Origin of the sequence: Haloarcula sediminis (assembly GCF_035656455.1) — an archaeon.
GTDB lineage: Archaea > Halobacteriota > Halobacteria > Halobacteriales > Haloarculaceae > Haloarcula > Haloarcula sediminis.
Genome location: NZ_JAYMGA010000005.1, coordinates 1 through 110,133, shown reverse-complemented (window position 1 = coordinate 110,133; position 110,133 = coordinate 1). Strand labels below are relative to the sequence as shown.

At 66.8% G+C, this 110,133-nt stretch carries 116 protein-coding genes and 1 tRNA gene (1 of these 117 only partly in view); 68 read left to right on the top strand and 49 right to left on the bottom strand.

Translation table 11 applies throughout. The features are described 5' to 3' along the window. Positions 1-142, top strand: the end of a protein-coding gene (locus VJ162_RS09590) for an adenosylcobalamin-dependent ribonucleoside-diphosphate reductase (RefSeq protein ID WP_324663889.1). It extends 3,095 nt beyond the left edge of the window; only the last 142 of its 3,237 coding nucleotides appear in the window; the start codon falls outside the window, past its left edge; its stop codon occupies positions 140-142. Between the two features lie 66 nt (positions 143-208). Here the strand turns inward: VJ162_RS09590 and VJ162_RS09585 are convergent, their stop codons facing one another. Then, entirely contained in the window at positions 209-499 is a 291-nt protein-coding gene (locus VJ162_RS09585; RefSeq protein WP_324663888.1) for a DUF7526 family protein, read from the bottom strand. Between the two features lie 113 nt (positions 500-612). Between VJ162_RS09585 and VJ162_RS09580 the strand changes: the two genes are divergently transcribed. Together VJ162_RS09580 and VJ162_RS09575 are read left to right on the top strand one after the other, a co-directional pair. Continuing rightward, positions 613-732 carry an HVO_2523 family zinc finger protein gene (locus VJ162_RS09580; protein ID WP_324663887.1) on the top strand — a complete coding sequence of 40 codons (120 nt, stop codon included), beginning with the start codon at positions 613-615 and terminating at the stop codon, positions 730-732. A 72-nt stretch (positions 733-804) separates the two neighbouring features. Continuing rightward, the gene (locus VJ162_RS09575) at positions 805-3,069 is read left to right on the top strand and encodes a PAS domain S-box protein (protein ID WP_324663886.1); all 2,265 of its coding nucleotides are present in this window, start codon (positions 805-807) and stop codon (positions 3,067-3,069) included. Here VJ162_RS09575 and VJ162_RS09570 read toward each other — a convergent pair. Together VJ162_RS09570 and VJ162_RS09565 are read right to left on the bottom strand one after the other, a co-directional pair. Further along, a complete protein-coding gene (locus VJ162_RS09570) occupies positions 3,044-3,706 on the bottom strand; it encodes a TVP38/TMEM64 family protein (protein ID WP_324663885.1) in 663 nt (220 codons plus the stop codon). The genes VJ162_RS09575 and VJ162_RS09570 overlap by 26 nt on opposite strands. A 70-nt stretch (positions 3,707-3,776) precedes the next feature. After that, positions 3,777-3,956, bottom strand: a complete 180-nt coding sequence (locus VJ162_RS09565) for a DUF7317 family protein (RefSeq protein WP_324663884.1) — start codon at positions 3,954-3,956, stop codon at positions 3,777-3,779. Positions 3,957-4,178: 222 nt separating this feature from the next. On the opposite strand from VJ162_RS09565, the gene VJ162_RS09560 reads away from it, so the two are divergent. Then, entirely contained in the window at positions 4,179-4,556 is a 378-nt protein-coding gene (locus VJ162_RS09560; RefSeq protein ID WP_407066851.1) for a DUF5830 family protein, read from the top strand. Between the two features lie 39 nt (positions 4,557-4,595). Here the strand turns inward: VJ162_RS09560 and VJ162_RS09555 are convergent, their stop codons facing one another. Further along, on the bottom strand, positions 4,596-5,534 hold the full coding sequence (locus VJ162_RS09555) for a DUF7115 domain-containing protein (protein ID WP_324663882.1): 939 nt from the start codon (positions 5,532-5,534) through the stop codon (positions 4,596-4,598). 115 nt (positions 5,535-5,649) lie between these two features. Between VJ162_RS09555 and VJ162_RS09550 the strand changes: the two genes are divergently transcribed. After that, a tRNA-Met gene (locus VJ162_RS09550) sits at positions 5,650-5,794 on the top strand. A 267-nt stretch (positions 5,795-6,061) separates the two neighbouring features. Here VJ162_RS09550 and VJ162_RS09545 read toward each other — a convergent pair. Together VJ162_RS09545 and VJ162_RS09540 are read right to left on the bottom strand one after the other, a co-directional pair. After that, a complete protein-coding gene (locus VJ162_RS09545; RefSeq protein WP_324663881.1) occupies positions 6,062-7,786 on the bottom strand; it encodes a hypothetical protein in 1,725 nt (574 codons plus the stop codon). 252 nt (positions 7,787-8,038) lie between these two features. Then, a complete protein-coding gene (locus VJ162_RS09540) occupies positions 8,039-8,419 on the bottom strand; it encodes a nuclear transport factor 2 family protein (RefSeq protein ID WP_324663880.1) in 381 nt (126 codons plus the stop codon). Between the two features lie 85 nt (positions 8,420-8,504). Here VJ162_RS09540 and VJ162_RS09535 point away from each other — a divergent pair, with 85 nt between their 5' ends. Then, positions 8,505-9,545 (top strand): zinc-dependent alcohol dehydrogenase family protein, encoded by a 1,041-nt coding sequence (locus VJ162_RS09535; RefSeq protein ID WP_324663879.1) that lies wholly within the window; start codon positions 8,505-8,507, stop codon positions 9,543-9,545. A 49-nt stretch (positions 9,546-9,594) separates the two neighbouring features. Here the strand turns inward: VJ162_RS09535 and VJ162_RS09530 are convergent, their stop codons facing one another. Further along, positions 9,595-10,164 (bottom strand): response regulator transcription factor, encoded by a 570-nt coding sequence (locus VJ162_RS09530; protein WP_324663878.1) that lies wholly within the window; start codon positions 10,162-10,164, stop codon positions 9,595-9,597. A 178-nt stretch (positions 10,165-10,342) separates the two neighbouring features. Between VJ162_RS09530 and VJ162_RS09525 the strand changes: the two genes are divergently transcribed. From VJ162_RS09525 to VJ162_RS09510, 4 genes are all read left to right on the top strand, one after another. Then, positions 10,343-10,756, top strand: a complete 414-nt coding sequence (locus tag VJ162_RS09525; protein ID WP_324663877.1) for a hypothetical protein — start codon at positions 10,343-10,345, stop codon at positions 10,754-10,756. A gap of 204 nt (positions 10,757-10,960) precedes the next feature. Then, positions 10,961-11,203 carry a hypothetical protein gene (locus tag VJ162_RS09520; RefSeq protein WP_324663876.1) on the top strand — a complete coding sequence of 81 codons (243 nt, stop codon included), beginning with the start codon at positions 10,961-10,963 and terminating at the stop codon, positions 11,201-11,203. A gap of 101 nt (positions 11,204-11,304) precedes the next feature. After that, complete coding sequence (locus tag VJ162_RS09515; RefSeq protein ID WP_324663875.1) at positions 11,305-11,967, top strand: ribonuclease H family protein; 663 nt, start codon at positions 11,305-11,307, stop codon at positions 11,965-11,967. A gap of 203 nt (positions 11,968-12,170) precedes the next feature. Next, positions 12,171-12,422 (top strand): hypothetical protein, encoded by a 252-nt coding sequence (locus tag VJ162_RS09510; protein ID WP_324663874.1) that lies wholly within the window; start codon positions 12,171-12,173, stop codon positions 12,420-12,422. Positions 12,423-12,435: 13 nt separating this feature from the next. Here VJ162_RS09510 and VJ162_RS09505 read toward each other — a convergent pair whose 3' ends face one another. Then, positions 12,436-14,691 (bottom strand): NADP-dependent malic enzyme, encoded by a 2,256-nt coding sequence (locus tag VJ162_RS09505; protein WP_324663873.1) that lies wholly within the window; start codon positions 14,689-14,691, stop codon positions 12,436-12,438. Between the two features lie 108 nt (positions 14,692-14,799). Here VJ162_RS09505 and VJ162_RS09500 point away from each other — a divergent pair, with 108 nt between their 5' ends. From VJ162_RS09500 to VJ162_RS09480, 5 genes are all read left to right on the top strand, one after another. Then, positions 14,800-15,348, top strand: a complete 549-nt coding sequence (locus VJ162_RS09500; RefSeq protein WP_324663872.1) for a COX15/CtaA family protein — start codon at positions 14,800-14,802, stop codon at positions 15,346-15,348. Positions 15,349-15,426: 78 nt separating this feature from the next. Then, positions 15,427-16,209, top strand: coding sequence for a basic amino acid ABC transporter substrate-binding protein (locus VJ162_RS09495; RefSeq protein ID WP_324663870.1), 783 nt, complete (start codon positions 15,427-15,429; stop codon positions 16,207-16,209). A 4-nt stretch (positions 16,210-16,213) separates the two neighbouring features. Further along, positions 16,214-16,888, top strand: a complete 675-nt coding sequence (locus VJ162_RS09490) for an amino acid ABC transporter permease (protein ID WP_407066850.1) — start codon at positions 16,214-16,216, stop codon at positions 16,886-16,888. Continuing rightward, positions 16,885-17,628 carry an amino acid ABC transporter ATP-binding protein gene (locus VJ162_RS09485; RefSeq protein ID WP_324663869.1) on the top strand — a complete coding sequence of 248 codons (744 nt, stop codon included), beginning with the start codon at positions 16,885-16,887 and terminating at the stop codon, positions 17,626-17,628. The genes VJ162_RS09490 and VJ162_RS09485 overlap by 4 nt, the downstream gene beginning before the upstream one ends. Further along, a complete protein-coding gene (locus tag VJ162_RS09480; protein ID WP_324663868.1) occupies positions 17,625-18,596 on the top strand; it encodes an amino acid ABC transporter permease in 972 nt (323 codons plus the stop codon). Before VJ162_RS09485 ends, VJ162_RS09480 begins: the two co-directional genes overlap by 4 nt. Positions 18,597-18,602: 6 nt before the next feature. Here VJ162_RS09480 and VJ162_RS09475 read toward each other — a convergent pair whose 3' ends face one another. After that, positions 18,603-20,078, bottom strand: coding sequence for a replication factor C large subunit (locus VJ162_RS09475; protein WP_324663867.1), 1,476 nt, complete (start codon positions 20,076-20,078; stop codon positions 18,603-18,605). Between the two features lie 126 nt (positions 20,079-20,204). On the opposite strand from VJ162_RS09475, the gene VJ162_RS09470 reads away from it, so the two are divergent. Genes VJ162_RS09470 through VJ162_RS09460 form a run of 3 tightly spaced genes read left to right on the top strand, consistent with a single transcriptional unit; the run spans position 20,205 to position 22,152 of the window. After that, complete coding sequence (locus tag VJ162_RS09470) at positions 20,205-20,768, top strand: hypothetical protein (protein ID WP_324663866.1); 564 nt, start codon at positions 20,205-20,207, stop codon at positions 20,766-20,768. A gap of 40 nt (positions 20,769-20,808) precedes the next feature. Beyond that, entirely contained in the window at positions 20,809-21,390 is a 582-nt protein-coding gene (locus VJ162_RS09465; RefSeq protein WP_324663865.1) for a type IV pilin, read from the top strand. A gap of 54 nt (positions 21,391-21,444) precedes the next feature. Further along, positions 21,445-22,152, top strand: a complete 708-nt coding sequence (locus VJ162_RS09460; RefSeq protein ID WP_324663864.1) for a helix-turn-helix domain-containing protein — start codon at positions 21,445-21,447, stop codon at positions 22,150-22,152. An 87-nt stretch (positions 22,153-22,239) separates the two neighbouring features. Here the strand turns inward: VJ162_RS09460 and hmgB are convergent, their stop codons facing one another. Next, positions 22,240-23,577: a hydroxymethylglutaryl-CoA synthase gene (hmgB, locus tag VJ162_RS09455; protein WP_324663863.1), complete on the bottom strand. Its 1,338-nt coding sequence runs from the start codon at positions 23,575-23,577 to the stop codon at positions 22,240-22,242. A 310-nt stretch (positions 23,578-23,887) separates the two neighbouring features. Between hmgB and VJ162_RS09450 the strand changes: the two genes are divergently transcribed. Further along, positions 23,888-26,722, top strand: a complete 2,835-nt coding sequence (locus VJ162_RS09450) for a BGTF surface domain-containing protein (RefSeq protein ID WP_324663862.1) — start codon at positions 23,888-23,890, stop codon at positions 26,720-26,722. An 89-nt stretch (positions 26,723-26,811) separates the two neighbouring features. Further along, the gene (locus VJ162_RS09445) at positions 26,812-28,182 is read left to right on the top strand and encodes a hypothetical protein (RefSeq protein ID WP_324663861.1); all 1,371 of its coding nucleotides are present in this window, start codon (positions 26,812-26,814) and stop codon (positions 28,180-28,182) included. Positions 28,183-28,293: 111 nt separating this feature from the next. Here VJ162_RS09445 and VJ162_RS09440 read toward each other — a convergent pair whose 3' ends face one another. The 4 genes from VJ162_RS09440 to pdxS form a co-directional block, all read right to left on the bottom strand. Beyond that, positions 28,294-29,871 carry an Ig-like domain-containing protein gene (locus VJ162_RS09440; protein ID WP_324663860.1) on the bottom strand — a complete coding sequence of 526 codons (1,578 nt, stop codon included), beginning with the start codon at positions 29,869-29,871 and terminating at the stop codon, positions 28,294-28,296. Positions 29,872-29,969: 98 nt separating this feature from the next. Continuing rightward, positions 29,970-30,551 carry a DUF2150 family protein gene (locus VJ162_RS09435; protein ID WP_324663859.1) on the bottom strand — a complete coding sequence of 194 codons (582 nt, stop codon included), beginning with the start codon at positions 30,549-30,551 and terminating at the stop codon, positions 29,970-29,972. 238 nt (positions 30,552-30,789) lie between these two features. Next, a complete protein-coding gene (locus VJ162_RS09430) occupies positions 30,790-32,001 on the bottom strand; it encodes a mechanosensitive ion channel family protein (protein ID WP_407066849.1) in 1,212 nt (403 codons plus the stop codon). 62 nt (positions 32,002-32,063) lie between these two features. Then, positions 32,064-32,972 (bottom strand): pyridoxal 5'-phosphate synthase lyase subunit PdxS, encoded by a 909-nt coding sequence (gene pdxS / locus VJ162_RS09425; RefSeq protein ID WP_324663857.1) that lies wholly within the window; start codon positions 32,970-32,972, stop codon positions 32,064-32,066. A gap of 167 nt (positions 32,973-33,139) precedes the next feature. Here pdxS and VJ162_RS09420 point away from each other — a divergent pair, with 167 nt between their 5' ends. Continuing rightward, positions 33,140-33,907, top strand: a complete 768-nt coding sequence (locus VJ162_RS09420) for a DUF1405 domain-containing protein (RefSeq protein WP_324663856.1) — start codon at positions 33,140-33,142, stop codon at positions 33,905-33,907. 21 nt (positions 33,908-33,928) lie between these two features. Here VJ162_RS09420 and VJ162_RS09415 read toward each other — a convergent pair whose 3' ends face one another. The 8 genes from VJ162_RS09415 to VJ162_RS09380 all read right to left on the bottom strand — a co-directional run bounded on the left by VJ162_RS09415 (position 33,929) and on the right by VJ162_RS09380 (position 41,914). After that, on the bottom strand, positions 33,929-34,699 hold the full coding sequence (locus VJ162_RS09415; protein WP_324663855.1) for a hypothetical protein: 771 nt from the start codon (positions 34,697-34,699) through the stop codon (positions 33,929-33,931). A 72-nt stretch (positions 34,700-34,771) separates the two neighbouring features. After that, entirely contained in the window at positions 34,772-37,516 is a 2,745-nt protein-coding gene (locus VJ162_RS09410) for a valine--tRNA ligase (protein WP_324663854.1), read from the bottom strand. A gap of 291 nt (positions 37,517-37,807) precedes the next feature. Then, a complete protein-coding gene (locus tag VJ162_RS09405; protein WP_324663853.1) occupies positions 37,808-39,334 on the bottom strand; it encodes a sodium:solute symporter family protein in 1,527 nt (508 codons plus the stop codon). After that, a complete protein-coding gene (locus VJ162_RS09400; RefSeq protein ID WP_324663852.1) occupies positions 39,327-39,545 on the bottom strand; it encodes a DUF3311 domain-containing protein in 219 nt (72 codons plus the stop codon). Before VJ162_RS09400 ends, VJ162_RS09405 begins: the two co-directional genes overlap by 8 nt. Before the next feature lie 112 nt (positions 39,546-39,657). Continuing rightward, positions 39,658-40,566: an HFX_2341 family transcriptional regulator gene (locus tag VJ162_RS09395; protein ID WP_324663851.1), complete on the bottom strand. Its 909-nt coding sequence runs from the start codon at positions 40,564-40,566 to the stop codon at positions 39,658-39,660. Positions 40,567-40,656: 90 nt separating this feature from the next. Then, positions 40,657-40,905 carry a hypothetical protein gene (locus VJ162_RS09390; RefSeq protein ID WP_324663850.1) on the bottom strand — a complete coding sequence of 83 codons (249 nt, stop codon included), beginning with the start codon at positions 40,903-40,905 and terminating at the stop codon, positions 40,657-40,659. Between the two features lie 146 nt (positions 40,906-41,051). After that, a complete protein-coding gene (locus VJ162_RS09385) occupies positions 41,052-41,321 on the bottom strand; it encodes a DUF7571 family protein (protein WP_324663849.1) in 270 nt (89 codons plus the stop codon). 161 nt (positions 41,322-41,482) lie between these two features. Further along, positions 41,483-41,914 (bottom strand): YgaP-like transmembrane domain, encoded by a 432-nt coding sequence (locus tag VJ162_RS09380; RefSeq protein WP_324663848.1) that lies wholly within the window; start codon positions 41,912-41,914, stop codon positions 41,483-41,485. Between the two features lie 384 nt (positions 41,915-42,298). On the opposite strand from VJ162_RS09380, the gene dnaG reads away from it, so the two are divergent. Next, positions 42,299-43,615, top strand: coding sequence for a DNA primase DnaG (gene dnaG / locus VJ162_RS09375; RefSeq protein ID WP_324663847.1), 1,317 nt, complete (start codon positions 42,299-42,301; stop codon positions 43,613-43,615). Here the strand turns inward: dnaG and VJ162_RS09370 are convergent. Next, positions 43,612-44,034: a GNAT family N-acetyltransferase gene (locus tag VJ162_RS09370; protein ID WP_324663846.1), complete on the bottom strand. Its 423-nt coding sequence runs from the start codon at positions 44,032-44,034 to the stop codon at positions 43,612-43,614. The two genes, dnaG and VJ162_RS09370, sit on opposite strands and share 4 nt — an antisense overlap. After that, positions 44,031-45,374, bottom strand: coding sequence for a DUF92 domain-containing protein (locus tag VJ162_RS09365; RefSeq protein WP_324663845.1), 1,344 nt, complete (start codon positions 45,372-45,374; stop codon positions 44,031-44,033). The genes VJ162_RS09370 and VJ162_RS09365 overlap by 4 nt, the downstream gene beginning before the upstream one ends. A 166-nt stretch (positions 45,375-45,540) precedes the next feature. Between VJ162_RS09365 and VJ162_RS09360 the strand changes: the two genes are divergently transcribed. Further along, positions 45,541-46,149 (top strand): undecaprenyl diphosphate synthase family protein, encoded by a 609-nt coding sequence (locus VJ162_RS09360; protein ID WP_324663844.1) that lies wholly within the window; start codon positions 45,541-45,543, stop codon positions 46,147-46,149. 32 nt (positions 46,150-46,181) lie between these two features. On the opposite strand, the gene uppS is transcribed toward VJ162_RS09360, so the two are convergent. Then, on the bottom strand, positions 46,182-47,099 hold the full coding sequence (uppS, locus tag VJ162_RS09355; protein WP_324663843.1) for a polyprenyl diphosphate synthase: 918 nt from the start codon (positions 47,097-47,099) through the stop codon (positions 46,182-46,184). Positions 47,100-47,204: 105 nt separating this feature from the next. Here uppS and VJ162_RS09350 point away from each other — a divergent pair, with 105 nt between their 5' ends. The 3 genes from VJ162_RS09350 to VJ162_RS09340 all read left to right on the top strand — a co-directional run bounded on the left by VJ162_RS09350 (position 47,205) and on the right by VJ162_RS09340 (position 48,080). Then, positions 47,205-47,399, top strand: a complete 195-nt coding sequence (locus VJ162_RS09350; RefSeq protein ID WP_324663842.1) for a cold-shock protein — start codon at positions 47,205-47,207, stop codon at positions 47,397-47,399. Between the two features lie 2 nt (positions 47,400-47,401). Continuing rightward, a complete protein-coding gene (locus VJ162_RS09345) occupies positions 47,402-47,596 on the top strand; it encodes a cold-shock protein (protein WP_324663841.1) in 195 nt (64 codons plus the stop codon). A 73-nt stretch (positions 47,597-47,669) separates the two neighbouring features. Further along, complete coding sequence (locus VJ162_RS09340; RefSeq protein ID WP_324663840.1) at positions 47,670-48,080, top strand: DUF5778 family protein; 411 nt, start codon at positions 47,670-47,672, stop codon at positions 48,078-48,080. Positions 48,081-48,136: 56 nt separating this feature from the next. Here VJ162_RS09340 and VJ162_RS09335 read toward each other — a convergent pair whose 3' ends face one another. Beyond that, on the bottom strand, positions 48,137-48,361 hold the full coding sequence (locus VJ162_RS09335; protein ID WP_324663839.1) for a HalOD1 output domain-containing protein: 225 nt from the start codon (positions 48,359-48,361) through the stop codon (positions 48,137-48,139). A 174-nt stretch (positions 48,362-48,535) separates the two neighbouring features. On the opposite strand from VJ162_RS09335, the gene VJ162_RS09330 reads away from it, so the two are divergent. From VJ162_RS09330 to VJ162_RS09290, 9 genes are all read left to right on the top strand, one after another. Then, positions 48,536-49,048, top strand: coding sequence for an Lrp/AsnC family transcriptional regulator (locus VJ162_RS09330; RefSeq protein WP_324663838.1), 513 nt, complete (start codon positions 48,536-48,538; stop codon positions 49,046-49,048). 170 nt (positions 49,049-49,218) lie between these two features. Next, positions 49,219-49,578, top strand: a complete 360-nt coding sequence (locus VJ162_RS09325) for a DUF7344 domain-containing protein (RefSeq protein WP_324663837.1) — start codon at positions 49,219-49,221, stop codon at positions 49,576-49,578. 123 nt (positions 49,579-49,701) lie between these two features. After that, the gene (gene ahbB / locus VJ162_RS09320) at positions 49,702-50,763 is read left to right on the top strand and encodes a siroheme decarboxylase subunit beta (protein WP_324663836.1); all 1,062 of its coding nucleotides are present in this window, start codon (positions 49,702-49,704) and stop codon (positions 50,761-50,763) included. Next, positions 50,763-51,410: a precorrin-2 dehydrogenase/sirohydrochlorin ferrochelatase family protein gene (locus VJ162_RS09315; RefSeq protein WP_324663834.1), complete on the top strand. Its 648-nt coding sequence runs from the start codon at positions 50,763-50,765 to the stop codon at positions 51,408-51,410. Before ahbB ends, VJ162_RS09315 begins: the two co-directional genes overlap by 1 nt. Continuing rightward, positions 51,407-52,741 (top strand): glutamyl-tRNA reductase, encoded by a 1,335-nt coding sequence (gene hemA, locus VJ162_RS09310; RefSeq protein ID WP_324663833.1) that lies wholly within the window; start codon positions 51,407-51,409, stop codon positions 52,739-52,741. Before VJ162_RS09315 ends, hemA begins: the two co-directional genes overlap by 4 nt. Before the next feature lie 471 nt (positions 52,742-53,212). Further along, on the top strand, positions 53,213-53,491 hold the full coding sequence (locus VJ162_RS09305) for a 4a-hydroxytetrahydrobiopterin dehydratase (RefSeq protein WP_324663832.1): 279 nt from the start codon (positions 53,213-53,215) through the stop codon (positions 53,489-53,491). 1 nt (position 53,492) lies between these two features. Next, the gene (lwrS, locus tag VJ162_RS09300; RefSeq protein WP_324663831.1) at positions 53,493-53,876 is read left to right on the top strand and encodes an LWR-salt protein; all 384 of its coding nucleotides are present in this window, start codon (positions 53,493-53,495) and stop codon (positions 53,874-53,876) included. Positions 53,877-53,922: 46 nt separating this feature from the next. After that, the gene (locus VJ162_RS09295) at positions 53,923-54,552 is read left to right on the top strand and encodes an HAD family hydrolase (RefSeq protein ID WP_324663830.1); all 630 of its coding nucleotides are present in this window, start codon (positions 53,923-53,925) and stop codon (positions 54,550-54,552) included. Positions 54,553-54,844: 292 nt separating this feature from the next. Then, positions 54,845-56,713, top strand: a complete 1,869-nt coding sequence (locus tag VJ162_RS09290; protein WP_324663829.1) for an outer membrane protein assembly factor BamB family protein — start codon at positions 54,845-54,847, stop codon at positions 56,711-56,713. Between the two features lie 123 nt (positions 56,714-56,836). Here VJ162_RS09290 and VJ162_RS09285 read toward each other — a convergent pair whose 3' ends face one another. Beyond that, positions 56,837-57,766, bottom strand: a complete 930-nt coding sequence (locus VJ162_RS09285; RefSeq protein WP_324663828.1) for a molybdopterin-binding protein — start codon at positions 57,764-57,766, stop codon at positions 56,837-56,839. A 97-nt stretch (positions 57,767-57,863) separates the two neighbouring features. On the opposite strand from VJ162_RS09285, the gene VJ162_RS09280 reads away from it, so the two are divergent. The 4 genes from VJ162_RS09280 (at position 57,864) to VJ162_RS09265 (ending at position 61,692) form a co-directional block, all read left to right on the top strand. Next, a complete protein-coding gene (locus VJ162_RS09280) occupies positions 57,864-58,628 on the top strand; it encodes a GIDE domain-containing protein (protein WP_324663827.1) in 765 nt (254 codons plus the stop codon). 74 nt (positions 58,629-58,702) lie between these two features. Continuing rightward, positions 58,703-59,059 (top strand): Hsp20/alpha crystallin family protein, encoded by a 357-nt coding sequence (locus tag VJ162_RS09275; protein WP_324663826.1) that lies wholly within the window; start codon positions 58,703-58,705, stop codon positions 59,057-59,059. A 100-nt stretch (positions 59,060-59,159) separates the two neighbouring features. Beyond that, on the top strand, positions 59,160-60,854 hold the full coding sequence (locus VJ162_RS09270) for an ABC1 kinase family protein (protein WP_324664247.1): 1,695 nt from the start codon (positions 59,160-59,162) through the stop codon (positions 60,852-60,854). A 79-nt stretch (positions 60,855-60,933) separates the two neighbouring features. Continuing rightward, positions 60,934-61,692 (top strand): response regulator, encoded by a 759-nt coding sequence (locus VJ162_RS09265; protein ID WP_324663825.1) that lies wholly within the window; start codon positions 60,934-60,936, stop codon positions 61,690-61,692. Here VJ162_RS09265 and VJ162_RS09260 read toward each other — a convergent pair. The 3 genes from VJ162_RS09260 to VJ162_RS09250 are packed head-to-tail and all read right to left on the bottom strand — an operon-like array spanning position 61,679 to position 64,348. Further along, entirely contained in the window at positions 61,679-62,236 is a 558-nt protein-coding gene (locus VJ162_RS09260; protein ID WP_324663824.1) for a hypothetical protein, read from the bottom strand. The genes VJ162_RS09265 and VJ162_RS09260 overlap by 14 nt on opposite strands. After that, positions 62,237-63,577, bottom strand: a complete 1,341-nt coding sequence (locus VJ162_RS09255) for an NRAMP family divalent metal transporter (protein ID WP_324663823.1) — start codon at positions 63,575-63,577, stop codon at positions 62,237-62,239. Further along, entirely contained in the window at positions 63,578-64,348 is a 771-nt protein-coding gene (locus VJ162_RS09250) for a phytanoyl-CoA dioxygenase family protein (protein WP_324663822.1), read from the bottom strand. A 126-nt stretch (positions 64,349-64,474) separates the two neighbouring features. Here VJ162_RS09250 and VJ162_RS09245 point away from each other — a divergent pair, with 126 nt between their 5' ends. From VJ162_RS09245 to VJ162_RS09200, 10 genes are all read left to right on the top strand, one after another. Then, entirely contained in the window at positions 64,475-64,855 is a 381-nt protein-coding gene (locus VJ162_RS09245) for a translation initiation factor IF-5A (RefSeq protein ID WP_324663821.1), read from the top strand. Beyond that, positions 64,855-65,658 carry an agmatinase gene (gene speB / locus VJ162_RS09240; protein WP_324663820.1) on the top strand — a complete coding sequence of 268 codons (804 nt, stop codon included), beginning with the start codon at positions 64,855-64,857 and terminating at the stop codon, positions 65,656-65,658. Before VJ162_RS09245 ends, speB begins: the two co-directional genes overlap by 1 nt. Positions 65,659-65,732: 74 nt before the next feature. Continuing rightward, positions 65,733-66,398 carry a hypothetical protein gene (locus tag VJ162_RS09235; protein ID WP_324663819.1) on the top strand — a complete coding sequence of 222 codons (666 nt, stop codon included), beginning with the start codon at positions 65,733-65,735 and terminating at the stop codon, positions 66,396-66,398. Between the two features lie 40 nt (positions 66,399-66,438). Then, a complete protein-coding gene (gene trmY, locus VJ162_RS09230; RefSeq protein WP_324663818.1) occupies positions 66,439-67,035 on the top strand; it encodes a tRNA (pseudouridine(54)-N(1))-methyltransferase TrmY in 597 nt (198 codons plus the stop codon). A gap of 172 nt (positions 67,036-67,207) precedes the next feature. Next, entirely contained in the window at positions 67,208-69,256 is a 2,049-nt protein-coding gene (locus VJ162_RS09225; RefSeq protein ID WP_324664245.1) for a hypothetical protein, read from the top strand. A gap of 129 nt (positions 69,257-69,385) precedes the next feature. Continuing rightward, positions 69,386-69,931 (top strand): NUDIX hydrolase, encoded by a 546-nt coding sequence (locus tag VJ162_RS09220; RefSeq protein WP_324663817.1) that lies wholly within the window; start codon positions 69,386-69,388, stop codon positions 69,929-69,931. A gap of 42 nt (positions 69,932-69,973) precedes the next feature. Further along, the gene (locus tag VJ162_RS09215) at positions 69,974-70,249 is read left to right on the top strand and encodes a hypothetical protein (protein ID WP_324663816.1); all 276 of its coding nucleotides are present in this window, start codon (positions 69,974-69,976) and stop codon (positions 70,247-70,249) included. Continuing rightward, positions 70,246-70,695 (top strand): type II toxin-antitoxin system VapC family toxin, encoded by a 450-nt coding sequence (locus tag VJ162_RS09210; RefSeq protein WP_324663815.1) that lies wholly within the window; start codon positions 70,246-70,248, stop codon positions 70,693-70,695. Before VJ162_RS09215 ends, VJ162_RS09210 begins: the two co-directional genes overlap by 4 nt. 25 nt (positions 70,696-70,720) lie before the next feature. Beyond that, entirely contained in the window at positions 70,721-72,193 is a 1,473-nt protein-coding gene (tgtA, locus tag VJ162_RS09205; protein ID WP_324663813.1) for a tRNA guanosine(15) transglycosylase TgtA, read from the top strand. A gap of 113 nt (positions 72,194-72,306) precedes the next feature. After that, the gene (locus tag VJ162_RS09200) at positions 72,307-72,921 is read left to right on the top strand and encodes a class I SAM-dependent methyltransferase (RefSeq protein ID WP_324663812.1); all 615 of its coding nucleotides are present in this window, start codon (positions 72,307-72,309) and stop codon (positions 72,919-72,921) included. 5 nt (positions 72,922-72,926) lie between these two features. On the opposite strand, the gene VJ162_RS09195 is transcribed toward VJ162_RS09200, so the two are convergent. Beyond that, positions 72,927-73,184: a hypothetical protein gene (locus VJ162_RS09195; RefSeq protein ID WP_324663811.1), complete on the bottom strand. Its 258-nt coding sequence runs from the start codon at positions 73,182-73,184 to the stop codon at positions 72,927-72,929. A gap of 122 nt (positions 73,185-73,306) precedes the next feature. On the opposite strand from VJ162_RS09195, the gene VJ162_RS09190 reads away from it, so the two are divergent. The 6 genes from VJ162_RS09190 (at position 73,307) to VJ162_RS09165 (ending at position 78,058) form a co-directional block, all read left to right on the top strand. After that, a complete protein-coding gene (locus tag VJ162_RS09190; RefSeq protein ID WP_324663810.1) occupies positions 73,307-73,525 on the top strand; it encodes a zinc ribbon domain-containing protein in 219 nt (72 codons plus the stop codon). Beyond that, positions 73,525-73,677, top strand: a complete 153-nt coding sequence (locus VJ162_RS09185) for a hypothetical protein (protein WP_324663809.1) — start codon at positions 73,525-73,527, stop codon at positions 73,675-73,677. Before VJ162_RS09190 ends, VJ162_RS09185 begins: the two co-directional genes overlap by 1 nt. Positions 73,678-73,756: 79 nt before the next feature. Continuing rightward, positions 73,757-75,544 carry an archaeosine synthase subunit alpha gene (gene arcS, locus VJ162_RS09180; protein ID WP_324663808.1) on the top strand — a complete coding sequence of 596 codons (1,788 nt, stop codon included), beginning with the start codon at positions 73,757-73,759 and terminating at the stop codon, positions 75,542-75,544. A 46-nt stretch (positions 75,545-75,590) separates the two neighbouring features. Next, positions 75,591-76,517, top strand: a complete 927-nt coding sequence (locus VJ162_RS09175) for a GIDE domain-containing protein (protein WP_324663807.1) — start codon at positions 75,591-75,593, stop codon at positions 76,515-76,517. Between the two features lie 40 nt (positions 76,518-76,557). Continuing rightward, positions 76,558-76,968, top strand: coding sequence for a VanZ family protein (locus VJ162_RS09170; protein ID WP_324663806.1), 411 nt, complete (start codon positions 76,558-76,560; stop codon positions 76,966-76,968). 13 nt (positions 76,969-76,981) lie between these two features. Then, positions 76,982-78,058 (top strand): archaeosine biosynthesis radical SAM protein RaSEA, encoded by a 1,077-nt coding sequence (locus tag VJ162_RS09165; RefSeq protein WP_324663805.1) that lies wholly within the window; start codon positions 76,982-76,984, stop codon positions 78,056-78,058. A gap of 37 nt (positions 78,059-78,095) precedes the next feature. On the opposite strand, the gene VJ162_RS09160 is transcribed toward VJ162_RS09165, so the two are convergent. From VJ162_RS09160 to VJ162_RS09140, 5 genes are all read right to left on the bottom strand, one after another. Continuing rightward, complete coding sequence (locus VJ162_RS09160; RefSeq protein ID WP_324663804.1) at positions 78,096-78,395, bottom strand: hypothetical protein; 300 nt, start codon at positions 78,393-78,395, stop codon at positions 78,096-78,098. Positions 78,396-78,623: 228 nt separating this feature from the next. After that, on the bottom strand, positions 78,624-79,301 hold the full coding sequence (purQ, locus tag VJ162_RS09155) for a phosphoribosylformylglycinamidine synthase I (protein ID WP_324663803.1): 678 nt from the start codon (positions 79,299-79,301) through the stop codon (positions 78,624-78,626). Beyond that, positions 79,298-79,552 carry a phosphoribosylformylglycinamidine synthase subunit PurS gene (gene purS, locus VJ162_RS09150; RefSeq protein ID WP_324663802.1) on the bottom strand — a complete coding sequence of 85 codons (255 nt, stop codon included), beginning with the start codon at positions 79,550-79,552 and terminating at the stop codon, positions 79,298-79,300. The genes purQ and purS overlap by 4 nt, the downstream gene beginning before the upstream one ends. A 38-nt stretch (positions 79,553-79,590) precedes the next feature. Beyond that, entirely contained in the window at positions 79,591-80,247 is a 657-nt protein-coding gene (locus VJ162_RS09145) for a DUF7504 family protein (protein ID WP_324663801.1), read from the bottom strand. A 1-nt stretch (position 80,248) separates the two neighbouring features. Next, on the bottom strand, positions 80,249-81,130 hold the full coding sequence (locus VJ162_RS09140; protein ID WP_324663800.1) for a GAF domain-containing protein: 882 nt from the start codon (positions 81,128-81,130) through the stop codon (positions 80,249-80,251). A 118-nt stretch (positions 81,131-81,248) separates the two neighbouring features. Between VJ162_RS09140 and VJ162_RS09135 the strand changes: the two genes are divergently transcribed. Next, the gene (locus VJ162_RS09135) at positions 81,249-82,223 is read left to right on the top strand and encodes a formyltetrahydrofolate deformylase (protein ID WP_324663799.1); all 975 of its coding nucleotides are present in this window, start codon (positions 81,249-81,251) and stop codon (positions 82,221-82,223) included. Between the two features lie 272 nt (positions 82,224-82,495). Beyond that, a complete protein-coding gene (locus tag VJ162_RS09130) occupies positions 82,496-82,714 on the top strand; it encodes a DUF1328 domain-containing protein (RefSeq protein WP_324663798.1) in 219 nt (72 codons plus the stop codon). Between the two features lie 32 nt (positions 82,715-82,746). Here the strand turns inward: VJ162_RS09130 and VJ162_RS09125 are convergent, their stop codons facing one another. Both VJ162_RS09125 and VJ162_RS09120 read right to left on the bottom strand, forming a co-directional pair. Continuing rightward, the gene (locus tag VJ162_RS09125; RefSeq protein ID WP_324663797.1) at positions 82,747-83,781 is read right to left on the bottom strand and encodes a phosphoribosylaminoimidazolesuccinocarboxamide synthase; all 1,035 of its coding nucleotides are present in this window, start codon (positions 83,779-83,781) and stop codon (positions 82,747-82,749) included. Between the two features lie 145 nt (positions 83,782-83,926). Then, a complete protein-coding gene (locus VJ162_RS09120) occupies positions 83,927-84,802 on the bottom strand; it encodes an NAD+ synthase (protein WP_324663796.1) in 876 nt (291 codons plus the stop codon). 253 nt (positions 84,803-85,055) lie between these two features. On the opposite strand from VJ162_RS09120, the gene VJ162_RS09115 reads away from it, so the two are divergent. Next, complete coding sequence (locus VJ162_RS09115; RefSeq protein ID WP_324663795.1) at positions 85,056-86,066, top strand: sodium:calcium antiporter; 1,011 nt, start codon at positions 85,056-85,058, stop codon at positions 86,064-86,066. A 102-nt stretch (positions 86,067-86,168) separates the two neighbouring features. After that, positions 86,169-87,506, top strand: a complete 1,338-nt coding sequence (gene cofH / locus VJ162_RS09110) for a 7,8-didemethyl-8-hydroxy-5-deazariboflavin synthase subunit CofH (protein WP_324663794.1) — start codon at positions 86,169-86,171, stop codon at positions 87,504-87,506. Positions 87,507-87,723: 217 nt separating this feature from the next. Here cofH and cofG read toward each other — a convergent pair whose 3' ends face one another. Further along, positions 87,724-88,842, bottom strand: coding sequence for a 7,8-didemethyl-8-hydroxy-5-deazariboflavin synthase subunit CofG (gene cofG, locus VJ162_RS09105; RefSeq protein ID WP_324663793.1), 1,119 nt, complete (start codon positions 88,840-88,842; stop codon positions 87,724-87,726). A 518-nt stretch (positions 88,843-89,360) separates the two neighbouring features. On the opposite strand from cofG, the gene VJ162_RS09100 reads away from it, so the two are divergent. Next, positions 89,361-89,561: a hypothetical protein gene (locus VJ162_RS09100; RefSeq protein ID WP_324663792.1), complete on the top strand. Its 201-nt coding sequence runs from the start codon at positions 89,361-89,363 to the stop codon at positions 89,559-89,561. A 1-nt stretch (position 89,562) separates the two neighbouring features. Here the strand turns inward: VJ162_RS09100 and pyrF are convergent, their stop codons facing one another. Beyond that, complete coding sequence (gene pyrF, locus VJ162_RS09095) at positions 89,563-90,390, bottom strand: orotidine-5'-phosphate decarboxylase (protein ID WP_324663791.1); 828 nt, start codon at positions 90,388-90,390, stop codon at positions 89,563-89,565. Positions 90,391-90,497: 107 nt separating this feature from the next. Between pyrF and VJ162_RS09090 the strand changes: the two genes are divergently transcribed. Then, a complete protein-coding gene (locus tag VJ162_RS09090; protein ID WP_324663790.1) occupies positions 90,498-90,974 on the top strand; it encodes a hypothetical protein in 477 nt (158 codons plus the stop codon). Between the two features lie 15 nt (positions 90,975-90,989). Here VJ162_RS09090 and VJ162_RS09085 read toward each other — a convergent pair whose 3' ends face one another. Next, positions 90,990-91,337: a hypothetical protein gene (locus tag VJ162_RS09085; RefSeq protein ID WP_324663789.1), complete on the bottom strand. Its 348-nt coding sequence runs from the start codon at positions 91,335-91,337 to the stop codon at positions 90,990-90,992. Then, positions 91,337-91,777: a DUF2240 family protein gene (locus tag VJ162_RS09080; RefSeq protein WP_324663788.1), complete on the bottom strand. Its 441-nt coding sequence runs from the start codon at positions 91,775-91,777 to the stop codon at positions 91,337-91,339. Before VJ162_RS09080 ends, VJ162_RS09085 begins: the two co-directional genes overlap by 1 nt. 528 nt (positions 91,778-92,305) lie before the next feature. On the opposite strand from VJ162_RS09080, the gene VJ162_RS09075 reads away from it, so the two are divergent. The 3 genes from VJ162_RS09075 (at position 92,306) to ppk1 (ending at position 96,066) form a co-directional block, all read left to right on the top strand. Beyond that, positions 92,306-92,677: a 30S ribosomal protein S8e gene (locus VJ162_RS09075; RefSeq protein ID WP_324663787.1), complete on the top strand. Its 372-nt coding sequence runs from the start codon at positions 92,306-92,308 to the stop codon at positions 92,675-92,677. 159 nt (positions 92,678-92,836) lie between these two features. Beyond that, complete coding sequence (locus VJ162_RS09070) at positions 92,837-93,550, top strand: metallophosphoesterase family protein (protein WP_324663786.1); 714 nt, start codon at positions 92,837-92,839, stop codon at positions 93,548-93,550. After that, positions 93,547-96,066 carry a polyphosphate kinase 1 gene (ppk1, locus tag VJ162_RS09065; protein ID WP_324663785.1) on the top strand — a complete coding sequence of 840 codons (2,520 nt, stop codon included), beginning with the start codon at positions 93,547-93,549 and terminating at the stop codon, positions 96,064-96,066. The genes VJ162_RS09070 and ppk1 overlap by 4 nt, the downstream gene beginning before the upstream one ends. Here ppk1 and VJ162_RS09060 read toward each other — a convergent pair. Continuing rightward, positions 96,063-97,061, bottom strand: a complete 999-nt coding sequence (locus VJ162_RS09060) for a PhoU domain-containing protein (protein WP_324663784.1) — start codon at positions 97,059-97,061, stop codon at positions 96,063-96,065. The genes ppk1 and VJ162_RS09060 overlap by 4 nt on opposite strands. Positions 97,062-97,390: 329 nt before the next feature. Between VJ162_RS09060 and VJ162_RS09055 the strand changes: the two genes are divergently transcribed. From VJ162_RS09055 to pstB, 4 genes are all read left to right on the top strand, one after another. After that, a complete protein-coding gene (locus VJ162_RS09055; RefSeq protein ID WP_324663783.1) occupies positions 97,391-98,371 on the top strand; it encodes a phosphate ABC transporter substrate-binding protein PstS family protein in 981 nt (326 codons plus the stop codon). Positions 98,372-98,459: 88 nt separating this feature from the next. After that, complete coding sequence (gene pstC, locus VJ162_RS09050) at positions 98,460-99,479, top strand: phosphate ABC transporter permease subunit PstC (protein ID WP_324663782.1); 1,020 nt, start codon at positions 98,460-98,462, stop codon at positions 99,477-99,479. After that, positions 99,479-101,116 carry a phosphate ABC transporter permease PstA gene (pstA, locus tag VJ162_RS09045; protein WP_324663781.1) on the top strand — a complete coding sequence of 546 codons (1,638 nt, stop codon included), beginning with the start codon at positions 99,479-99,481 and terminating at the stop codon, positions 101,114-101,116. The genes pstC and pstA overlap by 1 nt, the downstream gene beginning before the upstream one ends. Beyond that, positions 101,116-101,994: a phosphate ABC transporter ATP-binding protein PstB gene (pstB, locus tag VJ162_RS09040; RefSeq protein WP_407066848.1), complete on the top strand. Its 879-nt coding sequence runs from the start codon at positions 101,116-101,118 to the stop codon at positions 101,992-101,994. Before pstA ends, pstB begins: the two co-directional genes overlap by 1 nt. Before the next feature lie 123 nt (positions 101,995-102,117). Here pstB and VJ162_RS09035 read toward each other — a convergent pair whose 3' ends face one another. The 6 genes from VJ162_RS09035 to VJ162_RS09010 form a co-directional block, all read right to left on the bottom strand. Beyond that, entirely contained in the window at positions 102,118-103,167 is a 1,050-nt protein-coding gene (locus VJ162_RS09035; protein ID WP_324663780.1) for an ABC transporter permease, read from the bottom strand. Then, positions 103,164-104,240: an ABC transporter permease gene (locus VJ162_RS09030; RefSeq protein ID WP_407066855.1), complete on the bottom strand. Its 1,077-nt coding sequence runs from the start codon at positions 104,238-104,240 to the stop codon at positions 103,164-103,166. Before VJ162_RS09030 ends, VJ162_RS09035 begins: the two co-directional genes overlap by 4 nt. A 50-nt stretch (positions 104,241-104,290) precedes the next feature. Further along, positions 104,291-105,826, bottom strand: coding sequence for an ABC transporter ATP-binding protein (locus VJ162_RS09025; RefSeq protein ID WP_407066854.1), 1,536 nt, complete (start codon positions 105,824-105,826; stop codon positions 104,291-104,293). An 82-nt stretch (positions 105,827-105,908) separates the two neighbouring features. Beyond that, positions 105,909-107,015, bottom strand: a complete 1,107-nt coding sequence (locus VJ162_RS09020) for a BMP family lipoprotein (RefSeq protein WP_324663777.1) — start codon at positions 107,013-107,015, stop codon at positions 105,909-105,911. A gap of 540 nt (positions 107,016-107,555) precedes the next feature. Then, entirely contained in the window at positions 107,556-108,782 is a 1,227-nt protein-coding gene (locus VJ162_RS09015) for an outer membrane protein assembly factor BamB family protein (protein WP_324663776.1), read from the bottom strand. 278 nt (positions 108,783-109,060) lie between these two features. After that, a complete protein-coding gene (locus VJ162_RS09010) occupies positions 109,061-109,909 on the bottom strand; it encodes a TatD family hydrolase (RefSeq protein WP_324663775.1) in 849 nt (282 codons plus the stop codon). Positions 109,910-110,133 lie beyond the last annotated feature (224 nt).

The window sequence follows — 110,133 nt, the reverse complement described above, 5'->3', positions numbered from 1 at the left end:
ACAGGCCGACGCCGCTGACGGCGCCCAGCAGGACCTCATCGACGCCGGCGAGAGCCCGGAGTGTCCCGAGTGTGGCTCGATGTCGCTGTACTACTCGGAGGGGTGCAAGACCTGCGAGTCCTGTGGCTGGTCCGAGTGCTGAACTGACGACTGCCGCGGCCAACTGGAGCGTGTGACACCGGAGCCGTAATTCGTCGCTGCCCGCTTTCTACTCGATTTCGACGACCTCGTAGACGCCGTCGACCGTGGTAAAGTCGACCGTCGCTTCGATTTCGGTTCCCACCTCGGCGCCCTCGTCGGCGACCAGCGTGACCGGCGTGATCGGGTCGCGTTTGAAGAAAGCGACCACCCGCTCGAAGAGTGAGGGCACCCCGCCCTCCCGACAGACGAGGAGGTACCGCGATTCCGCAAGCTCCGCGACAGTCCCGTCGAGTTCGTAGTCGTCGTGTTCGTCGGGCTCGACGACGTGGATGACCTCGCCAGTTATCTCTCTGGGCATACCCTGTGGTCGGCATCGAGCCGGATGGGTGTTTCTGGTCACACGCGGCGTGTCCTCTCGCCGCTCTGTCCCGGTCCCAAAGAGCGATATGGGGACGGCCCGTTTGCGGGTGTATGAGCGACGACGCCGGCCGGCCCTGCCCGCGCTGTGACCGGTCGATGTACCACCGCCACTGCAAGTACGTCTGCCCGGAACACGGTGTCGTCTACGACTGCGCCGACACGTTCTACTGACCGGGCTACCGTGACAGACGGCCCGAGCCGTCTGCTAACGGATTTATAGGGATGGAACCGTAGAATGGGACAATGAGTAGTGAGGGTGACATCCGCGTCCTCCACGTCGACGACGACCGGGAGCTCGCGGAGGTCGCCGCCCTGCATCTCGAACGGGCCGACGAGGGGCTGGACGTGGTCAACGAGTTCTCGGCCCGGGACGGGCTAGAACGGCTCCGGGAGGAGCCGATTGCCTGTGTCGTCAGCGACCACGATATGCCGGGGATGGACGGGCTGGAGTTCCTGAAGGCCGTCCGCGAGGAGTTCGAGGAGCTGCCGTTCATCCTCTTTACCGGGAAGGGCAACGAGGAGATAGCGAGCGACGCCATCAGCACCGGGGTCACGGAGTATCTCCAGAAGGACATCGGCACCGACCAGTACACGGTCCTGGCGAACCGCATCAGGCGGGCGGTGGGCGAGACCCGGGCCAAGTCGGCGCTACGGGAGTCCGAACGCAAGCTCTCGACGCTCATCTCGAACCTCCCGGGGATGGTGTACCGGGCGCGCAACGAGCCCGGCTGGCCGATGGAGTTCGTAAGCGACGGGGCCATGGAGCTTGTCGGCTACCCGCCCGAGGCCATCGAGTCCGGCGAGGTGACGTGGGGGTCGCTCATCGACGACGAGGACGCCGACCGTATCAACCCGCAGGTCCAGGCGAGCATTGACTCCGGCGACCCCTTCGAGGTGAGCTATCGGGTCACGACGGCCGACGGCGAGCAGCGGTGGCTGTGGGAACGGGGGCGGGTCGTCGACAGCGTGAGGGCGGAGACCTCACGGGCAGACGGCTCCGCCGATACCGACGACAGCGTCGAACTCCTGGAGGGGTTCATCACGGACATCACCGCTCGGCGGGAACGCGAACGGGAGCTAGAGCGCGAGCGCGAGTTCACCGAGGCCCTCGTCGACACGCTTGATGACGTGTTCTATCTGATCTCCCTCGACGGGGAGGTGCTGCGCTGGAACGACACCGCGACGACGGTACTTGGCTACAGCGACGAGGAGCTCTCGACGATGGTGGCCTACGACCTCATCCCAGAGCCGTTCCACGAGGAGGTAACCGACGCCATCGAGCGCAGCGTCCGGACCGGGCAGGCGACTTTCGAGGCGCCCCTGGTGACCAGCGACGGCGAGCACATCCGCCACGAGTTCCGCGGCTCGCTCATCGAGAACGGGGACGGCGACCTGATCGGTATCGCCGGTATCGCCCGCGACATCACCGACCGGAAGCAACGCGACCGTGAGCTGGGACGGTACGAGACCATCGTCGAAGCGGTCGGCGACCCGGTGTACGCCCTCGACGAGGACGGCACGTTCACCTTCGTCAACGAGGCCATCGAGCCGATGACCGGTTACACGCCCGACGAGCTCGTCGGCGAGCACATCGGGACCATCATCACTGACGAGGACGTCGACCGGAGTGACCGACTCATCCAGGACCTGCTCGCGGACCCCGAGGCCGACAGTGGGACCCTGGAGATGGACGTAGTGACGAAGTGGGGCGAGCGGATTCCCTCGGAGAACAACCTCGCGCTCTTGCCGTCCGAGGACGGCTGTTTCGCCGGCACCGCCGGCGTCATCCGGGACATCCACGAGCGCAAGGCCCGCGAGGAGCGCCTCTCGGAGTTTGCCTCCGTCGTCAGCCACGACCTCCGGAACCCGCTCAACGTCGTGCAGGGGCGGCTCTCGATGGCGCTGGAGACCGGCGACGTGACTCATCTCGATGCGGCGGCCGGGGCCGCCGACCGGATGGAGCAGCTCATCGAGGACCTGCTCACGCTCGCCCGGCAGGGTGACGCCGTCGGTCGCGTCGAGCGGGTCGACGTCGCGACGGCTGCCGAGGGGGCGTGGGACAGCGTCGACACCGTTGGGGCGACGCTCGAACTGGCAGACACGGCGACCGTCGATGCGGACCCCGACCGGCTCCGGGAGCTACTCGAGAACCTCTTTCGAAACGCCGTCGAACACGGCCGCTACCAGCAAGACCCGACCTACGACACACTCTCCCGTCGGCCGCCCGACCGGTCGCTCGGGCGAAACCTGACGGTGACTGTCGGGACTATCGCCGAAGACGGCGACGCTGTCACCGGGTTCTACGTCGCCGACGACGGCCCCGGTATCCCGGACGGGGACTACGAGAAGGTGTTCGAGCGGGGCTACACCACGGCCAAAGACGGGACCGGGTTCGGCCTGGCAATCGTTGAGGACATCGCGACTGCCCACGGCTGGTCGGTGCGTGCGACCGAGAGCGAGTCAGGCGGCGCCCGATTTGAGTTCACGACGAGTCGGGCCGACCGCTGAAATGCCGGTACGTGGGGCCGGCCAACACCAGCACCGACAGCGCGCCAAGCAAGACGAGCAGCTGTGGCAGCGCTTCGATGGAGAGTCCCTGTAGCGTCAGCGACCGCATCGACGCGCCGGCGATGACTTCGACGACGACCCACGGGACCTCGCCGACGAAGGTGCCGACGACGAACGCGCGCGTCGAGACGCCCGCAAAGCCTGCGCCGTAGGAGACGGGGTCGGCGGGCACCGGCGAGAGCCGGGCCGCGAGGACGCCCCGTGTCTCGCCGGTCACCTCGATGATGCGCTGGCCGGACTCGCCCAGCCAGCCGAACATCCCGCCCTGCTCGCCCGCCCGCTCGGCGAACCGGTAGGGGATGAGACAGGTCACCAGCGCGCCCATCAGCGCGACCGGAATCCCGTAGCCGATGCCCAGCACGAAGCCGACGAAGGCCGACAGCGGCATGGTCGGCCACGCGAAGAAGGGGCGGACGAGATACAGCGCGACGATGACGCCCGCGAGATACACCGGGTGGTCGGCCAGATGCATGGCCTCGCGGATGAGCCGCGCCGGGGAGAACACGACTGCGACGGCGGCCACGGCGACGGCGAGGACAGCCGACCCGAACAGCTGTTGCTTCGCGAGGCGGTCCATCTACACGTGTGAGTGCGGGCAGCGGTCAAACCTCTTGTGGTCAGCGCCGAATATAAAAATGGTCGGGGTGTTAGCTGCGGGTCGTCGTCGCCACGGCGCCCTGGTCTTCCGACCGGAGGGTGATTCCGCGGGAGCGCAGTTCCGACGCGAGTTCGCTTTCGTCAATGCCTGCTCGTGCCGCTATCTGGGAGAGGCTCAGCTCCGTGGTCCGGTACATCTCGACCGACTCGCTGAGTGGTGTGTATGTCATTGCAGTTGAACGAAGTGGCTCCGGTGTTATAACTCTTGTCCGAATATTGATATGTATGTCACGATTGTGCCGGAAAATCAATGGAATATCGGCATAGATCGCTCTGTGAACGAGCAATCGTCGTACTCAGCTACTGTCCGCTTGCGAACTATTGCCGCGAGGGCGACGCCGAGCGGTGTGACACGCCCGCCGTCGATAAGGATTAATCCGGTCGCACCCGTCGTGACTGGTGTGTCCGACGACGAGCGCGACCCCGTGGCACTCGGGGTCGAACTGCTTGCCCATCTGGAAGTGGAGTCGCTGTCGGTCGCCGAGGCGATGGACCGCATCGAGACGGTGACCACGAACCCCGGCGTCCAGCGCGAGATTCTCGACATTGCCGCGATGCGTGGCGTCATCGACCGCGAGGACGGGCTCGTCCGCCCCACTTCGGGGGGCACCTACGTCAGCTTCGAGGCCGACGTGGACGTGCGGGAGGGCGACTTTTCGTGTGAGCGCTGCGGGGCCGCCATCACTACCGGCCACTTCGTCCAGTTCGACAGCGGCGAACTCGGTCCATTCGGCTCGACGTGTATCCGGAAAGTGCTCGGGCGGGAATAACTGGGCGAACGGCTCCCGACCGCCGAAGGGAGACGACGCTCAGCGACCCTGCCGCAGCTCCTCGATGAGCGCTTGGATCGTTTCGTCCTGGGCCTCGATGCGCTCGTTCTGTCGCTCGATGGCCGCGGTGAGCTCGGCCACCTGCTGTTCGAGCGCGGCGATGTCCCCATCGGTGTCGGACGGTTGTTCGGCCACCGGTCTGGCGGCCGTGGCCGACGTGGCGGCATCCGCCGCAGTCGACGTCTCGGTCGCTTCGTTGCCGTCGTCCTCGCTGCTGACCAGCGGGTCGATACCGCTTTCCAGCCCCAGCCCGCCGCTTTCCTCCGGCTCTTCCTCCGGGTCGCCGGCCACCTTCGCGTTGAGGTCTGCAAGCGACGACACCTCGTGGAAGGCAAAGAGCGCCTCCTGGAGCGTCTTGCGGACCGCGGGCGCCTGGTCGCTGGGCGCCTTGATTCGCTCCGGCCGGTCGTTGACCGAGAAGACGATTGCCGTCGCGACCGACCCCTTCTCGAACTCCAGCCCGGTGACGGCGTCGAACGGGTAGGCCTCGAAGTCGCTGTCCCAGCTGACACTGCCCAGATGTTTCAACAGCCGCTTCTCGGTTATCACGAGCGTGAGTTCGCTAAAGCGGAAGACGCCGGTGACGCGCTCCTCGGCGCCGATGGCGTTCGAGACCCGCAACGCCCCCTCGATGAGCCGTTCGAGGACGGCGTCGGTTCGGCTCCCGGGGACGCCAAAGTCCCGCTTCCCGTCGGTGTAGACGAGCGTGAACTTCGTCTTGCGGCGCCCCTCCGAGATGGTCAGCCGCTCGAAGTCGTACGGGTAGGCATCGACTTTCTCGTCGCTCAGCAGGCCCTCACCACGGTAAACGAGCGTTCTGGTCGGTGTGAAACAGACCGCGTCCTCGTCGCCGAGCGTGACGCCGGCCTGGATCTCCTCGTCCCCGAGCTCCTTTCGGACGAGGTCTGGTATATCCATGCAGGACGCATACCAGCGCGGTGGCTTAAATCCCCCGACCGTGTGAGAACGACACAGCCTCCGGGGAGATGAGAACCTTCAATACGGCGAGTGGCAAATCACCGAGTGCAACAGAGCCCGGGTGGCTTAGCTGGACATAGCGCCGCACTCATAGGGTCTTACGACTCATGCGGTACCACACCGGCATGACCCGTGGGGTGCTCGTCACACCTCGGACCTGGGTTATGCGGAGATCGAGGGTTCGGAGCCCTCCCCGGGCATACCTTATCTGTCGCTCGCGTCGGCGAGCGACCGCTCTCTGTATGAGCCGTGGAGGGCGGAGAACCCGGGAGGATTCACGCTCGCTGGCGCTCGCGTGAATCAGGAGACGACACAGTCGTCTCCGTGGTACGGGGCCCTCCCCGGGCATTTTCCGAGGAACCACGACCGCCAGGGAGCGGTGACGCCGTGCAACGTCCCGGTAGCGACGACCGACAGCACAGGAGACGCCACAGTCGTCTCCGTGGCTCGGTCGCGTTCTCCCTAGCTCACTGCTCGAAGGCGTACACCGACCCCTCGGTGCCGTCGGGATTCTCGTCATCGGGGGCCCCGACGAACGCGGTTTTCGCCGCCAGCGCCACCGACTTCCCGAACTGGGCCCCGAACTGATCTACCGGCTCGCGGTCGGGCGCGGTGAGGCGCGCTTGCTGCTCCCACGTCGAACTGTCGCGGGCGAAGATGTACGCGGCGCCGCTCCTGTTGTCGCTGCTGTAGTTCGTGGTACTCGCCCCGGCGAGGATGGTGTCGCCGTCGAGGGCGACATCCGGGGCGAAAAAGGTGTCCTTGCCCCAGTTGTCCGGCGTGACCTTCTGCTGGTGGTCCCATTCGGACCCCTCGCGGGTGAAGACCCACGCCGCTCCGGCGAACACCTCGCTGGCGGGCCCCGGGGCTCTGGGGTTCGCGAGGACAGCCGTGTCGCCGTCCACCGCGACGATGGTGCCCTGTCCGTCCTCGTTGTCCGGGTTGTCAGACCGGAGGAACGTCTCCTGTGTCCACTCCTCGTCCGACCGGGTGAAGACGAGCGCCCCGCCCACGCCGGAGAAGCCAAACGCGTAGTAGATCGCGTACGGTGCCCCGGCGAGGATGGTGTCGCCGTCCACCGCGACGTCGTTGCCCAGCCCGTCCGCGGTGTCGGTGCTGTCGCGGCTGTCTTCCAGTGTCGCGTCCAAGCTCCAGTCCCCGTCGAACCGGGTGTAGACGTACACGGCCCCCTCGCTGCGGTCGTTGGTGCCGGGGTCTTGAGGTGCACCGACGACAATCGTGTCGCCATCGACGTCGTAGGAGTCGCCAAAGTCCGCGTCCTCATCGAGGTCACCGGGCAGGAGCGTCGCCTGCTTCTCCCAACTCCCGTCGGTCTTAGCGTAGGCCAGTACCGGGCTGTTGCCGGTGTCCCCGTCGCGGGGACCGCCGAAAAGCACCGTGTCGCCGTCGAACGCCGGGGCACCGCGGATGTCGTCCCCGTCGGCGAGCGTGGTCTCCTGGGTCCAGCCGCCGTCGGTGCGGGTCAGGACACACGCCGGCCCCGCGCCGCCGGGGCCGAGAACGGCCGTCGTCCCGTCGACTGCGACCGAGCCACCGCACTCGGTGAACTTCCCGGTCTGTGTCCACTGCTCGGCGGGCGGCGCTCGCTCGAAGGAGATGCGCACGAGGTCCATCGGTCCGCCGAGGGGCTCGCCCTCGCTGTCGGTGGCGGTGACACCCTCGTGACAGGGGGCCGGCGGCTCGGGCCCCTGGACCCCGGTCACCCGGTACACCGTGTCCGTCTCCGGCGTTTCGCCACGCCCCACGAACACCCAGCTCCCGCACGCCCGCCCCCAGGGGCCGTGGCCGTTTGGTCCCCCGGTCAGGTCGACGGTCGCGTCGGCCGTGACGGTGTATGCCGCGTGTCGCTCGTCTTCGTCGCCGGAACAGGTCTCCGGGACCGAGACGGACACACCGGCGGCGCCGTCGTCGTCTTCGGCCGCTCGCTTGACGTAGAAGCCCCCGCCCCAGACGTCGTCGCCCGGCACACAGTCGACCTCGTCCGACCCCGTGAGCTTCCGATACGACGAGCGGCTGATGTAGCCGACCATCTCGGTCTGGCTCTCCTCTCTCTCGTCTGTGGCGACACTCTCACCCGCGAACGCACTCACCAGCAAGCCGCTTCCGAGGACTGCACTGCTGTGGAGCACGTCTCGCCGGTTCGCCAGTCTCTCCCCCGTCTGTTCTGACATGAAACTATCCTCGGGCGAGCTATGCGGTGGGACGGATTAGTTACGGACAATGTACGTACCAGTTCGACCGGAGTAGACGGTGATACACTTCAGGCAGGTGCGCCCTAACCCCGTTCGTAACGCAGTTGCAAACCAGGTCGCTACGGCCGGCGTCCCGGCAGATCTGTCGCCCCGCCGCTATCGCCTTGGTACGGCCTCTGGCGCCCGGGGCAGGGCCGGCGTAACCGCGACGACTCGTCCCGTCGGGGCTCGCTACAGTTCGGCCGGTGCGCTGACGTGCATCCCGACGAACGCCCAGTCTCCGTCGCGGCGTTCCAGGACGCCGCTCCAGCGGGTGTGGAACTTGTGGCGCTCGCCCCCGTCGTCCCAGGCCAGCGCCACGTCGTCGCTGAACCACGCGACTGCGTCACGCTCGGTGACCCGCAGGTCGCGGCTGTCGACGGTCCAGTCGCTCGTCGCGGCGGTCTGGTCGCGCAGCCCCTGGCGGACGCTGTCGGCGCCGACCAGCCGCTCGCTGATGCCGAACTTTACGATAGCGTCGTCGTCGGGCCGGTCGTCGGCGAAGAAGGTGTCAAGCGGCGCCCCGTGGCGCAGGGAGTCGTAGTACTCGCGGATGGTGGCTCGCGCGTCCATACCGGGGAGTTCGACTGGAGGGACTTATACTGCCGGCCGTACCGTGTGGGCGAACGAATTTGTCCCCGTCCGTCCAAAGAGGCCTATGCGCGCTGCAATCTACAACGGTCCCGGCAACATCACGATAGAGGAGGTCCCGCGACCGACTATCGAGGCACCGACCGACGCAATCGTCCAGGTCACGCATACGGCTATCTGTGGCTCGGACCTGTGGTTCTACCGGGGCGAGAGCGACCGCGAGGAGGGCTCTCGCGTCGGCCACGAACCGATGGGTATCGTCGAGGAAGTCGGCGAAGGGGTCACCTCGGTCGAGCCCGGCGACCGCGTCTTCGCGCCCTTCCTCATCAGCTGTGGCTACTGTGAGTTCTGCCGGAAGGGGCTGCACACCTCCTGTGTCAACGGCGACTCCTGGGGCGGCGAGAACGGCGGCTGCCAGGGCGAGTACATCCGGGCACGGCAGGCCGACGGGACGCTCGTCAGGGTGCCCGACCGCCACGCCGACGACGAGGAGACGCTGCGGTCGGTGCTCCCGCTGACCGACGTGCTGGGGACGGGCCACCACGCCGCAGTCAGTGCGGGCGTCGGCGAGGGCGACACCTGCATCGTGGTCGGCGACGGCGCGGTCGGGCTGTGTGGCGTGCTCGCGGCCCGACGGCTGGGCGCCGAGCGCATTATCGCGATGGGCCACCACGAGGACCGGCTCGACCTGGCCGAGCAGTTCGGCGCGACCGAGACCGTCGCCGCCCGCGGCGAGGCGGCGGTCGAGCGGGCGACGGAACTGACCGGCGGCGGCGCGAACCACGTCCTCGAATGCGTGGGCGCCGCGTCGGCGATGGACACCGCTATCGACGTCTGTCGGCCGGGGGGCACCGTCGGCTACGTCGGCGTCCCCCACGGCGTCGACGAGTCGGGGCTCGACGTCTTCGGGCTCTTCCGGCAGAACCGCACGCTCCGGGGCGGCGTTGCGCCGGTTCGGGCCTACGCCGAGGAGTTGCTCGCGGACGTGTTACAGGGGATACTCGACCCGTCGCCAATCTTCACGAAGACCGTCGACCTCGACGGCGTTCCCGAGGGGTATCGCGCGATGGACGAGCGGGAGGCTATCAAGGTGCTCGTAACCGTCTGAATTCGGCGCCAGTGGTGAAAGGACTCGGCCGACAGGACCGTCGACGACGCTATCCGCCGGGGAAATCCCTGAACGCCGCCTCGAAGTCGTCGAGTTCGTCGACGGTTGAGTCGGCCTGCTCGCGGAGGGCCTCGACCCGCTCGCTCACCTCGCGGTACTCCTCGTGGGCGTCGAGTTCGACCGGGTTCTTCTCGGATTCGAGGGTGGCTTTCTTCGAGGCCATCGCGAAGTACTCCTGGAGCTGTTCGTCGTAGGCGTCCCGGGTCCGCATCGCCTCGACTGTCTCCAGCAGGTCGCTCCGGTCTACCGGTTTCGTCAGATAGTCGTCGAAGGGCATTTCGACGATGTCGAAGTCCGGGTCCACTGCCGTGACCATCACCACGCGGCAGTTGATTCCCCGCGCCTCGATTTCATCGAGCACATCGTCGCCCGACATCTCCGGCATCCGGCGGTCGAGAAACACTACGTCGACGCCGTCGACGAGCTCCAGTGCTTCTTGTCCACTGTTGGCACTCCGAACGTCGTGTTCCGCCCCGAGCCACGCCGAATAGAGCTCGGCCACGTCCTGTTCGTCGTCGACGACCAGAACTGTCAGCTCCGCTGTTGCTGTCGTTTGCACCCTTTCACCTCCGGTCAGTCATCGTGAACACATTTCAGATAGTTCACTAGCCAGCATGATAAATCCACCCACGGAATTATCAGCGCTGATTATTCAGGCTGCCATCCCGCCGACAACCGCACCGCTGTCGCATCTCGTTCCGTGGACGATTTGTATCGTGCGCACCTGTGTTTCGGTGATGACGACCGACCCGTCGGTGCTCCGATCGCTCGCTGTCAGCGCCGAGGACCTGCTCGCGGCGATGGAGGCCGACGCCCGCGGGGGGCCCCGGACTGTGCTGCGCGTCACTCCGCCCTTTAGCGGTCGGATGCGTGCGCGCCTGCACGTGGTTCAGACGGCCGACGATGAGGGGACGATTCACATCCCGCCGCGGTCGCTCCTCGACGACGACGCGCCGGCCTACCCGACGCCGGACGAGACGGCCGACGAACTCCGCTCGCGGGCGGAACTGGACTACTCGGTCGACCGCCACCGCGAATACCACGAGGAGCGGGTCGACGCCTGGCGGTCGGCGCTGCTCGACCACGTCGTCGGGTCGGTCACTATCGACGACGCCGACGGCGAGATAGGTGTCTCGCTGCTGGGTCCGTAGTCTCCGGAGATATCCGGAGTGTAACGTATCTTTGCCCGTACTGACGTAACGGGATTAGATGAACGGATAAAATCTCTCGCCGTATCTGCATCGGTTGTAAAACGTCCACAAGGTTCCGTCTAGTCCCGTGAAACGGGACGAAACATGCCGAAACCTCTCACGGTTATAAGACGGTTTCCCCTGTAGGTAGTGACAGGTCAAACCATGTCGAGTTCGTCAGTAAACGAACTGTTCGCCCTCGTCGACGACGCGGTCCCCAGTGTCGGCCGAACACTCGTGGCCCCCATCCGCGGGGTCGCGTTCTGGACGGCCGTTGCCCTCCCGTTCCTCTACCTGCCGTTGCTCGCCACCGGCCTCCAGTCCTCGGCCGTCCGCACCGCCTTCGGTGCGCTGGTCCTCGCCAACGCCGTGGCCCTGCTGGTCGGGCACTCCTACGCCAGGGAGTAACGGGGGTATCGTGGCTGGGTCGCGACGGCGAGCCGCTGGTGTGTCGGTTCTCTCGACAGTTCGGACCACATATTTAATATCCCGCTTGTCCTACCCAGCGTATGGCCGCTTATGGCCGGCCGACGTTACGAGACCTGTTCGATGAGTCACCCACGCCACATATCGCCCATCCGCCTCGTAGCCACCACCGCGACTTCTACATCGCCACCGATGGCTCGTTTCGACCTCACAGCGGTGGGCCGGTAAACGGCGACCGGACACCGACAGAGTCCGGCGGGCTGGGCGTGGTCATCGAGACGATAGACGGCGAGCGCGTCGTCCGCCTCTCGGTTCCGGACAGCGCCCCGGACAACAACGTCGCGGAGTATCGGGCGCTCCACCTGGGGATGGACGTCCTCGCCACGCGGGCGCCTGACGACGCCCGCGTCGGGTTGCTCATCGACCACGACCAGCTGGCCGAGAACGTAAACGCCGAGGCGCTCGCGACACACGGCTCGGCCTACGACCCGCCACACGGCGTCAACGTGCCGCCGGCGACGGGACTGCACTGGCGGGGCATCCAGGCCCGCATCAACGGCTTCGAGGAGGTCAGGGCCGCACGCATCTCGGGCGACCGGAACCCCGCCCACCCGCTTGCAAACGCGCCCGACCAGTACGACCACGTCAACACCGAGGCGGACCGCTGTCTCCGGCCCGAGTCGGCCCGCTCCGACGAGCGGGTCCCGCCGCCGTCGCGTGCCGACCGGGGCGAAGCGATGGACTGACTTCCCTTTTCCTTTGCTCTTCTCGAACCACCGGCGGTGACGTCTGTACACCCCCGGCCCGAGATGTCCTCATAACTTATGGAATAGTTACCTCACTGTTTTCCGGCGGTTCAACCGACGTTCGGAGAACGTTCCCCCAACGTCACTCGGTGAAGATTTAAGTGGGGGAAGATACATACATTCGAATGAGAGGTGACAGGCAGATGAGTACTGGACGCCAAACGCACGGCCCAGACGGACAGTCCCGGAACCGTCTCCTCCGGCCGGCGTCGGTCTCCCGTTATGACCTCGTGCTGGCCGTCATCCCGATGGCCTTCCTGGTGGCGGCCGTTGCGAGCGGTCTCCTCGGCGTGACGATGCGGACTGCCCTCGCCGTCGGGGCGCTGCTGGGCGCGGCCGTCGTCACCGACGCCCTCTTCCTGAACCCGCCCACAGCGGGCGGACGGGGACGCTGATCCCTTTCGAACGTTACTCTTGCTGTGCGTCGACCACAGCGACGCCGGCGAGGTTGACGATGTCTTTGACCTCGTCGCCGCGCTGGATGACGTGGACCGGTTTGTCCATCCCGACGAGCATCGGCCCGATGGCCTCGGCCCCGCCGAGCCGCTGGAGGAGCTTGTAGCCGATGTTACCCGCTTCGAGGTTCGGGAAGACGAGCACGTTCGCGGGGTCGTCGAGCTCCGAGAACTCGTAGGTCCCGGTGAGGATGTCCTCGACGACGGCGGTGTCGGCCTGCATTTCCCCGTCGACCGGGAAGTCGACGCGGTTGTCGGCCTGGAGCTTGGCGACGGCGTCGCGGGGCTTTCGGGTCCCGGCGTTGTCGACGCTGCCGAAGTTCGAGTACGAAAGCATCGCGGCCCGCGGTTCGACGTTGAACCGCCGCGCCAGCTCGGCGGTATGGCGGGTCACCTCCGCCAGGATGTCGGCGTTGGGGTTCTGGTTGACCGTGGTGTCGGCACAGAAGATGACTCGGTTCTTGAAGGTGAGCATGTAGACGCCGGCGGCGTAGTCGGCGTCGTCGGCGGTGCCGATGACCTGCAGCGGGGGACGCAGCGCCCGCGGGTAGTGGTTGGTCAGCCCCGTCAGCATCGCGTCGGCGTCGCCCATCTCGACCATCACGCTGCCAAGGTAGTTGCCGTCCCGGCACAGCTCCTCGGCCTCGCGGCGGGTGACCCCCTTTCGCTTGCGCAGCTCGTAGAGTCGGTCGGCGTAGGCCTCGATGTCGGCCGTCTCGGGGTCGACGACGACGGGGTCAAAGTCCAGGCCGAAGCGGCGGCGCGTGGCCTCTATCTTCTCGGCGTCACCGAGCAAGACCGGCTCGGCGATGCCCTGCTCGACGAGCTGGTAAGCCGCCCGAATCATCTTCTCGTCGTCGCCCTCGCCAAGCACCACGCGCTTGGGGTCGCTCTTGGCCTTGTTGAGGACGACCCGCATCATCTCCCGGGACTTGCCCAGCCGGGCCTCCAGTTCCTCCACGTAGCTGTCGGTGTCCAGTTCCGTGCGGGCCGCGCCGCTGTCCATTGCGGCCTGTGCGACGGCGGGGGTCACCTCGAACAGCACCCGCGGGTCAAGCGGCTTCGGGATGATGTACTCGGGACCGAACTGCAGCGGCTGGTCGCCGTACGCTTTGACGACGGCGTCGGGGACGTCCTTGCGTGCCAGTTCGGCCAGCGCTTCAGCGGCGGCGACTTTCATCTCCTCGTTGATTTCGGTGGCACGCACGTCGAGTGCGCCACGGAAAATAAAGGGGAACCCGAGGACGTTGTTGACCTGATTGGGGTAGTCAGAGCGGCCCGTCGCCATGATGACCGTGTCGTCGCGGGCGTGTTTGGCCGTCTCGTAGTCGATTTCGGGGTCGGGGTTGGCCATCGCGAAGATGATGGGGTCTTCGGCCATCGACTGGACCATCCGCTCGTCGACGATGCCGCCCACGGAGAGGCCGACGAACACGTCCGCGCCGGCCATCGCGTCCGCGAGGTCGCCCTCGGGCACGTCGCGGGCGAAGGCGGACTTGAACTCGTTGAGCCCCTCGTGGTCCGCTCGGTCCTCGGTGATGATACCCGAGGAGTCACACATCGTGATGTTCTCCCGCCGCGCGCCAAGCGAGACGTAGAACTCCGCGGTCGCGATTGCGCTTGCACCCGCGCCGGAGAAGACGATATCGAGCTCGTCGAGTTCCTTGTCGGCGATGTCGGCCGCGTTGACCAGCGCCGCCCCGGAGATGATGGCGGTGCCGTGCTGGTCGTCGTGGAAGACCGGGATGTCCATGGTCTCCCGGAGCCGCCGTTCGACCTCGAAACACTCCGGGGCTGCGATGTCTTCGAGGTTGATGCCGCCAAAGGTCGGCTCCATCGCCCGGATGGCGTTGACCATCACGTCGACGTCCTCGTCGGTGTCGAGCTCGATGTCGAAGACGTCGATGTCGGCGAAGCGCTTGAACAGTACGCCTTTCCCCTCCATGACCGGCTTGGAGGCCTCGGGGCCGATATCGCCAAGGCCCAGTACCGCTGAGCCGTCGGAGACAACGCCGACGAGATTCCCCTTTGCCGTGTAACGGAAGGTCTTCTCGGCGTCCGCGGCGATCTCCTCACAGGGAGCCGCCACGCCGGGCGAATACGCGAGCGAGAGGTCCCGCTGTGTGTTGGTCGGTTTCGTGGTCGCTATCTCTATCTTGCCGGCCGGGTCCTGGCTGTGATACTCCAGTGCGTCCTCGTCGAGTCCCATAGCGAATGCCAGTCAGGCGGGCGTATAAATGTACCCTGACTCGGGTGTGAGTGATTCTGTACCTGCCGGACGGGCGAGCGGGACTGCCGGTTCACCCTCGCGTGTCGGTTGCAGCGACCGCAAAGAGCGAGTCCTAAGTATATCGAGTCCACAGTGACACCTATGACCACCCGTTTCCGACAGTTGCTCACGGGGACGACGGCGTTGACCTTCGCGCTCATCCTGCTCGGGGTGTACACCGGGGCCATCGGCGCCGGCCTGACCTGTGGGGCGCGCTGGCCGCTGTGTGACGGCTGGATGGGCCTGTTCCCGGCCAACTGGGCGAGCTTCGTCGAGTGGTTCCACCGCCTCGTCGCGATGATAACCGGCTTCGCCATCATCGGCTCGGCTATCGCCGCCTGGCGGGGCGGCTACTCGTCGCGTATCAGGTACGCCACCGTCGTCGCGACGGTGGTACTCCCGGTCCAGATACTGCTCGGGGCCAACACCATCATCAACTTCGGCGCGGCCGCTCAGGTGCTCCATCACGCCGCCGCGCTGACGATCCTGACCGCGATGGTCGCCGCGACCGCGTGGTCGTTCGACGGGACAGCGTCGGCCGCCGGCGCCGATACCGCGGCGGAGTCGGGTGCCGACGCGGCGCCGGGTTCTGACTGAGCCCGCATCGAGTCGGATAGCTCACACCACCGTTCGCTTGTTCGTAACACTCATTTCGGCATACCCCGATGGACGGGTATGTCTGAGAGAGAGCTCTCGCGTCGACAGTATCTGACGACCGTCGGTGGAACCGCCGTCACGCTTTCCGTGGCGGGCTGTTCCGGCGGCGGCGACGACAGCGCACAGACCATCACCGCCGGAACCGCGCCCAGCTTCCCGCCGTTCGAGATGAAACAGGACGGCGAAATCGTTGGCTTCGACATCGACCTGCTGGAGGCCGTCGTCGAGCAGACCGACTACGAGTTCGACGGCTGGGAGGAGTACGAGTTCGACTCGCTCACGCCCGCGCTCGTCAACGAGAACATCGACGTCATCGCGGCGGGGATGACCATCAACGAGGACCGCGACGAGACGATCGACTTCAGCGACCCGTACTACTCCTCGGACCAGGCTATCGTCGTCCGCACCGACGGGAGCTTCTCGCCGGGCAGCCTCTCCGACCTCGCGGACCGACCGGTCGGCGCCCAGAAGGGGACCACCGGGGAGGGTGTCGTCCAGGACGAACTCATCGGCGACGAGATCACCGAAGACCAGTACAACGCCTACGACAACTACGTCCTTGCCATCCAGGACCTCCAGAACGGCAACGTCGACGCCGTCGTCATCGACGTCCCGGTCGCCGAGACGCTTACGGCCGACCGACCCGTCGAGTCGGCGTTCGTCTACGAGACCGGCGAGCAGTTCGGTTTCGGCGTCCGCGACGGCGACGAGGCGCGACAGACGGCGCTCAACGAGGGGCTCTCGACGGTCCGGGAGTCGGGCACGTACGAGGACCTGGCCCAGACCTGGTTCGGCGAATAGACCGATGATGCAGGCCGGCGACTGGACGTTCGTCCTCGGCAACCTGGAGTATCTGCTGTCCGGCGTGGGCGTCACGGTCGGACTGACAGTGACCGCCCTCTCGCTCGGGTTCCTGCTTGGGTTCCCCGCGGGCGCCCTCGAAGTGTACGGCGGCGGGGCGTCCCGTTGGGTCGTACAGACGGCCGGCGTCGTGCTCAGGGGGACGCCGATCGTCGTCATCATGCTGGTGCTTTTCTTCGTCGTCTCCATCTCGGAGTCGGCGTTCGTCACCGCCACCGTCGGCCTGGGGCTCCGGAGTGGGGCCTACCAGTCACAGCTGTTCCGGGGGGCACTCCAGAGTGTCGACGACGGGCAGCTGGAGGCGGCCCGCGCGGTCGGGATGAGCCGCTTCGAGGCCATCCGTCACGTCGCCGTCCCACAGGCGCTCCGGCGCAGCATGCCCGGGTTCCAAAACGAGTTCACTATCGTGTTAAAAGACACCAGTATCGCGTTCGCAATCGGGCTCGCGGAGCTGCTGACGCGGGGGTATGACCTGTTCACGCAGTCGGGCGGGTCGACCGCCGTCCTCGAAGTGATACTCGTCATCAGCGCTATCTACTTCGTGTTGACGTTTGCGACCAACCGCGGGCTGGACAGGCTTGCCGACTACTACGCGATTCCGACCGGAGAGGACAGATGACACTGCTACGAGTGGAGGACGTACACAAGTCCTACGGCGACGAGGAGGTACTGCGCGGCGTCAGCTTCGAGATGGACCGCGGCGACGTCGACGTGTTGATGGGGCCAAGCGGGAGCGGGAAGTCCACGATGTTGCGCTGTATCAACCGGCTGGCAGAGATCGACAGCGGCGACATCTGGCTCGGCGACACGCACGTCACCGACGCGGGGACAGATGTCAACGAACTCCGACAGCGAGTCGGCATGGTGTTTCAGGACTTCAACCTCTTTGCCCACCTCACGGCCCTGGAAAACGTCACGCTCGGGCTCAAACGCGTCCGCGGAATGGCCGAAGACGACGCCGTCGAGGCGGCCACACACCGGCTCGAACAGGTCGGGCTGGCGGACCAGGGCGGCTCCTACCCCGCAGAGCTCTCCGGGGGCCAGAAACAGCGTGTCGGCATCGCTCGCGCGCTCGCCATGGAGCCCGACCTGATGCTTTTCGACGAGCCGACCAGCGCGCTCGACCCCGAACTCGTCGGCGAGGTGGTCAGCGTGATGCGCGACCTCGCAGCGCAGGGGACGACGATGCTGGTCGTCAGCCACGAGACGGGCTTCGCTCGCTCGGCCGCCGACGACATCCACTTCCTCGACAGCGGGCGAATCGTCGAGTCCGGTCCCCCGGAACAGCTGTTTGACCGCCCGGAACACGACCGAACCGAGTCGTTCCTCAGCGGCCTCCAGTCGGACCCAGAGCGATGAGTGCCGGAGACCAGACGCTCGGCGACCAGATGCGGACGACGGTCGACGTCGACCGACCGGTCGCCCTCGCGGGGCTCGCGCTGTTTTGGGGGTGGCTCGCGGCGCGCCTGGCCAACGACTACCTGCTCCCGGCCGGCGTCGGCGTCCCCCGGGACCGGCCGTTTTTCCCCGCTGCGCCGTTCGAGTCGGCGGCCGACTCGCTTTCGAGTGTGGCCGCGTCGGTCGGCGTCGCCGGCGCGCCCCTGGACGTGGCCGCCGGGCTCCTCTCGTTCGTGGCCGGAGCCATCCCGTCGCTTCCCGCACTGGCCCGGGGCGCGTGGCTCACCGTCGTCCTCACCGTGGCCGGCATCACGCTCGGGTTCGTGCTTGCGGTGCCGCTCTCGGTCGCCCGGGTGTACGGCGGACGCCCCCTCAGGTGGCTGTCGCTCAGCTACACCGAGCTCATCCGGGGAACGCCGCTGCTTGCCCAGCTGTTCGTGCTGTACTTCGGGCTCCCGCTGACCGGCGTCCTCCGCGAGGTCCCCGGCGTCGGGTCGGGCTTTATCCCCGGGACGGCAGCCCTGGTCGCCATCCTCGGGTTCACGCTCAACAGCGCGGCCTACCAGGCGGAGTACATCCGCTCGGCGCTCGAATCCGTCGACGCCGGGCAGCTGACCGCGGCCCGCTCGCTCGGCCTCTCGAAGGTCGAGGGCATCCGGTTTGTCGTTCTCCCACAGGGGCTGCGGTACGCTATCCCCTCGTGGTCAAACGAGTTCGTCTACCTCATCAAGTACTCCTCGCTCGCGGCGTTTATCACCGTTCGGGAGCTGTTCTTCCAGGCTGAGTCCATCGCCAACGACACCTTCCGGTACACGGAACTGTACGTGCTCGCGGCGCTGTTTTACCTGGCGCTTGTCGTCTCGGCCTCAGTGCTGATGGGGGTCGTCGAGGAGCGGACGGCGATTCCGGGACTGGGCGCCGGCCGGTGAGCCCGGCTACATGAAATCCGAGAGCCCGGACTGCTGGTCGTCCCCGTCGGCCGCGTCGCTGTCGGGCGTCTCCTCTGGCTCGTCGTCAGTCTCCCCGGATGCGTCCTCACCGAGCGTCGCCTGCGGGTCGTCGTCGGACTCGTCGTCGCTCCCGCCGCCGGCGCCGTTCGCCACGGCGCCCTCGAAGGCCCCGCCCGAATGCTCGACCGCCGCCTCCTCGCGCAGCCGCTCGGCGTCCTCGACGATGGACTGGACCTTGTTCGTCGACTCGCCCGAGCCGGTGATAAAGGAGACGTGCTCGGTTTCGAGTTCGTAGGTCGCGGCCATCGCCACCGTCAGCTCGCGGTTGGTACAGTGGTGGGTCATCGTCGCGAGGAAGGGCATGATCTCCCGGCGGGCCGTGCGCATCGAGACGCCGTCGATGGCCGCTATCTTCTGGGCGATGTAGTCACGCGTGTTCCGGGCGCCCTTCGACCGGCCCAGCTTCGACCAGTAACTGGGCGGCCCGTAGCGGGTCCAGCCGCCCTTCTCGCCGTCGCGGGCGGCCGCCACCCCGGCGGTCATCGCGTCGCCGGCGTAGCGCCAGAAGGAGTAGTTCTGGCTCGCACGCACGCGCCCGAGCCAGCGGTCGGCGTCCGAGAGGTGCCCGTAGGCTCGCGCGAGCTCGGCCCCCTCGTAGTCTTTGGGCATGTTGTCCTCTATCCAGTTGATGAGGTCGTCGGGGGTCTCGTCGACGTCGTAGCTCTCTTTCAGGGCCTCCTCGGCGCTACCCTCCTTGAGGACGACGTCGAGATACTCGAAGATGCCCGACGACGTGTCCCGCTCGCCCGAGACGTAGTCGTCGGCCTCGATGCGGTCGCGGCCCTCCGCGGTGGTCTGGAGGTCCTTGATAGCCCCCCGCAGGTCGCCGCTGTTTTGTTCGGCGATGTCCTCGATGGCCGCGTCGGTGTACTCGATGCCCTCCTTCCGACAGATGTCCCGCAGTACCGGGACGATAGAGCGCTTCTGGACCGCGGAGAACTCGATGTCCTGGCAGTTGTTCCGGAGGCTGTTCGACATCTCGTAGTACTCGTTGGCGATGAGTATCATCGGCTGGCCGGCCTCTTTGACCAGCGAACCGATGGCGCGGGCCCCGCCGCGGTCCGAGTTGCCGTGGATGTTGTCGGCCTCGTCCATGATGACGAGCCGACGGCCGGCCCCGCCGGCGGTGAGCGTCCCCGACTTGGCGGCCTCGCCGGCCACCTGCTCGATGACGTCTTTCGTCCGGGTGTCGCTGGCGTTCAGTTCGATGGTCGGCCACCCCATGTCGCTGGCGAGCGCGTGGGCTGCGGAGGTCTTGCCCACCCCCGGCGTGCCGTGGAGGATGACGGCCTCGCGGTGGTCGTCCCAGGTGTCGGCCCACTCTTTCAGGCTGTCGCGGGCCTTGTTGTTCCCCCGTACCTCCGAGAGCGTGCTCGGGCGGTACTTCTCGGTCCAGTCCATTGGTCCGTGGTTGGCGCGACCGTCGTTTAGGGGTTGCGGAGCGCCACTCACTCCCCCGTCACGGACCGGCGGTTGGAGCCGTCAGCCCGAAGACCTATCACGGGGCCGCCCCGGGTCCAATCCGCCATGAACCTGAACAGCCGTCGCTACGGTACCGCCGCCGTCGCGGGCGTCGCCGCGTTCGTCCTCTCCTACGTACTGATATACGCACTGACCATCTCGACGGTCCGTGACTTCCTGCTGACCGGGGTCGCCGAGGCCTTCGGCGACGAGGGCGCCGACTGGAAAGTCGTCGGCTGGCTCTTTTTCAACGCCCAGTTCGTCACGACGACGCTCACCATCGATATCCCGCTGTTTGGCGGGACCGACGCGGTGAACTTCATCACCGAGAGCGACTCGCTGTCGTCGGTTCTGTACCTGCTCCCGCCCGCGCTCCTGACCGCCGCCGGCCTCGCGGCGGCGCGCCTGAACGGCCTGACCGAGACGGCGGACGCGCTCAGAGTCGGGCCGGCGGTCACGCTGGGCTATCTCCCGCTTTCGGTCGTCGGCGCGGTGCTGTTTGCCATCAGCCTCGGTGAGAGCAGCGGCGGGTCGCCGACGCTGCTGACCGCCGTCGTGCTCGCGGGCGTGGTCTACCCGGTCGTCTTCGGCACGGTCGGGGCCGTCGTCGGCGCAGTACTGGCCGACTGAGCCCGACCGTTTTTATCCGAAGGGGCGGCCAGCCCCGGCTGTGGCGCGCGCCATCGGCCCGCTGTGGGACGACCGAGCGGTCTCGCCCGTCGTCGGGAGCGCCGTGCTCGTTGCCCTCGCGCTCGTGCTGGCCGCCACCGCTTCGGCCACGGCGCTTGGGTTCGCCGACGGGCTCGCCGCCCCCGCGCCGACAGTCGCCCAGTCCAGCGGGACCTACGACCGCTACGCCGTCGGCGGCGGGCGCTACACCGGACAGGTCGTCCGGGTCACCCACGAGGGCGGGGACACGCTGACCGTCGCCGATATCGAACTCGTCGTCGACGCGAGCGGCGCCTGCGGGCAGACCGGGCGGCTGGTGAACCTCCCGGCCGAGGGGGACGACCCGCGGCCCGCCAGCAGATACGTCCGCGGCGACGACATCTTCGACAACTCGGCGAACTCGGTCGAGGGCCCCATCGGCACCGGCGACGTGGACGACGACGGTGAGTGGTCCGCCGGCGAGACCGCTCAGTTCCGCCTCGCGACGCGGGCCTGTCGCGTCGACAGCGGCGACCGGCTCGTCGTCCGCATCGTCCACGCGCCCACGGACACCGTCGTCGTCGACCAGCGGATCACGGCCTGACTCACCACGCCGCTCCGGTACCCTTTTGTCCGCGACCATCTTTCCCGTCAGGTAATGGCACGGGGTGTCCGCGACGAACTCGCCGAGAAGATAGCCGGCGAGGTCGCACTCAGCGACGACCCGGGAGCGACCCTCCGGAAGTGGCGGACGGATTTCGATGTCGCACAGACGGCACTGGCCGAGCGGCTGGACGTCTCGCCGTCGGTCGTCTCCGACTACGAGAGCGGCCGCCGCGACAACCCCGGTATCGGCGTCGTCCGGCGGCTCGTCGGCGCCTTACTCGACATCGACGAGGACCGCGGCGGCGACCGCATCCGCCAGTACGCCCGCGTCCTCTCCTCTGGCTTCGACAGCGACGTGGTTCATGACCTCCGGGAGTATCCGGCGACCGTCGGCGTCGAGCGGGTGTACGACGCAATCGACGCCGAGGAACTGTATCGTGGCGGGGCTGACACCGTCGCCGGCCACACCGTCATCAACTCGCTTGCGGCCATCACGAGACTCTCCTCGGACCAGTTCCACCAGCTCTATGGCCAGTCGACCAACCGGGCGCTCGTGTTCACCGGCGTCACCCGCGGCGAGTCGCCGCTGGTGGCGATGCGGGTCCTCTCGCCGACGCCCAGCGCCGTCGTGTTGCACGGCCTCGACGGGGACGACATCTGGGAACACGCGCCGGAGTTAGCTCGCATCGACGACGTCTCCCTGGCGGTGACCGACGCGGACCTCGACACTGTGCTGGACGGGCTCCGAGGGCTGCCCTAGTCGGTAGTGCGCGGTCGCTTCTCGTTGAATAACTGTGAACAGCCAGAGAGGCGCGGACAGTCCAATCTCCAACAACCGGAAGACGGACTACTCGACGTACCTGTACGTCCGCTCGCCCATCCGGCCCCAGCCGTCGAAGACGAACTCCTCGCTTGGCTCGGTGAACGCCTCGGCGTCGGCCTCGGCGTCGTGGTTGTGGACGTCGTGGATCTGCTCGTACTCCTCGAAGGACATCTCGTAGCGGGTCCGGATCTGCTCGTCGACGTTGAGCTGGGCGATCTCGTCCTCCCAGCCGTCGACGACGGTCTCGGCGTGGACCTCGGCCTGGGCGCCGGAGCCGTAGGAGGCGACCAGTAGCTTCTTGCCGTCGAGGTCGCGGCCGTTCTCGCGGGCGTGTTTGAGCCCGGCCGCACGCGCGATATGGACGGAGCCGGTGTACCAGTTGCCGACGTGGCGCGAGATTTCGAGCGTCGGGTCGATGGTCTCGGCGTACCAGTCCTGGTAGCGCTCGGTCTCGGTCAGTTCGTCGGTGTACTCCCGGATGGCCTCGTAGAAGGCCTCGTCGGAGTCGTAGGCCTCCCGGAGCGGCTGATAGCCGATCTCTTCGGCGAGGGCGTCCTCGATTTCGGTGTCGCGGGTGATGTGTCGGTAGCCAAGCGCCGCGGCCTTCCGGACCATTCCCGGGAACGGCGTGTGGAACGGGATGAGCGGGTAGTCCTCGGGGTGGATGTCCCCGGCAACCGACGCGAAGTCGTCGAGCGCCTCGCGCATGCGGGCCAGATAGACGTTCACAGAGCGTTTCCCGTCGACGGAGGGGAACTGCTGGTTTGGCTTCAGGAAGTCCGTCTCGTCGGCGCTGCCATAGCCCTGGTCGGGCGATAGCTCCACGAGGTCGGGGTCCTCGTCGACGAGCATCGCCACGGCGCCGGCGCCCTGCGTGGCCTCGCCGGGGTCGTCCCGGGCATAGAGCGCCGTGTCGGTGGCGATGACGATGGCCGCCCGACCGCGGGCGCGGCCGGCACGGATCCAGTTGTACGCGTCGTCCAGGCTCTGTGTCCCGGCGATACAGGCGAACTTCCGTTCGCCCTTGTTGGCGTGGTGGAAGTCGCCGTCGTACACCTTCTCCAGACAGCCCGCGACGTAGGTCGAGACGGGTTTGGAGTTGTCGAAGGAGGACTCGGTGGCCACGTCGATGCGGCCGATATCCGCCGGTTCGAGACCCTTGCGGTCCATAAGGCGGTGGGCGGCGTTTGCCGCCATGGTCACGATGTCCTCGTGGACGTCCGGGAACGAGGAGGCGTGCAGTCCCAACCCCTTCGTGTACTTGCCGGGGTCGTCGCCCTGTGCGGGGGCGAACGTCTCCGCGAGGTCCAGTTTGAGCTTTCCGGTCCAGATTTCCATCGCGTCGATGCCGACTGCGGTCATTGCCTGGGAGTCAGCCCGTACGTATAAATGACTGTCGACCAGCAGTTCGACTATTGTCGATTTCCGGGGGCCCAGAGCGTGCCACGCGATTGACAGACTGGGCCGGTGTACCGCTTACAGCCGGCGAACATAGCCGGAGCTTTCATATCGATTCACACTGAGTTTATAGCCATCGACACACCACGTAGTAGCCGGCCGTGGGACGAGCCAATCGCGCGATGGCGGGAGAACCAGCAAGGATGTATGTGAATATAGTGGACACAGCGCATATCGGGTCGGATACACGGACGCCCGACCAGAGGCCACACCGATGACGACTCGGTCCGAGAAGTTACGCGGTGTCTTCCTGGCGATGCTGCTCGTGTGTTCGCTTATCGCGACAGCGGGGCCGCTGGTCGGAACGGGGAGTGCAACCCAAACTGCGGGGAACACGAGCCTGCTGACGGACGGCCCGAACTGGTACGGCCAGGAGTTTGCCATCGATGTCACACAGAGTTCCGGCGGCGAATTCACCGCACAGAGCGGTGACACGGTGTACCTGCTGGAGGTCGACGAATCGACGGAGAGTATCAACCGCACTGCGCGAGTCCTCACGGTCAACAGCAGCGGATATATCGACCTCGATACGGGTGACCTCGAAACCAGCGGTCGGCAGGCGTACGCGCTCAACGACGACAACGAACTCAACAGCGGCGCGGTGAACTTCACGCTCGAACCCCAGACCCTCGACCTCGAGTGGGAGTCAAACACCACCGCGAGTGACAGCGAGTCGGTCGCGCTCGAAACGGTCGAGAGCAATCGCGGCGCGGGCGATTACAACGTCACGGTACGCGCAGACGGACTCGACTACGAACAGCTCCGGGCCCTGTTTATCCACCCCGGAACGGACCTCACCGAGGTGACAGACCGTAATCACCTCCCGCTGGAGAAGCTCGGCTTCGAGCGCGAGGACGGGGACGGAGTGGACGATATGCGCTCGGCGGGCTATATCACACTGAACCTGAGTACGTCGACGAACTTCAGGCAGGACGGCGAAATCATCGCGAACTTCTCGAATCTGGAAGCCAACGCGACGGCCCCGGACGACGGCGCGTACCAGTTCGAAACCGTCGTCACCGACTCAAACGCCGAGGACACGGCCACGATCCGTATCGGCGGTGCCGATGCTGACTTCGAGAGGCCACTGTACACCCGGGCCGCCGGGGACGTCGCGTCGTTCAATGTCACACTCGACTCGGCAGACCAGACGTGGGTGCAGCTACGGGACACCGACTCCGCTTTCGTCGACGTGTTGTACCTCGAAGACGACGACGGGGACGGACAGGTCACGTTCCACGCGAACACCCGCCTCATGGGTACGGACCACTCACGGCTGAGCGGTGTCAGTGCGGGCGACTCCGAGGTGGTCTATCACTCCAACGACGACACGGTCCAGAGCTACATCCACCACGAGGTCATCCCTGCGAGGAGCGGAACCGAGGTCAGCGACGCCAGGTTCTACGACGCCGAGGGGGTAAACAGTTCGGACGAGGTCGATTTCGCCCAGTACGTCCAGTCGGTCAACGGCGCCGCGCCGACCGAACAGCTGTCCCGCCCGCTCCAGCCGACGACGTACGAACTCGTCACCGACCGTCGGGGACGGTTCACGATTGACGACGGCGACGCGGCCGTCGACCGGCCGCTCGGCGAGACAGAGCTAGACCTCGTCCAGTCGACTGTTCGTGATTTCGACACGTATGTCGCACCCGAGAAGGCGCCCGACAGCCAGCGGTCGATAGACGAGCTGGAACCCAACCTCACGTCGAGAGACACCGCCGCTATCGGCGACCGGCTCGTCCTCCGGTTCAACACGACCGGCATCGGGGGCGCGCTCGCCGCCATCGACTACGCACGGAACCGACACAGCATCGACACGGGGCTTTCGGAGGGGTACGGCATCGACGTGTTCTCCGAACTCGCAATCGACTCTGACGGGACCGATTGGGAGGGCGAGGGGGTCAACTTCACGCTGCTCGGCGAGGACCGGCTAAACCAGCCACGCGACCGGTTGGTGCTCGACGACGGCGACAATCAGGACGCCTACGTCCTCCTGGACCAGCAGACGGCGGAGGGTGACCCGGGGAACCTGTATGCCGTCATCGACACCGGTTCGCCGGCTTACGAAGACGCGATCACCGACGACGAGCAGTACGACGCCGAGCTGACGTACGTCGCGGGCGGCCGCTTCGAGTTCAGCGGACAGGGCCCACAGGGGGGCAAAGGCGGCGACGTGACAGACCCCACGTTCCCGTACCACGGCACCGTGGTGACGGAGAACGTGACCGAGCGGGAGGCCGTCTCCTTTGCCTCGACCGACCTGTCTTTCGATGCGGTCGAGGACGGGACAGTGGGTCTCGCACCGACCCGCGACGCACGAGTTGCCGGGGACACGAATCTGGCGCCCGGGACGGAGCTAACTGTCGGCGTCCGACTGGCTCCGCCGTCGGATACGCTCCCCGACGAGGACCCGAGTTTCCTCGCCCAGCGGGAGATAACGGTCAACCCCGACGGGAGCTTCAACGCGACGTTCGACCTCAGTGGCCGCTCGGTCGGCGAGGCCGCCACGGTTCGGGTGGAACGGGGCCAGACGACTGTCGAGTCCTCCGACGCCGAGTTCGTGGATATCGGCGCCGTGCAGGGCCCGTACTTCGAAACGGAACTCGACGCGCCCGCGACGGCAAAGCGAAACGAGACCGTGAACATCACCGGGACGGTCACCAACACCGGCGAGGAAGCCGGGACCGCGGAGGTGACTATCGCCGTCGACGGGACGAACGCCGTCAGGGGGATTTTCGACCTTGATACCGGCGAGTCACAGCGAATCAACCACACGGTGCAGATGGAACAGTCCGACATCGACGTCCAGGTCGAGTCCCAGGACACAAGCCAGGGCGCGACGGTCCAGTACGAGAGCGACACCGACCCGCCCGATCTCACGCCGACGCCGACACAGGCGACGGCGACACCGACATCGGTCGTGGACGGCCCGCAGGCGACGCCGCCGCCCGCTGACTCCGGCGGCGGGGGCTTCCCGTGGCTGTTCGTCGGCGCCGGCGTGGCCGCGACGCTGGCTGTGGCCGCAGTGCTGGCGATACGGTGGGTATGATGCGTGATATGACCGGAAACCACAGGAACATGTTTATGACTGCGCCCGGACTTAGCAACCACTCTCGCGGCGAGGGAGGTGACCGATAGATGGGATACAACCGCCGAAGCGTGCTCGGACTGCTCGGTGCCAGCGTCGGACTCGGCGCCGTCGGCGCGGCGCGACACTCCTCTCCCGCACAGTCCGGTGTCGCCGATCAGCAACGGACACAGTCAGCGGACGTGGTCGCCCGACAGGCGGACGACGGCGAAGCCGACACCGACGGCGACGGGGAGTCCTCGGGACTGGCCCAGCGCACCGAGGACGTGATGGACGAACTGTCGTGGTTCGCCGGCGAATACGACGACGCTATCGGCGCCCTCCGGGACTCGGCCGAGAGCGTGCTCGCTGCTATCAGCGACCACGGCGGGACCGTCCAGCTGTCCGACACCGCCGTCGAACGGCTCGACGGCGAGACCGACCGCCCTCGGCTCGATCGGGGGTGGCCATACGACATCTGGTGGGACGAGGGGGAACGGCGCTGGCGCTACGCCGACGTCGACTGGCAACGGCCGACCGACGAGGTGACCGACGAGACGCCGCTGTCCGAGAGCGCGGTGGCTGACCTCCGGGCGGAGACCGGCGCGTTCGCGGATACCTTCGTGGCGGAACTGAGGCCGCACTTTTCGGGCCTCGCCGCGGAGGCGCAGTTCGCGACGGAGACGATGGACACCATCGCGGCGTTCAACGACCGGGGCGACATCGCCATGGTCGTCGCGGGGCTTGTCCGGCTGTACGAACACTACGAGGCCCTGTCGAGTGCCGCATACGTCGAGGAGTCCCTCTCTGATGACCCGATCCGGAACCGACTCGCCGGCTATCTCGACTCACCGGGCCGGACGGCCACGACGGCGCTTTTCGAGGTTGACTACCGGGGGCAGTCCGGAGACATCCACCGCTCGTTCGTCTACGACGACAGCGTCGACCAGTCCCGCCGCGACGAACTGTACGACGGCGAGCCGCTGGCGACCATCGACGGCTCGACCGACGATCCCGACGGCACGCGACTGCAAGACGCCGTCAGCGAGCTCAGCGTGTCCACCGACAGGGTCGACCGCTGTTACGCGCTCGTCAACGAGTGGGACCGCCCCGACGACGGCTACTACAGCGAGGAACTCACTTCCCAGCCCATCTTCGTCCAGCGCTACACCTCCGCGACTGCCGCCAGCGACGTCTACGACCGACTCATGGGTCGGTCAGATATCGACCGAGTGGCCGTCGAGGTGGCGCTTGGAGCGTCGGACCCGGACGCGTGGACGCCGATTTACTTCCCCCACGAGGGCCAGCCCTGGAGCGCGGCGATGCGACAGGTCGGGCGATGTCTGCTCGTCGCGGGCGTTGCACGGCGGCCGTTCCAGCAGCGGGACGCCGACTGGATCGAGCCGATAGAACTGGCCTGGATATGGCCGGCCAGCGGGTGAGACGGTTCTGTCGATACTGGCGGAGGCTGCAACTCGGCGATGGGTACGTATACCGGGCTCGGTCACACGGTAGAACGACTTGACACACGACCTCTCAGCCACGGGGTCGGGTTAGCTGATGAAGAGATCTCTATCTTCGGTGACGGTGTTTCCGGCTGAGTCTGAGAGCGATAGTTCCACAATGTAGCTGCCGGAGTCGAATTTACGGCCCCCGGCGAGTGACCTGTCGATGCTGTCTCCGGCTGGGTCAAGTTCCTCGGTTGCGGTGTACACTTGGGTTCTGAAAAACAAGAAATCCCGGTACACGGTTATCACTACTTGGTCTAGGTTGTCGTCGGGGTCCGAGAACGTTGCATCGACGTTGATTTTATCGCTATTCCCCTGTTCGCTGGCGCTGAACGAGTCTATCGATGGGGGGCTGCCGTCCCCGCCATCGCCCCCATCGTCACCACCACCGCCGCCGGTGTCGCCGTTTTGCACAGTCACCGTGACATCGAGCGAGACGTTCTCCGGCGCTGTGCCGTCGAAGTTCCCGTCCAGTCCGCGGTAACTGAAGTTCAACTGCTGGGTCCCCGGCGTGACGCCGGTCGCGTCGTACTCGAAGGTGACCTGTCCGTCGTTGTCGGAGACCGCTTCGCCCTCTACCAGTGACCCGTCGCTGCCGGAGTCGACGCCGCCGTAGACGGTCACGCCCTGGACGGGGTTGTTGTACTCGTCGCGGACTTCCAGGACGACCTCGGAGATGTCGTCTGTGACCTTCGACCCGTCGCCGCGCACGTCCGTCAGATACGCCGCCGACTCGCTGGAGACGCCGTCGCCGACGCCGGCCTTGGCCATCCGCAGCCGGTAGTTCGCGCCCCGCTCGAACGTTATCGTGAGGGTGTAGTACGGGCCGGGGCCGTCCGTCGTGGTGACGTCCGCGATGTATCTATCGTTGCTGAGGTCGCCGGGGTTGTCGTCGATCTCGTCGGCGAGTAGCTCCTCCCACTTCGATTCCGGCAGCCGCGTGGGGACCGAGATGGAGACGTTCGTCGTCGCCGTGTCGTTGCGCACGATGATCGGGTCGTCAGACCGGCTCACCGGTCGGACGTCGACGGAAGTCGAGCCGCCCGAACTCCGGCGCAGCGAGCCGTTGAGGGCGACGAGCGTGATGTCACGACCGTTGACCATCGACTGTTCGGAGAGTGTGATGTTGGCGGTCGGGAACTGGTTGTACGCGACCGACTGCTCGTAGTACGTCGTCGGCGCGTTCGTGTAGAGGCTGTAGTCCGGCGTGTATGCGATGGCGCCGGTGTTGTAAGGTCTGGCCGTTCCGTTCCAGATATCCCCGGTCTCGCCCTTCGCCGCCGCGTTTCGGACCGTGATGTTGTACTGCATATCGGTGGTGCCGTCGGTCCGCAAGGACCCGGACGGCGGCCCGGGGTTTCTCGCCACCAATCGGCTGGGATACCGCGTGCTCAGTTTGACCGAAATGCCCTGTGAACTGGTCGCGCCCGGGACGGAGACGATGGCGTTGCGGAGGTCCTGGATGTCCGACTGGACCTCCTGGTTGTGGTTGAACTCAACCTCGCGGTTCTGCTCGGGGACGACGAAGGCCTGGTAGCTGGAGAAGGCGATGATGAGGACGCCAAACAGCAACACGGCACCGATCTGGATGGATTGTCCCCGCCGGTCCCCGACAAAATCCATGCCGACTACTTACGTGGTGGTACGTAAAAACCTATCCGCCCGGACGGAACGACCTCCCGGACACCGGTCGTCGCCGACATCGGGTGGGCGGCGGGTTCTCAGTCTTCGTCCTCTTCGACGACTTCCGGGTCCGACAGCGCGGTCTGGAGGCTGTCCAGTCCGTTGACCCACTCCGAGACGAGCCCGTATTCGAGGTCCTCGACGACCTCCATGGGCAGTTCGTCCCCGTCGATGATGCGCGTGCCGGCCTGAACACAGTAGCCCAGCGCGGCGTCTAGGTCCTCCTCGGCCTCGGCGTCGGCGGCCGCCCCGATGTAGTCGGTGACGGTCGCCTCGTCGGCGACGCCCTCGGCGGTGTACTCCTCGGCGGCGTAGAAGACACAGACAAGCGAGGTCTGGACGCCGTCGATGAGCATCAACGTCTCCTCGTCGTCCATCTCGATCTCGTCGAGGACGATCTCGCGGACCCCAGCAAGCTCCGACAGCGTCGCCTCCTCGTCCAGCTCGCCGTCGTCGTGGTCGGTGAGTATCTTCGCGACCGCGATGGCGGCGTCGTCCTGCAGGTTCAACAGGAGTCGCGCCGAGTCCTCGTCTTCGGGGTCTATCCCCTCGTTTTCGATGCGGTCGAGCCAGTTCTGCCAGCGTTCGTCTGTGTAGTACTCCCCCGGCGGCGTGCTCATACCTCCCCGTACGTGCGCCCGGGGATAATAGCTTCGACAGCCACTTGCGCCCGTAATCAGGGTCGTAACCGCGTGACGGGGTCGGAGCTTGTCGGTTCAGGTTTCCCGGGGTCGAGACCGAAACCTGCCCGGCACGTGTGTTGTGTTATCACATGTCTCTCGACGGCACCCCCATCCGGCCGGGGCAGCCTTTGCGCCGGGACCGACCGGCCACCTTCAGTGCCGCAACCCGGGACGGCTAGTCCTCCGACTGTGCGCCGCGGGGTCGCTCGGTCGCTGACGACTCATCGCGCATCGTGAGCGTGCGCTGTGGGAAGGGGATGTCGATGCCTTCCTCGTCGAAGGCCGTCTTGACCGCCCGCACCACGGCCGAGACGGCCCGCCACTTCCGGGGCGGCGTCGGGTGGTCGATCCAGAACCGGAGCTCCAGCACCACGGCTGAGTCGCCAAAGGACTTGGGAACGACCTGGGGCGGCGGGGAGTCGACCACGTCGTCGACGCCGACCATCGCCTCGCGAGCCAGGTCCCCGGCCGCGTCGACGTCGGTGTCGTAGTCGACGCCGATGTCGAGGGTCAACCGCAGGAGCCCCTTCCGGCTCCGGTTGGTGATGGCGCTGTCGCTTACCCTGTCGTTTGGCAACACGACGAACTCCCCGTCGAAGTTCTCCAGACGCGTGTTGAAGATGGTGATGTCGGTGACGATACCTTCCTGGTCGCCGACGACGACCCAGTCGCCGATGGTGAAGGGTCGCGAGAACATCAGGACGAAGCCGGCGATGAGCGACCCCAGCGTCTGGCGGGCCGCGAGGCCGACGACGATTCCCAGGAACCCGGCCCCAACGAGCAGGCCGCCCACGTCTACCTGCCACACCGCGAAGATGGTCGTGCCGATGGTGACGAAGATGGTGACCTGTCCCACCCGGAGGAGTATCTCCTCCTGGTGGTCGGTGAAATCCGAGAGTGCGGTGGAAAACCGGTCGATCCACCGCTGTAGCTGGTCCGACGCGACGAAAGCCAGCATGATGAGGACGATAGTCTGTATCGTCGGGACGAGCGTCGGGTCGCGGGTCGACAGAAACGGCCGGAGCGTCGCTGCCACGTCCGCGACCCCCCAGACGACGAGAAACGAGACGACGATGACCGACAGTACGGTAACCTGGGCCGTCCGCAGCAACAGCCCGCGAAACGTCGTCGGCGTGTGCGTCGCGACCGCCTGGAGCCAGTTGCCCTCCCCCATCCGGTCGGTCGCGGCGGTTCGGAGCCAGGAGAGGACCGCCGGGATGACGACGACGGTGACGACCAGAACGGCCAGAAGCAGGGCCGTCGCGACGACCCGACCCTGTGACGCGGCCAGCCCCTCGAGCGTCTCCTGAAACGTCCTGATGAGGTCGAGAAGCCCCCTGTTCGCGTCGGTCGCGGCGGTTTCCGTCTGCTGCACAGTCCCAGTCACTCGCCGATGGACTTGGTTCTTCGTCTTTCGCTAGAGCGGAGAGAAACGGCCGGAAACCCGTCTCAGACGCCGCGGCCCTGCAGCCTCTCCTCTTCGGGGAGGTCGGCGTTCGCGTCGCCTTTCATCCCCTTGCCGACGTTCTTGCTGATCTCGGTCAGCTTCTCGGCGTCGTCCCAGTTGTTGACCGCCTCGACGATGGCGGTGCCCATCGCTTCGGGGTCCTCGGCGCCGAAGATACCCGAGCCGACGAAGATGCCGTCACAGCCGTGGTGCATCATCAGGGCGGCGTCGGCCGGCGTCGCGATGCCGCCGGCGGCGAAGTTCACGACCGGCAGGCGGCCCATGTCGGCGGTCTCGTGGACGAGCTCGGCGGGCGCCTCGTGCTCGCGGGCCCACTTCTCGCGTTCCTCGTGGCTCATCCCTTCGAGCTTGCGAATCGACCCCTTGATATTGCGCTGGTGGTGGACGGCCTGGTTCACGTCGCCGGTGCCGGCCTCGCCTTTCGTCCGAATCATCGCCGCCCCCTCGTCGATGCGGCGCAGGGCCTCCTGGAGGTTGCGCGCGCCACAGACAAAGGGCGCGGTGAACTCGCGCTTGTCGATGTGGTAGCGGTCGTCGGCCGGTGTCAGGACCTCGCTCTCGTCGAGCATGTCCGCACCGGCGGCCTCCAGTATCTCGGCTTCCTTGGTGTGACCGATGCGGGCCTTGCCCATCACCGGGATGGAGACCTCGTCGATGACAGCCTCCAGCGAGGCGGGGTCGGCCATCCGCGCGACGCCGCCCCGTTTCCGGATGTCCGCCGGCACCGCTTCGAGGTTCATCACGGCCACCGCACCCACGTCCTCGGCGATGCGGGCCTGCTCGGGCGTGACGACGTCCATGATGACGCCGCCCTTCTGCATCTTCGCGAAGCCGCGCTTGACCAGGTCGGTGCCGCGGCGGAGGTTCTCTAGATCGGTAGCTTCAGGCATTACGCCGGGCTTAGGACTGGATTAACTTAACGCGTGCCCTTCCACCGCTCGGAGTCGGTTTCGTGGGGGCTTTCGGGCTGTTCCCGAACGGTTTGGCGGTTCCGACTTCCGTTCCTCTAACCACCACAATCGCTATCGGTTTACCATCGGAACCCACACGGGGAGGTATGTCGGCTGTGAACCGGGTGGGACGGCGCATCGAGTCGCTCGTCGCCCGGTACTTCGACGCGTCGCTGCCCGAGTCCGAGGGGCTCCCGGCCTACGTCGCGCCGCTGCCCGAGTGGCTCGAAAACGTCGGCCTGCGACTGGCCTGGCCCATCGCCCTCGTCAACCTCGTCGGGACGCTGTTTGGCTTCTGGTACTACGCCGGCCGGCCGCTCGACCTCTCGCCGCCGCTGCTGGGCGGACAGTTGGGCGCCGCCACGCCGCTGGCGTACCCGCTGATTCCGGACTCGCCCGTCGCGACGCTGTTCATCGGGCTCTCCTTTGCGGCGTGGAAACTGGACTGGGACTGTCAGTGGCTCCACGCGCTGGCCTTTTTCGGCTGTATCAAGCTCGGCCTCTGGACCCCTTACGTCCAGCTCGTCATCAACGGCTCGGAGGGTATCGCCGCGTGGCTCTACTGGTTCCTGATTCTCTCGCATCTGGCGATGGCCGTCGAGGCGTTTCTCATCCACCGCTACGCGACGTTTTCCGTGCCCGCAGTGGCGGTCGCCGCGTTCTGGTACGGCTTCAACGATATCGTTGACTACTTGGTGCCGGTCCTTGGCGGGCCACACCACACGTGGCTCCGTGGGGAGCCCCTCGTCGCCCCCCTGACCTTCGACCACACCGTCCTGGCTCATGACCTCGCGGCGGGCTGGGCGGTGACGCTGACGATTCTGGCTACCTTCCTCGCGCTCGCGACGCGGGTCGAGAAAGTCAAACGCGCGTGAACCACTGGCTCGGCCGCCCACTCACAGCCGGGGGAGACGGTCGTCCAGAATCCCGACGACGCGCTCGGCATCGTCGAGGCGCTCGCGGTCGTACACCAGGTCGGCGCCGAACTCCGTCCCGAGTGTCAGCCGGTCGTCGGTCGCTTCGTAGCCGTAGACCTGCGTCCACGGTGTCCGGGACTGGTCGAACGGAACCACCCAGCCGACATAGCGGGTGGTAACGAGGCCACTGTCGGTCAGCTGGACCTGCGAGCGCGTTCCCGGGAGGAACACGGTCAGAAAGAGGCCGCCGAAGAGCCAGCTTGAGGCGTCACCGCGGACGACCGCCCGGTAGCAGATGTAGGCGACCGCGACGAGGACGCCCACGTCGGCCAAGAGCGTGAACTGGCGCCGGCGGCCGTCGCCGTCGGTCGTCCGCGGGAGCACGGCGAGCGTCTCCCAGTCGCCGGGCGTCTGCTCGCGACCGACCATCACGGCCCAGCCCACGACGGCGATAAAGACGCTGCCGATGGCCAACTGGTAGCGACCACCCGGGCCGGACTGCACACCGGTCCAGGTCACCCAGAGCCCCAGCCCCACCAGCGCGCCCCCCGTGAACCGCGCCGTGACCCTGTGGCCCAGAAGGCGGGTGCGGGTGACCAGCAGGCCGCCCGTGACGATGCCCAGACACAGCCCCGCGACGGCGACGGCGGCAACTGTGGCGTAGGGCGGCTCGCCCAGCAACAGCACGGCAGCGGCGACCCCGGCGACGTAGGCGCCACAGCCGAGTGCGGCCGGTGGTTTCCCTCGCATGGCTGGTGACTCACTGCGGCGGAAAATAAAGCTGTGCGGTCGGTCACCGGTCTCTCCGAGGGGCCGATGCCTCTACCGCACGACGACGACCGCGCTCTCGGTCTCGGTCATCTCGCCCTCGCCGGAGTAGGTTCGCGATTCCTCGACCTCGAACAGCTCGGGGCCGAGCTCGAACTCGCCGGCGACGACGAGGGTGTCGCCGTCGATTTCGTAGTCGCCCGACTCGATGCCGTCGTCGATGGCGCCCACATCGCTGCCGAACTCGGGGCCGACGACGGAGTAGTCGAGGTCGATGCCGCTTATCTCGGTCGTGATGTCTGGGTCGTCCTCGAAGACGTCCAGTCGCTCGACGTGCATCGCCTCCGCGATGGCGTCCTCGAAGCCCGCGACGTGGCCGTACACCTCGACGTGGTCGAGGTCGGCGTTCAGCGGCAGACCGTTCTCGGTCTTGTACCGGCGCAGGGCGGAGACGACCTCCATCGCCGTCTCGCCGGCTTTCAGGTCGGCCTCGTAGCCGCCGGGCACGGGCCAGTCGGTGGTGTGGACGGAGCCGTCGTCGTCCGTGGCGTCGTCCACCGGGTCGGCTGCGTCTGCCGACCCGTCGGCGTACAGCCGCTCCCACAGCTCCTCCGTGATGTGGGGGAGGAACGGGGCAAACAGCTGCAGGAAGGTCCGGTGGGCCGTGATGAGGGTGTACTCCGTGGAGTCGTCCCCGCCTTCGCTCAGGCGCTGCTTTGCGATTTCGAGGTAGTCGTCACAGAACGTGTTCCAGAAAAAGGACCGCAGCTCGTTGCGGGCCTTCGAGAAGGCGTAGTCCTCGAACTTCCCGGTGACGGAGTCGATAGTGTCGTCGAGCTCCGCGAGCAGCCAGCGGTCGACCGCCGACAGCTCGTCGGGCTCGGCCGGGCGCTCGGCGGGGGTCAGCTGGTCGACCAGCCGGGAGGCGTTCCAGAGCTTCTGGAGCAGGCGCTCGCCGGCTTCGAGGTCGCCCTCCTTGTAGGGGAAGTCGTCGCCGATGGAGGTGCCGGCGGCCCAGTAGCGGGCGGCGTCGACCGGGAAGTTCTCCAGGACTTCGCTGGGCGGGATGACGTTGCCCTTGGACTTTGACATCGCCTCGCGGTTCTCGTCTAGGACCATCCCGTTTATCATGACGTTCTCGAAGGGGACCTCGCCGGTGTGCTCGTAGCACTTGACGACGGTGTGGAACAGCCAGAACGAGATGATGTCGTGGCCCTGCGGGCGCAGGTCGAACGGGTAGAGCTCGGGGTTCTCCCAGACGAACTCCCCGGCGTCGTCCGCCGAGTCGGCTGTCCCTGCCGACTCGTCGGCGTCCCAGTCCCAGCCGGCGTTGACCAGCGGCGTCAGCGAGGAGGTCGCCCACGTGTCGAAGACGTCCTCCTCGGGGGTCAGCTCTTCGTGACCACACTCCGGACACGCATCGACCGGCGGGTCGTCCGACAGCGGGTCGACCGGGAGGTCGGCCTTCCGGGCCATGACCGGTTCGCCACAGTCCGCACAGTACCAGACGGGGATGGGGATGCCCGAGTCGCGCTGCCGTGAGATACACCAGTCCCACTCCAGGCCCTCGATCCAGTGTTTGTAGCGGCTGAACATCTTCTCGGGGTACCAGTCCATCTCCCGGCCCGCGTCGAGGTACTCGTCTTTCTTGTCGAGCATCTCGATGTACCACTGCTCGGTGACGAGATACTCGACCTCGACGCCACAGCGCTCGTGGACCTGGACGGTGTGGTCGTGGTCCCGGGATTCGAGCAGGTACCCCTCGGCGTCCAAGTCCTCGATGATGGCCTCGCGGGCCTCGGTCGTGTGCATCCCCTCGTACTCGCCGGCGACGTCGGTCATCGTCGCGGACTCGTCGATGGCCAGCCGGAGGTCCAGGTCGTGGGCCTGGTACCACTCGATGTCGTTCTGGTCGCCGAAGGTACAGCACATCACCAGTCCGGAGCCGGTCTCCATGTCGACGCGCTCGTCGGCGATGATGGGGACCTCCTGGCCGAACAGCGGCACCCGCGCCGTACCGCCGACGAGGTGCTGGTTCTCGTCGTCGTCGGGGTGGACGAAGACGGAGACACACGCCGGCAGGAGTTCGGGACGGGTGGTCGAGATGGTGAACGTCTCGTCCCACGTGATGGGGCCTTCGCTGTCTGCCACCAGTTCGAACTCGATGTCGTTGAACTTCGTGGCCTTGTCCTCGTCCTCCTGTTCGACCTGCGAAATCGCGGTCTCGCAGTCGGGACACCAGATGGTCGGCGCGCGCTGGCGGTACTCCCGCCCCTTCTCGTAGAGGTCGAGGAAGGACAGCTGGGAGGCCCGCTGGACATCCGGCGCGATGGTCTTGTAGGTGTTGTCCCAGTCGACCGAGATAGCCAGCGACTGGACGTCCTCGGTGAACTCCGCCTCGTAGGTGTCACAGACGTCCCGGCACTTCTTCTGGAACTCCCGGCGCTCGAAGTCCTGGTGGCGGATGTCCAGTTCCCGCTCGGTCAGGCGCTCGGAGGCGATGCCGTTGTCGTCGTAGCCAAAGGGGAAGTAGACGGTGTCCTCGGCCATCCGCCGGTAGCGGGCGACGAAGTCCTGCAGGGTGAACTGGTAGAGGTGGCCCATGTGGAGGTTGCCCGACACCGTCGGCGGCGGCGTGTCGATACTGAATCGGGTGTCGGCGTCCCCGTCGTAGGCGTACGTGTCCGCGTTCACCCAGTGGTCTTGCCACTTGGGTTCGATGTCGTCGGGGTCGTACTCCCCGCTGAGCTGGTCGTCGGCTGGCGGTTCCTCGGTCGGTGGGTCCTGTGTATCACTCATGTCGAATCTGCCGTCTGCGGGTAGTCAGAAGCGGTGCGGGCGTCGAGAGGGTGTATTAGTGGGGCGTGGAGACCCCTACTACGGGGGGTACGGGAACGGACGAACTGCGTGCTCGACGCGCCATTATGTGTACGTGTGAAAAGCGGGGGCTAAACGACTTCGGTTTGGCGTGACAGCCGGAGCGGTGTTTCGTCGGGAGGACTGGCGCGGAACAGCCAGCCGACGACCGACTCCGGGAACCGCTACGGGGACGTGAGGCCGAAGCACCGAACGTCGTCGCTCGCTGTCGGCTCAGTCGCTCTCGACGCCGGAGACGGCGTAGGCACTCCGGTCCTCGGTCGCACCGGGGGCCGTCACCAGCGAGACGCCGACCGTCAGCAGGGCGCCGACGAGGATACCGACGACCCCCGGTGTCCACCCCAGATACGTCGCGGGCAAGGCGACCTCGACGCCGGCCAGCCCCGAAAGGGTCGAGATGACGGGAAAGACGTGCAGGACGTAGAACAGCTGGCTCCCGAGGACGCCGGCGAACATCCCGCTCCGGGTCGTCCCACGCCAGTACAGCGCCAGCGCGACCGGGACGGTGAGCTGTGCGAAGCCGCTGAAGGCGGTGTCGCCGATCTGGACCAGCGTCCCCGGCGTGTAGAGGCTGGCGACGAAAGAGAGCGTCGCGAAGGCGACCACGCCTGCGCGAGCGACCAGCGCCTCGCGTCGGTCGGTCGCCTCGTCGCTCGCGTCGTCGCGGCCGGTCAGGGGCCGGTAGAGGTCCCGCGTCAGATACGACGACCCCGACAGCAGCATGGAGTCACTGGAGGACATCATCGCGGCCATCGCGCCGGCGATGACCAGGGCGGCGAACCACGTCGGCGTGTACTCGCCCAGTATTGCCGGGATGACGTTCCCGCCCTCGGGCACGGTCACGCCCAGCCCGGCCGCCCACGTCCCGAGCATGAAGGCCGGGACGAACAGCAACACGACCAGTATCGGCCACAGCGCGAAGGTCCGCTTGAGCACCTTTTTCGAGCCGGCAGCAAAGAAGCGTTGATTGATTTGCGGGAACATCGTCACGCCGAAGGCGATGCTGACGGCCGTCGAAATGATGTACTGCGGCGTGTAGAGCCCGCCGCCGAGGCCGAGAAAGTCCGGCTGCTCGGCCGCAAGCAGGGCCGTCGCCTCTCCTGCCCCGCCGACGGCCGAGAGGACCCACGCCACCGCGACCCAGACCAGCGAGAGCATAAAGAGTCCCTGCAGCGTGTCGGTCCAGGCGACCCCGCGCATCCCCGAGAGGGCGACGTACAGCACCATGAACAGCGTGATACCCCCCGCGCCGACCCAGAAGGGGACCGCGCCGCCGGTGAGCCCGACGATGGCCTGGCCCGCGCCCTTCTGCTGGAGCATGACGTACGGGAACAGCCAGACGAGGCTGACGGCGGCGACGGTGACCCGCAACGCCGTCGAGCCAAACCGGTCGCCGAGCATCTCGCCAAGCGTCACGTAGCCGTGGCGCTTGCCCACCAGCCACTGCTTGTACCCCAGCACGTACCAGAGAACGGCGAAGATGATGCCGTCCATCAGCCCCATGACGAGTATCCACTCGGGGCCGGCGCTGTAGGCGAGGTTTGGGCCGCCGAAGAAGGTAAACGCCGACAGCAGCGTCGCGAAGGTCGTAAACAGGAGGACGACGGTTCCGAGGGTTCGGCTCGCGAGATAGTAGTCCTCGGCGGTGCGGTCGGTCAGCCGGTAGGCGACGACGCCGACCGCGAGCGCGACGACCATGTACGCGCCGACGATGCCAAGCTGGAGCGTCGTCTCAGCCACGGCGGGGCACCTCCTCGATGCCGAGGCCCCAGTCGGTGCGCGCGAAGACGGCGAAGACGACGCTGGCGAGAGCCATCCAGCCGATATGCCACCACAGCCACACCGGGAGACCGGCCGCGGTCCCCGCCTCGCCCCAGAGGAACCAGGGCACTGCCAGTGCCATCAGCACCAGCGCGACGACTGCCCACCCGACGATGCGAACGGTACTCATTCTGGTGTCGGCTAGCCACTGGCGCTACTAATGCGTGATGTTTCTTCACGCGCTAATTCTGAAGAACTATTCTCTTCAGACCGCCGGACCGTCAGACCTCCGGGCGCGGCGGTCACGGGAGGTCGGCGTCGCGGTCCTCCGCGGAGTGGGCCCGGACCCACAGCTCGCCGATGCGGGACAGCTTCGTCCGGTAGGACTTCCCGTGGTCCTCCTGCTCGATGTACCCCTTGCCGCCGGGACCCAACCGGTCGACGTTGTAGATGACCTTCGAGCGGAAGGAGTCGGTGTACTCCTCGCCCATGTCCCGTGCCAGCGCCTGTGCGAGTTCGGAGACGGACTCGAACTCGCCGTGTTCGCCCAGCGTGAAGAGGATGACCTCCTCGAAGGGCTTGACGTTCGAGAAGGAGGCGACGGGGAGCTCGACGATGTGTGAGCCGTCTATCTCCTTTGCCCCGATAGTCGTCCCGCGCTCGTCGAACTCGTCCAGCAGGTCGAGCGCCGTCGAGAGCCGCTCGTCGACCCGCTCGTCGCCGGGCTCGTCGGTCTCCATGTCCTGGAGCAGGTCGACCTGCCTGCGCAGCTCCTCCGCGAGTTCGGTCTCCAGGTACTTCTCGGGGACTGTGTAGTAGGTGTGGATGCGGTCGCGGTCGCCCTCGCGCTCGACCATGATGGAGTGGGCGGCCGTGGCGAAGGCAAAGGAGACGGTCCGGGGCATCGCCGAGACGTTGACCCACACCTCGCTGCCCGAGTCGAGTTCGGCGTTGATGAGGGCAAAGGCCTGCTCGAAGGCCTCGTCGTAGTCGTAGACGTCGGCGACGACGACCCGCTCGGTCTCGGCGCCGAGCAGGTTCTCGTAGTCTTTCTCCAGTTTCTCCGCGAGGTTGCGCGAGTACTCGACGTTGGCTTCGGAGCCGACCGCCCCCTCCAGCAAGATGACGCGGTCCACGTCGAGTTGCTCGCGCACGAGCGGCGCGATGAGCCGGTCGTAGTCGAACCCGACCGGGACGATGTGGGTCTGCATACGTGAGACGAGGGGCGGGTGTTTATATAAAGCACCAGTCTTCCGACCGTTGGTAGACACAACACCGATAGCGAACCCCACGCTCTATCCTCAGAAATACGCCCTTTTGAATACAAGCGGGAGGTAGACCATCGGTACGAAAGCCAGGGTCAATCCTAACACCCCTGTCAGATAGTTGCCTTCTACGATTCCTCTCGCCAACCCCGTTCCGAACCTAACAATTAGCAGGAGAAAGAGAGCTAAAACCACATTGCGGAGCGAAAAGTCCACTCCTTCCGTATCGGAGTCGGCTGGCGGCATTTCGTAGCACTTCTTCTCGCCTCGTGAAAAAGACTCCATTGAGCGCAACGCTGCTCGGCTCTTGAGCGCGGTACTACTCGAACCGAAGCAGGTCTCGCCCCGAGATAACCCGTTTCTCCGCGAGCCCTTCGGTACAGAGCTACGGCTGGCGGGTGTCTGTCTCGAAAAACAGAACGCGCCGTCCGTCAGGTCGAGGCCGTGTCAGCCGTCCAGCCCGGGTCCCGGCCCGTCTGTTTCAGCGTCTCGGCCCGACACGCCGGGCAGTAATCCGGCGTCTCGCTCTCTGTCCGTGGCACGTAGACTGCACCGTCGCACTCCACGCACGCATCCTCGACGATGGTGGTACAGTCGACACAGAGGTTGAAGTCGTCGACTGTCAGCTCCCGCAGGGGTTCGAGTTGTTTATCCAGGATGTACTCGTCGATGACCGCCTGACAGTTGTGGCACGGTTGCATGTCGATCCATCTTGACCCATGAGACCATATCACAAGTATCTGCCGGCCCTGGCAACGACTGCGGTCACACGGACAGTGCTGTCGTGACCGGCGTTGGGACTCCCGATAGAACCGTCGTCGCCGGCCCGGAGCCGGCAGAAGATAACTGGTCGGCGCGCCGGTTACGCGCAGTCGTCGTGGACGATTTCGTCGTCCTCGTTCGGCCCGCGAGACTGGCCGGCGACGATGGGCTCGCCACAGGCCGCACAGGTGAGATAGTGCTCTCGTGCCTGTGTCGCGCCCGCGTCGGTGGTCGCCGCCGCGTCGACGGTCTCGTCGGCGTCCGTGGCCGTTCCCCCCGCTTCGTCGTCGGACTCGTCGAAGTCGATGCTGACCTCGCCGCTGTCGTCGGTCGTGTCGATGTCGAGCGCGTCGTTGACGCCGCAGTAGCGGGTGGTCGCGGTGAACCCAAAGCCCAGCGCGCCGACGCCCGCGAGCAGCCCGCGAAGGCGTTTGCCGCTGCGCAGCCAGCGGACGGCGGCGGTACTCAACAGGGCAGCGAGCAGGAAGCGACCGAGCCGGTCCCGGCCCCCGACGTTCTTTGTGTCGTCCATACCTGATTGTCGGCCCGGACGCCCTTGTAGCTTGACCCCGCTACGCTCGACGACCCCCCGGCGCGGACGACGTGTCGCATCCGGCCGGCGACCTGCTCGTAGCGGACGATACGTCCGTGTCGACGACGCATCAGGGCGACACCGGCGTGCCTGTGACTGGGCGCCTCGGTGTCGCTGTACCGGTCGACCGCCTCGCCGTCGGGGTGGCCCGTGCGTCGGGAGAGGTGTTCCCCCAAGCCACCACGAGAGCTCGCTCGGTTCGCTCGTGGGTAGGACGACGACGGTCCCGAACGGACAGGTGACAGGTTATTTGGGCCGCCGCCGCGTACGTAACGTAGTGACAGTGGTCCGTCGGATGGTTTTCGACGGGCCAGGAACCAACCAATGGACGAGACAGCAAAGTACCTGATACACGCGGAGATAACCGCCGCCGGGGTCGTCGAGCGCAGCGACGTCGTCGGGGCGGTGTTCGGACAGACGGAGGGGCTGCTCGGCGACGAGCTCGACCTCCGGAACCTGCAGGACTCGAAGAAGGTCGGCCGCATCGACGTCGAGATGCGCTCGGAAGGTGGCACGTCCTACGGCGAGATAACGGTCGGGAGCGGCCTGGACAAGGTCGAGACGGCCATCCTGGCGGCGGCACTGGAGACCATCGAACAGGTCGGCCCCTGTAACGCCGAGATCGTCGTCACCGACATCGAGGACATCCGCAGCGCCAAGCGCCGCGCCGTCGTCGAGCGGGCGACGGAGCTGCTCGCCGACTTCGACGCCGACGCGGTCCGGACCGAGGACATCGTCGAGACGGTCCGCCAGCGGGCCCGCGTCGACGACATCACGACCTACGAGGGGCTGCCGGCCGGGCCGCGGGTAGCGGACTCGGACGCCATCGTCGTCGTCGAAGGCCGCGCGGACGTTCTCCAGCTCCTCAAACACGGGATCAAAAACGCCGTTGCCGTCGAGGGGACCGACGTACCCGAGGCCGTCGCGGCCCTGACCCGCGAGCGAACCGTCACGGCTTTCCTCGACGGTGACCGCGGCGGGGACCTCATCCTCGAGGAGCTCTCACAGGTCGGCGAGATTGACTACGTGGCCGTCGCGCCGCGTGGCCGCTCGGTCGAGGACCTCCCACACGAGGCCGTCATGTCCGCGCTCCGGGAGAAAATCCCCTACGAGACCGTCGCGGAGGCCGAGAGCCCCGAGGCCGTACTCGGCGCCGACGACCCGGAGGAGGAGTCGACACCCCTCCAGGGAGGCGCCGGCGAGCGCGGGGCTCCCGCCGCCGTCGCCGGCGTCGATGGCGAGGCGACCGCGGCCGGGAGCGGCCCGGACACCACGCCGGCGGACGCGGCCGGGAGCGAGCCGTCGACGGCCGAAAGCGAAAGCGACTCGCCGACAGCGACCGACGCGCCCGGGGACGCCCCGACCACTCTCTCGGACCACATCGACGCCGTCGTCGGGGGCGACAGCGGCAGCGTCCGCCTCCTCGATGCCGAACTGACAGTGCTCTCGGAGGGGGCGGCCACCGACGCGGTCTCGCTCATCGAGGACTGTGACCCCGCGCCCCAAACGGTCGTCCTCGACGACACCTGCTCGCAGAAAGTCCTGGACGTCGCCGCCCAGCGCGGCGTCGAGGTGGTCGTCGCGACCGGCGACGGCGAGTACGTCAAACAGCCCACGAGCGTCCGGGTCCGTACGGTCTAGAGTTGCCGCACCAGCAGTACGCCAGCCCCGCCGTCGTCGTAATGGCCGGGCAGCTCGTCTTCGACGCTGAACCCGAAGCGGTCATAGAACGACCGCACGCGCTCGTCGTCCGCGCGGGCGGTGAGTCGCACCGTCTCGAATCCCCTCTCTCGGAGGTCGTCGAACAGGGCCCCGAGCAGTTCGCTCCCGTAGCCCTGTCCCTGCATCGCGGGCGCGACGGCCAGTTCGGCGACGTAGGCGACCGGGTGGTCGGGGACCGTCAGCGCGTACGCGATGGCCCCTTCGCCCTCGTCGAGGACAAGCACGTGGGGCGGGCCGTCGATGGCCACCGCCAGCAGTTCCTGCCAGGGGTCGGAAAGCGCCGCGGACTGGATGGCCCGCAGGCGGGACTCGTCGGCCGGGCGGGCGGGCCGTATCATACCAGACTGGCCGCGAGCGCGAGCGCGACGCCGGTCAGCGCGGCCGCCAGCGTCGCCAGCGTGTTGACCCCCTGGTTACCGACGACGGTCCCCTCGACCGTCGCGCCCAGCACGCTGTCGACGGTCATCCCGACGAAGCCACAGCCGACGATGAGCGCCGCGCCGGTCGGCCCGACGACCTCTAGCGTCGCGGCGGCGATTCCGGCGATGATGCCGGCGCCGACGAGCCCGGCGACGATGCCCTGCCAGGTGACGCCACCGTCGGTGCCGGGCTCGACGCGCTCGAAGGTCGTGATGAGCCGCGGGTTGTCGTAGAGGCCGCCGAACTCGCTGGAGAAGGTGTCGGTCATGGCGGCGGCGACGGCGCCGGCAAACGCATAGAGGAACAGAGTCGGGTCGACCGCGATGTGGGAGGGGCTGGCGGCCCACAGGAGGACCGCGACCAGCGCGACGATGGAGTTCGCGAGGACGTTCCCGCTTCCCCGGGCGCCCTCGTTCTCCTCGGCGATGCCGCGGTCCTGTTTGGCCTCGTACTGGTACTTCGTCGAGAGCCCGCCCAGCCCGAAGAAGGTGATGAGCATGGCAAACCAGCCGTAGCCCCCGAGGACGATGGTCAGAAGCGAGAGGAGGACGCCGGTCAGCATCCCCGGCAGCGAGGCCGTATCGAGCGCGTAGGCGACGTAGCCAAGCACCGCCGAGACGCCCAGCGCGATGAACACGCGTCTGGTCCCCGCGGCGGGGTCGAGTTCGAACAGCAGCCACAGCAGCAGGCCGACCGACAGCACGACGAGCGGGTCGTCGCGCTCGAAGAGGACGGACCGGAAGAGCGCGGCGACCAGGGCGCCGGTGCCGGCCAGAAACAGGGCGGTCGCGGGCGCGACGCTTCCGGCCCCCGTTCGCGCGGCGATGACGGCGGCGGCGGTGCCACAGGCGAAGCCGGCGACGACGAAGCCGGCCGTGGCCACCACCTCGTCGCTGTGGAGCCTGTGGGCGAGGCGCTGGCCGAAGTTGCCGTAGGCGACGGTGATGATCGTGGCGACACAGACCCAGACGGGCAGGTCGAACTGTATCGCCAGGAAGGCCAGACTCGCGGCGGCCAGCGCGAACGCGGCCAGCCCGTAGAGCCGCCCGTCCTCGTAGTCGCCGGGCCGGGCGAAGACGTCGAACATCGGCGTGTCGGGGCCGATGGCGAACATGGCGAAGAAGGCGACCGCGAGGAAGGGCGCGGTCGCCGCGACAGTCGCGACGGCGGGCGAGGCGAGGCCGGCGGCGACCGGGACGACAAAGGCCAGCGTCCCGACCGCGGCGAACGCGCCTGCCCGACGGACTGTCGATGTCACGTCCCGCCGGTATCCCCGAGAGCCACTTACTCTTTCCGAACTGTCCGGGCCAGGAACCCCTTTCGTTCTGCACTGTCCGCTGTTCGCACTGCACTCCCCTTTCGGCTTCACCCGATACCTTCCCAGGATCGTGAGTTTTAGGCGCGGTGTCGGTGTACACGACCGCGTGGGTCTGTACGACCGGTACCTCGGGTTCCGACTCCGCCGGAGCGACGCCGACCTCCCGGAGACGGTCGCCCTGGTCATCACCGAGCGGGACCTGTTGTCCGAGGGGGCCTACACCACCCTGGAGCGGTTCTTCGAGTGGGCGGTCCGGTACGGCGCCGAGACGGTCGTCGTCTACGTCAGCGTCCTCGACGAGGAGGTGGTGCCGACGCTCCGGCGGGAGCTGTCGGACCTCCGCGCGCCCGCCGCCGTCGCCGTCCGCGGGCCCGGGGACCAGCGAGCGGCCGACGCTCCCATCCAGATATCCATCGGGCTGGGCGGCCAGTCCGAGTTCGCGACGGCGGTCCGCAAACTCGCCGAGCGCGTCGACGACGGTGAGCTTGCGCCGGGGGACATAGACGAGGCGGCCGTCGAGGAGCACCTCGTGTTCCCGACCGCGCCGGACCTGGTCATCAAGACCGGCGCCGAGCGGCTCTCGGATTTCATGATCTGGCAGTCGGTGTACTCGGAGCTGTACTTCACCGACGTCAACTGGCAGAACTTCCGCAAGCGCGACTACCTGCGGGCGCTGCGGGATTATCAGGAACGGCAACGCCGGTTCGGCAAGTAGGTCGGCCGACAGCGCGCTGTCGTGTGTCCGTGTCAGTCAGCCGCGGGCTCGATGTCGTCCTCGACGGCCGCCCGTTCCTTGCTCGGCAGCGCGTCGCGAAAGCGGCCGAGCACCTGGCGGGCCTGAGAGAGGTCGGCGTCCTCGACGGCCTGGACGAGCGCCATCGCGCGGCGGGCCCGCGTGGTACGCCAGGAGGCCTCCCGGTTCTGGTAGGTGCGGATGGCGCGGAGGAAATCTATCTTCCGGAACTCCGGCCAGTAGGGCGTACAGAAGAAGGTCGCGGCCTCGTTGCCGTTGGCGTGCCACGGGAGGAAGTTGGAGGTGCGCTCGTCCCCGCCGGTCCGGACGATGAGGTCCACGTCGCGGGTGGGGCCCTCGTAGAGACAGCGCTCGACGGTGTCGGCGTCGATGTCCTCGGGGGTGAGTTCACCGGCTTCGACGGCTTCGGCGATGTCGCGGGCCGCGCCCAGTAGCTCGGCGCGGCCGCCGTAGGCCAGCGCGACGTTGAGATTGAGGCGGTCGTACCCGCGGGTCCGGGCCTCGGCGTAGTCGATGGCTTCGCGGACGCGCTCGGGGAGCATGTCCGTTTCGCCGATAGCCCGGATGCAGACCTCGGCCTCGTGGACGCGGTCGGCGTCGGCGAAGCTCCGCAGTTTCTCCTCGACCAGATCGAAGATGTACTCGCGCTGTTCCTCGGGCCGGTCGAAGTTCTCGGTCGAGAAGGCATACAGCGTCACCTCGTCGATGCCGAGGTCGTCACACCAGTGCAACAGGGCCTCAGTGGTCTCGGCGCCCTCACTGTGGCCCTGTGTCGTCTCGACGCCCTGCTTGCGAGCGTAGCGTCGGTTCCCGTCCTGGATGACCGCGACGTGGCTGGGCGTTCCAGACAGCTCCCGCTGTAGCACCCGTTCGTATACCCCGTAGCCCAACCGCTCTAGCCGCTCTCGCATCACCCGTAGCATATCAACGAGCCGATAAGGGGTTTGTGGCTCGGCGGCCGCCGTGTGAACCGCCTACATAGATTTATTAGGTACGGGCGAGAACTGTCGTCCGCAATGGCGACCGGTACGGTAGACTTCTTCAACGACACAGGCGGGTACGGATTCATCGACACGGAGGACTCCGAGGAGGACGTCTTCTTCCACATGGAGGACATCGACGGCCCTGACCTCGAGGAGGGCCAGGAAGTCGAGTTCGAAATCGAACAGGCCGACAAAGGGCCACGCGCGAAGAACCTCACGAGGCTATAACGATGGCGACAGGCACTGTCGATTTCTTCAACGACACCGGCGGCTACGGCTTCATCGACACGGAGGACGCCGACGAGGACGTCTTCTTCCACATGGAGGACGTGGGCGGTCCGGACCTCGAAGAGGGCCAGGAAGTCGAGTTCGACATCGTCGAGGCCGACAAGGGACCGCGAGCGGAGAACGTCACACGGCTGTAACGTACCGGGTGCGGTCCACCATACCGCCCGGCAATCCGAAGCGCCTTAGGACGTTCCCGGCCCAGCCACAGGTATGAGCGACGGCGAGGCACTCGACGACGACCTCTATCGGCGGACCAAGCAACTCCTAGAGCCCGGTGAGATACAGCTCAACGGCGTTGTGGTCCACACCGAGTACGACAACAGCGAGGAGATAGAGATGATGCAGGCGACCATCGACGTCGGCGAACGCATCGCGGAGGGGTACGGGATGGACCCCACCGACACGTTCGTCTACTCGGGCAGCGACGACCCGGAGTTCGCCTCAAACCAACACCAGGGGCTCACGCTCGACGGCGAGGAGTTCGTCTGGGAGTGCCAGCAGCTCCTCCGCGATGGCTCCTTTGACCTCGTGTTCTACTACGAGGCGAGCGCCGACCACGAGGCGATTCTCGACGCTATCGAGGCCGAGGGATTCGCGGTCACGGGCGTCCGGGGCGAGTAGCGGGCCGGCGACCCCATCGCGGCCGGGCCCGTCACGGACCGGGCCGCGAACGGCGGTTACGGTCCTCCGGCGTCGCCGCTCGCGTCGAGGTGGATGCTCCCGTCCCCGGTGACAGCGACGGCGTAGCCGCTGTACGTAAACTCGACGCGGACGTCCCCTGTCGAGTCCATGACTCTCCGGAGGGCGTCCGTGTCGATGACCTCGTACAGCGGCCTGAGCGCCGTCGGACTCGTCCCCTCCCGGCTGGCGACCTTTCTCGCTATCGACGTTTCAATATCCACTACATACATCAACTTCCCTATACGTATACGTCCGGTCATTTCGACGTCGTCGTCGGTATCACGACGGTCTCTCGCTTTGCCGGTGCTTGGGCCGTCTCAGTTAGACTCGTTCGCTCGCGGTGCCGGACACTCGGCTGTCGTGTAATTCAATTGAATGGAGGGCGAAGGGCAGTCATGACGGACCACCCACTCGACAATCTCGACCGACGGATTCTCCACCTGCTACAGCTCGACGCGCGCGGTGCCAGTGATACGGATATCGCCGCGGAGACGGACGTCACCGGGACGACAGTCCACAACCGCATCGAGAAGCTGGAAGACGAGGGTATCATCGTCGGCTACAATCCGGAGATAAACTACGAACAGGCGGGCTACCCGATGCGCGTGCTGTTCATCTGTTCGACCGACCTCTCGGACCGGTCGGAGATGGCGGAGAGCGCCCTCGAAGTGCGTGGCGTCGTCAACGTCCGGGAGATGCTGTCCGGCGAGGAGAATCTCCACGTCGAAGTCGTCGCGGAAACGACTTCCGAAGTCAAACAGAGCACGGAACAACTCGACGGTCTGGGCTTACGTATAGTAAGCAGCAACATCCTGGCCGAGGAGCGGATACAGCCGTGGAACCACTTCCATCAGGACATCATCGGTGAGCCGGATACCCTCTCGGAGACGGCCCCTGACGAGGAGTGACACCGGTAGGCGACGAATAGTTGGATAGTCAATATGTATGGCGGGGGCGTTTCCGTATCGGCGTAATATCGGTTGGGAAAGTCAACTGAATCCCGGCTGGGCACTGTTTTATCAAATAGATAGAATTACCGAAAAGAAGACATTAAGTCCGCTCAGGCACGTGGTAGTGTATGGCAACAATGACCGACCCGGAGCTGACCAGAATATTCGACCTGCTGGGACACTCGCACCGTCGACACGTGCTGCGATATCTGGAGCGTGAATCCGAGGTCGTCAGTGTCGAGACGCTCGCGACTGCGGTCGCGGAGTCGACCTGTGCGCCGATGTACGCCGGCCCCAGACAGACCGAGGAGGAGGAGGCACGGATAGCGCTTCACCACGTCCACCTCCCGAAACTCGCTGCGGGCGGGCTGCTCACGTACCACTCGGGGGCAGGGACAGTAGAGCGGGCGGAGGGGGACCGCGCGGGTCGGCTACTCGACGACGTGTCGGCAATCGCTGACGGTGTGGCCCCGCAGTGTGACGACTGAGACTGCCGATTGAGCGACGTAGCGACTCCGGGGTGGCGAACGCCGTTGGGCCGACAGTCCGACCGGTCACGCCGCTGGCTCGCTCCCGCGCCGTTTTTATCCGCCGAGTACTGACCGTCAGCTATGACCAACGAGCTCGGACGGGTGGACAGCGCGATCTGCAACGCGTTTCAAGGGGGCTTCCCGGTCGTTTCCCGGCCCTTCGAGCCGGCGGCCGCGGCCCTTTCCGACCACGGCATAGACATCTCAGCGGCCGAGTTGCTCGACCGCGTCCAGGACCTCGACGACCGCGGGGTGCTCAGCCGCTTCGGCGCGCTCATAAACGCCCAGGAGATCGGTGGGACGGCGACGCTGGTGGCGACTCACGCCCCCGAGGACAGCTACGAGGACCACGCCGAGCTGGTCAACGCTCATCCCGAGGTCGCACACAACTACGAGCGCGAACACCCCTATCTCAACATGTGGTTCGTCCTCAGCGTGGTCGAGGAGAGCCGCGTCGATGACGTGCTGGCCGAGATAGAGGCCGAGACGGGCGAGCCGACCTACAACCTCCCCAAACAGCAGGAGTTCCACGTCGGCGCGAAGTTCCCCGTCGAGGGACCCCAGACCCAGACCGTCGACTGCAGTGACGCCGGCCCCGAGGTCGAGCCGACCGACCGCCGCTCCCTGACGCCCGAGGAACTCGACCTCGTGCTGGAAATCCAGGGCGGACTCCCCATCACCGAGACGCCCTATGCCGACGTGGCCGACGCCATCGGCGCCGACACGGCGTGGGTCGTCGAGACCATCAAGCGGTTCAACCAGGAGGGGAAGGTACGGCGCGTCGGCGCCATCCCGAACCACTACGCGCTTGGCTACTCCGAGAACGGGATGACCGTCTGGGACGTGCCCGACGAGGTCATCGACGAGGTCGGACAGGCCGTCGCCGAGTTCGATTTCGTCACACACTGCTACGAGCGACCGCGCCACGAGGGAGTCTGGCCGTACAACTTCTTCGCGATGACACACGGCCGCAGCGAGGACGAGAGCGAGCGGCGCATCCAGCAGGTCCACGACCGGATGACCGAGTACTGGGACGTCGAAGACGAGGACTGGGACACGCTGTTCTCGACGCGCATTCTCAAGAAGACGGGTATCAGACTGGACGAGCGCGCACAGGCGAACGCGGAGTCCGCCGGGGACTGATGATACCACTCCTCCACGATTTCACGGGCGAGACGGTCCTGGTGTTCGGGGGCGGTCCCGTGGGCGCACGCAAGGCCCGCCGCTTTGACGCCGAGGCCGACGTTGTCGTCGTCAGCCCCGACTTCGGCGACCGGGACTTTTGCGGGGCGGAACTGGTCCGGGAGGCGCCCGATGCCGACGGCGTTCGGGCGTGGATTGCACGGACCGACCCGGCGCTGGTCGTCGCCGCCACGGACGACGCCGGGCTGAACGCGGCCGCCGAGGCCGCCGCCCGCGAGGCGGGCGCGCTGGTCAACCGCGCCGACGACCACGGCGGGCAGGACGCCGGCAACGTCGTCGTCCCCGCGACGGTCCGAGAGGACCCAGTCGTAATGGCCGTCGCCACCGGCGGCCACTCGCCGGCGCTGTCGAAACACCTGCGGGAGTCCTTCGAGGAACAGTTCGCCGGCGCGGGCCGGATGGCCGAACTGACCGGCGAGCTCCGCGAGGAGCTGAAATCCGCTGACATGACGGCGACCGAACGCCGTGACGCGGTCAGGACCGTTGTCAGATCCCGGGAAGTTTGGAAGGCTTTAGATAGTGGCAGGTCCAATGCCAGACAAGTAGCAGCAGACGTGATTGGATACCAAATGGGTGATACGTCGTGAGAGAGCAGACAGGTGTCATCGTCGGCGTGCGCGTGACCCACGAGCGCGCTAGCGTGGACCAGCTGGAGACGGCCGCCGCGGACAGCGCTCGCCACGCCGTCGAGTCGCTGCTCACCGAGCCCGGCGTCTCCGAGGCCTTTGCCCTCCAGACCTGCAACCGGACCGAGGGGTACGTCGTCGCGACGGACCACGAGACGGGGTTAGAGGCGCTCGACCTCTTTACCAGAGCGGTCACCGACGAGGTCGTCGTCGAGATGGGCCACGAGGCGAGCCTGCGCCACCTCATGCGCGTGGCGGCCGGCCTCGAATCCATCGTGCTGGGCGAAGACCAGATTCTCGGCCAGATCCGCGACGCCTACGAGGATTCCCGCGGCGTCGGCGGCATCGGGCAGTTGCTCGAAGACGGTATCACGAAGGCCATCCACGTCGGCGAGCGCGCCCGCACCGAGACGGCCATCAACGAGGGCGTGGTCTCGCTGGCCTCGGCCGCGGTCCGGCTGGTCGACCGCGAGCACTCGCTCGACGGCGAGACGGCCCTCGTCGTGGGCGCCGGGGAGATGGGCCAGCTGGCCGCGAAAGCCCTCTCCGAACACGTCGACCGGCTCATCGTCGCCAACAGGACCGTGCCCCACGCCGAACACGTCGCCGAGACCGTCGACGCAGAGGCCAGCGCGGTGGCGCTCGACGCGATCGAGGCCGCCGTCGGCGAGGCCCGCATCGTCGTCTCGGCGACCGGCAGCAACGACCAGGTGTTCGACGTCGGCACCTTCGCCGACGCGGGCGAGACGGCCGTCGTCGATATCGCCCAGCCACGCGACGTGCCCGCGGGGGCCGACCGGCTCCCGAGCGTGTCGGTGTATGACCTCGACGCGCTGGAGTCGGTGACCGAGGAGACCAGACAGCAGCGCCAGCGGGCCGCCGAGGCGGTCGAACAGCTGGTCGACGAGGAGTTCGACCACCTGTTGACCCAGTACAAGCGAAAGCGGGCCGACCGCGTCATCTCGGCCATGTACGAGAGCGCAGAGCGGGTGAAGGCCGCGGAGCTCAACACCGCGACGGCCCGGGCCGACTTCGACGAGGACCAGCGCGAGGTGCTCGAAGCGATGGCCGACTCCATCGTCTCCCAGCTGCTTGCCGCCCCGACCAAGAGCCTGCGCGACGCCGCCGAGGAGGACGACTGGGAGACCATCCACACCGCGCTCGAACTGTTCGACCCCGACTTCGGCCCCGACGCCCCCGAGATAACCGAGGGTATGACCATCGAGGACATCCCGGACGGGATGCGCGACGACATCCCCCCGGCGGTGCTCGAACAGCTGGCCGACGACTAGCAGCGGTTCGTGTCTGTTTTGCTTGACGCTGCTATCTTCTGCACAGCCAGAAAGCCCCTGTAACCACCGTTCGCGAGACCGCTAACAGCCAGAAAGCCCCTGTAACCACCGTTCGCGAGACCGCTAACAGCCAGAAAGCCCCCGCTGTCTGGACTCCCGCGACTCGCTGTGGTCCTCGCTCACTCTGTTCGCTGTGGTCCTTGCTTCGTCGGGGTTCGTCCAGACGGCGGCCCCTTTCAGCCCCACCCATGCCGGCTGACCAACCTGCTACGGGTGGACTGAAAGGGGCGGCACGCTAACCGACGGCGGACGACGAAAGCACTACAGGGAACGAAGTGACCGAAGCGCGCAGCGAGTCCCCCGAGGTTAGCGTGCCGGGGCTTTCTGGCTGTCCACAGTCCGAGTCCCCTCCCCAGACACGACAACTCCTAGCGGCCAAACCACTTTGGGGCTGGCAAGCGACGCTCCGATATGGCAGACCTGCTTTCCGACGACGAGATCAGCGACCGGCTCCCCGACGGCTGGGACCGCGAGGGCGACGAGATAGTTCGCGTCTACGACTTCGACGACTATCTGGGCGCCTCGGGATTTCTGGCCGCCGCGGCCGGCGTCGCAGAGGCCGCCTGGCACCACCCCGAGATGACGGTGCGGTGGGGTGAGTGTGCGGTGCGGCTGACGACCCACGACGCCGGCGGCATCACCGACAACGACATCGACATGGCCGAGCGGCTGAACGACCTCTACGAGTAGCGTGACCGGAAGCGACGACCCGGCGGCCAGCTACCTCTTTCGCGTGACTGTTCGGCTCGACCCCGACTCGGGATATCGGGCCGAACCCGACACGTTCGAGACCGTCCTCTCGCGAGCGGCCGACCCGCCGGGTGAGGCGGGGTGGCTGTTCTTCCGGGACACGCTCTGGCGGGGAGAAATCGGCGACGCGGCCCACGGGCGGCGGCTGGCCGAAGATGCCCTGGGTATGCCGGTCGAGTCCGTCTCCTTCAGCGAGTTGCGGACGAGCGACGCGTATCTCGACGACCTGAAGGCGGCCATCGCCGAGGACCTCGACGCGTTCAACGCCGACAGCGTCAGCGAAGTCCTGAAGAAGTACCTGGGCAGTTCCATCCACGTCCGGTGACCCGGCGGGCAGAAAGGCTTTATTCGCAACTGCCCTAGATTCTCCAGTGGCTCGTGACTACGATTTCTGGCTGTTCGACCTCGACGGGACGCTGGTCGATGTCGACCCGGCGTACCCGGTCGAGGTGATGGAGCGGGTCGGCGCCCGGCTCGGCAAGGGGTTCAGCGAGCGGGAGGCGGCCCTGCTGTGGTACGGCCAGGGCGAGGCCAGGCGCGACCTGCTCGCAAAGCGCGGCGTCGACCCGGCGCTGTTCTGGGATATCTTCCACGAGGAGGAAGACCTCCTCGCGCGGGCCGAGGCGACCTATCTGTACGACGACGTCGAGACGTTCCTCGGCGAGCGGACCGAACCCGTCGGGCTGGTCACCCACTGCCAGGAGTACCTCACCGAGCCGATACTCGACCGGCTGGACATCGGCGACTGGTTCGACACCGTCGTCTGCTGTGACGACGACATCGGGTGGAAACCCGACCCCGCGCCGGTCCGCCGGGCGATGGCCGACCTCGGCGTGGGCCACAACGGCCACGCCGGCGTGCTGGCCGGGGACAACCCCGGCGACATCGGCGCGGCCCGGAACGCGGGTTTGGACGGCATCCACGTCGAACGCGGCCTGCCGATCAGCGCGGACCGCTGCGTGTGGGGCGACCGCCGGGTCACGTCGCTGCGTGAGCTATAGGGTAGGCCACTGTCTTGCTACCTGCCGATAGTCACCCACACAGCTTCAGGACGCAGAGAAGGCGTTCGTCACCGGGCGTGATTGGTGGCATCGCTTATAGCCGGCGTGACGACGAGTTCGGCTACCCCTTCGCGAAACAGTAGCTCGTCACTAGCTGCGCCAGTATGCCGAAGAGCGTTCCAAGCAGACATCCCTCCGAGTGGCTGATATCGACTGAGAGGTGAACGGCGCTGCTTTACAATAACTAGTTGATATATCAACCTATATTTTGTTGAGCTGCCCACTAGCTGGTATGCAGCGACTTACTCGACGGTCTGCCCTGTTGTCGTCGACCGCGATAGCGGGCGCACTGGCCGGCTGCGAGCAACTGATAGGGGCGGGCAGCTCGGCCGTTGAAGTCACTTCGGTCGAGGTCGAACCGGCCCGGGAATCCGGCGATCGACTGGCTGTCGGCTCCCCGACGACAATCCGCGCCACGGTCGAAAACTCGACCTCGTCGACGGCGACCGAACCGTTGACGCTAACGGTCGACGGGACGGAACTCGTCACCGAGACGGTCACAGTCGACGCTGGGGGGAGCCGGACCTGGACGCACGACTACGTCTTCCGGACGGCCGGCTCGCTCACCGTTGCGGTCAACGGTGTCTCCGAAGACATCACCGTCGCCGACGGGCTATCCGGCGAGCATACGTCAGAGGTCCGCGCTATCGCAGCCGAGCGAGAATCGGCTTCGGAGGGCATTGTTCGGGTTCGGATCGGCGTCGAAAACCCCCACGACGAGGTAGTGTTCGCCGCGCCGCTGGTCGCCGTGGATGGCGAACGGGCCTCGGTGACATCCAGGTCCGACCCGGAGAGCGGTCCGCCGGTACGGGTTCCGCCGGGGGAGACACGCTCTTTGATCGCCGACCGCGTCGTCAACGCCGACGGGAGGTACGAGGCCACCGTGAACGGCGAACAGGTCGGGACGGCTGAACTACAGTATCGGGACACGCCGTACCACCTCGGTACGCCCGGCCGGACCGGGCCACGGATGCCCAGCGGCGGCATCGGGACCGAGCCGACGCTGGTCGCCGAATTCGACTTCGGCGAACCGGACCGGGTGCCCGACATCGAGGAGCTGTTGAACGTCTCCATCAGGGCGATTACCGACGAGCGGCTCTATCTCTGTATCAAGTGGCGGCGGTCGGACGGACAGATCTGGTCGATAGCGGCGCTTGACCGCTGGTCAGGCGAGACGGCGTTTCACCTGCCGACGACACCGCCGGGCGAGGTCGCCGTCCTCGGTGACACCGAATACACGCTCAGCGCCGAGAGCGAGGAACTGATGACGCTTACGGCCAGATCGAAGGACCAAACCGAGCAGTGGCAACGGGAGTTCGGCGTGGCGAAGCAGCGGGTCGAGGGAACGAACATGGTCCCGGCCGATGACAGCCTCTATGTCACCACGCCCGACGGGGTCGCGGAACTTGACGCCGACTCGGGCGAGACCCGTCGCACGATGACCGGAGCGTACCCGGCTGTCGGGGAAAACGCGGTGTTCACCTTCGGCGGCGAGGGACCGCTGTCGAAGTTTCCGCGGGACGGATCGACCACGACGCCCGACTGGCAGCGGACGCCGGGAGACGGCACCCGCGAGACTGGTGCGGTCGCGAACGGACGGGTGTACGTCAGCACGTTCTCGGGTGACGAGGCGAGCGAGTACCGGTACGAGTTCCACGCATACGACGCCGAGACCGGCGAGCACCAGTGGACCACGGTCGCATCGCAGTCGACCGCTACCCCCGTGGGCATCAGGTTGGCACAGCTACCAGGGATGACCGTTCGGAACGGCTACGTGATGTGGGCCGGCGGCACGAACATCGTCGAAGCCGACACCGGCGACGATGTCGAAACCGACGGCATCCGCGGCGGATACGCCGGCTCCCCGCTCGGTCCCCGCCGCGTATACGGCGTCGACGAATCGGCGTTCTACGTCAGCACGTTCCTCGAAGGGCTCGCCGACGGCGAGCGGTCGGTGCCGGGCGCGAACGCGGTCCCGCTGCCCGAATCGCTCGGCGAATCGAGACTCGTGGACATGCTGTATGGCCGCGGTGTGATGTACGTCGCCACCCGCAACCGGGTGTACGGTTACAGCGGGACGCTCCCGGACAATACGGAGTAGCGTTCCACTGACGTGACGAGCAGGGTCATAATTTTCCCACCTGTCGTTGGCGTGCAGTCGTTCCGCTGTACTGACCGATCGGCTATTGGGCACTCACTGGTCCCCGAACGGGTCGGTGACTGCTTATGGCAGATAGTCCCAGTCCACGACGCCGACGGTGTCTCCGCCGGCGGGGGCCAGCGTGTCCGCCGGCACCGTCACCCAGCCGTCGGCCCGCGTCGCCGTCGCCAGGTCCGTCCCCGACAGCGGCGTCGCGGTCTCCCCCTCGACTGCGACCGGGACGAACGACCGCACCGAGTCGTCGGTGTCCAGTGGCTCGGTCAGCGTCGCCTGTCGGCTCGGGTGGGGCGACAGCGGGGCGTCGCCAAAGCCCTTCAACAGCGGGCGCAACAGCTGGACCGCGCCCACGCGGGCGGCGACGGGCGACTCCGGCAGCAGGAGAACGGGGCGGTCCTGCACCACGGCCAGGCCCGTCTCGTGGCCGGGGGCGATGGCGACGCGGTCGGCGACGATATCGCCCAGCTTCCGGACGACTTCCCGGAGCGTGTCACCGGGTTCGGTGCCGGTCAGCACGACGATATCACGCGTCAGGTCGCGCTGGACCGCCATCCGCAGCGCGGGCGCGTCGTCGGCGACCGCGTTGCGATAGGTGACTTTCCCGCCCCAGCGGTCGGCGTACTGGGCCAGCGTGAACCCGGCCGTCTCGACGCGCTCGTCGGGGCCGGCGTCGCGCTCGACGAGCCCGTCCCCGGTCGGGACGATGCCGACCTGGGGGCGCTGGCGCACCAGCAGCTCGTTCACGCCGGCGGCTTTGAGCAGCCCCACGTCGGCGGGTCTGAGCTGGTGGCCCCGCTCGAAGACGGTGTCGTCGACCGCGATGTCGGCGCCGGGAATACGGTCGTTGGCCGTCACGTCGGTCGCCAGCACGCGCCCGACGGCCACCGACAGCGGGATGCGGTCGGTCCGGTCGACCGGCGCCGCGTAGCTGCCCAGCTGGCGGCGGGCGGTCTCCAGTGTACACTCCTCCACGTCACTCGGCGAAGCCCCGGCCATACCCGCCGTTGGCGCTACTGGGGCAAAAGCGCCCGGAGTCCCGGAGGGGGTCTCACACACCGGTAACGCTTTTTGTACAGCCAGACGGGACAGCAGTATGGTCCTCCCGCAGTTGCTCGCCCTCGGCGCCCTTGCCGTCGGCTGCTACCTCTTCTACGCCGGCGGTCGACGCCTGTCTACGGTGTATCACGTTCTCCGGTCGGACCCGCTCCCGGTGCGGGACCTCCATGGCCGCCGCGGTCCCGTCGAAATCGAGGGGCGGGCCGTCGAAGGCGACGGCGGCACCGTCACGGCGCCGTTTACCGGTTCGCGCTGTCTGGCCTACACCTACGAGGTCGAGGAGCTTCGCCAGTCGGGCAAGAGCCAGTCCTGGGAGACGCTCGACACCGGGATGGGCGGCGTCGACTTCGTCGTCGATGACGGCACCGGCCGCGTGCTCGTCGACCCCGCCGGTGCCGATATCCACCTCGAATCGCACTCGGTGACCGTCCCGCCGGGGACTGAACTGCCGGAGCGGCTGGCCCGGTACGTCGCCAGCACCGACGCCGTCGACCCACAGGACGGGGTCATCGACCTCAGGATTACGCAGGTCAACGTCGGCAACAAGCAGCGGTTCACCGAGCGCCGCCTCGACGTGGGCGAGACGGTGTACGTCTACGGGCAGGCCACCCGCGGCCCCGCTGTCGAGTGGGGGAGCAGTCTCGTCGACGCCCAGGTCGGCGACGGCTCGGCGACACCGGTGTTCGTCGTCTCCGATACGGACGAACGGGGCACGGCGTGGCGCATCGCCCGCAGCGGGCTCTGGCGGACCGGTCTGGGGCTCCTCTTCGTCGCGGTCGTCGCCGCCGGTGTGCTACTGTAGACACACCCGTCGCCCGCGCGCCCGAGACTGTCGGAACCGCCGGGTTTACCACTGCGCCATCCCTAGACTCGGCCATGTCAGCCCTGCGCGAGGCGCTGGGGTCGCTCCCCGACGCCGTGTTCGCCGACGTGCTCGAATCCGAGGAGGGGTACCTGCTCGTGTTGGATCTGCCGGGCGTGACCGCCGACACCCTGGAGGTCACGGTCGAGGCCGGTCGCCTCGTCATCGAGGGCCAGCGAAGCAAGGACGTGCCCCGCGAGTTCCGGTTCGTCCGCGAGGACCGCTCCGTGTTCCTGGACGTCGAGTTGCCGCTGCCGCCGGACGCCACGGGCCAGGGTGCCGAGGGGACCGTCTCCCGGGGCGTTCTCGAACTCACCATCCCGAAGGCGACGGCCGCGCCGAGTACGACCATCCCCATCGACGAGGCCTGATCGTGATTGGTGTAGCGACGCATCGGTGCCTGCCGACCCCGGGACGGCGCTCTCGGGGACCGGTCTACAGCAACCGCTGCGTGTGCGGGGTGCCCAGTCGGTGAACCTCCGCGCGTACTGGCGGTTCCTCCGCGTCGCCCGGCAGTTCCTCCCGCTGTTGCTCGCGTACGCCCGCGACCGAAAGCGGTTCATCGTCTTTGGCTCCTCCCGGCAGGTGACGGGCGAACAGCGCCGGAAACGGGCCCAGTCGCTGCTTGACTCGCTGTTGACGCTGGGTCCGACGTTTATCAAGCTGGGCCAGCTGCTGTCGACGCGCCCGGACGTGCTCCCGCCGGAGTACATCGACGAGTTCGCGTCCCTGCAGGACCAGGTGCCCCCCGCCGACTGGGAGCGGGCGAAAGTCGTCCTCGAAGAAGAGCTGGGGCCCGTCGACGACCGGTTCGCCGCGTTCGACACCGACGCTATCAGCGGCGCGTCGCTGGGACAGGTGTACCAGGCCGAGGTCGACGGGCAGGACGTGGCGGTGAAGATTCGACGGCCCGACATCGAGGACCTCGTCGAGGCCGACCTGCGGGTCATCCGCTGGTCGCTGCCGATTCTGATGTACTTCATCGACGACGCGCGCTCCTTTTCCCTGGAGACGCTGGCCGACGAGTTCGCCAAGACCATCCGCCAGGAGATGGACTACGAGCGCGAGGCCGAGATGCTCCGCGAGATTCGGGGCAACTTCGCCGACAACGACCGTATCCGCATTCCCGATGTGGTCGAGACTCACTCCACGCGGCGGGTGCTCACGATGGAGTACGTCCCCGGCACGAAGATAAACGACATCGACGACCTCGACGAGCGCGGGTTCGACCGGACGGAACTGGCACGGACGCTGCAGACGGCCTACCTCCAGATGATTATCGAAGACGGGGTCTTCCACGCGGACCCCCACCCCGGGAACCTCGCCGTCCAGGACGACGGCAAGCTCGTCTTCTACGATTTCGGGATGTCCGGCCGGGTGGACCCGTTCGTCCAGGAGAAGATAATCGACTTCTACGCCGCCGTCGCCGACCAGAACATCCAGGCTATCCTCGATGCGCTCATCGAGATGGGCACCCTGAGCCCCGAAGCGGACCGGCAGGTGATGGGCGACGTGATGGAACTGGCCATCGCCGACGCCCGTGGCGAGGACATAGAGCAGTACCGCGTCCAGCAGATCGTCCAGCAGGTCGAGGACACTATCTACGAGTTCCCGCTGCGCCTGCCGGCGAATCTGGCGCTCGTCCTGCGCGTGGCGACCGTCGTCGAGGGCGTCTGTGTGACGCTGGACCCGGACTTTGATTTCATCTCGGTCGCGACGGACTTCCTGCGCGAGGAGGGGTATATCACCGCCGGCGTGAAAAACTACGTCGAGGACCGCGCAAACGAGGTGACCGAGGCCGCCCAGTCGGCGGTCCGCATCCCGCCAAAGCTCGAATCCGTCCTCGACAGGGTCGAACGCGAGGAACTCACCGTTCGGGCCGACATAGAGGACTCCGACAGGCTGCTGGCGACGATGACCAAACGGCTCATCCTCGGGATGATGCTCGCCAGCACGCTGTTCTCGACGGCGTTCCTCTACGCCGAGGCGGGGCTGGTAATCGCGAGTGTCGCCGGCCTCGCCGTGCTGGCGCTCGCCCTCTCGCTTTGGTGGTCGTTCCGCCGGAAGAAGGGCGTCCGCGCCAAACCGCAGTTCACCCGCCAGAGCATGCGCCAGCAGGAGACCGGGGCGACCGGCGGACACGGGCGCCTCGGCGACGAGGAGTGACCGCCCCACTCGTCAGTTTTCACCGTTGAGAACAGCGAGCGAACCGTTTATCCGTCCACTCGATAACGTCCGACCAAGCATGGCCGCCAGCGCTGATGAGTCCGTTCGGGTGCTCCACGTCGACGACAGTCCCGGACTGGGCGATCTGGTCCAACACCACCTCGAAGCCGATGCGAGCGGTCTCCGCTGTCAGGTCACGACCGAGACGGCCCCCGATGACGCGCTGAGTCGTATCCGGGAGTCGGAAACGGCGTTTGACTGTGTCATCACCGATTACCGGATGCCCGAGATGAACGGTATCGAACTGGTCGAGGCGATCCGGGAGACCGAGCCGACGCTGCCGGTACTGCTGTTTTCCAGTGAGGAGGCCGACAGCGTCGCCGCGGAGATAATCAGTGCCGGCCTCTCGGACTACCTCCAGAAGGGACACGGGACCGAACCGTACACGATGCTCATCCGGCGCGTCGAACACGCCGTCCACTCTGAGGGGCAGTTCGATACGGCAGTCGAGACCGAACTGGACGGCGTCGGCGTCATCGGTCCCGACGAGCGCTTCGAACGGGTCGACGAGCTGTACGCCTCCTTCTACGACTACGAACCGGACGAGATCGTCGGCAAACACTGGACGGAGCTCCACCCGGAGAGCGAGGTCGACCACGTCAGGTCGAACGTGTTACCCGTGGTTCGGGAAGGCGGTACGTGGGAGGGTCGCAGCGAGGGGCTGCGCGCCGACGGGGACACGTTCACCGAGTCGAAGCTGGTGACTGCGCTCGACGACGACCGACTGCTCATCGCCGTCTCCGACATCGACCAGTCGGAGCCGGTCAGCGACACCTGAGTTCGACCACGCGGTCGGCCCACGCCCGGAGCCGCTCTAGGGCCTGTAGCTCGTTTCTCGACACCGGATTGTCGACGCCCAGCTCGTCACTCTCGAAGGCGTTTACGACGCTACAGTCGGCCCGGTCGCAGTAACCGGTCAGCCGCTCGGTCAGCGTCCGCTCGCTCTGGAGCGCGATGGTGGCGTCGTTGACGAACACAGCCTGGGGCTCGGCCGGCGCGGCGTCGAGTCGGTCGGCAGCCGCCGCGGCGTTGGCCCTTGCCAGCGCGAGCGCCTCGGCGTCGCCCGTCCCCTCGGCCCGCGGCGCGTGTGCGTCGACGACGCCGTGATAGACCCTGTCGGGCACCGTCGTGAACTGCGTGAGCGGCCCGCCCAGTATCTCGCCGTCGCGCTCGACGGTCGGCGCGAAATCGAGGACGACACAGCCGTCGGGCCCGTGTGCGTCGACCCAGCGGTCGAGCGCTTTCGCCGTCAGTCGGGTCTTGCCGGCGTTTGACGGACCCACGACGAGCGTGGCCCCGTCGAGCGGAACGGACGGCGGCATTCAGTCGGCGGCGACCGCCGGCTCGCTGTCCTCGGCCAGCCAGTTCCGCGCCGCCAGTCCAACCAGACCGACCATCGCCGCGCCAAGCACGGCGGCAAAGGCCAGGATAGCCAGCGAGACGGGGTCGGTGACGCCGCCCGACGCCACGCGCTGGAGCCACTGGCCCGCGACCACGGTACTGACGCCGATAAGCAGGAGGCCGCCGACGTTCTCGACGGTCGAACTCGTCTGTGGGACGGCGGTCGGGTCGTTCAGCAGGTAAAGCACCAGCGCCAGCACGAACGGCGTGCCGACGAAGCCGATGGCCAGAGCCTGGACGAGCAGCCCGAAGACGGCGCCGGGGATGAACACGCCCAGCGCGCTGAGGAGGGCGAAGACGGCCACGGTAGCCTGATATCGGGAGTCTGCGGTGTCCTGTTCCCATCCCATCTTGTCGGCGACGAGATACGGCGGGACGACGGTGTTGGCACCCAGCGTCGTCACGGCCGCACCCCACAGCCCCAGCAGGAACAGCCACTTGGCGTTGCTCCCGGCGAGAGGGCCAAGCGCGTTCGCGGCGCCGACGACGCCGAGGCTCGGGTCCGAGAGCACCGAGGCGGCGACGAGGAAGATGGCCAGGCTGGCGATGCCGAAGGCGACGAGCATCGAGGCGCCGATGTCGAAGCGAGCGAGTGCGCTGTCGTCGGTCGTCCAGCCCCGCGCTCGCATCGTGTAGGACTGCATCGTCACCAGTGCGATGTGGACCGCGCCGCCGAGGATGCCGGCCGCCAGCAGCGCGCCCTCGACGCCGGCCGGGATGGACGGGACCAGTCCCGTCGCGGCCGCACCGACGTCGATGGGGACGACAAACAGCGACGCGACAAACAGCAGGACGACAAGCGAGACGAGCACTTTGGCGCCACGCTCGGCGTAGCGGTAGCCGCCGCCGGCCAGGCCGACCGCGAGGACGACGCTCCAGGTGACCGCCCAGACGACGGGGCTCTGGCCGGTGACCTCGGCCGAAACTCCGGCCAGGGTCTTCATGATGACCAGCTGTGCGAGCCCCGCCGCGATGACGGCGTCGACCACCAGCAGCCACGCCCACGACGAGCCGAGGTTGTCCTCGACGGCGGAGACGATGCCGGACTCGGTCAGCAGACCCAGCCGCATCGCGAGATACTGTGCGGCCGCGCCCATCACCGCCGAGAGGACGACCACCCACAGCAGGGTGTAGCCGTAGCCCGCTCCCGCAGTCACGAGCGCGCCGATGGTCGCCGGCCCGGTGGCGATGGCGCCGGCGAGCCACGTCGGGCCCATGTTCCGTAGCTTCCCGACCAGTCCGCCCGCGTCACTCGTCGCCATCTACACACACCCCGGGAAGGTCTCGCCGCTGACGTGGTAGCTGTCGACCCACTCGGGCGGGTCCGGGTCGGTAAAGCGCGAGCGGTTGCGCATGTAGGCGGCGATGTAGGCCCGGCGCCAGTCGTCGGTCTCGTTGGGTGCGGTGTAGTGGGGCAACAGGCAGTGCTGAAAGAGCACGTCACCGGGCTCCATCGGCAGGGCGACGGCGTCGTCCGGCCCGTAGTCGCCTTCGGCGATGGTGATGTCGGTGTCGTACTCGATGGCTTCGTGACCGAGGAGCCCGTCCCTGTGGGCGCCGGGGACGACCTGCATACAGCCGTTCTCGGTCGTGGCCTGGTCGAGCGCCATCCACACCGTGACGTGGTCCATCGGGTGGATGGGGTAGTAGGCGGCGTCCTGGTGGTACTTCTTCTCGCTGCCGACCCGCGGCGGCTTGAGCATGGCGGCGCTCCGGAGCAGGGAGAGGTTCGGGCCCTGGAGCTGCCTGACGACGTCGAGGACGTTCTCGTCGGCCACGAGGTCGGCGAAGACGTCGTCCTCGCGGACCATTCCGATCCCCTCGAACTTCCGGACCGGGTCGGCGTCGCCGAGCGCGTCTCCGGCGGCGTCGGGTTCGAGCATCCGTTCGAACTCCGTTTCTTCGCGGTCGTTCCGGACGTAGGACTCGATGCGGTCGGTCACCGCTTCGACGACGGCGCCGTCGAGACAATCCTCGACGACGACGTAGCCGTCGCGCTGGTACTGTTCGAACTGCGCGTCGGAGAGAGCCATACCACTGACTACTACCTGCTGGTAATAAGACGTTCGACTCCGTCGGTACCTGCCACCGCGCCGGTAGATTCCGTCGGCGCCCCCGATTCCAAACCGTTTATACTACAACACGGGTTAAACGGCCGTATGGCTCGACAGCAGACGGAAGTCCGAGAACTCGACGAAGGAAGCTACGTGATGATAGAGGATACGCCGTGTAAGATCGACTCCTACAGCACGGCCAAGCCGGGCAAACACGGCAGCGCGAAGGCCCGCATCGACGCCCGCGGCGTCTTCGACAGCAAGAAGCGCTCGCTCTCCCAGCCCGTCGACGCGAAGATATGGGTCCCCATCGTCAACCGAAAGCAGGGGCAGGTCGTCTCGACCGACGGCGGCGACGCGCAGGTGATGGACCTGGAGACCTACGACACGTTCACCATGCTGATGCCCGACGACGTTGACCTCGAACCCGACGACGAGATAGAGTACCTCGAATACGAGGACCAGCGCAAGATCACACGCTCGTAATGACGTTTCCCGGCGCGGTGGCCGACCGCGAGGGGGCGGCCTACGCTCTCGTGGGGGCGCCACTGGACGCCTCGACCTCGTTCCGTCCGGGCGCCCGCTTTGGCCCGCGCCGCGTTCGTGAGTTCGGCGAACAGTTCGACGATTACGACCACCACACCGGGCGACACTTCACCGACCTCGGTGTGTACGACCACGGCGATATCGGCCCCACGGCCGACACCGCCGAATACCTCACGTTCTTGGAGAGTGCCATCGGCGAGTTCGCCGGCGACGACAGCGTCCCGCTTCTCATCGGCGGCGAACACACCGTCACCGTCGCCGCCGTCCGCGCGCTGGCGCCGGACGTGTTCGTCTGTACCGACGCCCATCTGGATCTCCGGGAGTCCTACGCCGGCGACGACCTCTCACACGCTACGGTGACCCACCACGCGCTCGCGGTCGCCGACCGCGCGGTCGTCCTGGGCGCCCGCACCGGCAGCGAGGCCGAGTGGGAGCGCGCAAGCGAGAGCGACGTGACCGTCGTTCCTCCCGAGGACGTGGCCGACTGGACGCCCGACTTCGGCGACGAGCAGGCCTACCTCTCGGTGGATATCGACGCCGCCGACCCCGGCTTCGCGCCGGGCACGGGCACGCCGGAACCGTTTGGACTCGAACCCCGCGAACTCCGGGACGTGGCTCGGGATGTCGCCCCCCACGCCGTCGGCTTCGACGTCGTGGAGGTCAACGACCGCGACGACGGTCAGGCCGCGACGCTGGCCGCGAAGCTGTTGCGGGCCTTCGTCTTCGCTCACGCGGACGGCTGAGACGGACCGGGGAAGTGATAGCCGGACGCGACGACCCCGGTGGGCTTAATATCCGACGGTCGACACCGACCCGTATGGACCGACTGGCCTCGTGTTACTTCTGTGGGGACGCCTTCGACGCCTCGCTCTCCGAATACCCCGTCGTCCCGAAGGGCCTCCAGCCGCCCGAGGACGGCCCGACGGTCGTGCTCTGTGGGGACTGCCGGCGCAAACTGGGTGCCGTCGTCGAGGAGGTGGTGGCGGCGACGGGGGACGGTTCGCCGGCCGACGACGCGACGGCCGGCGGGTTGAGCGAGACCGAGACGACCGGGACGCCGGCGACCAACGGCGCCGAGCCGGCTGACTCGTCCCGCGACCCGCTCCGCGACGACGGGACCGACGACGAGCCGACCACCGAGGCCGACGAGTGGGAGTCCCCGACGCGCGACACCGCGGACGAGGCGGCCTCGACTGCGCCCGCCCACGACGACGCGCCAGCGAACTCCACATCGGATGGTGCGACTGACGACGATGAGGCCGACGCGACCGACCAGACGGAGCCGACGCTGACGAAACTGGAGTACAACAAGGTGATGCGGCTGCTGAAGAACCGCCCGTTCCCGGTCGACAAGGCCGAGATACGCGAGGTGGCCACGAGCGCCTACGACATCGACCCGGCGGAGTTCGACGCCGTCATCGAGGCCGCCGTCTCCAGGGACCTCATCGCCGTCGAGGACGGCCAGTTCGTCGACCCGGAGTGAGCTTCGACAGGGCTAACCCGGCCCGGCGACAGGGGGCGGTATGAGACAGTTCGTCGTTATCGGTCACGACGCGCCCACCACGCCGGAGTTCTCGCTTGACGACCTCGCCGGGGCCGCCGGCCGGCTGGACGTGCTCTGTCGGTGTGTCACCAGTGCCTTCTTTCTCTCCCACGCCATCCGCGAGGCCGTCCGCGTCCACCTCGTGCTGGCCGACGAGTACACCGTTACCTTCGAGGGTAGCGACCTCCGCCGGCTCAATCCCGACGAGCGCTCGACGGCCGCGCTGGTCCGCAACGCGCTCGAAGAGCGCGAGGAGGCCATCGGCCACGTCCCGGTCGAGACCTCGCCGGGGGTCTCGTTGACCCGGCGCGGGTTCGCGCCGACGCTCGAAGACGTGGCCCGCGACGGCACCATCGTCCAGCTCCACGAGGACGGCGACCCAGCCGCCGACATCGAACCGCCGGCCGACCCCGTGTTCGTCCTCTCGGACCACCACGACTTCGGTGCCGAGGAGACCGCACACATCGAGACCCACGCCGACCGGCGGCTCTCGCTGGGCCCGGAGCCGCTGCATGCGGACCACGCAATCACGGTCGCGCACAACTACCTCGACACGGACGGGTTCGAGCGGTACTGAACGCGGGTGGGGCGCTCGATACGCCGGCTGCCAGAACACCTTTGTCCCGCGATGGCGTCCCTGTGGTATAATGCAGCTGTATCGCCCGGTCGATGGCCGTGCCGGACACAGTGAGCGAGATATCCGAGGGGGCCGGTAACGCGTGGCCGAGCCGACGCTGAACCGGCGCGCGATGCTTGGCACGCTCACCACTGCCGGCACCGCTTCGCTGGCAGGCTGTCCGGTGTTCTCGTCGGGTCAGGACGGGACGCCGACGACGCTCGACGCCGAGCGGTCGCGTCGGCTCGCCACACAGTTCGCGCCGACGGTGTACTTCGACGAGAACGAGCCGTGGTTCCCGACGGACCCCCGGCCCTACACCAGCCAGCGGGACGGCGAGACCATCGTCACGGGGTTCGACGCGCTCGATGGCTACCACGAGCGGTTCACCGGCGACCAGCCGCCGGAGCCGACGGTGTTCTACAACGCCGTGGAGTACCAGGAGTCGCCGCTGGCGGTCGTCCAGTTCTGGTTTTACTCCGCCTTCGACCAGTTCACCACCAACTTCCACTGGCACGACTGGGAGGTGTTGCACGTCTTCGTCGACACCGAGACCGACGAGCCACAGCTCTACGTCGCCAGCTCGCACTCCCGGAAGGTGCCCAACAACGAGTTCCTCGACCCGGACCCGGAGACGGTGCCGCGAATCCTCTCGGAGCTTGGCTCACACTCCAGTGCGCTGTCGCTCAACGACGCCGAAGACGAGTTCGAGCGCGTCTCTGAGGGCGGTGGGCTGGCCGACATCACCAACAGCGCCATCGAGACGATAGAGGACATCGCGGCGATTCCGTTCGCCTACGGCCTGCCCCGCGACGAGGGCTCTAGACTCCCCTATCTCGTCCCCGAGTACGAGGGCACGCCGCTGTATGACCATCCCGACCTGCCGGCCGTCGAGCGGTCTGACCTCGTTCCTCAGGCGCTGACGGTGCGCTCGCTCGAAACACTCTCCGGCTCGCTGTCGGCGCTCCCGGACCGCGCGACGGGGCTGGTGTTCGACCACGCCGAGCGCGAGAGCGACGCCGACATCGGGTACGAGCTGGCCCCGACGGCCGAGATAGAGCACATCACCGACTTCACCGGCCCGCAGCTGAGCTTCGAGTTCGCCGTGCCGGAGTTCGGAGAGGACGCCGTCTCGGGGCACATCTCGACGACGGGCGCGCCGTGGGGCCAGTCCCGGTACGCGAACCCGGCGGCGGATATCTCAGAGCCCAACCACCGCTCGGCGCTGGCCGACCGCTACGACGCCATCGGCGACGCGGCCGCGATAAACACCGTCGTCGCCAGCGTCTCGGAGGCCGTCTCCAGCGCCGACGCGCCCGAGGACGAGGGCGTGACAACGCAGGGCTCCGAGTTCGAGGCCGTCGCGCTACTGGAGAGCGACCCCGAGGCGGTCCCGACCTTCGGCGGGGTCGCCGCCGTCAGGGACGTCCCCGCGGGCGACCACCGGCTGACGGTCAACCGGGCCGGCGCGGCGCCACACAGCGAGTCGGTGTCTGTCGCCGACGACGGGAGCCCCACGGCGGCCGGCGTCGACGGCGAGATACCGCTCGTCGCCCGCGAGAACGCCCGCAAAGTCGAGATAGACCCCGAAGACGCCGACAGCGAGCTGACCCGCTTTGCTGTCGAGGACGACTTCGGCGGTCGGCTGTACGACGCGCCGCTTGACGGCCCCGACGCGGCCTACGTCCACGGGGGCGGCGCCTACACCACGGAGGTCAGGGACACCGACGACGCAGTCGGGGCCGACCGCGTCAACCCCGACCCCGACAGCGACGAGCCGGTCCGTCTCGGAGCGCCAAACACCGGCAAGGCGTCGCTCGCGTCGTTCGTCGTGGACATCGCGGCGGAGACTCAGGCGGAGGTGGCCGCGATTCAGGACGGCGATTCCGACGACGACGACGATGACGACAGCGGCGGGCGTGAGAACTCCATCGGCGGGCTCGCACGGGCGCTCGGTGCCGTCGTCGACGCGGCCGAACGGGCCGCTCAGCGAGCCGAGGACGGCGACCGCAGGAACGCGGACCGGCAGCTAGAGACCGTCGCCGCCCGTCTCGAACGGGTCAGCACGAAGATAGGCGAGGCCAGCGACGACATGCCGGACCCGCTGTCGGCGGCCGCCCGGAAGCGCCTCGACCAGGCGACGCGGCGAACCCGACAGGCCCGCGACCAGTCGAAGCTCTGATCGTAATTCTCGTAGGTTATCTCCGGAGAGCACCGACGCCAGGGGTCGGCGCGTACCGGCACATCGCTACAAGTATCACTATGAGCACGGGACGACAATCAGTTTACTCCTGGGACCACAGGGGCCGATATGTCCGATGACCTCGCGTGGGAGACGCTCGATACGGCTATCGCCTACAGCTGTCCGGGCTTCGACATCGTCCACGAGGACGTACAGCTGCCCGACGGTACCGAGACCGACTTCGACTTCCTCCGGGAGGGCGACAGCGTCGTCGTCCTGCCGCTGACCCCCGAGGGCGAGGTGGTCGTCATCGAGGAGTGGCGTCAGGCAGTAAAGCGGGTCAACCGCGCGCTGCCCGCGGGGAGCGTGGAGGACAGCGACGACGAGTCGCGGGCGGCCGTCGCCCGCGAACTCCGCGAGGAGACCGGCTACGAGGCCCGTACTGTGAAACATCTCTACACCGCCGAGCCCGCGAACGGCTACGCTGACTCCGTGTTCCACTACTTCCTCGCGACGGGCTGTGAACCGACCGCCCAGCAGGACCTCGACTTCAACGAGTCCATCCGCGTGGAGACGGCGGCGTTTGAGGACCTGCTCGAATCGGTCCGGACGGGCGAGTTGCGGGACGGCCGCTCCGCCGTTGGCATCATGTACTACGCGCTGTTTGAGCGGTGAGCGGACGAACGTTTATTGAGTAACGGACGGTACCTAGTAACTATGACGACGGCGGTCAAAGTCGACGACGAGGCGAAAGCTCGCCTCGAAGAGCTACAGGCCGAGATACGGCTGGAGGCCGGGAAGAAAGTCACACAGCAGGAACTCCTTTCGCGGCTCATCGACGACGCGTATCAGTCGCGGCAAGACGTGGTCGATTCGTTCAGAGAGTCGACCGTGCCCGCGTCCGAGGAGGAGATTGACGCGTTTCTCGATGGCACCTTCGACTCGGGTGTCGAGACTGACGAAGAAGACATCGACGACATCCTCTACGGATGACGGTCGTCGTCGACTCCGGGGTATTCTATGCGCAAGCGGACCGAGGTGCAGGCCGACACGATACCGCAGTGACGGCAGTATCGACCATACTCCGGGGCGAACACGGGCAGCCGTACGTCACGGATTACATCTACGACGAAACGGTGACGCTAACGCTGACGCGGACCGACAGCCACGCCGAAGCGATGCGAGTCGGCCGCCGACTCCGTGGTGACGGTGACTTTCCCGAACTGTTCCAGCTTCGGAATCTCTCGAACGCAGTTTTCGAGGCTGCCGTCGACATCTTCGAACGCTACGACGACCAGCAGTTGAGCTTCACCGACGCGACCACAGTCGCGTTTACTGAAACACACGACATCGACACCGTCCTGAGCTTCGACGATGACTTCGACGGGCTCGTCGACCGCACCGACCCTGGCGACCTGGCGCGGGAACACAACCCTTAGGCGCGCCCCCCGCCGACACCGTGCAATGACGAACTTCGAGGTCCGCCAGTACGACGCCGCGGGCCGGCTGGGCGAACTGGAAGTGCCACGCGCCGGCGTCACCGTCGAGACGCCGACGATTCTCCCCGTGGTCAATCCCCACGTCCAGACGGTCGACCCCGCCGACCTGGCGTCCGAGTTCGGCGCCGAGATTCTCATCACGAACAGCTACATCCTGCATGGCTCCGACGAACTGCGCGAGCCGGCCTTAGAGCGGGGCCTGCACGACCTGCTCGATTTCGACGGGGCCATCATGACCGACTCCGGCTCCTTTCAACTCGCCGAATACGGCGATATCGACGTGACCACGGAGGAGATACTCCAGTTCCAGCAGGACATCGGGAGCGACATCGGGACGCCGGTCGACATCCCGACGCCGCCCGACGTCGACCGCGAGCGGGCCGAATCGGAACTCGAAACCACGCAGGACCGCCTGGAGCGAGCCGCGGCCGCCGACACCGGCGAGATGCTCGTCTCCGCGCCGGTCCAGGGCTCTACGTACCCCGACCTGCGCGAGCGAGCCGCCAGCCACGCCACGACCACCGGGCTGGACGTGTTCCCGCTTGGCGCCGTCGTCCCCCTGATGAACGAGTACCGCTACTCGGACCTCGCCGACGTTGTCGCGGCCTGCAAGCGCGGGCTGGGCGAGGTGGGGCCGGTCCATCTGTTCGGTGCGGGCCACCCGATGATGTTCGCGATGGCCGCCGCCCTGGGCTGTGACCTGTTCGACTCGGCGGCCTACGCCCTGTACGCCCGCGACGACCGCTATCTCACGGTGCGGGGGACCGAGCTGCTTGATGACCTCGGCTACTTCCCCTGTCACTGTCCGGTCTGTACCGACCACACGCCCGCGGAGCTACGGAGTATGGACGACGACGCCCGACAGGACCTGCTGGCCCGTCACAACCTCCACGTCACCTACGGCGAGATCCGGACTGTCCGACAGGCCATCCGCTCGGGGAACCTGCTGGAACTCGTAGACTCGCGGGCCCGCGGGCACCCGACGATGCTCGACGGCTACCGCACGCTGCTTGACCACGCCGGGCAACTGGAGCGGACCGACCCCGTCTCGAAGGACGCCTTCTTCTACACCTCGCGCGAGAGCGCCCGCCGACCCGAGGTGCTGCGCCACCAGGAGCGCCTGGGCCGCTTCGACCTCGACGCCGACGAGGTGTTGCTGACCGAGGGCGGCTCGAACGACCGCTACGACGAGACGTGGGGCGTCCTGCCGCCCTTCGGCCCCTATCCTCGGGAACTCGCCGACACCTACCCGCTGACGGCGGAGGTCCCCGACCGGACCGACCGCGCGGCCTGCGAGGCCGCCGCCGACGGCGTCGCGCGGCTGGTCGAACTCCACCCCGAAGTGTCGTTCACGCTGGTCCACGACGACTGGCCCGCGACGGCGCTGGACCGGGTGCCCGACTCGGTCCGGCTCCGGGACCTCCACGCCCGGGAGTGAGCGAAACCCGCGAGTTCGTCGACTTGATTGGGGGCGCCGCCGCCTCGCCGGAGTGTCGCCGCCATCGCCCGGCGAGCCGCGGCGTTCTTGAGCCCCGGCGGTCAACACGTCCCATGAAGAAATCCATCGACGAACACGCCGACCGGTTCTCCGAACACGCCGCCGACTACGACGAGAGCCAGGACTCGCCGGAGTACCGCGCCTGCGTCGACCTCGTCGTCGGCCACGCCGCCCCCGGGGCCGACGACGTGGTGCTCGATATCGGGACCGGGACGGGCGCCATCGCGCTCAGCGTCGCCGACGACGCCGGGCGCGTCATCGGCCGGGACATCAGCGAGGGGATGCTCGAACGGGCCCGCGAGAAGGCCACCAACCGGGACGCCGAGGCCGTCGAGTTCGGCGAGGGGCGCTTTCGCGAGCCGCAGGTGCCCGATGACACCGCTGTCGACATCGTCACCTCGAACTTCGCGATGCACCACCTGAGCGACGGCGAAAAGCGCGAGGCCATCGACACGCTCGCCGCGCTTGACCCGCGCCGCATCGTGCTCGGGGACGTGATGTTCTTCGGCGAGCCGAATCCCGAGGACCCGTTCTACAGCCCCGAGGTCGACGACCCGGCGACGGTGGGCGTCCTCGCCGACGCCTTCACCGACGCCGGCTACGGGCTGACGGCGGTCGAGATGGTCTCGGAGCAAGTGGGCGTCCTCGTCGCCGAGCCTCTGGACTGACCGGCCTACGACTCGGGCTCTTCCAGTCGGCTCCCGTCCCGGGGACAGTAGTCGTAAGCCTCGGAGGTGGCCTGAAACCCACAGTGGGGACACTCCTGACGGATAGTCGGGCCGTCGTTGCCGCCGAAGCCGCGAAAGAGGAAGGGGACGAACGGCAGGAACAGGAAGACCAGCAGCGTGTCGAAGTACAACCACAGCGCCGCCGAGAGGAGCAGGCTCACGAGCAGGCCGGCGGCCGCCGTCAGGGTGCGTGACCCGACCATACTCGTCTGTCGCCGCTCGATGGCGAAAAACACCGCGATGTGGCACCCGTCTCTCGACGCCGCGTGAGACGCCTTTCCACACCACGATTAGTTTTAACAGTCAGTGAACGGAACCGTCGAGTATGGTCCCCGACCCCGACGATTCGCGTGGCTGCCCCAAGTGCGGACACACGGAGACAGATGTCGGTGAGATCGCGACGACCGGCGGCGGCCTCTCGAAGATGTTCGACATCCAGACGAACAGCTTCAAAGTGGTCAGCTGTGCCAACTGCGGGTACTCGGAGCTCTACCGCGACCGGAGCGCCGGGAGCAGCGACATCGTCGACGTCTTCCTCGGCTGATGGCGGCGGTCAGCGCCCCGGTCGCGGTCGTCGTGGCTCTGTTCGCGGTCGGCGCGCCGCTGGTGCTGTACGCGCTGGTGCGAGCCGAACACGACCAGCGCGAGCGGATGGACCGGGCGGACGCCGAGCGGGCGGCACGCCGGGACAGGTAGGCGACGCCGAGGGCGACCGCGAGGCTGTGGCGGCCCGTCAAAGGCAAGATAGTTGGTCGCCCGCGGCCGACCCCAACGCATGACCGACTACTTCGAGGTCCACGAGCGCGACGGGGCCGCCCGGATCGGCGAGTTGCGCCTCGCCGAGTCCGTGCCGACGCCCGCCCTGGTCGACGACGTGGACACAGACACGCCGGGGGCGGTCCACACCGTCCTCGACGACGCCGGGGGCCGCTGGCCGGCCGAGCCGGACACCCCCGAGGGTGACGACTCGGCGGTGACGATTCTCCCGCACCGCGGCCTCCCCGCGGGCACGCCCGACGAGGTGGCCGAGGCCTTCGCCGACGACTACCCCGATGTCGACTTTCCCAGCGGGGCCGTCGTCTCGCCGAAAACTGCCGGCGACCATCCCGCCGACCTCTCGGTGGTCTCCGGCGCGACGGGGTACGTCGGCCACGGCTCGGCCTTCGTCGACGCCGTGACGACGGTGAAAGAGGCCGTCCCGGCCGACACCGCGCTGTACCTCCCGGGCGTCGCCACGCCACGGAACGTCGCGACGCTGGTCTATGCCGGCGTCGACCTCGTGGACCCGCATCGAGCGGTGATTCGGGGCACCGAGGGCCGGTATCTCACAACGGACGAGGCGTACTTCCTGGAGGACCTCGACGAGCTCCCGTGTGCCTGTCCCGCCTGCCAGCAGCCCCGTAGTTCCTTCGACCGAAGCGACTGTGCCGAACACAACGTCCACGCGCTCGCGGCCGAACTGTCGCGGGTTCGTCGGCGAATCCGGGACGGACGGCTGCGGGACTACGTCGAGGGCCAGGCTCGACAGGACAACTGGCTCACCGCCACCGTCCGCCTCCTCGACCAGCGCTACGGCTACGTCGAGCAGCGCGCCCCACTGATTCGCCGAGCGGAACTGACCGCCACGACGGAGGACGCCATCCGCCGGGTGGAGATACAGCGCTTCGCCCAGCGGGTGACCGAACGCTACACGCCCCGCTTCGACGATCGGCCGCTCGTGTTGGTCCCCTGCTCGGCTCGCAAGCCCTACAGCGACTCCCAGAGCCACAAGCAGTACCACGACGCCATCCAGTGGCGGGCCCACGTCGTCTCGATGACCTCGCCCATCGGCGTCGTGCCCCAGGAGCTTGAACTCACGTATCCCGCCCAGCACTACGACTCGGTGGTGACGGGCAACTGGTCGGCAAACGAGATAGAGTTCGTGTCTCGGGTCCTGAAACGGTATCTCGAAGGCGCCGATTACCCCGAAATAATCGCGCACGTCCCCGGGGAGGGGTATCGGGACATCTGTGAGCGCGTCGCCGACTCGCTGGGCCGTGAGTTCACCTACACCGTCCGGGACCACCCGACGACGGCGGACTCGCTTGGCAACCTCGCGGCGGAACTGGAGGGGTGGGACACCTACCAGAAGTCCGCCCGGGAACACCGGACCATCAAAGCCATCGCGGACTACCAGTTCGGCGCCGGGGCCGGCGACGAGCTGTTCCCCGACATCGGCACGCAGGGCCGGTACCCGCAGCTGCGGGCCGACGACGCCGACGGCGAACAGCTCGCCGCGCTCGCCCAGCAGTACGGCGTCCTCTCCCTGACGACGGCGGGCGCCCGCCGCTGGGTCGACAGCGACGTACCGACGAAGACCGTCGAAATCGAGCCGTTCGTCCCCCACGGCTCCGTGCTGGCACCGGGTATCGTCGACGCCAGCGACGACATCCGCGTCGGCGACGAGGTCGTGGTGCAGGGCGACGCCGCCTTCGGCGTCGGCCGCGCACAGATGCACGGCGCCGAGATGCAGTCGTCGTCGCGGGGCATCGCCGTCCAGATGCGCCACACCGAGGAGCTGTAACCCGCTCGCGAAGCGCTTTTTCCACGGGGGCGCCACAGTCCGGCCGATGGTGGCGCCGCTTTTCCTCTATCTCGCGTTCGTCGCGGCGGTCGGCGTCGCGCTGTTTGCCGGCGTCGTCTACTATCAGGGCGACGCCGCAGCGACGAACAGGCTCTCACAGCACGGGCTGACACCGGCGCGGTCCGCCGCCGCAGTCGCGGTGGCCCTGACCGTCACGGCTGTCCTCCATCTCCTCGCCGGCCCCGAAGCGGTAGCGGCGTGGACCGCCGGCCGCCGGGCTGTGCTTCGGGTCGGTGTCTGGGTCGTCGCTCTCGTGGCCGGCTGTGAGGGGATTGCTGGCGCCGTCGGCCTCGCGCGGCGCTGGCGACGGCTACGGGCGGACGCCACGACCGGCCGAATCGGGAGCAGGGTGGCCGTCTCGGGACGCGTGACCGCGACCGCCACCTCGCCCGCACCGGTCACTGGACGGGAAGCCGTCTGCTGGTCGTGGACGGTAGCCGTGGTCGGTCCCGGACGCCGACGCCCGGACCCCGACGAGGGGATGTTCACCGTCTGCGGCGGGACCGGGGGCCACCGCTTCCGCGTGGCCGACGAGGGCGGCCCGGTCTGGGTCGACGTCGAGGACGCGACGATGGACCTCGCCCGCGAACGCACGCGCTCGCTTGAGGGCCACTCGTTCGGACCGGTCGGTGCCCCCGCTCCCGACGTCGAGCGCGACTACGGCGACCGACCGCGCCGGTACACGGAATCCGTGCTGGAACCGGGCGCCCACGCCGCTGTCATCGGGACGGTGGTCGGACGGGACGAGGGCCGTCCGGTCGTTGGTGACGGGGCTCACGTCGCCGCGGGGTCCGCCCGGACCGTCGGAACCCGGTATCGCCGCCGCGCCGCGCTGTACGCGACCGGCGGGCTCGTCGTCGCCACCGTCGGCTGTGTCGGTCTGGCGTGGACCCTCGGTCTCGCGGGGCCGTAGCGGTCGGGGGGCTTATCTCCGGGCCGCCCGTTCCGTCGGTATGTCCCCACCGGTGGTGACCCGTCGGACGCTGCCCGCCGTCGGGTTCGCCCTGCTGGTGCTCGTCGTCTCGCTGCTGCCCGCTCCCGAGACCGGTGGACCCCCGCTCCCGGCCCCACTCGGCGTCGCCGTCGACAAGTGGGTTCACGCGGGGAGCTACGCCGTCCTCGCCGGCCTGCTCGCGTGGGCCCGGGGGAGCCGTGACACGGTCGTCGTGGCCGCGCTGGTCGGCCTCGCCGTCGCATACGGCTGCGGTATCGAACTGCTGCAGACGCTCGTCCCCTCGCGCTCGTTCAGCGGGGCCGACGCGGTGGCGAACGCGGTCGGTGCCGCTGGCGGCGGGGCCGTCTGGCTTGCTGTGGCGGCGCGAGTCGACGCGCTCACCGAGCGCAGAGGCTTTACGCGCCCGTGAGCAAGGCCGCGTAATGAGTAAACCCAGTCCCGACGTGTACGAGCAGGGCAAGGGGATGGACGCCCACAACGCGGTGATGCGTGAGGTCCGCTCGCGCAACGACTCCACCTACGACCCCCGCGAACCTACCCGCGTCTGGCTCGACGAGGACAACACGCCCGACGGCGTCTACCAGAGCCTGACCATCATCTTAAACACCGGCGGCTGCCGGTGGGCCCGCGCCGGCGGCTGTACGATGTGTGGGTACGTCGCAGAGTCCGTCGAGGGCGGCAGCGTCGCCCACGAGGACCTGATGGCCCAGATTCGGCACTGTCTCGACCACGAAGACGAGAACGCCGAGGAGCCCTCGGGACTCATCAAGATATACACCTCCGGGAGCTTCCTCGACGAGCGGGAGGTGCCCGCGGAGACGCGGCAGGCCATCGCCGACACCTTCGCCGACCGCGACCGCATCGTCGTCGAGTCCCTGCCCGACTTCGTCGAGGACGAGCGTGTCAGTGACTTCGTCGACGCCGGCCTGGAGACGGACGTGGCCGTCGGGCTGGAGACCGCCACGGACAGGGTGCGCCACGACTGCGTGAACAAGTACTTCGACTTCGCGGACTTTGAGGCCGCCTGCGCGGAAGCCAGAGACGCGGGGGCCGGCGTCAAGGCCTACCTGCTGATGAAACCGCCCTTCCTCACGGAGTCGGAGGCCGTCGAGGACATGAAATCGTCGGTGCGACGCTGCGCGGCCGTCGAGGGCTGTCACACCGTCTCGATGAACCCCTGTAACGTCCAGCGCTACACGATGGTCGAGGAGCTCTACCACGACGGCGGCTACCGGCCGCCGTGGCTCTGGTCGGTCGCCGAGGTGCTCGAAGACACCGCCGACGAGGACGTCATCGTCGTCTCGGACCCCGTGGGACACGGCTCCGACAGGGGGCCCCACAACTGCGGTGAGTGTGACGACCGCGTCCAGCGCGCCATCAAGGACTTCGACCTGCGCCAGGACCCGAGCGTCTTCGAGCAGGTCGACTGCGAGTGCGAGGCGACCTACGAGGCCGTCCGAGAGCGGGAACACAGCTACGCGCTGCCGCTGGCACGGTAGGTTCGCGACCGGCGTTACCGACGGGCTGGCCGGCCGTTTACAGCGACTCCGTCGGCTCGTGGTTCTCCTGCATCCGCTCGACCTCCGCCGCGTAGCGGTCGCGGGTCTCGGCGTCGTCCACGTGGCCGAGGTTGTCGGGGTCGACCGCTATCGAGACCGGCGTCTCGCGGTGGTCGCCGGTGAAAGAGGTCAGGGCCCGCTCCTTGCGGAAATCCCGGTGACCGTCCGGCGTGGCGTAGGTGAGGATAATCAGGTTCTGCTCGTCGTCGCCGTAGGTCCGCTCGACGAGCCAGACGCGGACGGACTCCCCGGTGGCTGCTGTCCCGTCACTGTTCATACGTCAGCTACGCGCCGGGACAAAAAGAGTGTGGTGACTGTTCTCACTGCGTGGGGCGACCAGTTTCACTTTCACTCCGGTAGGCTGGCGTTTTTACCAACCGGCGTCCTATCGATGCATAGGGGCCGCGGACCATGTCACACGCTCCACTGGCCCCATCCTATCCCTTTGGACGAACCACACAGCGACAGCTGGGCAGTTCCTATCTCGTGAAAACGGCGTGTGTCGTCAGTCGGCGAACCCGGTAAGCACCGGCTGGCCGTCGGTCCGGCCCAGGTCTTCGAGCGAGGCCCGCTCGGGGTGGGGCATCATGACGGCGACGTGGTCGGACTCGCCGGTGACGCCGGCGACGGCGTGTTTCGAGCCGTTGGGGTTGGCCTCGGGCGAGACCTCGCCCTCGGCGTCGCAGTACTTGAAGAGGATGCGACCCTCCGCTTCCAGCTCGTCGAGGCGGTCGTCGGGGATCTCGTAGCGGCCCTCGCCGTGGGCGATGGGGAGCTCGATGACCTCGCCGTCCTCGTACTGGCTGGTCCAGGGCGTGTCGGCGTTCTCGACGCGCAGGTGGACGTGCTCACACTGGAAGCGGGCGCTCTCGTTCGTGGTGAAGGCGCCGGGAGTGAGCGACGACTCACAGCCGATCTGGGCGCCGTTGCAGACGCCGAGCACCGGGGTCCCGTCGGCGGCGGCCTCGCGGACCTCGTCCATGATCGGCGAGCGGGCGGCCATCGCACCGGCCCGGAGGTAGTCGCCATAGGAGAACCCGCCGGGGAGCATGATACCGGTGGTGTCCGCGGGCAGGCCGTCCTCGTGCCAGACGAGTTCCGCGTCGAGGCCCATCGATTCAAGCGCCTGGACCGAGTCGCGGTCGCAGTTCGAGCCGCCGAACTGGATGACGGCGATTGTCATTCGGCCTGGTCGACCTCCACGGTGTAGTCGTGGATGGTCGGGTTCGCCAGCAGCCGTTCGGCCATCTCCTCGGCGCGGTCGGCGGCCGAGTCGGCGTCCTCGGCCTCCAGGTCCAGTTCGAACACGTCGGCCGAACGCAGGTCGTCCAGTTCGAACCCGAGGCGTTCGAGTGAGTGCTGTGTGGTCTCGGCCTCGGGGTCGAGCACCCCGTGTTTCAGCCGGACCGTGACGGTGGCGGTAAAGGCGGTCATTACTGAGCACCGGGTGGGCGGCGGAGAAAACGCTTGTGTTATTCCAGCGCGGGGACGGCCGTCCACTCGCCGGGCTGGTCGGGGAGCCCCTTCACGCGGAGTTCGACGGCGTCCTCGCGCTTGCGGATGTCGACTCGGCCGTCGAACGGCTGGGCAATGCTGGTGACGACCTGCTCCTCGTGGGCCGACGGGTCGATGGCACAGATACCCAGCCCGTCGGCAGTCCGGATGCGTGATGTGACTGTGTTGATAAACCGAAAGACCGGCCGGATGTCCTCGCTGTACACCAAAAGCGGCGTCAGCGTGTAGATGCCCGTCCGCACCGTGTCGTAGCCCCGCGCGTACACCTGCTCGTACTGGCCCGAGTACTCGATACCGATGCCCGTCAGGTCGCCCGGGGACCCGACCGAGGAGACGAAGTCGCCCAGTTCGTCGTCCCGTTCCTGTGTGCAACTGACGACCCGGACTCGCTCGCGGTCGACCCGTCCACCCACGTCCTCGAACGCCCCGAGCACCTTGCGGGCGCTGGTGTCGGCGGTGATGATGACCACGCCGTCCTCGCCGAGCAGGAGCCGGAGCAACAGCTCGCGGGCGCCTTCGAGGGCGGGGCCGGTCAGCAGCAGGTTCGTCCCCGCCTCGACGCTGGAGAGCGGGAGGTCCGGAAACTCATAGCGGGGGCCGTGTCGCGCTGCCACGTCATGACCCCCCTGTACCCAGCCGACGGCGAAGCCGTAGTTGCTCCTCGACCTCGTCGGCAAACCGCCTGAGGTCGTCGCGTTCGGCTCGCGTGTACGACCGGGGTTCGCCGTGGATACAACAGACCGCCCCCAGGGCGTTGCCGTCCTCGTCGGTGATGCGCGCGCCGGCGTAGGACCTGATGTCGAGCTCTTCGAGGCGGTCGACGGCGGCAAAGCGTGGGTCTTCCTGGACGTTCTCGACGACCATCACGTCGTCCGTGAGGATGGTGTGGGTACAGATGGTGTCCTCGCGGGAGAGCGTCCGCCAGTTTGCCCCCTCACAGGCGACAAAGCGCTCCTCGCTGGCACCGACCAGCCCGACGAAGGCCACGTCGATGTCGAAGTGGGCGGTTATCAGCGCCGTCAGGCGCTCGAAGGTGTCTAGCGCGGCCAGTTCGTCGACGTCGTAGCTTTCGAGGGCAGCCAGCCGCTCCGTCTCGTTTTCCGGGATGGGGTAGGCCGCCTGCGTCACTTCGGTCGCGGCGGCCCTGACCACGTCGACGAGGCGGTCGTGGGCCCCGGGGACCGTCCGGGGGACGTACTCGACGACCTGGTCGCGCCCGCCTCTGGGCAGGTCGGCCGGCGGTTCGTCGGTAAAGAGCACACACGCACAGTCGGGGTACCGGTCACGGACCAGCGCGACCACGTCGAACACGCCCCCGTCGGACAGCGCCGCCGTCGTCACGACACAGCCGACGCTGTCGTCCATGGCGGCTTCGGCGGCCCCGACGGAGTCACACGGTCGGACCTCGAAGCCGGCGGTTTCCAACGCCTCGACCGTCGCCGTTCGCGTCCCTTCGTCGGCGTCGACACAGACGACGGCGGGCAACTCGTCTCTCACGTGGGCGCGTATTCACTGGAACGACAAAGCTATACCGCCCGCGTAAAACGAAGCCTTTTGCATCGCGCCCGTCGAACCCCAGAGCAATGACTGCAGAGATCGCACGGAGGTATCGACTGTGAGACACGCACTGACCGAGATTACGGTCGTCGGCGAAGACGACACGGGGCTCATCGCGGAAGTCACGTCGCTGCTGTTCGAGCGCGGCATCAACATCGAGGACCTAGACCAGGCGGTCCGGGAGGGCGTCTTCCGGATGACGATGCACGTCGACACCGCCGATATGGTGACGACGGAGGAGAAACTCCGGGAGGACCTGGCCGAACTTGGCGACGAACTCGGCGTCGACACGCAGGTCCGGTTCCCCGCCGACCGCGAGACCCAGTCCATCGCCGTCCTCGTGACCAAGGAGTCACACTGTCTGGAGGCGCTGTTCGAGGCCTGGGCCAACGGGGACCTCGGCGCGGACATCGAGGTCGTCATCGGCAACCACGACGACCTCGAACCGCTCGCCCAGAAGTACGACGTCCCGTTCCACGACATCGGCGACGAGAAGGGCACCCCCGACGAGGAGCGGCTGCTCGAACTGCTCGCCGAGTACGACGCTGACCTCATCGCGCTGGCCCGGTACATGCGCATCCTCTCGCCGGACGTCGTCTTCCGCTACGAGAGCCGCATCATCAACGTCCACCCGAGCCTCCTCCCGGCGTTCCCGGGGGCCTCGGCGTACATGCAGGCCATCGAGGAGGGGGTCCGCATCGCCGGCGTCACGGCCCACTACGTGACGACCGACTTGGACCAGGGGCCGATAATCACACAGCGGGCGTTCAACGTCCCCGACGACGCCACCGAGGAGGAGCTACAGAAGCTCGGCCAGCCACTCGAAGCCGAGGCGCTCATCGAGGCCATCAAGCTCCACCTCAACGACGAGGTGACGGTCCATCGGGGCCGGACGAAGCTCCGGGACCCCGAAAACACCGACGCCCAGCTCGGTGCCCCCGAGAACCTCGACGACGAGAATCCGGACCGCCCCATCGACGGGCTCGGCGAGTTCGTCGCCGACGACGAGCCGGAGGCCGAAGCGGATGATTAGGCCAGTGCGAACCGCTGTGTGGGTTCGCACACGTTAGCTTCGCTGCGGCCGATGACTAAGCCATAGAGGACCGCGCGTTAGCGCATAGCTCTCTTCATAACCGTTCTCACAGCAGCGGACGACTAGGCCACGCGAGGCGCTACAGGTGCCACGGACCGAGTGAGCGGTACGGCCCCGAGCCCTCGCCGTCCGGACACACGACACCGGTAAGCAGCCTATACCGCCCTGAACGACCGACGGAGGTAACAACGGCGGCGTATTAAATATCCGACATGTTGTCGATACAATCGGTCGCAACGGCAGGGACAGTCGGACAGTTCACCCCGCTCCAGTTCGGTGGTGACCTCCTCTGGCTCGCGGTCGTCTTCCTCGTGCTTGCCCTGGTCGCGGGCGTCCTCGGTGCCCGTGGTATCGCCGGCCTGAGTATGGATATCGCGAAGTGGCTGGTGATTATCTTCATCGTCCTCGCCGTGGTCTCGTTCCTGCTGTAGCCGGCCGGTCAGCCGCCGGTGTCCGGGTTTCGTTAGAGGTCCCGAACCGCGTCGACGGCCGCGTCGAGCGACGGCGCCTCGAAGACGTCGCCATCGACGTAGGCGTTCGTCCCGGCACAGTAGAGGTCCCGGGCAGCCCCGATGACGGCCTCGTCGAGCGGCGCCGGCGACTCCGCACAGAGAGATTTCCAGTCGGCGACGCCCTCGGCGGTGGCCCGCTCCTTTGCGGCGCTTACGGCCTCGACCCACGCCGGCTGGGTCCGCTTGTGGTACTGGCGGATGACCTCCTTCGAGACCTGCTGGCCGTCATAGGAGAAGCGGTTCTCGTCGAAGGTGCCGACCACGTCGGCCACCCGGATATCCCCGTCGTGGTAGAGACACTCTATTTTCCCGTCCTCGTGGACGAGGTCGGCCTCGGCGGCGGTCTCGGTGACGAGACGGTCGACGGCCAGGGCCAGCTCCTCCAGCCGGTCGAGGCTCGCCTTCCCCGCGATACGCTCGGCTTCCGCCCGGTCGAGATAGCGGTCCTGCTCCTCGTACTTCGTCGAGAACTCCACTATCGGGTCGTCCAGTTCGACGACGCGGTCGGGCCACGCGTCGTAGTCGAGGCCGTGGTCGGCGGGGTCGGTCCGGCTGCGAAGCGACGAGCCGGTCCCGACGCGGTTGCGGAAGACGATTTCGAGCGGAATCAGGTAGTTCTCGCTGGCCTCGTCGTGGTAGGCGTCGTAGTCGTACTCCCCGTCGCGCTCGGGCAGGTCCGGGACCTGGGTGAGCGAGATGACCATCTCCTCGGGCGGGGTCCCCGCCGCGAGGGCCGCCTCCAGGTCGCGTACCGGGCCGTCGGGTTCGGTTCGGACGCCCTCGTAGTGGGTCGGGACGCCGCTTTCCTCGAGCAGGCGGAAGTTGTACGCCCCCATCGTACACAGCGAGGCGCCCTTGTCCGGAATCTCGTCGGGCATTTTCCCCCAGTCGAACACCGAGTAGTCGTCCGTGAAGACAAACGAGCCGCGCCCGAGGTCGGTGGCGGTCGCCGGCTCGTCGACGCGGAACTCCTTGACGCTCGTCATTGGCGGCGCTTTGGGACGGGTGACAAAGACGTTTCTCATACCGTCACCAGCGAGACGCGCCTCCGGCGGGTTTCATACTGGTGGCTGTCCGTTCGTATAGATATTCGCGGTGGCAAATTGCGTCAGTTTGTTACAGCCACCAGCATCAGTCGTCGGCCGTCGGCTGCCGGGACCGCCCGTCGACGTCCGCTATCGGCGGCATGGCGCGTTTGTGTGCGGTCTCTTTGCACATCGTGACCAGCCGCTGGGCCGTCGACTCGTCGGTATCGAGCGTCTGCGCGGCGGCCTCGACCGAGTCGCCACGCTCTATGACCCGGTACAGCAGCGAGTCGATGACGTCGTAGGTCGCCCCGAGGTCGTCAGCGTCGGTCTGTCCCGGGTAGCGTCCGGTGGTGGGCTCTTTCTCGACGATGGGGTCGGGCAGCCCGAGGTGGTGGGCGAGCGTCCTGACCTCGGTCTTGTAGAGGTCACCCAGCGGGAACAGGTCGGCGGCGCCGTCGCCGTACTTGGTGACGTAGCCCAGTAACAGCTCCGAGCGGTTCGCCGTGCCGACGACCAGGCGATTCCGCCGGTTGGCGGCGTAGTACGCACAGCACATCCGGAGCCGGGCGACGGTGTTGTGTCGGGCGCGGTCCGGCGTCGGCGTCGGCCCCCGTGGCTCCTCGCCCGCCAGGTCCGGGGCGAGCTGCTGTTCGAACCCCTGCAACAGCGGCTGGAGGTGGGCTCGCTGGAACTCGATACCCAGGTGGTCGGCGACGACGCTGGCCTCCATCGTCGCCGAGGCGTCGGTCTTGTGACAGGGCAGCCCCAGACCGAGGACGCGCTCGGGACCGAGCGCCTGGACCGCAAGGGTCGCCGTCACCGTCGAGTCGAGGCCGCCGCTCATCGCGACGACGACGCCGTTGGCCCCGGCCGCGTCGACGCGTTCGCGTAGGAACGCGCGAACGGTCGAGCCGACCGCCGTCGCGTCCTCCCCGTCCTGAACGAACGGAGTCACGTGTTGCTGTCGTTTGTCGTTCATAATGGTGCGTACGTGTTCTTTCTCCGCTCAGATAAATCAGATGGCGACATATACGACTGTTCCTTAAACACATGAAATACACTGGCATACTGCTGCAGTAGGTATTAAAAAACCCAGCGCACACCCGACCGCAGGGCAGCGCTGCAGTCGGGTGTCCCCGTTTACTCGGCGCCCTACTGGGGTCGCACGAACGGTGTCTGAACGACTGGCGCCGATGGGAACCGCTTTACCTCGGGGCGTAGACGGCCCCACAATGGCGCTGCTTGTCGACGTGGGTATCATTCTCGCCGCGACGGTCGCCATCTGGAAGGGCAGCGACTGGCTGGAGGCGGCAAGCGAGCGGCTGGCGGCCTACTACGGACTGCCCGACGTGGTCCAGGGTGCCATCATCGTCGCCGTCGGTTCGTCGTTCCCGGAACTGGCGACGGTAGTCGTCGCGGCCGTCGGCGGGTCGATGCCCCTGGGCGTCGGTGCCATCGTCGGCTCGGCCATCTTCAACGTGCTCGTCATCCCGGCCGTCGCGGGCATCACGACCGACGAGGACATCGACGCCAACCGCACGCTGGTGTACAAGGAGGCCCAGTTCTACATGCTCGCGGTCTCGGTCTTGCTCATCACGTTCGCGCTTGCGGTCATCTACTACCCGGGCCCGGCGACGCTGTCGGGTATCGTCACCCGCCCGCTTTCGGTCATCCCGCTGGCCCTGTACGGGCTGTACGTCTTCATCCAGTACCAGGACACCGCCGACCACGAGAGCGACGCCGACGGAGCCGCGGGCATCGACGCCCGCCGCCAGTGGCTCTTCTTGCTTGCCGGACTGGCCGTCATCCTCGTCGCCGTCGAGAACCTCGTCCACTCCGTCGGAGTCATCGGCCGGACCTTCGGCTTCGAGGAGTTCCTGCTGGGCGTGACCGTCCTCGCGGCGGCGACGAGCCTGCCGGACACGCTCGTCAGCGTGCGCGCCGCCCGCGACGGCCGCGGCATCACCTCACTTGCGAACGTCCTCGGGTCGAACACGTTCGACCTGCTGGTGGCTATCCCGGTCGGGGTCCTCATCGCCGGCGCCTGGACCGTCGACTTCGCGATGGCGGTGCCGATGTTCGGTGTCCTCACCGGGGCGACCGTCCTCCTCTTTACCACGCTCCGGACGGACCTCGCGCTCTCGACGCCGGAGTCGTACACGCTGCTTGGGGCGTATGCCTTGTTTGTCGCCTGGGTCGTCGCCGAGACGGCCGGCCTTATCGGTGGGATTTTGCCGAACTGAGCCCGCTGTGTGAGTCCGCTCCTCGTTTTCGCGCTCGTTTACAGCCGCGGCCTGTGAGGGTGGAACCACACGTTTTTCTCGGTCGTCCCCCTCCTTCCGGTAATGTCGGACGCGACGCCACCGGCGGGCGAGTTTGAGTTCGCCCAGCAGCCGGTAACCGACCAGTCCTTCGAGAACGCGCTGGCGAAGGCCAGAGACGGCGACCGGCTGACGGTCGCCGACGGTGTCGAACTCATCACGACCGGCACCGACGTGGCCGGTATCCACCGCGGGCGCAAGGAGCTGGTGCTTGAGGCCGCCGACCGCCGGCGCGCCGAGGTGGTCGGCGAGGAGGTGACGTTCGTCGCGAACCTCAACAACAACGTCACGACGGCGTGTAACACGGGCTGTCTGTTCTGTAACTTCAAGGACCGCTCCGAGCAGTTCCGCAGCGACTACCAGCAGGAACACGGCGGCTTCACGAAGACGCCCGCGGAGTCCCGCGAGATAGTCGAGAACGCGCTGGACCGCGGTATCTACGAGGTGTGTTCGGTCTCGGGGTTACACCCCGCGCTCGCGCTGGACGACGAGCATCTCGAGATTCTCGAATCCAGCGACCGGGAGGACTTAAACTACCGGCCGGCGAGCGAGTACGACACCGACCCGGGGACTTACTGCGAGCAGATCCGGGCGATGGCTGTCGGCGGCGTCCACGTCCACTCCATGACGCCCGAGGAGGCCTACCACGCGCGCCGTGGGACCGACTGGTCTTACGAGGACGTGTTCGGACGGCTCAAGGACGCCGGCCTCGACACCATCCCCGGGACGGCCGCCGAGATTCTCGTCGACGAAGTCCGGGATGTCATCTGCCCGGGCAAGATTGACAGCGCCGAGTGGCTACGGGCGATGGAGGCCGCCGCCGCGGTCGGCCTGGGGATGACGGCGACTATCATGTACGGCCACGTCGAGAACGCTCGCCACCGCGTCGAACACCTCCGGAAGGTGCGGGCGCTACAGGACCGAACCGGCGCTATCACGGAGTTTGTCCCCCTCTCGTTCGTCCACGAGGAGACGCCGCTTGCCGACCGCGGGATGGTCAACGGTGGCGCAAGTGCCGACGAGGACGAGTTGATGATAGCCGTCTCCCGGCTCTTTCTCGACAACGTCGACCACATCCAGTCCTCGTGGGTGAAATACGGGGACGCGGGCGGGCTGAAGATGCTCACCTGCGGCGCCGACGACTTCATGGGGACCATCCTCTCCGAGGAGATAACCAAACGGGCCGGCGGCGACTACGGAGAGTTCCGCTCGGTGCGTGAGTACGCCGACATGATAACGGCTATCGGCCGCACGCCGGTCGAGCGGTCGACGGACTACGAACTCCGTCGCGTCGTCGACCCGGACGCGGACGTGCTGGGACCGACTCTCGGGCCGCGGGCCGACGGGACGCCGCTGCTGTAGTGACTGGGGCGCGGTCGCGACGGCTCACCGAAACAAAAGCCTCCCGGGAGAGCTGTCAGAGGCACACCCGGGTACACGTGAGTCTAGTTTCCGGACGGTATTATAGCTATCACCTAGCTATCTAGGTACCCACGGATATGCCCGCCACGCCGGCACAGCGCCTCGACGCTTCCGGTGTCCGGCCAGCGGGCGCCGGCGGACACGCGTCTCTCGCCGTTCAGTCGGAGCTGACTGGCGTCGTCGGGTTCTCGCCCCGCTCCAGCACCGCCCGGAACCGCCGGCCGGCCGCCCCCTCGGCGCCGATGGCCCGCTCGACGGCCGGCGGACACCACTCCGCCTCGACGAACCGCTCGTAGACGGGTAGCCGCTCGCGCAGCGGGACGCCGGCGGCGTCGGCGACGGCCTCTAGCTCCCGCAGGGCCGGCCAGGCGTAGTCGGGGTTGATGTGGTCGTCGGTCACCGGGGACACCCCGCCCAGGTCGTCGATGCCACAGTCGACCAGCTCCCGGGCCGGCGCGAGGTTGGGCGGGACCTGGACCGACACCTCCGCTGGCAGTCCGGCCCGGGCCATCGCGGTCGCTCGCCGCATCGTCGCCAGGTCGGGCGAACCCCCCTTCCAGCGCTCGTTCTCGACGACCGGCTGGACGATGACCTCCTGAACGTGACCGTAGCGCTCGTGCATCGCCGCGATGGCCAGGACGCTCTCGGCCCGGTCGCGCCAGTCCTCGCCGATGCCCACCAGGATACCCGTGGTGAATGGTACCCCCAGCTCCCCCGCGGTCCGAATCGTCGCCAGTCGCTGGCCCGGCGACTTCGCCCGCGGCCCGCCGTGGGCCTGCACGTCGGCCGTCGTCTCCAGCATTACGCCCATCGAGGCGTTCACGTCGGCGACGGTGGCCATCTGCTCGCGCGTCTGGTCGCCCGGGTTGGCGTGGGGGAGAAGCCCTTCGGAGAGCGCGATTTCGCAGGCCTCGCGCAGGTACTCGTGGACCGTGTCGTGGCCCAAGGCGTCGAGCTGGTCGTACAGCTCGGTGTAGCGGTCGTCGGGGTCGTCGCCGAACGTGAACAGGGCCTCGGTACAGCCCACCGCCGCTCCGGCCCGGCAGGTCTCGCGTATCTCCTCGGGCGACATGAGCGTCGCCTCCCCCGGCGGGTCGTAGTACGTACAGTAGGTGCAGGTGTACCGACAGGCCGTGGTGAGGGGAACGAACACGTTCCGGCAGTAGCTCAGTTCGGGCGCCGTCCCGACGTCTTCGGGCATCACCGACAGCAGCCGCTCGACCTCGCTGTCGTCGATGGTCACGTCGACGTCGTACTCGTCGGCGCCCGGAATCACGTCTTCCGGTGGGTGCCCGACGGACAAAAGCGTCTAGTAACCTCGAATACTGCAGTCGGTAGCGAGATTCAGAACAGCCAGAGAGCCCCGCTAGCTATTGCTGCCGAAGCGACAACACACAGCCAGAAAGCCCCGGGTCGTTGCACTCCCGCGGCTCGCTGCGCTCCTCGGCACTCCCGCTGGTCGTGCCTACGGTGCTTGCTTTGCCGGGGTTCGCGCAACGACCCGCCCCTTTCAGTCCACCCGTAGCCGGTTGGTTACACAGCGCTGGGCGAATGAAAGGGGCGACAGGCTGGACGAAGGCGGACGACGCACGCACGCGAGCAAAGCGGGCGCGCGCAGCGAGTTCTCCGAAAATCTTCGATTTTCGGGATGACGAGAGAGCTCTGCTCTCTCGAACCACCCCCGAGTCCAGCCTGTCGGGGCTTTCTGGTTGAAGTCCGTCACGGTTGTCACAACACCGACTTCTGTTCCTAGTCCCCGAAGCGTTGAAACGTCCGAGTACGCTAGAGCGTAGCATGAGTGTCTCAGGTTTGTGTGAAATCTGCCAGCAGCCCGACGTCGAGCACGGCTGTGATCGGTGTGGGCAACTGGTCTGTGAACGCCACTGGGACCGTCAGCTCGGGGTCTGCATCGAGTGCAGCAGTCAGGTCGGCGGCCGCGGGGGACAGGACTCGACGGAGAACCTCCCGGACGGCGTCGACACCTATCGGTTCTGACTCAGCGGTACTGGTTGAGCTGTTCTTTCAGTTGCTTCGCGGACTGGCCGGCGGCCTCGAAGAACTTCTCGGGGTCGCCGCGGTCCGCCGCTTCTTCCCCCGCGAAGATGATGCCCCGCGAGGAGTTGACCAGCCCGACGCCGTCGGCCAGCCCGTGTTCGACGGCGGCTTCGACGTCCCCGCCCTGGGCGCCGACCCCGGGGACGAGGAAGGGGATGTCGGGGACCAGTTCCCGAATCTCTGCCAGTTCCTCGGGATTGGTCGCGCCGACGACGAGGCCGACGTTGCCGTTGTCGTTCCAGAGGTCCGCGAGGTGGACCACCCGCTCGTACAGCCTCTCGCCGGAGGCCAGTTCGAGGTCCTGGAGGTCGGCCCCGCCGGGGTTGGAGGTGCGCCCGAGCACGAACACGCCCTTCTCGGCGCGCTGGAGGAACGGTTCGAGCGAGTCCCGACCCAGGAACGGGTTGACGGTGATGGCATCGGCGGCCGGGCCGTCGTCGTCGGAGAGAACCGACGCGTACTGGCGGGCGGTGTTGCCGATGTCCCCGCGCTTTGCGTCTAGCAGGACGGGCACGTCTTTCCCGTGTGCGTACGCGATGGTCTCACGGAGCGCCCGCCAGCCGTCGGCGTCCTCGTAGAAGGCGGCGTTCGGTTTGTAGCAGGCGGCGTGTTCGTGGGTCGCGTCGATGATGCGGCGGTTGAACTGAAAGCGGGGCAGGTCGGCGTCGGCCACCGCCTCGGGGAGGCGGTCGGGGTCGGGGTCCAGCCCCACAGAGACCACGCTGTCGGCGACCGCGATGCGGTCGGCCAGCCGGTCGAAAAAGTGCATATCTACCGGGCCGACTGGGACGGATACAAGCGTTTCCCTCTCCGCCGGGTATCATCGGTGATAATTCGAACCGGCAGTATTTTGTACTGGCTGAGAAAGCAGCCGCTATGGACCGTTCCCTGGACGTGGGACACGTCGCCGAGACGCTCCCCGACCTGAGCGAAGCACTGTCGGACTCGCGGCTCAGGCCGGTCGGCGTGGTCGTCGGCTTCGCCCTGCTTACCGTCGGTGCGCTGCTGTCGATGGCCCCGACGACCGGCCAGTGGGCCTTCTGGTCGAACGCGGTCGCCGCGACGCTCGTGTTCGTGAGCGTGCCGCTGTTCTGTGTCGGCCTCGCCGCCCCGGACCCGCCCGAGGGCTCCCGATTTCACTTCGGCGTGAACCTCTCGCGCAAGCAGCGCAAGGCGGTCGCCGCCGGCTCGCTGTGTCTCACGCTCTCGCCCGTGGTGATGGCGCTTGGCTCGCCGCTCGGGCTCTCGACCCTGGTGCTGGCGACGGCCGCGACGCTGGCGTTCGTCGGCGCGTCGCTCGTGCTGACCGGCTTTATCGCCTGGACCAGCGAGGCCCTGGCCGGCCCGGCCTGAACAGCCCGCTCGGGGCTATCGCAGTGTCTCCGCGACCACGTCAACGAGTACCTTGACCGCGGCCCCGCTGTGGGCAACGACGACCCGGCCCCCGTCCTCGACAGTGACGTCGTCGCGGTCGCTCTCGAATCCCGTCGGCGTCTCCAGTGCCAGCCGCGTCGCCGTTTCGGTCACGCTGACGGTCCCGAGCGTCTCCCCCTCGGCCGCGACGCGGAAGGCGTAGGTTCCCTCCGGCGTCGGCTCGGCGTCGGGGTCGGCGTCCTCGACTGACACCGCGCCCAGGGGCCCCCGTTCCAGGCCCGTCAACTCGGACGCGAACAGCTGCCCGACTCGCTTCCCGTCCGTGATACGGTCCTCGACCATCAGAGCTCCTCCCTGACCTCGGCGGCGATACCGCCCACGTCGACCCCCTCGCTGCGGGCGTAGACGACCGCCGCCGCGTTCAGTGTCACGCCCAGTTCGGACTGGCGCTTGTTGATGTCCGCGACGGCCGTCTGTTTCTCGACGCCCGTCTCCACGACCGCGTCAAGCACCTGTTCGAACGTCGAGCGCGACTGGAGTATCTCCTCTCCCGGCTGGAACCCGTCGGGTATGGTCGTCGACGACGCGTCAAAGCCCACGGCCAGGGTATCTCCCTCGGGTTCGAGCAGCCCCTCGCTGGTGGCCACGTCGACCAGCGTCTTGGCCTGGTCGGGCGAGAACCAGTTGCGGTCAAGGGAGAGGGCCACGACGAACTCGCTTTCGGCCATCCGGTCGGTTCCCCGCTGGCGAAACGGCGCGGCCACGGCCGTCTTCAGACTCATCTACCGAATGGGCCGGTCGGTTCGGGTGTAACGGTTGCGATTGCGAGCAGTGACTGCGGGTGGTCGTGTCGCTGTGACGGTCACCGATTACTACAGCCAGAAAGCCCCGACCGTCTTCGGTCGAGGGTGGTTCGAGAGAGCGAAGCTCTCTCGTCATCCCGAAAATCTTTGATTTTCGGAGAATTCGCTGTGCTCCTCGTCATTCGCTACGCTCACTCCTGTGGTGCTTACGTCGTCCGCCTTCCCGAAGACGGCCGCCCCTTTCAGTCCCACCCTGTGCTGTTTGACCAACCGGCTACGGGTGGGACTGAAAGGGGCGCTGGGCTAAACGAAGGCGGGCGACACAAGCACTGGACCGAACGTAGTGAGGGAAGCGCGCAGCGAGCCCCCCGAGTTTAGCCCAGCGGGGCTTTCTGGCTGTCAGTAGTGGTCGCGTCGTCTGACTCCAGTATATCGCTGCCAATTACCACAGCGGTTCCTACAGCTAGCATCGAACGCTTCAAGTAGCCGCTCGGCCACGTACCGGATATGCAAGACCAGGGACGCTCCCCACGCAAGCGGACAGGCGGCCGACGGCGACCGAACCACAAGAAGAAGAAACACGAGCTGGGTCGCCAGCCGACCGAGACCCAGGTCGGCGACCAGAAGCTGAAGGTCGTCCACTCGCGGGGCAACACGAGCAAGGTCCGCGCCGTGACGACGAACGTCGCGTCGGTCGCCGACGGCGACGAGACCGTCGAGGCCACCATCGAGCAGGTCACCGAGAACCCCTCGAACCCCAACTACGCCCGCCGTAACATCATCACGAAGGGCGCCATCGTCGAGACGAGCGAGGGCCAGGCGCGGGTCACCTCCCGCCCCGGTCAGGACGGGCAGGTCAACGCCGTCCTCGTCGAGTAATCTCCCGTCTTTTCGCGGTTTTCCGACGCTATAGCGGCTGCGCTCCGTCAGGCCGTGTTCTGGGCGCCTCTCACGAGCGGTACGTTCCGATATATACCACTATTATAAAGCACCTAAGTCGGCTCTCCCGTCCGAACTATCAAGAGTCCCGTGACCGCCATGACCGCTCACCCGACGTTCGACCCGGCACTCGACGCACCGACACGACGCATCGACGCCAGCGCGTGGGACGACATCTACGTCGTCGGCGATGTCCACGGCTGCCGTGGGACGCTCGAACGGCTGCTCGGTGAACTCTCGCCGACCGACGACGACCTGGTCGTCTTCGTCGGCGACCTCGTCCGAAAGGGACCGGACAGCAAGGGCGTCCTCGACCTCGTCCGCGAGCGCGAGAACCTCGTCAGCGTCCGCGGCAACAACGAACAGAAGCTCGTCGACGGCCGCAAGTCCATCGACGCGCTGACCGATGCGGACTACGAGTACGTCGAGTCGATGCCCGTGGCCATCTCCTGGGACGACGCTCTGGTCGTCCACGGTGGCATCGACCACCGCAAGCCCGTCGTCGAACACACGCTGACCGAACTGTTGAACAACCGGTCACTGGTGCCCGAGGCCAGCTATGAGCGGCCCTACTGGTTCGAGACCCGCCGGGAGTCTCCCCGGGTCTTCTTCGGCCACACGGTGCTTGCCGACCCGTTCGTAACCGACCACGCCGTCGGGCTGGATACGGGCTGTGTCTACGGCGGGCAACTGACCGCCTACGACTACCGGGCCGACGAGCTGGTGACGGTCGAGCCGCCCGAAACCTACGTCTCGCGGTCGGCAGACAGTATCGTCGACGCCCGCGTGGCCGACCCGGTCGAGGGACAGTGACTGACGACGACATCGGCATCCCGCCCTACGAGCCAAGCGGGGTCGACCTCACCGACCCCGACCGCTACCTGAACCGGGAGCTGTCGGAACTGGCCTTCCAGCGGCGGGTGCTCCACGAGGTGTTAGACGAACGGAATCCGCTGCTGGAACGCGTTCGTTTCCTCGCTATCGTCACCCGCAATCTCGACGAGTTCGTGATGAAACGCATCGGCGGGTTGAAACAGCAGGTGCAAGCCGGCGTCACCGAACGCACCGCGGACGGCCGGACGCCGGTCGAGCAGTGGGAGGAGAGCCACGACACGTTGGCGCCGATGTTGCGCCGACAGGCAGACTGCTACAGCGAGACGCTTCGGCCCGCGCTGGCGGAGGCCGGCATCGACGTGCTCGACTACGACGACCTCGGCGAGGCGGAGCGACTGGAGCTGCGCGACTACTTCGAGGAGTCGGTGTTACCGACGCTCACGCCGCTGTCGTTCGACCCGGCCCACCCGTTTCCGTTCATCTCCAACAGGTCGCTGTCGCTCGCGGTGTTGACTCGGCCCCGCGACGACGAGCTGACGTTTACCCGGATCAAGATTCCGCCCAACCGGCCCCGACTGGTGCAGCTAGACGACGACACCCGCTACGTGCTCGTCGAGGAGATCATTCGCCACAACCTGGACCTCCTCCTGCCGAATGTCGACGTCGTCGATACGGCGCTTTTCAGGCTCACGCGAAACGCCGAGGTGCGCCGCGACGAGGAGGTCGCGGAGGACCTCATCGACATGATAGAGGAGGTGCTCGAACAGCGCCGCTTTGCCAGCGTCGTCCGGATGGAGATCGCCGCTGACGCCCACCCGCGTATCCGCGAGACCCTCCAGGAGCAACTGGACCTCGACGAGCGCGAGATATATGACCTGGAGGGGCCACTCGACTACCGCGCGTTCGAGACGCTGACCGACCTCGACCGGCCCGACCTGAAACTGGAGTCGTGGACGCCCCAGCCCCACCCGCGGCTGCGGGACCCCGACTCGATCCCGCTTGCGCGGACGGACGCCGAGCGTCCCCGGACCATCTTCGACGATATCGACGAGGGGGATATACTCCTGCACCACCCCTACCACGACTTCGGTGAGACGGTCCAGCGGTTCCTGACCGAGGCGGCCAACGACCCCGACGTGCTGGCGGTGAAAGCGGCCATCTACCGCACTGCGAGTGACTCCCAGGTCATCCAGTCGCTCATCGAGGCCGCCGAGAACGGCAAGCAGGTGGCGGTGATGGTCGAACTGAAGGCCCGATTCGACGAGCAGAACAACCTGGAGTGGGTCCGCCGGCTGGAGGAAAACGGCATCCACGTCGCCTACGGCACCATCGGGCTGAAGACCCACACCAAGACCGCACTCGTGGTCCGCGAGGGCGACGACGGCGTCAACCTCTACTCCCACGTCGGCACGGGCAACTACCACTCCGGGACGGCGAAGGGGTACGTCGACCTCGGGCTCCTGACCGCCGACCGCGACATCGGCCAGGACCTGGTGACGCTGTTTAACTCCTTTACCGGCCCGTCGCTGGACGAGGAGTTCCGCAAGCTGCTCGTCTCCCCCGTGACGATGCGGCCGCAACTCACGCGGGCCATCCGTCGGGAGGCCAGACACGCCCAGGCCGGCCGACCCGCCCGCATCGTCGTGAAGGTCAACGGGCTGGAAGACCCCGACATCGTCGAGGAGCTGTACCGCGCGTCGATGGCGGGGGTCGACATCGACCTCATCGTCCGGGACATCTGCCGGCTCCGGCCCGGTATCGAGGGGGTCAGCGAGACCGTCACCGTCCACTCCGTGGTCGGCCGGTTCCTGGAACACTCCCGCATCTTCTACTTCGAGAACGGGGCCCGTGCGGCCCGCTCGGCGGACTTCGAGGACCCGCCGGAGGGTGGTGACCCGGACTACTACATCGGGAGCGCCGACTGGATGACCCGCAACCTCGACTACCGCGTCGAGGCGGTCACGCCGGTCGAGGACCCCGACCTCAGACGGCAGCTGAAGTTCAACCTCGACCTCATCCTCGCGGACAACCGCAAACGGTGGGTGATGAACAGCGACGGCAGCTACGACCAGCAGTACCCCCGGGACGGCCGCCCGGTCGTCAACGCCCAGGGAATCCTGATGCGCGAGACGCTGAAGGCCCGGCGTAACGAGGACGTCGAGGTCGGACTGTCGGCGGACTACCCCGTCGATAGCGACATCCTGGTGACCGCCGACGGGGCCGAAACCGACGAGTCTCGCCCGGAGACCGAGCCGGATGTGGCCTCGACGGACGGGGCCACCGACGGCGAGTACGGGCTGGCCCAACCCACCGACGGGGGCGTCGACCGGCCGAGCGACAGCGGGTCGGCCGACCCCCTCGAACGGTACGCCGAGTACTGGTACCAGCCGGACAGCGAGACGTACGACTACACCGTGCGGACACCCGACGGCGGACGGCGATATCTGAAAACGAGAGACGGGGCGGTACAGGCGCTCGAACGGTACTACGACTAGGGGCGCGGCGCGGCCTTCTGGAGGGCGCTCTCGGCGATGTTGCCGCCGTAGTCGGCGGTCCGGGACAGGGAGTCGACGATACGGCCCAGTATCTGTGCGCTCTCGGGGTCGGCCTTTCGGACCTTGCTGTCGATGTCGCGGGCGGTCTCGTCGACGGCCGGGATGCGGCTCTGGGCGTCGTTGGCCTGTTCGACCGCTTCGTCGGAGTCTTCGGTCAGCAGGGCGTCCATGGCCATCTCGGGGACGGTGGTCGCCTCGGATTCGAGCTGGCGGAGCAGGTCGGCGGTGTCGCCGCTTATCTCGCCGATCTCCAGTGAGAGACTCGCTATCTTGGTGGCGTGGTCGGCGATGCGTTCGAGCTGGCGGGCGCTCGACTGGTAGTCGAAGACGGTCTCCCGGGGAAAGCCGATCTCGTTTGCCGCCGTGGGGTTGCGGAGGACGGTGCGGAACACCCGCGAGACCATATACCAGAGCCGGTCCACGTCGTCGTCCCGTTGCATCACGTTCTCCGCGAGGTCGTCGTCGTCCTCGATGAGCGCCTCGACGGCGTCTGAGAGCATGGTCAGGGAGACCAGCCGCATGCGCGTGATGGCGTTGTGAATCGACAGCTCCGAGGAGTCAAGCAGGTCCTGGAGGACGATGCGGTCGGAGGTCTCCTCGATGACTTCGAGCCCGACCAGGCCCTGGGTGGCGTCCCGAATGATGCGCCGTTGCTCGGCCGTGATGCGGGTGGCCTCAAGCTGGATGACGTCGAAGCCGCTGACGTACATCGTCATCACCGCGCGCGTGAGTTCGTGGGGGTTGTCCAGCCCGTCGATGTCGAGAGCCCCCTCGACGCGGTCCTCGTCGTGTTTCGGCGCGAGCAACAGCAGGTCCTCCTCGGCGTGGAACTCGACGACGCTGCCCGCGCTCACGTCGTTCGATGTTGCCCAGTCTTTCGGTAGCGACACGGTGTACGTCGAACCGCCCGTCACCTGCACCTTGCGAGTCTCCATGTGCGTTCGTTTACCGGCCACTCGGTATAAATCCACCTCTATCTATATATTTGACAGCCTATTCGAGTAGAAACGCCGAATAACCCGTCTACAGGGGCTCAAGCACCACTCCACTCGCAAATATTGCTCGTCAGGGCTACGCTATCGATACCACTGTACAATCTCGAAAAATCCTGCTCTGAAGGGTCCGAAAGGCCGAAAAGCCGTATTATGCATAATTCATAGTGATGTCTATGTGTGCTGTTCTCAGGGATTATCTATATAGACAACATAGATATATAGATAAATCATAGTAGGGTATTTATTTACATCTCGCTACCCTTCCGATGATGTCTGACTCACCGAACCGTTCTGTCTCGCGCCGTAGCTTCCTGACAAGCGCCGGTGCCGCAGGCGCGCTCGCGCTCGCGGGCTGTACCGAGGGTCCCGGAACGGGTACGGAAACCGGCCTCTCCGGTAGTATTCGGATCAGCGGGAGCAGCACGGTGTACCCGGTCGCCCAGGCAGTGACCGAGCAGTTCCGCTCGCAGAACTCGCAGGTCGAGTTCAACCTGAGCCGGGACGGCTCCGGCGGCGGGTTCAGCAACCTGTTCTGTGAGGGCAACTCCGATTTCAACAACGCCTCCCGGGAGATTTCCAGCGACGAGGAAGAGCAGTGTTCGGACAACGATATCGAGTACCACGAGATAAACGTCGCCACGGACGCACTCACGGTCATCGTCAACAACGACAACGACTTCGCCACCGACCTGACTATCGACGAGCTCCGCCAGATCTGGCGCGCGGACGGGGCCACGACGTGGCAGGACGTCAACAGCGACTGGGACGACGAGGAGATAAACCGCTTTGGCGCGGCCGACACCTCCGGCACGTTCGACTACTTCCGCGAGGCCGTCATCGGTGAGGAGGCGGACCACACGAGCGACTACGAGCCGACCGAGCAGGACAACACCATCCTCCAGGGCGTCCAGCAAGACGAGTACGCCATCGGCTACTTCGGCTTCTCGTACTACCAGAGCAACCAGGACGCGGTCACCGCCGTCAGCGTCCAGACCGAGGAGGCCGACAGCTACGTCGAGCCGACCCTCGATAACGCCAAGAGCGGCGACTACCCGCTCGCGCGCCCGCTGTTTACCTACCCGAAGGTCAGCTCTCTCGCCGAGGACCACATCGCCGAGTTCGCCCGCTTTTTCGTCCGGCAAAGCGCCAACTCGGACCTCATCGCCGACCAGATCGGTTACGTCCCAAAGACCGAAGAGGAAATGCAAAGCGAGCTGGACGCGCTGAACGAGGTCATCTCGAACGCGTAATACATAGAAGGATAGTGTGGCACAATAGCGCTATAGAGACATTCCGGGTACTTTTTCCCGAGATACAGCAAATGGACTCACAACCACGATGAGCAACGAGGGACAGACTCCCGACCTCACGGGGGATCGGGGACTTCAGACGGTGCGGGAGTCGACGTACAAATACGCCTTGGCCGGGTGTGCTGCCCTCTCAGTTCTGACCACCCTGGGTATCATCGGCGTGCTGTTTGTCGACGCCGCGGCCTTCTTTTCGTCGCCGATGGTCACGCTGGGCGAGTTCTTCACCAGCACCCGATTCAGCCCGAACCTCGAACCAGTCTCCTTCGGTATCTTCCCGCTGCTACTCGGGACCCTGCTTGTCACCTTCGGCGCCGCACTCGTTGCCCTGCCTATCGGGCTGTTGACGGCCATCTACCTGAGCGAGTACGCCTCCGAGCGCACGCGGTCGGTACTGAAACCGATGCTGGAAGTGCTTGCCGGCGTCCCGACGGTCGTCTATGGCTACTTCGCGCTCGTCTACATCACGCCGGCGCTCAACGCTGTCATCGGCGCCGTCAACGAGACACTGGGAACACAGCTCCCGACGCTCGGGCTGTTCAACGGGCTCTCGGCTTCCATCGTTGTCGGCATCATGATTATCCCGATGGTCTCCTCGATAAGCGAGGACGCGATGAGCTCCGTGCCGGACTCGCTCCGGCAGGCCGGCTACGGCCTGGGGGCCACGAAGTTCAACGTCTCGCTGCGTATCGTCGTCCCCGCCGCCGTCTCCGGTATCGCCTCGTCGTTCATCCTCGCCATCTCGCGGGCCATCGGCGAGACGATGGCTGTCGTGCTCGCCGCGGGCTCGCGGCCACCGGACATCCCGCCGACACAGACCGCCTTCGGCGTCCTTCCGTACGTCGCCCCTGGTGACCTGCTTGCCCTCTACAGCGAGAGCGCGGCGACGATGACCGTCGCGATGATCAACATCGCCGTGAGCGACCTCTCCGGTGGATCGCTTGCGTACCAGTCCCTGTTTGCGATAGGACTCACGCTCTTCGTCATCACGCTGGCGATGAACATCGTCAGCGACGCGATAGCCAGCCGCTACCGGGAGGAGTACGAATAATGGCAACAGAGACAGAGACCGGCTTCGGCCAGGTCAGTCGGCTGCGAGGCACCGTCTTCAAATATCTCACCTTCGGCGCGTCGCTGGTCGGTATCCTCGCGCTGGGCGTGTTGCTCGCCTACGTCTTCTGGGACGCGCTGGGACTGGAGTCGGCGGGCACGGCGTGGTATCTCACCTACACCGCGACGCTGCTTGTGCCCCTGCTTGGCTTCCTCGCGTACGCTCGCGACAAGCCCGAGGTGACGGCCGGGGCGATAGAGCTCGTCGGGTTCACGCTCGCCGGCGGGATGCTCTCCTTTGCCACCATAATCGTCCTGCTTGTCATCGCCGGCCCGCAGGTGTGGGTCACCTACTTCCTCACGGTCGTCGCCCCGGTCATCGGGCTGTTCCTCTATGGCCAGTACAACCGGGAGGCGACCTGGGTCGGGCTGGGCATGCTCGGCGTGCTCATCGCCGGCCCGGTCGTCGGGACCCTCCTGATCGGGAGTATCGGCACGGTGGCCGCGCTGCTTGGCGCTCCCGGTGTCTACTTCCTCTCGCTGGTCGTTCCCGGCGCGGGCCTCGCGGCGTTCCTGGCGGCCGACCGGTTCGGCGCCTCCCGACGAGTGACCCTCGGGGTCGGCGTCGGCCTCCCGGTCCTGGCTATCGTCGGCGTTCCGGTCGTCGATACGGTCCCGCTGGTGGCTCGCTCCGTCTGGTTTGCCGTGCTCGTCATGCTCGGCCTGCCGGTCGGATTCGCCGCGGCAAACACCGCCAGACAGCCGGCGCGGCGGGCCGCTTTCGCGCTCCCAGTCATCGCTATCGGGGGGTTCCTGGTCGGCGAGTTCGTCGTGGGTGCCCTCGGTGCGACCCAGCCCTCGCCGTGGCTCGACTGGCAGTTCCTGACGAATCCGACCTCTTCGCTGGCCGCAAACGCCGGGCTCTACCCGGCCGTCATCGGCTCCGTCTTCCTCATCATCCTCGTCAGCATCTTCACCTTCGTCTTCGGCGTCGGCACGGCTATCTACCTCGAGGAGTACGCACCGTCGAGTGGCCCCCTCGGCACCGCCACGCGGCTCATCAACGTCAACATCTCGAATCTGGCCGGCGTCCCGTCGGTCGTCTACGGCCTGCTCGGTCTGGGTATCTTTGTCAACATCGACATCGGGTTCGGGCCGGTCGTCTACGGTGGTATCGGGGCGGGGACGGTGCTGACGGCGGCGCTGACGCTCTCCCTGCTCATCCTGCCCATCGTCGTCATCTCCGCCCAGGAGGCGGTCCGCTCGGTGCCCGATTCGCTCCGGCAGGCCTCGTATGGCATGGGGGCGACCCGATGGCAGACCATCCGAAACGTCGTCCTGCCCCGGTCGCTCCCGGGTATCCTGACGGGGACCATCCTGGCGCTGGGCCGGGCTATCGGGGAGACGGCGCCGCTCATCATGGTCGGCGCCGTGGCGACGAAGTACACCCCCCCGTCGGGGCTGTTCGACACGCTCACCGCGATGCCGCTCCAGATATACACGTGGGCGTTTCTCCCGTCGGAGGCGTTCCGCTACGGTGTCGTGGCGGCCGGCGTCGTCACGCTGCTCATCGTCCTACTGTCGATGAACAGCGTCGCGATTCTCGTCCGAAACAAATTCCAACAGGAGGCTTACTAATGACAACAGAGGACATTGTGACCGACCCGACGACAGAAACCGACGAACAGACAGACTCACTCGTCGATACCGACCCGGGAAAGGGCGGTCTGAGCGAGAACGACGACCGCGGGACGGTCACCGCGGCCGGCACCATCATCGAATCACGCGGCCTCGACGTGTTCTACGGTGAGACACAGGCCTTACAGGACATCGACCTCGCCATCCCCGAAAACCAGGTCACCGCGATGATCGGGCCGTCGGGCTGTGGGAAGTCTACGTTCCTGCGGTGTATCAACCGCATGAACGACCTCATCGACATCGCCCGCGTCGAGGGCGAACTCACCTTCAATGGCAAGAACGTCTACGACAAGAACGTCGACCCCGTCGCCCTGCGCCGGCGTATCGGGATGGTGTTCCAGCACCCCAACCCCTTCCCCAAGAGCATCTACGACAACGTCGCCTACGGGCTGCGCACCCAGGACAAGACCGAGAACATGGACGAGGTTATCGAGGAGTCCCTCAAGAAGGCCGCGCTCTGGGACGAAGTCAAGGACCGCCTCGACGAGTCCGCCCTGGACCTCTCAGGGGGGCAACAACAGCGGCTCTGTATCGCCCGGGCCATCGCCGTCGACCCGGAGGTCATCCTGATGGACGAGCCCGCCTCGGCGCTCGACCCCATCGCCACCTCCCAGATTGAGGACCTCATCGAGGACCTGGCCGAGGAGTACACCGTCGTCATCGTCACCCACAACATGCAGCAGGCGGCCCGCATCTCGGATAAGACCGCCGTCTTCCTCACCGGCGGGGAGCTGGTGGAGTTCGACGACACGGACAAAATCTTCGAGAACCCGGAGAGCCAGCGCGTCGAGGACTACATCACCGGCAAGTTCGGATAATCGGTGTTGGTCAGCGGGTCGGTAGTCCAAGTCCCTTCCGCTATTTCTGCGAGCTTCGTTCGGTGTCCGCTCGGAGCGGGTCGGTGAAAACGAACACCGCGGTCAGAGACCGGCGGTGGCGCCTCACTCCTCGCTCTCGTACGTCTCACCGACGGCCGAGGGCGTCCGCGTGGAGCCCCAGACGGTGAGGACGACGATAACGGCGGCGTACGGGAACAGGTTGACGAGCCTGTTTGGCACGTCGATACCAGCCGTCTGCAGCTGGATCTGTAGCATGTCCAAGCCGCCAAAGACGAGCGCCGCGACGGCCGCCCCGATCGGGTTGTAGTTCCCGAACAGGTAGGCGACGATGCCGATCCAGCCGCGGCCACTGACCATCGTGTCGCCCGTGCCGGTGAACGAGCCCGCCTGCGCGAGCAACACCGCACCGCCCAGGCCGGCCATGACGCCGGAGAAGATGACGGCGGCGTACCGGACACGGGTGACGTTGACTCCGGCTGTGTCGAGCGCTTCCGGGTTCTCGCCGGCCGCCTGAATCCAGTAGCCGTACCGCGTGTCGTTGAGGAATTTCCAGGCGGCAACGGCAAGGACGGCGGTGAAAAGCACCAGCGGTGACGTGTCGAAGAATATCGGTCCCACCACCGGGATCTCCGAGAGCACCGGGACGGTCAGGTCGTTTACGCTTTCGAGGCTCGGGCTGTTCCGGCTGTCCCAGACGAGCACCGCCATGAAGGGACCGAACCCGAGACCGACGAACCACAGCGCAAGCCCGGCGACGATCTGGTCCGCCTCGTACCTGATCAACAGGACGGCGAACACGGTCGCAAACACCAGACTGACCAGGACCGACGCGAGGATCGCGAGCCAGACGTCGCTCTGGCCCGGGGAACCCCCGCTTATAATCCACATCATCGTCGCCGCGATGGCTGCCCCGAAGATCATGAACCCCTCGACGCCGATGTTGAAGACGCCGCTCTTCTCGGCGTACAGCCCGCCGATAGCCGTCAGTGCGATGGGAGTCGCGGCCTGGAGCGACCGCTCGACGAACCCCACGGTGACGATCTTCTGAATCTGCAGGTCCATCGCCACTGTCGCCACCGCCACGGCGGCGAGGATGGTGACGACACCGGCGATTCGCAGCCGGTTGCCGTCCGTGTAGTCGGCGACGCTCATCGGTTCTCACCTCCGAGGCCGGTCCGCTGGGCGGCCATGCGGAACAGCTCCGGTACGGAGACAAACAGGATGACGAGCCCGATGACGCCGTCGATGAGCTGGACGGGCACGTCGGTGTAGATGCCGATATGCGAGCCGGCGGAGTCGAGGCCGCCAAACAGCAACCCGGCCGGAACGATGCCGAGCGGGTTGTTCGCGGCGAGCAAGCTCACGGCGATCGCGTCGAACCCGTACGTGCCGATGCCGCTCGGGTCGGTGTAGTAGCCCTGAATCATGATGGCAAAGACCGCGCCGGCGATGCCCGCCACCATCCCCGAGAGGGCCATCGTCAGGACGACTGTCCGCTTGGCGCCGACGCCCGAGTACGTCGCTGCCGACTCCTGGTGGCCGCTTGTCACCATGTCGTAGCCGAACCGACTGCGCTCCATCACGACGAAGATGACAACCACGGTCGCGAGCGCGATGCCCAACCCGATTATCGAGAACCCCGGGCTGTCGAACACTATCTTGGGCAGGGAGACGTACTCCGGAATCCGCTCCGTGTTCGGCGCCGTGTTCCCCTCACCGCGGAACTGGTTTTGCACCAGCCACCCGACGACGCCGGTCGCGATGAAGTTCAGCATGATGGTGGTGATGATGACGTTCGCGTCGGCGTAGGCCTTCAGCGCGCCGGGTAAGGCCCCGTACGCGCCGCCCGCACAGGCCCCCGCGCCAAAGCCGATCAGGAGCAGCCCGACACCGCCGACGGCACTCTCGGGCAACAGCGGCGCCGTCCAGATTATCGACATGATGGTCGCGAAGCCGCCGACGACGAACTGGCCCTGGACGCCGATGTTGAACACGCCGGCCCTGAACGCGACCGCGACCGCGACGCCGGTCAGGATAAATAGCGTCGAGAACCGCAGCGTCCGGGCGATGGCCGACTGTCCGCCTACTGCCCCCTCTAGCAGACTGGTGATAAACTGCACCGGGTCGTACCCCGCCGCCGCGACGATGGTGACGCCGATGAGCAGGGCCAGCGCCGTCGAGGCCGTCGCGATCGCCAGCCGTTCGACCACCGACGCGCGCAGCATGCGTCCGGCCGCTCTGTCGACTACGGCGTGGAGTCGCTCCGACGACCGGCTCACGACTGCACACCCCCGCTGGGGGCGCCTTCCGGCCCGTCGGCGTCGTGGCCGGCCATCAGCATCCCGAGTTCCTCCTCGGTCGTCGCTTCTGGGTCGACGGTGTCCATGAACTCGCCCTCGTACATCACCGCGATGCGGTCGGAGAGCTTCTGTATCTCGTCGAGCTTCGAGGAGACGACGACGATTCCCATCCCCGCCTCACGCAGCTCCAGCAACCGGTCGTGGATGAACTCGATCGAGCCGATGTCGACCCCCCGCGTCGGGTGGGACGCTACCATGAGGTCGGGGTCGTGTTTGATCTCCCGTCCGACGATGAACTTCTGCTGGTTGCCGCCGGACAGCGACTTCGCCTCGGCGTCTTCGTTTGGCGGCTGCACGTCGTACTCCCGGATGATCTCCTCGGCGTGACCGCGAACGGCCTCCCAGTCTATCATCCCGTTGTCGACGAACGGCTCGACGGTCTGGTTGCCCAGCAAGGCGTTGCGAACGAGGGTGTAATCCTGGACGAGCCCCTCCGTCGTCCGGTCTTCCGGGATGTACGCGATGCCGGCGTCGATACGCTGGCGGCGGTTCGTGTCGGTTATCTCCTTCCCGTTGAACCGCACGGAGCCGGCGTCGACGTCCCGGAGCCCGGTCAGCGCTTCGACCAGTTCGGTCTGGCCGTTCCCCTGGACGCCGGCGATTCCCAGGATCTCCCCCTCCCGGACGGAGACATCGACGCCGCTCACTTGTTCGAGCCCCCGGCTGCCCCGTACGTGGAGCCCTTCGACGTCGAGGACGGGGTCGCCTTCCGGCGGGTCCCGCGGCGGGCGATCGAACTGTACCTCTCGGCCGACCATCATCCGCGCGAGCTCCTCCTCCGAGGTGTCGCCGGCGTCGACCGTCCCGATGGCCTGGCCGTCCCGCAGCACGGTTATCTCGTCGGCCGCGTCGAGCGCTTCCCCCAGCTTGTGCGTGATGAATATCAGCGAGTGGCCGGCCGCCGCGAGCTCCGCCATCACGTCGAGTAACTCCTCGACCTCCTGTGGGGTGAGCACCGCCGTCGGTTCGTCGAGGATGAGTATGTCCGCGCCGCGATAGAGGCTCTTTACGATCTCGACGCGCTGGCGGGCACCGAGGTCGAGGTCCTGTACCTTCGTGTCGAGAACCCGGTCGACGCTGAAGTCATAGCGCGAGCAGATCTCTTCGATGTCCTCCCGGGCGGCCGCTGTGTCGACGAGACCGTTACTGCTTGGCTCGTGACCCAGGATGATGTTCTGTAGCACCGTCATCGTCTCCACGAGCTGGAAATGCTGGTGGATCATGCCGACGCCCGCGTCCATCGCGTCCCTGGGCGAGTCAAAGGTTCTTGGCTCCCCGTCGATGTGGATTGTCCCGGCGTTTTTCTCGTAGAGCCCGTAGAGGACGCTCATCAGCGTCGTCTTCCCGGACCCGTTCTCACCGAGGAGAGCGTGGATCGACCCCTTCGCCAGCGAGAGATCGACGTCGTCGTTCGCGACGACGTCGCCGAACCGTTTCGTGATCCCCTCCATCCGTACGGCAGGAGGGCTGTGGTCAGCGGTCATCGTCCTTCGTGGAAGCGTTCATAGATGCCAAATAGATGGTGCGGGAGACTCAGTTACAGCCGGAGGCGGAACACGGAACCTCGATATCGCCGCTCGTGATTCCGTCCTTGGCCTCCTGGATGTTCTGGGACACGACGTCAGGCAGGTTGTCCTCGAACGCCTGCCCGATCACGACGTCGACACCCTCCTCGTCGAGGCCGAGCGTGTTCGCGCCCGCGACACTGTCGAAGTTGTCCTCGGCGACCGCCGCAGCGACCTCCCGGGTCCCCTCGTTGATGTACTTGACTGCGGAGCCGATGATGACGTCCTGGAACTCCTCGAGGGTCACGGATTGGTCCGCGTCGACGCCGATGGCAAAGCGGTTGTTCTCCTGGGCGGCCTCGAAGACGCCCTGCCCGGCCGACGCCGCGGCGTGGTAGATTATGTCCGCGCCGTTGTCGTACTGGGAGGAGGCGATGTTGGCAGCGGTGTCCGTGTCGCTGTAATTGCCGATATACCCCGCGTCGACGGTGATATCGGAGTTGACCCACTCCGCACCGGCCTTGTAGGACTCCTCGAACGCGTTGATGAGTGCCCCGTCTTCGCCGCCGACGAAGCCGATGTGTGCGTTACCGGGCTCGTTTGAGTTCCCCTCGTGAGAGAGTTCCTCAGTCGTCATTGTCCCGCCCAGGACGCCAGCGAGGTAGGACATCTCGTGGTTAGCCCACGTGTATCCGGTCACGTTGGGTTCGTCGACGTAGTCGTTGATGAGCATCCAGTTCTGGTCGGGGTAGTCCGCCGCGTTCTGTGTGAGGGCTTCGGTGTGGTTGTACGAGACCAGGACGATGAGGTCGTAGTCGCCGCTGTCGGCCAGATCCGACTGGGTGGACTGGTAGTTCGACTGCTCGGTCTCCTCGACCTGGTTGATCTCGATGTCGTACTCCTCCTGTGCGGTCTGGAGCCCCTCGACCGCCAGGTCGTTGAACGCGTTGTCGTCGAACCCGGCGGGACTGGAGACGATAGCGATGTTCGTCGCCGACTCCGACCCGCTGTCGTCGCCCATGCAACCGGAGAGCGCCGATCCGGCGACGAGCGTCGCCCCCGCTGCAAGTACGGAGCGACGATCGATGGTGGACTCTGTACCGCTCGAATCTTCATTATTGTCTGTGTTGGACATCACACTCCGGGAGATGGCGTTCTACGTTAAATAATTATTCACTATATTGTACCTTCTTTGATAAGACAGGGCGTGTTTGTACCCCAGAGTGGCACTCACAGCGCGAGTACGGGGACGCAAAAACCCATAAGCGACCGACGACGGCGGACGAGAACCCTCGCGGACGGGTACACGGACCCCGTCGTCGTCTGTCCGTTCCCCGTCGGCCACTCCTCTCGTTGTGACCGCTATCCGGGAATCTGTCTCCTTACGTATCACTCATCTCTCAAAAAAATCAAATGTATCGGGCGTCACGGAAACGTCCTGTCACGTGGCGTTCACCCACTGGCCCTGTGGCTCCAGCAGTAATTCGTCGGCCCCGAACGTGGAGTTCGTCGTGAGTTTCTCACTCGTCACCTGAGACAACGGCGTTCACCAGCTCCGACATCGGTAGACTGCCCTGCCGTAGCGTTCAGTCTTTGCCGGGCCGGGGAGTCGGATCAGAGCGCTCTCCGTGTGGGGACAGATACCGCCCTACGCTCAGTACAGCCGAGCCACGTATCAACCGTCTGCATCAACATCACCCAGTACGGCCAGCCCGCTGATGTTGCTGGTCGCAAAGAATACAGCACCACCCACCAGAATCGGTGGGACCGTTACCGAGTGAAACCCGTCCAACACGTAGTTCCACCGAACCTCCCCGGTTTCACGATCGAAGGCAGTTATCGTCTCCCGGCGCTCGGTGGACACGTATTCGGACCCGTCGACCATCGCGACGACTGTCTCACGCCCGACGGAGAACCCCTGGGCGTACACTGCGTCGTCGTGTCGCCACCGCGTCGTTCCGGCCTCGATATCGACTGCGAGAAGCTCCTCGTCGGTCGCCACGAACGCCGTCCCCCGGTCTACAGCCACCGTCGTGTTGTGCATCTCGTCGGACTCGAACGAGTGGAGCTCACCCTTCCGCTCTCCTGTTTGGCGGTCGTGGATGCCGAGTGTGTCCCCGTCGACGACGAACACACCACGCTCAGTGACCACCGGGTCGGCACTCGTCGACGGGTTCGCCAGTGCTTTGCTCCAGTGGGCCGTGCCGTCCTGAAGATCGAACGCCGCGAGGCTGTCGGTTCCGTCGACCTGTCCCACTGTGTAGACGGTCCCGTCGTGCATCGCAGGCGTGAGTTGCTGCTGTGATATCTGGGTCTCCCAGTGCGGTTCGCCGTCCGCCGTTTGGACGGCTTCGAGCCCGTCCCGGTGCGGGACGACGGCGATACCCGACCGTTCGTCGACAGCAAGCAGTTCCGGCGAGTAGTTCCTGCCGGTGGATTCCGTCCCCTCGAAAGGGCGTCGCCAGACGGTCTCGCCACTCTGTCGGTCGAGAGCGACGATTCCCTCGCTGTGTGCGACGAGGAAGAGGCCATCGACGAGTGCTCTCCCGTGGTCACCGTCGCTTCCGAGACGTGTCCGCCACTGTTCGCTACCGTCCTGTGCGTCGAGTGCGATAGCGCTGCCGTCATTGCTGGGGTCGAAGTTCGTGATGTAGACGGTTCCGTCGCTGATCACCGGACTCCACCGCGTGAACGCCGCCGACTCCCACGCCAGGTTCCCCCGCGGGGGTGCGGCAACGTCCGACACGAACGTGTTCGCGCTGTTTGCCCCGTGTTGTGTCCAGCCCCCGTCAGGAACGGCGGGCAACGGCGTGTCCGGCCTCCCTGCTGAAAAGACCGATAGGCACCCCGACAGTGCTGCGGTACCGACACAGGCTGTCGCGAGGAGCGTACGCCGGTTCATACGGGCGATTGGTGGGCCAAGGCTCGACGTTCTGTACGTTCTGGAGGGCGCATGCCTCTGGTCGTACATCTGGACAGTGGTTAAAATTCATGCCCGATCTGCAGATACACCGAGGGGACCTAAGCCGCGTCTCCTGCGTGGAATCTGGGCTTTCGAACCACATGCGTAGAGAGATCCGATATCTACAACATGCCGTGAGATTCGCTATAGCGTACAGTAATTTATGCGCTACTCACGGATGGTGATGGTGGACACAGCAGGTAACGGGCTGACACTGACTACTGTCCCGACAGCGTCGCCTCGGTGTCGATCCCGTACACCGTTTTCGGGGTTTCGACGTGTGCAGTCCGTACGGCTTCGTCCTCACCGTTTTCCAGTAGCCATCGCACGCGACGGGGGACCGTCTTCGGTCCGAGCACGGCGCCCGGTCGGTCCGGGTCGTCGATGTAATCAGTCTCCATCAGGAACGGTTCGTCTTCCCCGATAGCAAGCTCCAGTTCGTCCTTGTCGGCGAGTACCGATTTCGTCGGTCCCTGCAATCGCCCGCCCGAGTAGTGTTTGACGACCTGCCGGCGGTCCAGACCCCGGTCTTTGGCCCACTGGGCGACTTCTTCGAAGTCCTCTCCGCCCTCGGTGTGGAGCTGTACGGCAAAGTCGCCGTCGGCGGCCAGCTCGAAGGCGTGACACATCACCGCGTTCGATGCGTCCCAGACGTCGTCCTCGACCTCGTAGTGGGGTCGACCGGACTTGATGGCCAGTGCCGGGCCGTCGGTGACGTACTCGCTGGCCACGTCGAGTCCCCGCTGCATGATGTCCCGGGCTTCCCCGGGAGCGTACCCGTCCTCGACTAACCGGGAGACGAGCCCCGGATGCACTCCGAGGACCGGCCACGCGCGGCCGGCGAGGACCTCGGTCGCGTCCGCGACGGCCTCGACTGTCAGGTCGAACACCTCGCGAAAGGTGCCCTCGTCGGTGGCCGTCTCCACCAGATGCCACGAGGGCTTGTTGAGCACCAGCAGGTGTGTCCCGCCGTGGTCGGCAAAGTCCTCGACGGCCTCGGTGTTGCGCCCGTTCACCGGGTCGAGATGGAGGTGGTTGTCCAGTACCGGCGTCGCCTCGATATCCATACACGGGTTCGGGGTTCACGGGGCAAAAACGCCACTACTCCCCGGTTCGCTTCGAGGAACCTCACTCCGTTCGGACTACCGTACTGCTCTCCGGGTCGCTTCGCTCCCCGGTTCGCTTCGAGGAACCTCACTCCGTTCGGACTACCGTACTGCTCTCCGGGTCGCTTCGCTCCCCGGTTCGCTTCGAGGAACCTCACTCCGTTCGGACTACCGTACTGCTCTCC

What these genes read in the sequence shown, in the direction of transcription:
- VJ162_RS09585 (WP_324663888.1), bottom strand. Translation starts at nt 499, where the DNA reads ATGCCCAGAGAGATAACTGGCGAGGTCATCCACGTCGTCGAGCCCGAC.
- VJ162_RS09580 (WP_324663887.1), top strand. Translation starts at nt 613, where the DNA reads ATGAGCGACGACGCCGGCCGGCCCTGCCCGCGCTGTGACCGGTCGATG.
- VJ162_RS09575 (WP_324663886.1), top strand. Translation starts at nt 805, where the DNA reads ATGAGTAGTGAGGGTGACATCCGCGTCCTCCACGTCGACGACGACCGG.
- VJ162_RS09570 (WP_324663885.1), bottom strand. Translation starts at nt 3,706, where the DNA reads ATGGACCGCCTCGCGAAGCAACAGCTGTTCGGGTCGGCTGTCCTCGCC.
- VJ162_RS09565 (WP_324663884.1), bottom strand. Translation starts at nt 3,956, where the DNA reads ATGACATACACACCACTCAGCGAGTCGGTCGAGATGTACCGGACCACG.
- VJ162_RS09555 (WP_324663882.1), bottom strand. Translation starts at nt 5,534, where the DNA reads ATGGATATACCAGACCTCGTCCGAAAGGAGCTCGGGGACGAGGAGATC.
- VJ162_RS09545 (WP_324663881.1), bottom strand. Translation starts at nt 7,786, where the DNA reads ATGTCAGAACAGACGGGGGAGAGACTGGCGAACCGGCGAGACGTGCTC.
- VJ162_RS09540 (WP_324663880.1), bottom strand. Translation starts at nt 8,419, where the DNA reads ATGGACGCGCGAGCCACCATCCGCGAGTACTACGACTCCCTGCGCCAC.
- VJ162_RS09535 (WP_324663879.1), top strand. Translation starts at nt 8,505, where the DNA reads ATGCGCGCTGCAATCTACAACGGTCCCGGCAACATCACGATAGAGGAG.
- VJ162_RS09525 (WP_324663877.1), top strand. Translation starts at nt 10,343, where the DNA reads ATGACGACCGACCCGTCGGTGCTCCGATCGCTCGCTGTCAGCGCCGAG.
- VJ162_RS09520 (WP_324663876.1), top strand. Translation starts at nt 10,961, where the DNA reads ATGTCGAGTTCGTCAGTAAACGAACTGTTCGCCCTCGTCGACGACGCG.
- VJ162_RS09515 (WP_324663875.1), top strand. Translation starts at nt 11,305, where the DNA reads ATGGCCGCTTATGGCCGGCCGACGTTACGAGACCTGTTCGATGAGTCA.
- VJ162_RS09510 (WP_324663874.1), top strand. Translation starts at nt 12,171, where the DNA reads ATGAGTACTGGACGCCAAACGCACGGCCCAGACGGACAGTCCCGGAAC.
- VJ162_RS09505 (WP_324663873.1), bottom strand. Translation starts at nt 14,691, where the DNA reads ATGGGACTCGACGAGGACGCACTGGAGTATCACAGCCAGGACCCGGCC.
- VJ162_RS09495 (WP_324663870.1), top strand. Translation starts at nt 15,427, where the DNA reads ATGTCTGAGAGAGAGCTCTCGCGTCGACAGTATCTGACGACCGTCGGT.
- VJ162_RS09490 (WP_407066850.1), top strand. Translation starts at nt 16,214, where the DNA reads ATGATGCAGGCCGGCGACTGGACGTTCGTCCTCGGCAACCTGGAGTAT.
- VJ162_RS09485 (WP_324663869.1), top strand. Translation starts at nt 16,885, where the DNA reads ATGACACTGCTACGAGTGGAGGACGTACACAAGTCCTACGGCGACGAG.
- VJ162_RS09480 (WP_324663868.1), top strand. Translation starts at nt 17,625, where the DNA reads ATGAGTGCCGGAGACCAGACGCTCGGCGACCAGATGCGGACGACGGTC.
- VJ162_RS09475 (WP_324663867.1), bottom strand. Translation starts at nt 20,078, where the DNA reads ATGGACTGGACCGAGAAGTACCGCCCGAGCACGCTCTCGGAGGTACGG.
- VJ162_RS09470 (WP_324663866.1), top strand. Translation starts at nt 20,205, where the DNA reads ATGAACCTGAACAGCCGTCGCTACGGTACCGCCGCCGTCGCGGGCGTC.
- VJ162_RS09460 (WP_324663864.1), top strand. Translation starts at nt 21,445, where the DNA reads ATGGCACGGGGTGTCCGCGACGAACTCGCCGAGAAGATAGCCGGCGAG.
- hmgB (WP_324663863.1), bottom strand. Translation starts at nt 23,577, where the DNA reads ATGACCGCAGTCGGCATCGACGCGATGGAAATCTGGACCGGAAAGCTC.
- VJ162_RS09450 (WP_324663862.1), top strand. Translation starts at nt 23,888, where the DNA reads ATGACGACTCGGTCCGAGAAGTTACGCGGTGTCTTCCTGGCGATGCTG.
- VJ162_RS09445 (WP_324663861.1), top strand. Translation starts at nt 26,812, where the DNA reads ATGGGATACAACCGCCGAAGCGTGCTCGGACTGCTCGGTGCCAGCGTC.
- VJ162_RS09440 (WP_324663860.1), bottom strand. Translation starts at nt 29,871, where the DNA reads ATGGATTTTGTCGGGGACCGGCGGGGACAATCCATCCAGATCGGTGCC.
- VJ162_RS09435 (WP_324663859.1), bottom strand. Translation starts at nt 30,551, where the DNA reads ATGAGCACGCCGCCGGGGGAGTACTACACAGACGAACGCTGGCAGAAC.
- pdxS (WP_324663857.1), bottom strand. Translation starts at nt 32,972, where the DNA reads ATGCCTGAAGCTACCGATCTAGAGAACCTCCGCCGCGGCACCGACCTG.
- VJ162_RS09420 (WP_324663856.1), top strand. Translation starts at nt 33,140, where the DNA reads ATGTCGGCTGTGAACCGGGTGGGACGGCGCATCGAGTCGCTCGTCGCC.
- VJ162_RS09415 (WP_324663855.1), bottom strand. Translation starts at nt 34,699, where the DNA reads ATGCGAGGGAAACCACCGGCCGCACTCGGCTGTGGCGCCTACGTCGCC.
- VJ162_RS09410 (WP_324663854.1), bottom strand. Translation starts at nt 37,516, where the DNA reads ATGAGTGATACACAGGACCCACCGACCGAGGAACCGCCAGCCGACGAC.
- VJ162_RS09400 (WP_324663852.1), bottom strand. Translation starts at nt 39,545, where the DNA reads ATGAGTACCGTTCGCATCGTCGGGTGGGCAGTCGTCGCGCTGGTGCTG.
- VJ162_RS09395 (WP_324663851.1), bottom strand. Translation starts at nt 40,566, where the DNA reads ATGCAGACCCACATCGTCCCGGTCGGGTTCGACTACGACCGGCTCATC.
- VJ162_RS09390 (WP_324663850.1), bottom strand. Translation starts at nt 40,905, where the DNA reads ATGGAGTCTTTTTCACGAGGCGAGAAGAAGTGCTACGAAATGCCGCCA.
- VJ162_RS09385 (WP_324663849.1), bottom strand. Translation starts at nt 41,321, where the DNA reads ATGCAACCGTGCCACAACTGTCAGGCGGTCATCGACGAGTACATCCTG.
- VJ162_RS09380 (WP_324663848.1), bottom strand. Translation starts at nt 41,914, where the DNA reads ATGGACGACACAAAGAACGTCGGGGGCCGGGACCGGCTCGGTCGCTTC.
- dnaG (WP_324663847.1), top strand. Translation starts at nt 42,299, where the DNA reads ATGGACGAGACAGCAAAGTACCTGATACACGCGGAGATAACCGCCGCC.
- VJ162_RS09370 (WP_324663846.1), bottom strand. Translation starts at nt 44,034, where the DNA reads ATGATACGGCCCGCCCGCCCGGCCGACGAGTCCCGCCTGCGGGCCATC.
- uppS (WP_324663843.1), bottom strand. Translation starts at nt 47,099, where the DNA reads ATGCGAGAGCGGCTAGAGCGGTTGGGCTACGGGGTATACGAACGGGTG.
- VJ162_RS09350 (WP_324663842.1), top strand. Translation starts at nt 47,205, where the DNA reads ATGGCGACCGGTACGGTAGACTTCTTCAACGACACAGGCGGGTACGGA.
- VJ162_RS09345 (WP_324663841.1), top strand. Translation starts at nt 47,402, where the DNA reads ATGGCGACAGGCACTGTCGATTTCTTCAACGACACCGGCGGCTACGGC.
- VJ162_RS09340 (WP_324663840.1), top strand. Translation starts at nt 47,670, where the DNA reads ATGAGCGACGGCGAGGCACTCGACGACGACCTCTATCGGCGGACCAAG.
- VJ162_RS09330 (WP_324663838.1), top strand. Translation starts at nt 48,536, where the DNA reads ATGACGGACCACCCACTCGACAATCTCGACCGACGGATTCTCCACCTG.
- VJ162_RS09325 (WP_324663837.1), top strand. Translation starts at nt 49,219, where the DNA reads ATGGCAACAATGACCGACCCGGAGCTGACCAGAATATTCGACCTGCTG.
- ahbB (WP_324663836.1), top strand. Translation starts at nt 49,702, where the DNA reads ATGACCAACGAGCTCGGACGGGTGGACAGCGCGATCTGCAACGCGTTT.
- VJ162_RS09315 (WP_324663834.1), top strand. Translation starts at nt 50,763, where the DNA reads ATGATACCACTCCTCCACGATTTCACGGGCGAGACGGTCCTGGTGTTC.
- VJ162_RS09305 (WP_324663832.1), top strand. Translation starts at nt 53,213, where the DNA reads ATGGCAGACCTGCTTTCCGACGACGAGATCAGCGACCGGCTCCCCGAC.
- VJ162_RS09290 (WP_324663829.1), top strand. Translation starts at nt 54,845, where the DNA reads ATGCAGCGACTTACTCGACGGTCTGCCCTGTTGTCGTCGACCGCGATA.
- VJ162_RS09285 (WP_324663828.1), bottom strand. Translation starts at nt 57,766, where the DNA reads ATGGCCGGGGCTTCGCCGAGTGACGTGGAGGAGTGTACACTGGAGACC.
- VJ162_RS09280 (WP_324663827.1), top strand. Translation starts at nt 57,864, where the DNA reads ATGGTCCTCCCGCAGTTGCTCGCCCTCGGCGCCCTTGCCGTCGGCTGC.
- VJ162_RS09275 (WP_324663826.1), top strand. Translation starts at nt 58,703, where the DNA reads ATGTCAGCCCTGCGCGAGGCGCTGGGGTCGCTCCCCGACGCCGTGTTC.
- VJ162_RS09265 (WP_324663825.1), top strand. Translation starts at nt 60,934, where the DNA reads ATGGCCGCCAGCGCTGATGAGTCCGTTCGGGTGCTCCACGTCGACGAC.
- VJ162_RS09260 (WP_324663824.1), bottom strand. Translation starts at nt 62,236, where the DNA reads ATGCCGCCGTCCGTTCCGCTCGACGGGGCCACGCTCGTCGTGGGTCCG.
- VJ162_RS09255 (WP_324663823.1), bottom strand. Translation starts at nt 63,577, where the DNA reads ATGGCGACGAGTGACGCGGGCGGACTGGTCGGGAAGCTACGGAACATG.
- VJ162_RS09250 (WP_324663822.1), bottom strand. Translation starts at nt 64,348, where the DNA reads ATGGCTCTCTCCGACGCGCAGTTCGAACAGTACCAGCGCGACGGCTAC.
- VJ162_RS09245 (WP_324663821.1), top strand. Translation starts at nt 64,475, where the DNA reads ATGGCTCGACAGCAGACGGAAGTCCGAGAACTCGACGAAGGAAGCTAC.
- speB (WP_324663820.1), top strand. Translation starts at nt 64,855, where the DNA reads ATGACGTTTCCCGGCGCGGTGGCCGACCGCGAGGGGGCGGCCTACGCT.
- VJ162_RS09235 (WP_324663819.1), top strand. Translation starts at nt 65,733, where the DNA reads ATGGACCGACTGGCCTCGTGTTACTTCTGTGGGGACGCCTTCGACGCC.
- trmY (WP_324663818.1), top strand. Translation starts at nt 66,439, where the DNA reads ATGAGACAGTTCGTCGTTATCGGTCACGACGCGCCCACCACGCCGGAG.
- VJ162_RS09225 (WP_324664245.1), top strand. Translation starts at nt 67,208, where the DNA reads ATGCTTGGCACGCTCACCACTGCCGGCACCGCTTCGCTGGCAGGCTGT.
- VJ162_RS09220 (WP_324663817.1), top strand. Translation starts at nt 69,386, where the DNA reads ATGTCCGATGACCTCGCGTGGGAGACGCTCGATACGGCTATCGCCTAC.
- VJ162_RS09215 (WP_324663816.1), top strand. Translation starts at nt 69,974, where the DNA reads ATGACGACGGCGGTCAAAGTCGACGACGAGGCGAAAGCTCGCCTCGAA.
- VJ162_RS09210 (WP_324663815.1), top strand. Translation starts at nt 70,246, where the DNA reads ATGACGGTCGTCGTCGACTCCGGGGTATTCTATGCGCAAGCGGACCGA.
- tgtA (WP_324663813.1), top strand. Translation starts at nt 70,721, where the DNA reads ATGACGAACTTCGAGGTCCGCCAGTACGACGCCGCGGGCCGGCTGGGC.
- VJ162_RS09200 (WP_324663812.1), top strand. Translation starts at nt 72,307, where the DNA reads ATGAAGAAATCCATCGACGAACACGCCGACCGGTTCTCCGAACACGCC.
- VJ162_RS09195 (WP_324663811.1), bottom strand. Translation starts at nt 73,184, where the DNA reads ATGGTCGGGTCACGCACCCTGACGGCGGCCGCCGGCCTGCTCGTGAGC.
- VJ162_RS09190 (WP_324663810.1), top strand. Translation starts at nt 73,307, where the DNA reads ATGGTCCCCGACCCCGACGATTCGCGTGGCTGCCCCAAGTGCGGACAC.
- VJ162_RS09185 (WP_324663809.1), top strand. Translation starts at nt 73,525, where the DNA reads ATGGCGGCGGTCAGCGCCCCGGTCGCGGTCGTCGTGGCTCTGTTCGCG.
- arcS (WP_324663808.1), top strand. Translation starts at nt 73,757, where the DNA reads ATGACCGACTACTTCGAGGTCCACGAGCGCGACGGGGCCGCCCGGATC.
- VJ162_RS09175 (WP_324663807.1), top strand. Translation starts at nt 75,591, where the DNA reads ATGGTGGCGCCGCTTTTCCTCTATCTCGCGTTCGTCGCGGCGGTCGGC.
- VJ162_RS09170 (WP_324663806.1), top strand. Translation starts at nt 76,558, where the DNA reads ATGTCCCCACCGGTGGTGACCCGTCGGACGCTGCCCGCCGTCGGGTTC.
- VJ162_RS09165 (WP_324663805.1), top strand. Translation starts at nt 76,982, where the DNA reads ATGAGTAAACCCAGTCCCGACGTGTACGAGCAGGGCAAGGGGATGGAC.
- VJ162_RS09160 (WP_324663804.1), bottom strand. Translation starts at nt 78,395, where the DNA reads ATGAACAGTGACGGGACAGCAGCCACCGGGGAGTCCGTCCGCGTCTGG.
- purQ (WP_324663803.1), bottom strand. Translation starts at nt 79,301, where the DNA reads ATGACAATCGCCGTCATCCAGTTCGGCGGCTCGAACTGCGACCGCGAC.
- purS (WP_324663802.1), bottom strand. Translation starts at nt 79,552, where the DNA reads ATGACCGCCTTTACCGCCACCGTCACGGTCCGGCTGAAACACGGGGTG.
- VJ162_RS09130 (WP_324663798.1), top strand. Translation starts at nt 82,496, where the DNA reads ATGTTGTCGATACAATCGGTCGCAACGGCAGGGACAGTCGGACAGTTC.
- VJ162_RS09125 (WP_324663797.1), bottom strand. Translation starts at nt 83,781, where the DNA reads ATGACGAGCGTCAAGGAGTTCCGCGTCGACGAGCCGGCGACCGCCACC.
- VJ162_RS09120 (WP_324663796.1), bottom strand. Translation starts at nt 84,802, where the DNA reads ATGAACGACAAACGACAGCAACACGTGACTCCGTTCGTTCAGGACGGG.
- VJ162_RS09115 (WP_324663795.1), top strand. Translation starts at nt 85,056, where the DNA reads ATGGCGCTGCTTGTCGACGTGGGTATCATTCTCGCCGCGACGGTCGCC.
- cofH (WP_324663794.1), top strand. Translation starts at nt 86,169, where the DNA reads ATGTCGGACGCGACGCCACCGGCGGGCGAGTTTGAGTTCGCCCAGCAG.
- VJ162_RS09100 (WP_324663792.1), top strand. Translation starts at nt 89,361, where the DNA reads ATGAGTGTCTCAGGTTTGTGTGAAATCTGCCAGCAGCCCGACGTCGAG.
- pyrF (WP_324663791.1), bottom strand. Translation starts at nt 90,390, where the DNA reads ATGCACTTTTTCGACCGGCTGGCCGACCGCATCGCGGTCGCCGACAGC.
- VJ162_RS09090 (WP_324663790.1), top strand. Translation starts at nt 90,498, where the DNA reads ATGGACCGTTCCCTGGACGTGGGACACGTCGCCGAGACGCTCCCCGAC.
- VJ162_RS09085 (WP_324663789.1), bottom strand. Translation starts at nt 91,337, where the DNA reads ATGGTCGAGGACCGTATCACGGACGGGAAGCGAGTCGGGCAGCTGTTC.
- VJ162_RS09080 (WP_324663788.1), bottom strand. Translation starts at nt 91,777, where the DNA reads ATGAGTCTGAAGACGGCCGTGGCCGCGCCGTTTCGCCAGCGGGGAACC.
- VJ162_RS09075 (WP_324663787.1), top strand. Translation starts at nt 92,306, where the DNA reads ATGCAAGACCAGGGACGCTCCCCACGCAAGCGGACAGGCGGCCGACGG.
- VJ162_RS09070 (WP_324663786.1), top strand. Translation starts at nt 92,837, where the DNA reads ATGACCGCTCACCCGACGTTCGACCCGGCACTCGACGCACCGACACGA.
- VJ162_RS09060 (WP_324663784.1), bottom strand. Translation starts at nt 97,061, where the DNA reads ATGGAGACTCGCAAGGTGCAGGTGACGGGCGGTTCGACGTACACCGTG.
- VJ162_RS09055 (WP_324663783.1), top strand. Translation starts at nt 97,391, where the DNA reads ATGTCTGACTCACCGAACCGTTCTGTCTCGCGCCGTAGCTTCCTGACA.
- pstC (WP_324663782.1), top strand. Translation starts at nt 98,460, where the DNA reads ATGAGCAACGAGGGACAGACTCCCGACCTCACGGGGGATCGGGGACTT.
- pstA (WP_324663781.1), top strand. Translation starts at nt 99,479, where the DNA reads ATGGCAACAGAGACAGAGACCGGCTTCGGCCAGGTCAGTCGGCTGCGA.
- pstB (WP_407066848.1), top strand. Translation starts at nt 101,116, where the DNA reads ATGACAACAGAGGACATTGTGACCGACCCGACGACAGAAACCGACGAA.
- VJ162_RS09035 (WP_324663780.1), bottom strand. Translation starts at nt 103,167, where the DNA reads ATGAGCGTCGCCGACTACACGGACGGCAACCGGCTGCGAATCGCCGGT.
- VJ162_RS09030 (WP_407066855.1), bottom strand. Translation starts at nt 104,240, where the DNA reads ATGCTGCGCGCGTCGGTGGTCGAACGGCTGGCGATCGCGACGGCCTCG.
- VJ162_RS09025 (WP_407066854.1), bottom strand. Translation starts at nt 105,826, where the DNA reads ATGGAGGGGATCACGAAACGGTTCGGCGACGTCGTCGCGAACGACGAC.
- VJ162_RS09020 (WP_324663777.1), bottom strand. Translation starts at nt 107,015, where the DNA reads ATGTCCAACACAGACAATAATGAAGATTCGAGCGGTACAGAGTCCACC.
- VJ162_RS09015 (WP_324663776.1), bottom strand. Translation starts at nt 108,782, where the DNA reads ATGAACCGGCGTACGCTCCTCGCGACAGCCTGTGTCGGTACCGCAGCA.
- VJ162_RS09010 (WP_324663775.1), bottom strand. Translation starts at nt 109,909, where the DNA reads ATGGATATCGAGGCGACGCCGGTACTGGACAACCACCTCCATCTCGAC.